Genomic DNA, 115,343 nt, shown 5'->3' with positions numbered 1-115,343 from the left:
GAGCTAACTCGCTTTCGAAACCTCTAAACCTCCCCCTTTCACAAGCAGATCCACAATTGTGTCGACCCCGCTTCTGTGACGAAGTGACGAGAACAAGAAGGGCCGTCCTTTACGCATTCTTTGCGCATCACGTTCCATAACCTCCAGCGAAGCGCCAACATGCGGCGCAAGGTCGGTCTTGTTGATTACAAGGATGTCCGATTTCGTAATCGCCGGTCCGCCTTTCCTGGGGATTTCCTCGCCTGCGGCGACATCGATCACGTAGATGGTCAGATCCGCCAGTTCCGGGCTGAATGTGGCTGATAGATTGTCGCCTCCGCTTTCAATCAAAACAATGTCGAGATCCGGATGACGTGTCTGCATCTCGGCGACGGCGGCCAAATTGATCGAGGCGTCTTCGCGAATTGCTGTATGCGGGCAACCGCCAGTTTCGACGCCGATGATCCTGTCCCGCGGCAGGACCTGCATGCGCATCAGCGCTTCGGCATCTTCCTGCGTATATATGTCGTTGGTAATAACACCCACCGAACAGACATCGCGCAGCGCTTCAGATAAGGCGGCGGTTAAAGTAGTTTTTCCGGCTCCTACCGGGCCTCCAATACCTACGCGAAGAGGGCCGTTTATACTGGTCATGTGCGGAAAATCCTCGAATATTGTGTTTCGTGTTTCATGGCCGCAATGTCCCCCAAGAACGCAGTAGAGCTTAACTCGTCCAGACTCGCCTTTTTTGCGTTTTCAGCAATCTGGGCACACAGCGGTGTCAGTTGACGGATCAACCTCTGAGCATCGGTCTGTCCAAGTGGCACAAGGCGCGTGGCACAGGCGACAAGGTTGCTTGCGAATGCTTGCAGAAACATCTTGGTCGTCAGCAGCAAGGGAAGGTTTTGTAGTCTTGCAGCCCGTCCAATCGAGACGGGGTAGGTGAAGTGCCCAAGGTCCAATTCCCAGACACCTTTGGTGACATTTCCGAAGGCCTGTCCCAGCAACTCGGTTTCCATGAGCCTTTCGGATGTCGCGCAAAAGGCCCGCGCCGTGACATCGACGTTGATCAGTTCATCTTTGTCCAGCGCATTGAAGGCCGCCACAACGAACAGAGCATCATTCCAACCAGAGCCATATTCTAGCACATCTGAAATCCAGGCTTCGGTATCCTGAGAATTCGCGACGGTTCCCCGGTCAATCGCGGATTCAAGTCCGTGAGAGTAGGCAAACCCCCCCACAGGATAGGCAGGGGACAACCATTGTGTCAGCGTCAGGATGTCGGCGTCAGTGGGTGTGGCCATGGGTCCTGCCGTGGCCATAGGCGCCGCCTTCAGGGGTGAACGGCTCGTGCACTTCTCGCACGGTAGCCCCGATTTTGAGAAGCATATCTCGGATTACGTGATCGACCTGGATCAACAGGCGAGCCTTTTCGATCTGGCAAGGCGTGTGGCGATTGCCGATATGCCACGCGATGCGCGTCAGATCCGGGGCTTTTACCTCCAGCAATGCTTCGGGCGCAGCCTGTATTTCCACTTCGCGACCATCGTCCAGAACCAACGCGCCGCCGTGGTTCAACGAAGTCGTTTGTGCCAGGTCGATGAGAATCTGTTCACCACTTTCGCAGGTCAGAACCTTGCGCCGCAAAAAACGGTCTTCATAGGTCAGCGACAGGGCATCTGCAGGCTCGCCGTGTAGATGATCAGAATACCGCCGTGCTGTACAAAGGAGGATGGTCATGCCAGCGCCCCCTCTGTGGAACGGGTAGCTATTACCAGATAGAACCCGCGAAAACGTGGTGTACGATCCGGTCGCGTGACAGGCCGCGTTTGCGCAGTTCTTCGTCGCTCAGCGATTGCAGGAACTGGATTTGATCGGTGCGCGATCGTGCTTCTGCCAATCGAGCAAGAGCCGAATAGATCGACGAACCAATTGCCGAGAACAGACCGAATACGGAAAAACCGGAATGCTGTTGATTTTCTGTGTGTGCCATTGGGACCCTCGTAAAATTGCGAGACGTTGGTCCTCCCTTCCGTTCTAATATCTGTCATCTTTCACTCGCTTAGTAGTAGGCGATTGGTCATGCCCGGGATGCGTTTGCTGCAATGCAGCGTAAATTTTAATCAGAACATAAAGTATCGCTGTGCCATCGGTAGAACTTCGGCAGGCTGACAGGTAAGCAATTCGCCATCCGCGCGCACCTCATAGGTTTCCGGGTCAACATCGACATGCGGTGTCGCGTTGTTCAGCAGAAGATTCCGCTTGCCAATTTCTCGTGTGTTTTGGACGGCGACGGTTTGCTTTGCCAATCCCAGTGTATCACCGATCCCATCCACATGGGCCGCCTGCGAGACAAATGTGATCGCCGAGTTTTCCACCGACCGTCCGTAAGCGCCAAACATTGGGCGACTATAAACCGGCTGCGGTGTAGGGATCGACGCGTTGGGATCGCCCATCTGCGCACAGGCTATCGTGCCGCCCAGCAGAACCATCTCGGGCTTAACGCCGAAAAAGGCCGGGTTCCACAGGACGAGGTCAGCGCGTTTGCCTTCCTCGATACTACCAATCTCGTGGCTCAGGCCATGTGCAATGGCCGGGTTGATGGTGTATTTCGCAATATAGCGGCGGACGCGAAAGTTGTCGTTCTCACCGGTTTCCTCGGGTAGACGCCCGCGCTGTTTCTTCATCTTGTCAGCGGTTTGCCACGTGCGGATCAAGACTTCTCCAACTCGACCCATGGCCTGACTGTCAGACGCGATGATTGAGAAAGCACCCATGTCGTGCAGGATATCTTCGGCCGCAATGGTCTCACGCCGAATGCGGCTTTCGGCAAAGGCCACGTCCTCGGGGATGGATTTGTCGAGGTGATGGCAGACCATCAGCATGTCGAGGTGTTCCTCGACCGTGTTTACCGTAAAGGGCCGCGTCGGGTTGGTAGAGGAGGGTAGGACATGGTCCTGGCCGCAGATCTTGATGATGTCCGGGGCATGGCCTCCGCCAGCGCCTTCGGTGTGGAAGGCGTGGATCGTGCGGCCTTTCATGGCGGCCACGGTGTTTTCGACAAATCCAGATTCGTTAAGCGTGTCGGTGTGGATCATCACTTGCACATCCATCGCATCAGCCACCGATAGGCAGCAGTCGATAGCGGCAGGGGTCGTGCCCCAATCTTCATGCAGTTTTAGGGCGCAGGCCCCAGCACGGACCTGTTCCTCAAGCGCTGCGGGCAATGAGGCGTTGCCCTTGCCTGCAAAGGCCAGATTCATGGGAAAGGCATCTGCCGCCTGCAACATCCGTCCGATATGCCAGGGGCCGGGGGTGCAGGTGGTCGCCAGCGTCCCATGCGCCGGACCGGTGCCGCCGCCCAGCATAGTGGTCAGGCCGGAATGCAGCGCGTCTTCGATCTGTTGTGGGCAGATGAAATGGATGTGGCTATCGAACCCGCCTGCGGTCAGAATGCGACCTTCGCCCGCAATGATCTCGGTGCCAGGACCGATAATGATGCCCACACCGGGCTGCGTATCCGGGTTTCCGGCCTTGCCGATCTTGGCGATACGCCCGTCTTTCAACCCCACATCCGCTTTGTAGATGCCGGAATGATCGAGGATCAGCGCGTTGGTGATCACCGTATCCACCGCCCCTTCGGCGCGCGTGAACTGAGATTGCCCCATTCCATCACGAATGACTTTGCCGCCACCGAACTTGACCTCCTCGCCATAGACGTCTTCGCGGTGTCCGGTTTCGCTAAAACGCGCGGCTGTTGCACGCTCAACGATCAGGTCTTTCTCGACCTCAATAATCAGATCGGTATCCGCCAATCGTACTTTGTCGCCGACCGTGGGCCCAAACATAGAGGCGTAGTCACTCCGACTGATTTTGCCCGGCATTTTTCAGAGCCCCCATGATATGCATATTGAAACCGTAGATGTGGCGGCGCCCGTCGTAGGGCACCAGCATAACCTCGCGAGTCTGACCCGGCTCAAATCGCACGGCAGTACCTGCTGGGATGTCTAATCGCATCCCTAAAGCTGCATAGCGATCGAAATTCAAGGCGGAGTTCGCTTCGGCGAAATGGTAATGGCTGCCGACCTGAACGGGTCGATCACCGGTATTGGCGACAACAACAAGACGACTGCTGCGTCCGGCATTGAGCGTCAGTGAACCCTCGGCGGGTATGATCTCACCCGGGATCATTTTGGCAGTTTCATAATCACTGTGACAGCGATGACCGCGATCAATGCCAGCCCAGCTGCGAGCAGGGCATAATCACTGCCATGGGAGTGAACATGGGTATCCGAATGGGCCATGGCAGGGCCAGCCAGAATAAGGGCGGGAAACAGCATGCGATACATTGGGAACTCCTCTGAGGTTTAGCGAATAGGGTTATGGACAGTTACAAGCTTGGTGCCATCCGGGAAGGTGGCTTCGATCTGCACCTCGTGGATCATCTCGGGCACGCCTTCCATACATTGGCCGCGGGTGATCACTTCAGCCCCGGCCTGCATCATGTCGGCAACCGAATGGCCATCTCGCGCGCCCTCGACCACGGCGTCGGTGATCAGGGCGATAGCCTCGGGGTGGTTCAGTTTGACGCCGCGGTCCAGCCGCTTTCGGGCGACCTCGGCGGCCATGGCGACCAGAAGTTTGTCTTTTTCACGAGGTGTCAGGTTCATGTCAGAGCATCCAGCATCGGGGTAATGTGTCTTTGTTCAACCAGCGCAAAATCGGCATCAATGTGCGGCGAAGAGCCAAGCTGTTGTCTGCCAGAATACGGATAGCCAAAAGGCCGTCTTGGATTAGTGTTGCCCCTGCGTCCTCGGGCAGCATTTTGCGAATGGAATCCAGATGACCTTCGGCTAACTCCGAAGCAAAGACGATCAGCGCCATCGCTCCTGCGCCGTTTGCAATATGCGGCTTGGACAGATGCTTGTGCCAATCACCAGAGAACCGGATCGCGTCAAGGAACACCGTTTTTCCTTGGCGTTGTATCTCGATCTGATCGTTTAGGCGGATATCGGTAAGCGTCTCGCCCATTGCGATGCGCCCGAAGATGAGAGGCTCTACCATCAGCATTTCGGCATCCGGCGCCATCTCGATTTTCAGGCGTCGGTTCAGAGCACTGCCATTGAACAGAATGGTCTCTTGCGGCAACCAGTTCAGTCGGGCTTCAGTCTCAACAGACAGATGATTGGTAATCTGGCCACATTCTTGCGGCTTGGCCTTGTAGGCGCGCTCGCAGGCTTGTGTTGTCAAGGTCAGCGCCGTTCCTTTCGCCGCCTTGCCGGCAAATCGAAATGAATCGCCGCCGGTTACACCGCCGGCAGTGTTTAAGAGAACCGCGGCAAGATCAGGTGTATTGGTTCTGGGGAACAGGCACTTAAAAGAGCCGGACTGGCGAAACTTGTTCAGCACCGTCCTGTCGCCCAATTGCTTGGTGCTCAAGCTGACGGCGCCTGCAGCACGCGGTGGAACAGCACTGTGCGTGGGCAATATGGCTGTAACTTGGGTAATAAGGCACCTATAGAGCTTGGTTTGGTGGCACCTGTTTCTCTGTTGAAGGGGCGGAACACTAATCTACAGTGTCGAAATCTGCTTATTTCGACATCGCGCGTCTAAATTTTAGACAGCGACCCCGGTCTTGGATGAAAAAATAGGCGCATCTCGCCGATTTCCCAAATTGGGTAAATGGTAAGTTGCCAAGCTTGCTGCGATGCAGAAACCGTATGGGTGCCACCGCGGAAACGACCCGGGGGTGTGTGACGGCTGCGCGAATTGGACCTCGAACACAACCGCCACACGGAACGCAACAACAGTTGCGGGGATCAGGTAGAAGAAGAGTGCGCCATTGCGCAAGCCCTCTCTCCCGGCCCCGCCAGGAGGAAAACATGAATTCACTCAAATCAACGCTCGCCGGATCGGTTGTATTTGCTGCTTTGGCCACCGCGGCGTTTTCGGCCGATGACACGATCAAAGTCGGCGTACTGCACTCGCTGTCGGGCACGATGGCAATCTCGGAGACTACGCTGAAAGACACCATGCTGATGCTGATCGACCAGCAAAACGCCAAGGGTGGCCTGCTGGGCAAACAGCTTGAGGCGGTCGTGGTGGATCCTGCATCGGATTGGCCGTTGTTCGCTGAAAAAGCGCGTGAACTGCTTACCGTGCATGAGGTGGATGTAATCTTTGGCAACTGGACGTCCGTCAGCCGCAAATCGGTTCTGCCTGTCATCGAAGAGTTGAACGGCCTGCTGTTCTACCCGGTGCAGTACGAAGGTGAAGAGTCATCGAAAAACGTGTTCTACACCGGTGCAGCTCCGAACCAACAGGCCATCCCGGCCACCGATTACTTCCTGGAGGAACTGGGGGTCGAGAAATTTGCTCTGCTCGGCACGGACTATGTCTACCCCAGAACCACCAACAATATTCTTGAAAGCTATCTGAAACAAAAGGGTATTGCTGATGACGATATCTTCGTCAATTACACCCCTTTCGGCCATTCCGACTGGTCCAAGATTGTGGCTGATGTGGTCGCGTTAGGCGCGGATGGCAAGAAAGTCGGCGTGATTTCGACCATCAATGGTGACGCCAATATCGGATTTTACAAGGAACTGGCAGCGGCTGGTGTTTCGGCAGATGACATTCCGGTCGTGGCCTTCTCGGTCGGTGAGGAAGAACTGTCCGGTCTGGATACCACCAACCTCGTCGGTCACCTCGCCGCTTGGAACTACTTCCAGTCGGCGGATACCGAGGTCAACGCAGAATTCGTGGACACCTGGAAAGCCACCATGGGCGATGAACGCGTGACCAACGACCCGATGGAGGCGCACTACATCGGCTTCAACATGTGGGTGAACGCCGCGACCGAGGCCGGTTCGACCGAAGTCGATTCCGTGCGCGCTGCGATGTACGGGCAGGAGTTCCCGAACCTGACCGGTGGCACCGCCGTCATGCTGCCAAACCACCACCTGGCGAAACCGGTTCTGATCGGTGAGATTCAGGAAGACGGCCAGTTCGATATCATCAGCGAAACCGAAGTCGTGCCGGGTGACGCGTGGACTGATTTCCTTCCGGAGTCGGCTGTGCTGGTCTCTGATTGGAAAGAGCTGGGTTGCGGTATGTACAACACCGAGACCAAGACCTGCGTTCAGACCCTGTCGAACTACTAACAGACCACGCAAGGCGGGTTTGTTTGCCCGCCTTGCCACAAAAGACATTCGGGTTTCACCACATGGTACGACTTTTCCTTGCGGGCCTCGCAATCCTGTGCGCCTGCCTGACTGCAAACGCTCAAGAGGTCGGTCTGCAACCGATCCTGCAAGAACATCAGGAGATCATCGCCAAAAGCTCGCGTAAGACGATCAAACCGGCGATTGATGCTATTGCGTCGAGCGGTTTGCCTCAGGCGCAAGTAATGCTTGAGACATGGGCCGCCAAAAACATGTGGATGCGCAAGTCTGACGGTCTGTTCTTCGCTGGCCAGAAAGGTGAGGGGCGGTCGTATGAACTGACCGATTTCGATACAGGTGCGATCGTCGGCACCTTCGAGAAGTCCGAGCTTAAGCAGTTGAAGCCCAACAGCGGTATCCGCGCGATGATTGGGACAGCGTTGGTGCAGTTCCAACTGACCGATCCCAACCGCGCGAAGCGGCTGGCGGCCCTGCAATCCATTCAGCGTGATCTCGAAAGCGCACTATTAGAGCCGCTGCGGGCTTCGATAGACGATGAACCGGACACGGAATTGAAAGCGCAAAAACAGCGGCTTGAACGATTGCTGACGATTGGATTTGACGAAGATACCGCAGCCCGCGTGGCCGCAATCGAAGAAATGTCCGGCGATCTGGGCGTAGATGTTCGTGCCGCTTTGAACCCTTTGGTCGTCACCTCCCGGCACGCCGCTCTCGAATTGCCCACGGACCTGAACGTCGCAGTTATTCTTGAAGCGGGCTCAGAAGTCTTAACGTCCGACGAAGCATATGACTTGCTCGTTGCGGGAAACCTCGCCCCACCGCGTGTTTCAGCGGATGATATCAGAGCGGCACTATCGACTAACATTGTCGGTGGTCGTGTAGGTGACATTCCCGTCGCGCAACTGAGTTCAGATGCAATGCGCGAGCGTGCGTATGCCTCTCTGGCAGAGGCCGGGCTTGTGCCAGCCTTATTCACGGACGCAGACATTGACGCTGCAGTAAACGCGCATGTATTCTTCGAGACCTACAGCGAGTCGTCTGCTGAGGTCACCGAAGCAGCCGAGAAAACTCTGGAACAGATCGAACTGAAGGTCGGCCTGAACCAAACACTCGACCTGACGCTGGACGCGATCTCACTGGCGTCGATCTATTTCCTCGCCGCCATTGGTCTGGCCATCACCTTCGGCGTGATGGGCGTGATCAACATGGCCCATGGCGAGTTTATTATGATGGGCGCCTATACCGGCTACGTGGTGCAACAGTTTATCCCTGACCACACGCTTTCGATCGTCGTGGCAATCCCCATGGCCTTTGCCGTGACATTTGCCATGGGTGTCGCAATGGAGAGGTTGGTGATCCGCTGGCTATACGCCCGGCCGCTGGAGACACTTCTGGCGACGTTCGGTATCTCAATTGCCCTGCAGCAACTGGCCAAGAACATCTTTGGTACACAGGCTCGTCCGCTGACCGCTCCAGGCTGGCTCAACGGGGCGTGGATGCTGAACGACGTGGTCGCGATCAGCTATATCCGCATCGCGATCTTCGTGCTGGCTATGATCTTTCTGGGGCTGTTCCTCTACATCATGAAACGGACCCGGCTGGGGCTTGAGATGCGCGCGGTGACGCAGAACCCGCGCATGGCGGGGTCGATGGGGATCAATCCGGGGCGGGTGAACATGCTGACCTTCGGGCTGGGCTCGGGCATCGCCGGGATTGCGGGTGTCGCCATCGGCCTCTTTGCCAAGGTCACATCAGATTTGGGCAACGATTATATCGTACAAAGCTTCATGACCGTCGTTGTCGGCGGTGTCGGCAACATCTGGGGCGCGCTGGCGGGTGCCGGAATGATCGGCTTCCTGCAGAAAGGGATCGAGTGGATGAACCCATCGAACACCCTCGCGGCGCAAACCTACATGATCATCTTCATCATCATTTTCATCCAGTTCCGGCCAAGGGGCATCATCGCCCTCAAGGGCCGCGCGGCGGGGGATTGAGCCATGGAACGCAGCTTTATCTCCAAGAACCCATCCGTGCTGGTCTTTCTTGCCATCCTGTCCCTGTTCACCCTGAGCGTGACCATCCTGTCCGAGGGTTTCGGGATCGGCGTAATCTCGACCAGTTTCGTTAAAACACTGGGCAAGACCCTGTGCCTGTGCCTGATCGCAGTGGCGATGGATCTGGTCTGGGGCTTCACTGGCATCCTGTCGTTGGGCCACTTCGCCTTTTTCGGGCTGGGCGGCTACATGATCGGTATGTGGCTGATGTACGAGCGTACACGCCTGATCGTGGTAGACTCGCTGGCACAGGCCGAAATTCCACCGACTTCGGCCGAGGTGGTGGACGCCATCGCTACACAAGTCTTTGGCGTTGTCGGATCGTCGGAATTTCCGTTGATCTGGGCGTTTTCCCACAGCCTGACACTGCAACTGATCCTGATCGTGCTGGTCCCTGGTCTACTGGCGCTGATCTTTGGATGGTTGGCTTTCCGGAGCCGTGTCACCGGTGTGTATCTGTCGATCCTGACCCAGGCTATGACTCTGGCGCTGGCCCTGTACCTGTTCCAGAACGACAGCGGCTTGCGCGGTAATAACGGGCTGTCCGGCTTGCAGAACCTGCCAGGTGTCACCGCCTCGCAGGACGTGGTGTCGATCTGGTTCCTCTGGGCTTCAGCACTGGCGCTGGGTCTGGGCTATATGCTGGCCGCATGGATCGTGTCAGGCAAGTTCGGCTCGGTCATCCGCGGCATTCGCGATAACGAGGCACGAGTGCGCTTCCTTGGCTACTCGGTCGAGGTCTACAAGCTGGCCGTCTTCACCCTGACTGCTTGCATCGCAGCCATTGCCGGCGCGCTTTACTATCCGCAAGCTGGCATCATTAATCCCGAGGAGATGGCCCCCATCGCCTCGATCTATTTGGCCGTCTGGGTCGCCATCGGTGGACGAGGCCGCTTGTACGGCGCGGTAGTTGGCGCAGCCTTTGTCAGCCTTCTGAGCACGTGGTTCACGGGCGGGCAGGCCCCGGATATTCCGCTTGGGTTTTATACGATCAAATGGGTTGATTGGTGGCAGGTGCTACTGGGCGTAACTTTCGTGTTGGTTACGTTGTTTGCCCCTCAGGGCATCGGAGGATTGTTCGACTTGTGGACCGATCGCCGCCACCCGGACAGGCATGGGGCAAATTTGGGACCGGGTGACGGCGCTCTGCGAGAGAAGGAGGCCATGGAATGAACACTTTGCTTGAGGTTAGCGGTGTTTCGGTCACTTTCGACGGTTTCCGAGCTATCAACAACTTGTCGTTCCAGATCGGCGACGTTGAGCTTCGCGCAGTGATCGGCCCGAACGGGGCCGGTAAGACTACGTTCATGGACATCATCACAGGTAAAACCCGGCCCGATGAAGGGCGTGTCATCTGGGGAGAGAAATCCCTATCTTTGTTGGGACTTTCCGAAGCAAAAATTGCGCAGGCTGGGATCGGGCGGAAGTTTCAGAAACCAACGGTTTTCGAAGACCAGACCGTGCACGAAAATCTGCTGATGGCGCTTCAGAACAAACGTGGCTGGCTTCACGTGCTTTTCTATCGAACCACCACTGAGGATTTGCAGAAAGTTGAAGATCTGGCTGTCGAAATCGGTCTGCATCAAGACCTAAGCCGCAAAGCTGGTGAACTGAGCCACGGTCAAAAACAATGGCTGGAAATTGGCATGCTGCTGGCCCAGGAGCCACTACTCTTGCTGGTGGACGAACCTGCCGCCGGCATGACACCGCAGGAGCGCGAACACACCACCGACTTACTGGTACAAGCCGCCAAAATCCGTGCCGTTGTCGTGGTGGAACACGATATGGAATTTGTCCGACGCCTGAATTGCAAAGTCACGGTTTTACACGAAGGGTCCGCCTTGGCTGAAGGCAGTCTTGATCACGTGACATCTAACCAGGACGTCATCGACGTTTATCTAGGGCGCTAAACAATGCTGAAGCTGACGGATCTGACTTTACATTATGGGCATTCGCAAATCCTCAACGGGATTTACATGGAAGCCAGACAAGGTGAAGTGACTTGTGTCATGGGGACCAATGGTGTCGGGAAAACCAGCCTGATGAAAGCAATATCAGGTACGCATCTGCGCTCGGGTGGCAATCTGGAACTGGACGGGAAACCTTTGGGTGTCCTGCCTGCTCATCAAATGGCGTGGAAAGGCGTGGCTTATGTTCCACAAGGTCGTGAAATATTTCCTTTGCTCACAGTTCGCGAAAACCTTGAAACGGGGTACGCCTGTCTGGCAGCCAGCGAGCATTTTATTCCAAATGAAATTTTTGACATGTTCCCGGTTCTCAAGCAGATGCAAAACCGTCGTGGAGGTGACCTTTCTGGCGGTCAGCAGCAACAGCTGGCGATCGCGCGGGCACTGATCACGCGGCCACGCCTGCTGCTGTTGGACGAGCCGACCGAAGGAATTCAGCCCAACATCATCCAACAGATAGGCGAAGTCATCCGGCACCTCAGAACCACGAGCGGAATGGCAATCATCCTGGTGGAGCAATACTTTGACTTTGCCTATGACCTTGCCGACAGATTTATCGTGTTGCGACGCGGAGAAGTCTTGATCAACGGCACTAGGGAAGACGTGACACGCGATAAGTTGTTGCAGGCCGTAACTGTCTAAAGCAGATGCTTGAAATGGGTTTCAGGATTGAAGAATGAAACGCAAAACTTGGTTAAATTTAGGCTCGGGATTTGGTTTGATCCTCTGAACACGTTCAATTGAAACTGTATTCTCTTCTGAAATCCCGTCGTTCGGTGTCTCCTTCCTTGAAGGGCAAGTATATTTGATCACATGACGGACTTCATTTCGTGCTGAAGTTCGACGTAGACGCTTTCCCAGCTTTCACCGTATTTCGAGTAATGACGGCTAACTAAAAGTACCCATGTTGTGGAAGGCTTTTGAGTCGCAAATGGCAAAACCTGTGCGCAGAAGAATTTCCGCATGATTCAAAATCAATAGCTTAGCTGTCATTGAGTGGCAAAACTATGTGTCGCCCGACAGTTGGACGTCAGACGAAATTGACCTTTGCGTCATAAACTGACCCAACACCCCCTTTTTCGTTCTCCCGTAGACTGTTTCGTTTGATCTGACTTCCCTTCCGGAAATCAGGGCTGATTTGCAGATCAGACGGCGAAGCCGCCTGTTCCTGCTGATCTGCCACGTGGCGAACGCGGGAGGGGGCGAGGCAATGCTAATCGGCAGGGGTGGTGCGGCCCGCAGGCACGGCCGAGGACACGGCCGGTCTAATAGGGTTGCCCGAGGGGGAGGGCCGCGCCCTCACACTGACGGCCAGAGCGTTTGACCTGTCCAAATCCCGCTGGCCCACGAAAGGAAAATGGTGGGGAAGAAAACCCCACCGCAAGTTGCGATTGTATCATTCTGTCGAACTGAAAAAGTAACAGTCTGGCCACCAAGCTGCCGTTCGCTGCAGTTGCGGCATGGATCCTCAAAAATGGCAGCTATGCGCAGATAGAGAACTTTGCAAATGTTCGTGGGATGTCACTACCGAGCCCAAAGCCTCGGCGTAAATTCCATCACTCTGTCTGCCTTGCAAAATGGTTACGCCCAAGGCTTGTTACGAAGACTAGTAGTCTTCGGTTTTACACCGTTCCCTTCAATTAGCGTTGTTTTAATTGACACAATGCCTTGCATGCGATCCGCTAAACTACGTCATCTGTTTTAGCGCAAGGATTTGATGTCATGCCAGAATCGCTCAACCTGCATAAATTTGAAAACCTAAGTCCTTTCCAAATCAAAGACGAACTTATCAAGTTGGCGCAAAAAGAGGCGCGGCAGATGGCTCTGCCATATCTTAATGCCGGTCGAGGGAACCCTAACTGGATCGCCACTAAAGCGCGGGAGGCGTTTTTCCTTTTAGGGCAGTTCGCTATGGCAGAAGCTCAGCGCCATCGGAATGAACCGCAGGTCGGTTTGGCTGGGATGCCGCAAGGGCCAGGCTGTTATGACCGGCTAAAAGCTTATTGCGCCAAATCGGTTGAAGGAAACGGCCCTCCAGGGGCGGAAACTTTGGTGGCCATAGTGGATTTTGCGATTGAGAGATTTGGTTTTACGCCAGACGATTTCGTGCTTGAGCTGACCGACGGTATTGTTGGCGACCATTACCCGATGCCCGACCGGTGCATGGAGCACAACGAGGCGATTGTCCACGAATACGTCATGTGGGCGATGTGCGCGGGGAACCGACCGGATGCGAAGTTCGATATCTACGCAGTTGAGGGTGGAACCGCTGCGATGTGTTACATTTTCAAGGCACTCAAGAACCAGCGGTTGCTGAATGCCGGCGACACCATTGCGTTGGGCACACCGATTTTCACGCCCTATCTGGAAATGCCGGTACTTGAGGACTACGGGCTGAACACAGTGGATGTATCTTCGAAAGAAGAGGACCACTTTCAACTGAACGACGATGATTTCGAAATTTTGTCCGACCCGAAAGTCAAAGCACTATTTCTGGTCAACCCGGGCAACCCGTCATCAGTTGCAATCAGCCCTGAAGTCACGACTCGGCTTGTCGAGTTCGTAAAGAACCGCCGCCCGGACCTGATCATTCTGACTGACGATGTTTACGGGACCTTCGTTCCAAACTTTCAGTCCATCTTGGGGCACCTGCCTGAGAATACCATCGGGGTCTATTCTTACTCCAAGTATTTTGGTTGTACCGGGTGGCGTTTGGGCGCGATTTTGGTGGCCGAGAACAACATCTTCGACAAGATGATTGCGGAGGCTCCGGACGAAACCAAGGCCGTCGTCAACGCCCGGTACGAAACGTTGACGCCCGATCCATCCTCGTTCAAGTTCATTGACCGGATCGTTGCTGACAGTCGCGATGTCGCGCTGAACCACACCGCAGGTCTATCACTGCCGCAGCAGGTGATGATGACTTTGTTTTCACTGGTCGAGCTTATGGACGAAGAGAAAGCCTATCAGAAATTCTGCTGGGGTATTCTAAAGCATCGCTTTGACGAATTGGTCGAAGGGATGGGCATCGAAGTTCCAGATAACCCGCTATTCGACAAATACTACGGTATCATCGACTTCGAATTCTGGCTCCGTAAATACGTGGGCGAAGAGGTGGTCGAATGGATTAAGGAGAATGTCCACCCGCTAGATATATCTTTCAAACTGGCTCAGGATCACGGGATCGTTTTGCTGAATGGATCGGGCTTTGACGCGCCAAACTGGTCAGCGCGGGTATCGTTCGCCAATTTGGATGACAGCGCTTACCGCCAGATCGGAAGAGCGGTGCGCGCGGTGGCCACTGGTTACGTGCAGGCCTACCGTGCCTCGAAAGGACTGCCGTTGCACGGTTGAGATCTAGCAATAGCAAAGAGGAACGGATCAGCGTGATGGTTGGCACAAACGCTGATCCCACCCTTTCAAGTTAGGACCCCGGTTGTCGCGCCCATTTCCGGTTTGACTTACGGAACAAAAGCCACAACCAACGGTCCCCAGAGCGTCAGGAAGATGTTGGCCACGGCATAGGTCATGGTGAAGGCTGGTGTGGGAGTCGAGTTTCCGGCCTTTTCCAATAGTGTCGCAAAACCGGGATTGCCCGAGCGTGATCCGGTCACAACCGCACAGGCCTCAATCGGGTTTTTTATACGCAGGGCGAAATAGTTGATTGGGAACTGTACGATCATGGGCATCAATGTAACCACTACACCCAACAGCAGCAGCGTGATCCCATATTCCTGAATCGCCTCTAGCGCGGGCTTGCCTGCATTGAGGCCAACGACACCAACAAACACAGCTAATCCAAAGCTCTGAAGGAAATTCGCGGCCCCACGGTTAATACCGCCGATCTTGGGCCGCCGGATGCGCATGTAGCCGATGATCAACCCTGTAACTAGGCATCCGAGGCCGGACCCCAAAGCCACCTTCGTTCCTGCGATGACAAAACTGATCTCTCCTATCAGAAAGCCGATGGCCACGCCGATCCCCAATGCAATGAAATTGGTTACCGAGGCCGAAGGCGGAACGTAGCCCGCAACTTTCGCAACTCGGTTCAGATCGTCCTTGTGACCGACAATACTGACCTCGTCCCCTGCGTGGATCTCAGTGTTGTGCAAGACGGGGACATCATGGCCCATGCGGGTGATCTTTGAGATGTGAACACCGCGCCTTTGATCCGCTGTCAGAGCCTCGCTCAATTCTGCCAACGTTTTGCCGGTCAGTTTGCGGTTGGTGACCACTACGTTTCGACGTTCCTCTACAACCGTCAGTTCAGGAGGATACTCTCCGATTTCACCACTGGCGCTACCCTCAAACTGGGTCAAAGTCGCTACGAGGCCAGAGACGACCACAACGTCTCCTGCATTGACCACTGTTTCAGGATTCGGATCCACAGGAGCGCCATCGTGGAGTAACCGTTCGACGATCAGATCGCCATCATAGCCGCTTTCGATGTCTTTGACGGGTTTTCCGGCAATGGTTGCATCGGCATTTACCTGATAGGCTCGGGCGTCAAACCGGTTCATAGGAAGGAACTCACCTTCCTCTAGTTTGCGACCGCCGCCGCTGAGTTTCTGAGCCAGCTTAATCGCTTCTTGTCGCAGGTCGACACGCATGATGATTGGAATGACACTAACTGCCAATATTGGGCCGATCGAGCCGAAGATATAAGTGACCGAGTATCCCACGGCGATGTTTGTTTTCAACTTTTCCGCCTCATCTGCGGCCAGCCCAAGCAGATCTATGGCATTTCCAGCGGTGCCGATGATTGCAGATTGTGTCAGGCCACCAGCGGCTAATCCAGCCGCCAACCCTTTATCCAAGCCGGCCAACCGAGCAACAACAATAACAAAAAACAACCCCCAGAGGGTCATCATAAACGCGGCAAGTAACTTGGTCAGAGCAGTTCGGTTCAAGGCCGCAAAAAATTGAGGCCCGCCATTATAGCCAACCATAAAAATGAAGAGGGAAAAGAATACATTCTGAACATCGGTGCTAAGGTTGATACCGCCGATTTGGCCAATGAAGACCGCCACCAACAACGTACCGGCGATGCCCCCCAGTTCGAACTTGCCGACCCGAAACTTCCCAACGCCGTATCCCAGACCCAGACAAAGAAACAGTGCCATGATCGGGAAGGCGCGCAGTTGTTCTGTAATCAATTCCATTGTGAAATCTCCCGCGTCCCAACGGTGGTCCTTTCCGTTCAAGATACAGCGCCTTACTGTATTGAAAACAAAAAAATTTAGACGATGGGCGTCGTGCGGACTTTTCGAAAGTACACGGAATAAACTTTTTCAAGGGCAGGTGCATTTGGAACCTAAAAAGCAACTTTTTGGAATGTAGTCACACCATTCACTCTTTGTTTTTGGGGAGTGAGTTTTGGCCATCCCGATGGATTTTTGAGTACCCTTCGGACAAGCTGCAATTACTCACGCAAGTTGCAGCGAACGGCGTTTGTTTTTCTGACCTGCTCTGCAGGAATGAAGCCATAAGTTTGAATCTCGGGCGACTGTGTACAGGATAGCGTCTTCGTAAACGCACTTAAGTCTTCAGTCTCTTTCTCAGGCAATTCCAGTTCCGAGAGTATGGCGGCCTTTTGGACGTGCGACTTTTAGTGGGTCTATTGGAAGACAACCAACAAATTTACGCTGGAGAAAAGACGGTCATCCGGGTTGGCAGCTTTTTCCGCTGACCCGCCAAGTGTGCTTCAAATCCAATGTCCACTTCGGGCTTGATAGGGATCCAGCATGCGGATTTCATCAGGGCCAGCGGTCAAACGCGCCGCACAAATAGGCCGGACAAATGACCGCTACGCAAAACGATCAAAATCACAAAGAAAACCCTTGCAACACCGGAGCTGTCCACAAATTGCATTATCCGCAGGATAGATGTGTCCAGTAAACCGCCTAGATTGGCTTTTACAAAAGATTGCGAAACAACCGATAGTCGGCGACACAGCGCGAGTATTTGTGAAATTTTTTTCAAGTATTGGAACTTTTCTTAAACTTCGTTGACCAAGCGCACGCTCCACCTATGAATAAAGCTGTGCAACAAAATGCGCACACTGAAATTTCTTGCGTTCCTGATGCTGTGGAGGAAAACTATTTCAGGAGCGACGAGCAATCGACCTAGGGAGGAATTCCATGAACTATAAGAAACTCAAGACAGTTCTTGCGTCAACTGCACTCGTCGGCAGCATCTCGGCCGCAGCTCCGGCGGCGGCTGAGGGGGTCATGTGCGAACCCGGTGAGACGTATATCATGAACGTCATGGTCTCGGGCCACCCCTACTGGGTGCCTGTCTACCAGGGCTTCAAACAGGCGGCCGAGGCATTCGGCTGCGAAACGGTATTCTCGGGCACACCCGATTACGATATCACCAAACAAATCGCATCGTTCGAACAGGATCTGGTCAAGACCCCCGCCGGTATCCTGCTGCACCCCATGCAGTCGGACCCGTTCATCGAGCCGATCAACCGGGCCATCAGCAACGGCACCGAGATTGTAACCTTTGCCGCCGACAGCCCAAACTCGGACCGGACCGCGTATATTACGTCGGACAACCTGGCCGAGGCGAAATTTGCCGCCGAAGAGATCGTCAAACAAGTGGGTGACAGCGCGGAATATGCGGTGCTGGAGAACCCGGGCCAATCGAACCACGACCTACGCGTGACGGCCTTGATCGCATACATGGAAGAGAACTATCCGAATATGAACCTGGTCGGACGTCAAGCCACCAATCAGGACAGCAACGCCGCCTATCGCGCTACTGCGTCGATCATTCAGGCCAACCCGAATGTGGCCGCGATCTGGATCCCTGAGGCAGGTTCAGCTGAAGGCGCGGTTGCGGCCAAGCTGGAAGCGAACTCGGACCTGCTGATCATGCATGCGGATGTGACGCCTACAACGCTGGAACATATCAAGGCGGGCAACATTCACATGTCGTTGAACCCCAACCAGGGTGTGCAGGGCTTCATGGGCTTCATGGCGGTGCACCTGGCCAATCGGGCGGATGTCTTTGACCCGTTCAACGACTGGCAAACCAGTGGTTTCAACCCCGTTCAGATCCCGTTCATGGACAACGGCTTTGCCGTCATCACCAAGGACAATGCCGACAGCTTTGACCTGAACGTCTATATGGAAGGCCGCGATCCGGCCTGATCCCCGAAAAGGGTGCTGCCTTGCAATCGAAGGCAACGCCCACCCCAAACGAAACTGGGCGCGATGGTGTCATGCAAGACAATGTGATCCTGAAAATCTCGAACCTCAGCAAGTCCTTTGGCCCAGTCAAAGCCTTGCGCGGCGTCGACTTTGAACTGCGCAAAGGTGAGATACACGCCATCGCAGGCGAGAACGGGGCCGGTAAATCGACTTTGATGAACGTGATCGATGGCATCCTGCAACCCGATGACGGGCAGATCACGCTGGATGGCAAGCCGGTCAAGATCACCTCGCCGACAATGGCACAGCGTCTAGGTATCGGGTTTGTCCATCAGGAAATCGCCCTGTGCCCGGATGTGTCAGTCGCCGAAAACATCTTTATGGCCAAGACAAATGTCAGCAGGTCCTGGCTGATGGATTACAAAAAGCTAGAGCATGAGGCCCGCGACGTCTTTCGCCAGCTCAGCAATATTGATCCGGCCGTTTTGGTCAAGAACCTGTCGATCTCGAACCAGCAACTGGTCGAGATTGCAAAGGCGCTGACCCTTGATTGCCGTATCCTGATCCTCGACGAACCCACCGCCGCACTGACCGAGGCCGAGGCCCAAACCCTGTTCGGGATCATGCGTGATCTGGCGGATCGAGGTATTTCCATCATCTATATCTCGCACCGCATGGTCGAGATATTCGACAATTGCGACCGGGTGTCCGTGTTCCGGGATGGCCAACATATCGTGACGCAGAATGTGGCAGAGATTCAGCCCTCGGACGTGGTCAATGCCATGGTCGGACGGGTGATCGACAATTTGTATCCCGAGAAACAGACCAAAGACGAGAAATCGGACGATATCCTGTTGGATGTGCGCAACCTGACCGAGGCGACGCGGTTCCGCAATGTATCCTTCAGCCTGAAAAAGGGTGAGATTCTGGGCATCGCCGGGCTGATCGGTGCAGGCCGCAGCGAGATCGCCAAGGGTATCTGCCGTCTGGAAGGCGACATCTCGGGAGAGGTCTGGCTGAATGGCGAAAAACTAAACCTGCGCACCTATCAGGACAGTATCGCAAAGGGCATGGTCTACCTGTCCGAGGACCGCAAAGGCGACGGCGTGTTTCTGGACCTGCCGATCTCGGCCAATATTTCGGCCCTGAAGCCCGACCAGGTAGCCAATGGGCTGGGGTTGATTCAATCGGCCTCGGAGGAGGCGCAGGCCGAAGCGCTGGGTCGAAAGCTAAACTTGAAATACGGATCCCTCTCCGATCCGGTGTCGTCGCTCTCAGGTGGCAATCAGCAGAAGGTGGCGCTTGCCAAGATGTTGTCGGTGAACCCGCGGCTGATCTTTCTGGATGAACCGACCCGCGGGGTCGACGTGGGCGCAAAAGCTGAAATCCACCGCATTCTGCGGGATCTGGCGCGGGATGGCGTCGGAATCGTGGTGATCTCCTCGGAGCTGCCGGAACTGATCGGTGTGTGTGACCGGGTGCTGGTGGTGCGCGAAGGGCAAATCAGCGGTCAGGTAACGGATGAGGATATGACAGAAGAAAACATCATGCATCTGGCCTCGGTCATGGATGCGCAGGCCACTGTTGCATGAGCGGAGAAAACAAGATGGACAACACAGTGAATATGGCCCAGGCAAACCCGAGCGACAGCACCTCGCCGCTGAAACGGCTGTTTCGGATACGCGAAACCGGGCTGATCGTGATCATTCTGGGGCTGTTCCTGATCATGTCCTTTGCCTCGCCCTACTTTCTGACCTGGGCGAATATGCGGGCCATGTCGATGGCCTTTGCGGTCGATGGCATTCTGGTGATTGGGATGACGATCCTGTTGATTTCGGGCGGGATAGACCTGTCGGTCGGTTCGGTCACGGCCTTGGCAATGGTGATCGCGGGCTGGCTGTTTCTCAGCGGAGTAGACCCCTGGGTTGCCTCAGCAATTTCCATCGCTCTGTGCACGGGGATCGGAGCTTTCATGGGGTTCTTTGTGACCCGCGTGGGTCTGCATCATTTCATCGTGTCGCTGGCCATCATGGTCATCGCGCGCGGCGCCTGCCTGTTGTTTACCGGAGGACGACCCTTGGGCCTCTATACCCTACCGCCGGAGTTCAAGTTCATCGGGCAAGGCAGCATCGGACCAGTCCCGATTGTAATCATCATCTTTCTGGTCTTTGTGATAGCCTTTGATTTCATGCTGCGTCGGACGACCATGTTCCGCAAGGTGTTCTACACCGGCAGCAACGAAAAGGCCGCCGCGTATTCCGGCATTCGGACCAAAAAGGTCATCTTCCTGACCACCACCCTGTGTTCGACCCTGTGCGGGATCGCCGGGATCATCTACATGGCGCGGTTCGGCTCGGCCCAGCCCACCTTTGGTCTGGGGCTAGAGCTGACGATCATCGCCGCCGCCGTGATTGGCGGGGCCAGCCTGAATGGCGGCTCGGGCTCGATCCTGGGTGCGATCCTCGGGGTGATCCTGCTGTCGCTGGTGTCCAGCTCGCTCGCCCTGCTGGATGTGTCGGTCTACTGGCAGGATATCATCCGCGGCTCGATCTTGCTGAGCGCGGTGACTATCGATCATTACCTCAACAAACGGCGGCGGTAGACCATGACGGATAAACAAAAGGACTTTGAACTGATCCGACAGATCCACACGGTGCTGATCTTGCATTTCATCGAAGGTCAGAAACAGTCGGACATCGCCAAGGCGCTGAACCTGTCGACGTCCAAGGTGAACCGGCTGATCACGCAGGGCCGCCGCATGGGTATGGTGAAGATCGACATCGAAACCCCGTTCCAGACGTTGATGGATCTGGAGCGCGAGCTGGCACAGACCACCGGTCTGAACGATGCAGTGGTGACGCCCTCGGTGTCGGGCAGTGTCGAGACGACGCTGCAACAGGTGGGACGCGCCGCTGCGGGTCGTCTGGTCGAGACCCTGCGCGACGGTGACGTGATTGCGATTACCGGCGGCAAGGCCGTCAGCGCCGTGGTGGAAAGCCTGGCTCCTGAACAATCCTTTGACGTGACCGTTGTGCCGCTGACCGGCGGGGTTCAGGGCAAGTATTACACGGACGTCAACCATCTGGCGACGCAGATGGCGGAACGTTTGGGCGGTCAGACGATGCTGATGCATGCGCCGCTGTTTGCCGAAAGCCAGCAACAGCGGGACATGCTGATGGACGTCGCTTCGATCCGCGACGTACTGAATCTGGCACGGCGTGCGAATGTGGCGCTGGTCGGGATCGGTTCGATAGAGCCGGAATGTTCAAGCTATTACGACCTGCATCCCGTACCGGATGCGGATCGCAAGATGCTGATTGGGATGGGTGTCGTGGCCGAGTTTCTGGCGCATCTGATCCACAGCAACGGCGCTGTATCGAACTACGCTCTGAACTCGCGTCTGGTCGCATTGCCGCCAGGTGATCTGGCCGAATGCACAAGGGTGATCGGTGTGACCGCAGGCCCGCTTAAGGTGCAGCCGATCACTGCGGCGCTGAACGGTAAATTTTTGGATTCACTGATTGTCGATGAAGAGACCGCCAAGGCGGTTCTGGAAGAAATGGAAGGAACGCAGAATGTCGCATGACATGCTGACACGTGAAATCGGCACGTCCGGGATCGAGGCCTCGGCCATCGGGCTCGGCACCTGGGCCATAGGCGGCTGGATGTGGGGTGGCACAGATGAGGCCAAATCCATCGCCGCAATTCAGGCCTCGGTCGATGCTGGCGTGACCCTGATTGATACCGCCCCGGCCTATGGGCAAGGCGTGGCCGAGGACATCGTGGGCAAGGCGCTGAAAGGCCGTCGTGATCAGGTGGTACTGGCCACCAAATGCGGGCTGGTTTGGCACACGCAGAAAGGCAACCACTTCTTCGACTATGACGGCCGACCGGTGCATCGCTATCTGGGCAAGGATGCGATCATTCATGAGGTCGAACAAAGCCTGACCCGTCTGGGGACCGACTATATCGACCACTACATCACCCATTGGCAGGACACGACGACACCGGTGGCCGAGACGATGGAGGCGCTGGAGATGCTCAAGCAGCAGGGCAAAATTCGCTCCATCGGGGCCAGCAATACTTCGTCGGACGACGTTCGCGCCTATGTCGCCGCCGGTCAGCTGGACGCCATTCAGGAAGAATATTCGATGGTCAAACGAGACATCGAAAGCAGCCTGCTACCCGTCTGCAGCGAGAACGGGGTTTCGGTGCTGAGCTATTCCTCGCTGGCGCTTGGCCTGTTGACGGGCAAGGTCGGCCCCGACCGGGTCTTTACCGGCGATGATCAGCGCAAGGACAACCCGCGCTTTTCGCAGGGCAACCGGGAAAAGGTGGCCGAGTTGATGAAAACCATAACGCCGATTGCCGAGGCGCACGGCGCGACGCCAGCGCAGACGGTCATCGCCTGGACTGTTCAGCAGCCGGGCATCACCTTTTCACTGTGTGGGGCGCGGGATGCGACGCAAGCGGCTGAAAACGCACGGGCGGGCCAATTGCGCCTGTCGGGTGAAGATATTGCGACAATCGATCAACAAGCAAAACACCACCTGAGCGATCTGGACGCCTGATCCCGGATCAAAACCAAAACACAAAGACCATTGAAACAATGTTTCAATGAACAGGAGAGTTATGTCCGATCAACGGGAACAGAACCTGGCCACCCTGCGCAGCGATGCGGCCTATGACGCGGTCGTCATCGGCGGCGGCGTGAACGGCATCGGCGTCTATCGCGATCTGTCCCTGCAGGGTTTGCGCGTTCTGTTGGTAGAACGGAACGACTTTTGTTCAGGCTGCAGCGCCGCGCCGTCCCGGATGATCCATGGCGGGCTGCGCTATCTGGAAAACGGTGAATTCGATCTCGTGCGCGAGTCCTTACGCGAACGCGATGCTCTACTGGAAAGCGCACCGCATTTGGTGCGCCCGCTGCCCACAATGATCCCGATCACCTCTCGGTTCTCCGGAATGCTGAACGCGGCGGCCAGCTTTGTGGGCTGGAAGGGAAAACCTGCCAGCCGGGGTGCGGTTCCGATCAAACTGGGGCTGTCGCTATACGACTGGGTAACGCGTAGCCGCCGGGTTTTGCCGCGCCACGGGTTCAACTCGGCCGCGCAGACGCGGCAGACCTGGCCCGATCTGACGCCCAAGGCCACACGGTCGGCTGTTTATCACGACGCATGGATCAGCCACCCGGAACGCCTGTGCATCGAAATGCTACGCGACACCGCACGGGCCAATCGCGCCTCAGTCGCGCTGAATTATGCTGAGCTGGACCAGCGGGACGGCACCTATCACCTGCGGGATGTGCGCACGGGTGTGACGCTCCCGGTTCGGCCAAAGGTCATTGTCAACGCCACCGGCGCGTGGCTGGACGACACGATCCGCACGCTGGGCAATGGGCTGGACAAGCCACTGGTGTCCGGCACCAAGGGCTCTCACTTGATCATCGACAACCCTGACCTGCTGAAGGCACTTGGCGGACATATGGTATATTTTGAGAATACCGATGGCCGGGTGTGTATCGTGTTCCCCTATCTGGGCAAGGTTCTGGCCGGGTCGACGGATATCCGGGTTGAACGCGCCCGGCGGGTGCGCTGCGAAGATGAGGAAAGGGACTACATCCTTGAATCGCTGCGCCTTGTGTTCCCTGACCTGACGTTTTCATCCGACGACGTCGTGTTCAGCTATAGCGGTATCCGTCCCCTGCCTCACAGCGATCATGATTTCACCGGGCGGATTTCCCGCGGCCATTACACTAGGCGCCTGGATGGAGAGGTGCCGCAATTCTGCATGATCGGTGGCAAATGGACCACCTTCCGCGCCTTTGCCGAACAAACAGCCGATGAGGTGCTGGCCGAATTGGGCAAAACCCGACGCCAGTCCACACTTGGCAGTGCCATAGGTGGCGGGGCCAGTTTTCCTGCACAACCGGCAGTTCTGGAAGAGGAATTGGTGCGCCACTACCAACTCAGCACTGAACGCGCCGCGCATTTGGTGGCTCACTACGGTACGCAAGCCCGACAAGTGGCCCAAGGCAGTCCGGCGATGGCGGACACGCCCCTGGCCCCCGGTTGCCCATACACGCACACGGAAATCCGACTGCTGCTGCGTGAGGAATATACTCAAACGCTCTCTGACATCGTGCTGCGCCGGACATCGCTGGCCATTACCGGCGGGATATCGATGCAGGTCATCGACACTCTGGCCGATCTGCTGGCGCAGGAGCGAAACCTGTCCAAACAAGACCTAAAACATCAGCGCAAGGTGCTGATCAATGAATTGGCGGAGTTTCACGGCGTATCCGCCAAGACGCTGACCGCCAGAAATATCAAACGGAGTGAAGAATGCGCATTAGCAGCAAAGCCCGCATGAACCGAATGTTCACCAATGGTGGATGTCTCGACGTTGCAGTTGATCACGGGGTCTGTAACGAGCCCAGCTTTATGGTCGGTCTGGAAGACATGCCTGCAGTCATGAACACATTGATCGACGCCAAACCGGATGCGATCCAATGCGCCTATGGGCAAGCAGATCTGTTGCAGAACCGCCCGGAAAAAGACAAGCCAGCGCTGGTCATGCGGATCGACATGGGCAACCCGTACAATGATCAACGCCACCGTGTGATGTGGTCAATGCTGCAAAACGCTGATGAACCCATCATCGGTGCGCTGGAAATGGATGCGGCGGCCGTCGTGGTGAACCTGTTCATGCTGCCGGATGAACCCGAACTGTTTCGTCAATGCGTCGAGAACATCTCACGCGTTCGGGCTGCGTGCGACAAATACGGGATGCCGCTGATGATCGAACCTCTGGTCATGCTGCCAAATGACATTCGCGGCGGCTATCAGGTGGACGGAAACGCGGAAAAGATTGTGACCCTGGTGCGTCTTGCCTCGGAAATGGGGGCGGATATCATTAAGGCCGATCCAACCGAGAACGCGCAGGATTTTCACCGCGTGATCGAGGCGGCCCGGGTTCCGGTTCTGGTTCGCGGCGGTGGCAAAGAGGACCTGAAGACTGTTCTGGAAAAATCGGCGGCCTTGATGGCGCAAGGCGCGCAGGGCATGGTCTATGGACGCAACATCTATCAGCATGACTACCCAAAGGCGGTTGTGTCGGCCCTGATGGCGATGATCCACAACGGCGCAAACGGCGAGGAAGCCTGGGATATCTACAACCGTGGCTGAGAAGAGCACATTTTTTCTGGGACTGGACGCCGGGAACACCGTGATCAAGGCCGTCCTGTTTGATCAGGACGGGCATCAGGTTGCGGTGCACGCGCTGGACGGGCAGTCCTCGACGCCCGAGCCGGGATTTGTCGAACGTGACCTGAATGAGCTTTGGGCCAACGCGCGTGACGCAATTGGCGGCTGTATCGCCAAGGCTAGCATTCAGGCGGATCAGATTGCCGGTGTTGGATGTGCGGGCCATGGCAACGGGCTCTATCTGCTGGATCGGGCAGGGAGCCCGCTGATCGGTATTCAATCGCTGGACACCCGTGCCGCGGATCTGGCGGCACAGCTTTCCGCGGCCAACGGGGATAGATTGCACGAGATTTGCCTGCAATACCCCTGGCCCTCGCAAACTCCGGTTTTGCTGGCCTGGATCAAGCGGCACCGGCCCGAGATTTACGACCGCACACAGACCATAATGCTGTGCAAGGACTTCATCACCTTCAAACTGACCGGTCAGCGAGTCAGCGATCTGTCTGACATGTCCGGCTGCGGTCTGACCCGAATGCCGGACTGTGTCTATGACGACGAGCTGCTGACGCTCTATGGTCTGTCGGATGCGCGCGAATTCCTTCCGCGTCTCATCGACCCCGGAGAGGTTGCCGGTGCTGTGACCGACGAAGCCGCCGCCGCAACCGGCCTGGCACCCGGAACCCCGGTGATCGGCGGGTTTTTCGACGTGATCTCAAGCGCCATGGGGTCAGGTGTGGTTGCCGCGGGCGAGGCTTCGATCATCGCCGGAACCTGGAGCATCAATCAGGTGTTCTCAGCAGCGCCGGTCAACGACCGGAACGTCTTTATGGCCTCGTGCTTTGGCCAGGATCGTTTCGTCAATATCGAATCCAGTGCGACATCGGCGGCCAATCTGGAATGGTACGTGCGCGAGCTGGTTGAACGCGGCGGGCATCACGATGACCCGTTCGGTTATTGCAATGCGCAGGTCGGGCGGGTAACACCCCGGGCAGATGATCCGTTCTTTCACCCCTTCCTCTATGGCTCAGGTCAGGGCGCATCGTTCCGTGCCGGGTTTTACGGGCTGGCTGGCTGGCATGGCGAAGGCCATATGCTGCGCGCCCTGTTCGAAGGTGTGATGTTCGAACACCGCCGCCATATCGGAGTACTGGAACAAGCGGGTGTTTCGCTTGATCGGGCCATTCTTTCGGGTGGTGGTTCGCGCAGTCCGCATTGGCCGCAAATGTTTGCCGATTGTTTGGGTTTTCCGATCACCGTGGCCGAAGCCCGCGAGACCGGCGCTCTGGGCGCGGCTATCGGCGCGGCCCGTGCTGTGGGCGAGGTAGGAACCTATGAGGAAGGGATCGCCCGGATGACACGCGTTAAACAGGTTTTTGAACCCGACCCGGGCATGCACACCCACTATGGCGACCGATACGACACTTATCTGGATCTGATCGAAACGATGCAGGGCTTCTGGTCGCGCGCGCACATGCGGCAAGACCGACCCTGAAACTACGCTATGATCGGCACACAAATAACAGGCAATCGAGATTGACCATGACACAGGCAACACGCCTTGATGGCGACTATGACTATATCATCGTCGGGGCCGGGACCGCGGGATGCGTGCTGGCAAACCGGCTGACCGAAGACCCCGACACGCGTGTATTGCTGCTAGAGGCCGGAAAATCCGACAATTACCACTGGGTGCATATACCGGTGGGTTACCTCTATTGCATCGGCAATCCCCGCACCGACTGGATGATGAAAACCGCGCCCGAGCCCGGCCTGAACGGGCGGTCTCTAGTCTATCCGCGTGGTAAGGTGCTCGGGGGCTGCTCGTCGGTCAACGGCATGATCTATATGCGCGGGCAAGCGGCGGATTACGATCACTGGCGACAGATGGGCAATACAGGCTGGGGCTGGGATGACGTTCTGCCCTATTTCCTGAAATCCGAGGACCACCACGGCGGCGACACCGATGTGCATCGCAGCGGGGGTGAGTGGAAGGTTCAGAAACAAAAGCTCAGCTGGGACATCCTGAAGGCGGTTCAGGACGGAGCAAAAGAATTCGGTATTCAGCCGCGCGACGATTTCAACGATGGCGACAACGAAGGGTCGGGTTTTTTTGAAGTGAATCAGAAGAACGGCGTGCGTTGGAACACCGCCAAAGCCTTTCTGCGCCCGGCCTCTAAGCGCCCGAACCTGCGGGTGATAACCCAGGCCACCAGCGACCGCCTGATCCTGGACGGTAAATCCGTGCGCGGCGTCCGGTTTCGCCACAAGGGGCGAGTGTTGGAGGCACTTGCGGGGCATGAGGTGCTGTTGACTGCGGGTGCGATAAACTCACCAAAGATATTGGAGTTTTCAGGGATCGGTCGCGGCGATGTGCTCAGTTCGCTGGGCATCGACCTTCTGCACGAAAGCAACGGCGTCGGAGAGAACCTGCAGGACCATCTGCAGATCCGAACCGTGTACAAAGTGAAGAACGCTAAAACGTTGAACACGATGGCGAATTCCATCTTGGGCAAGGCTCGGATTGCTTTGCAATACGGGCTGACCCAATCAGGCCCAATGTCGATGGCACCCAGCCAATTCGGGATGTTCACCAAATCCGATCCCGCGCTGGAAACGCCGGATCTGGAATATCACGTCCAGCCTTTGTCAACCGACAAGCTAGGCGATCCGCTGCATCCCTTTCCCGCCATCACCGTGTCAGTCTGTAACCTGCGTCCCGAAAGTATCGGCAGCAGCCATATCCAAAGCCGCGACCTGGATCAGCAACCCGATATCCGGCTGAACTACCTTTCCGCTGCACGGGATCGATCGGTTGCCGTCAAGTCGGTCCAACAGACCCGCCGGATTATGACGGCCAAAGCACTTGAACCTTACCAGCCGCAAGAGATTCTGCCCGGCCCGGCCATTCAGGATGAACCGGATCTGATAAATGCCGTCGGAGATATCGCAACAACGATCTTTCACCCGGTTGGTACGTGTAAAATGGGACAGGACGACAAAGCGGTCGTGGATCCGCAATTGCGTGTAGTGGGTGTGACGGGACTGCGCGTCGTAGATGCATCGATCATGCCAAAGATCGTGTCGGGAAATACCGCCTCTCCGGTCATTATGGTCGCCGAGAAAGCAGCTGACCTAATCAGGAAATCCAGGGCATAACGGGGTTAGGTTTGGAAAGTGGATCCGCTGCGACCCTGTTTCAGGGAGCGTCTGCACAGAGTATTCCCTGGGTTTTCTGTGATGTGAGCGATGATAGATGCCCCACAAGTATCAATGATACCTGTCGGGACAAGTTTGAAAAAGCACGGTATCGGGTGGTGAATGCATTAGAGTTCAACGAAAGCCTTCGGCAACGCGGTGACTTGACGACTTGGGTTTCAGGTGATCTGGCCAAGACATGGTCGCCGCCACGGTGCAGGTCTCGCTGAGGATAGGCGATTTATTCGGACGTAGCGATCGAGATTTGCCTCACTTTGTGGGTCGTGTTTCGGCTTGCCTTGAGACAATCGCTGGGCTTTATGCGATCGCTTTCCAAGCTGATGGCTGGATCTTGTGGTGCCGGATTACTCGACGCGATCACGATGCGGTAAGGGGCTGATAGTGGCCCCAAACCGGCGCGCTTCAGAAAAGCCGATCACCCTGAGTGTGGATAGTACCGATCTGAAAATTCATACCGACCGGAGCCGGCATGAAGAAAAGCACGGTGCTAAGAACACCTGCCAAACATGCCGCAAACTCCACATCTCCCTTGACCCAGAAACCGGCGATATCGCCGCGGAGGAGTTGACCACTGAACATGCGGGCGATGAAACTGCTGTCCCGGATTTGCTCGCCAGCATTGAAACCGGTGTGGGCTGTTGCTTCGCGGAAGAACGCGGTTCACGGGGCGAATGCACAGCGCAATCAACACATCACGGCCATCGCCGAACATGGTAGAATGAATTGGCAAACCAAGGCAGGATACAATCAAAGGTCAAAGGTTGAAGCCCAGATCGGCAGTTGGACACAAGTACTCAGCAATCGCCTGCAAGCGTGCGATTTCGACAATCAAAGATCTGAAGCGAAAATTGCATCAACAGCGCTCAACCGCATAGCAGCTCTCGGTCGTGCGGCGTATGAGCGGGTCTTCTGAAGTGATGGACAATGGGGTCAATCCGCCTCAATCGTGATCCATGCAACACGGTCGCGGGGCTCTTTGGCAAACAATGCCTGTGAATTAATTTTCTGTATCTACGTCCGAAACCAGACGCATGCCGAGGTGTGCCGGGGGTGCGCCGACGGCGCAACCGCCTCGTGCTGGATCGCGCACGAGGAAAGGCACCGCTGCGACATGCTCACCACCGACAAAAAAGGCGGGGCATCGATCAGGGTCGATGTCTTCGCTTGCCCCAGCATAACAGTCCTGAGTCCATTCCCAGACGCTGCCGTCCAGATCAGCGATCCCGTGCAGTGATATCGAAAAGCTGCCTTGCGGTTTCAGTGCACGTGGAGCGAGCCCTTCGGTGAGATAACTTGAGGCCCATGTTAGTGATGGGTCGGTAAAGATCGGGTCGGGATCTTCAGGCAGAACTGACAATGCCATGTGGTTCCATTCCGCTCTTGTCGGAAGGCGGAAATCGTGACTAGTGGAGGCATTGATCCAACGCAGGTACTCGCTCACGTCTACATAATTGAGCCCGGTAGCGGGTGTTGTGGCCGGGTCGAGACCCGACCGGGTGTGTAATTTCAGCGTACAACCACCGTTTTCGTGGCACAGATTCCATTCAGTGACCGTCACTTCGTGGCGTTGAACGTAGAGCGTTTCACCGCCGGGAAAAATGACCGGATTATCGGCCATTTCGGGCATCAGTTGTGTTCGAAAGAGTGGCCCATTCAAAAACAACACACCCGCACAGATGACCACTGCCACACTCAGACCTGCCCAACCTAGATTGGTTGGATTGGTGATCCGTTGCATGGCAGTGGCTTTCATGATTTGAAGTCCAACGGCGTTAGGTTGCAAAAGGCCGGGGGGCTACAACCTGTTCCATCAGGTTGTTGTCCCAGTCCCCTTCGACAATGAAATGCGCGGTGGCCCCCAGTAGCGCGGCTTCAATCAAGTTGTGGTTCACATAGGCATACACGCCTGGCTGTTCGAACGTGTACATTGCGGCAACTGCACATCCTCCGCGGACGAACCATGTTTCGACACCGGTCTGAGGCGCATCGGTAAATGAGGTCTCCCAGACATAGTTACCGTGGCCGCCGATCAGGTGCGGACGGGTGTCGCGGTTGGCCTGATTGTGAATCATCAGAACCGTCTCGCCGACGTTGAACTTCAGCGCGTTCTCACCGGTCAGGGCACCCACCGCGCCGTTAAACACCGAATGTGTCGGGGTCAGCGTGCGCATCGCATCCAGGCTGTCGGCATAGTCGTCACCGGCGGCCTCATAGGTCTTGTACTCGCCGTTTTCGTCCTGGGGCAGATAGTAATCCTGCTCGCCGATATAGGCGATCTTGTCATATGTCAGCGGATTGCCATCCGCGTCCTTCAGGCCATCGCGCGGCAGCACCATCACCGCACCGTTCATGCCATGGGTGACGTGATACGGGATCATCGCCCCGCCCGGCGCGCAGTGATAGGTAAAGCAGCCCGGCTTGGTCGCCTTCCAGCGCAGCACGGTTTCCTCGCCAGGATAGACATGGGTCAGGCCACCGCCACCCAACGCACCGGTCGAAGCGTGGAAGTCGATATTGTGCTCCATCACGCTGTCTTCGGGGTTGCGCAGGGTCAGTTCGATCATGTCGCCTTCGTGGCAGATGATCAGCGGGCCTGGGACTGAACCATTGTAGGTCAGAGCCCAGACAGACGCGCCGGTATCCTCGTCAACGACCATAAGACGCTCAGTTGTCTCCATGGTGATTTCGATGATCTTTGGTCCGCCTGTGGCCACCTGCTCGTGCTCTGGTGCAAAGGGTGGTGCAACGAGTTCCTGTTTAACACGGGTATAGCCAGACAAATCCGCCGGTTTGGCTGTGCTGTCAGCCTTTTGTTCACCCGCAACTTTGTAGAGTTTAGCCGAGGCTGCATCTGCCTTGAGCGGCATTGGTGTACGACGAGCTGCCATGGCACCTGCGCCGGTCATAGCTGCGGCGCCTGCCAGAACCGATCCCCGCAACACATTGCGGCGGCTGGTTTTCATAAGGCCGGGGTTGATGAATTTGGTCATAGTATCCTCCTTGAGGTCGGATGAGTGCAGCGAGTAAGCATTTCGCCGCCGTATCGGGGATCAGAAGTTTTCAAGTTGGGCTGTGAAACGCGCCTTGGCTTTTTTGGGGACGCGGCCTTCAAGGAAACCCTCGGGAATTTCGACGTCACCCACCGCTACGGTCATCACCATGCCCATTGCATAGTGGGGTTTGCAGATCACGCCATAGACGCCTTCGGTATCCAGCGTGACTTCGATTTCCTCATTGATTTTGCCCTTAAACGGCTCGGCGCCATCAGGGAGCATGCCTTTGGCTGTTTCCGCGTTGTGGCCCTTGTCCGATGCGATGAACTTGATCGTGTCACCCGGGGCAGCCTGTACAAACGCGGGCTCGAACACCATGCGTTCACCATCACTGCCTTTGTTGAGCATTTGCACCTCGAAGGTTTCCGCGAAGGCGGCACCGGCCAGCAGGGTGGCCAGTGCAACGCTGGTTGTAAGCGTGCGGATCATCGAATTGTCCTTTCCTGAATGATCTCTTGGGCCTGACTCTATTGATTTCCGCGATCTGAAATTTGCGCTGGCGCAAGGTTTGGTGCGTTTTCGGGAAACACTGACCGTTACGATCTGGTTTTGCGGCTGTGATTGTGCCAAATCAGGTAAGCCATGATGGAAGCAGCCAAGAAAATATTGCCGCGGCTTGATGAAAGCCTGCTGACGCATTTGCCACCATTTTCAAAACTGGATCGTCGGCAAATCCGCACGATTCTGGATCAGGCCAGTTCGCGCCGCTATGAAGCGGGCGCGCATATCTTTGAAGAAGAAGACCCGGCCGATCGTTTCTTCATGTTGCTGGATGGCTATGTCCGAGTGGTGCGGGTTACGCAGACCGGTGAACAGGTCACCGCGTTGCATATCCCTGCAGGCCAACTTCTGGGAATTGCAAAGGCGATCGGGCGCGAGACTTATCCGGCCACGGCAGTCACGGCGACGGAGTCCATCGCGCTGAGCTGGCCCACCAGACTGTGGGATACTTTCGTCACCGAATATGACGGCTTCGCCACTGAAACCTACAAGACGGTTGGCCACCGTGTAGGAGAAATGAACACCCGTATTGTGGAGCTTGCGACGCAACAGGTGGAACAGCGCGTGGCTAACGCGCTGTTACGTCTGATCAATCAGACTGGTCGCAAGGTGGAGGATGGGATTGAGATTGATTTCCCCATCACCCGACAGGATCTTTCAGAGCTTACTGCGACCACCCTGCATACGGTCAGCCGATTGCTGAGCGCATGGGAAAAGCAAGGTATCGTTGAAAGCAAACGCAAGCGCATCAAAGTATGTGATCCACACGCGCTGGTCGAGCTCAGCCAAGGTTAGTCCGGTCAGGCACAGCTAGAAATTGCGCTCTTCAGCTCTTCCAAAAAGGCCGTTTCATCCAGATCGTATTCCAGACAGGCATCTGAGATGGTGTGAAACGGGTTCACCAGGCATCCGACACATAACATTCCATGCTTTAGGAAAACACGCATTGTCTGCGGCCATTGCGCCATAAGATCCGCAAGCGTCAGGTCTGGATCGTCAATGTTCGGGCAAGGCATTGGGGTTCCTCTCACCCTCGACTTTAGGCTTGGAACCGTTCCAAACGTTGCGCTGGCGCAAACAGTGCCTTCTTCGCTCGGGCTAGCAATAGGCATCCCGATCTGAAGGAGGCCGACGCATGGCTGAAATCTTAACCAAATCGCGGGCGCGAAACATCTTCTACGGGGGCTCGATCTTTTTCGTCGTGATCTTCGTGGCGATGACCGTCCACAGCCACCGTTACGTGGTTAATACGTCAACCGCAGGCATGGAACTCAGCGAAGAGGTCGTTCTGGGCAAACATGTCTGGGAACGCCATTCTTGCATCAACTGCCACAGCCTGCATGGCGAGGGTGCATATTTCGCCCCCGAGCTGGGCAACGTGATGACCCGCTGGGACGTCATGGACTCGCCCGAGGACGCCTATGAAATCCTCGATGGCTGGATGAAGGCGCAGCCCTCGGGCGTCGAGGGACGACGCCAGATGCCCTATTTCGATCTGACCGAAGAAGAGATGCGCGGCCTCGCCGAGTTCCTGCGCTGGGCGGATCAGACCGACACGCAGGGCTGGCCGCCCAATGACGCTGGCTAAGCGGCACGAAGGAGAAATCACATGAAATACCAATCTCAAAAAGTGGCGTATTACTATTTTCTGGCCGCAATAGCCCTGTTCGGCATTCAGGTGCTGGGCGGGCTTCTGGCGGGTTGGATCTATGTCTCGCCCAACTTCCTGTCCGAACTTCTGCCATTCAACATCATCCGCATGATCCACACCAACGCGCTGATCGTCTGGCTGCTGCTGGGCTTCTTCGGGGCGGCGTATTTCCTCATCCCCGAGGAATCCGAGCGCGAGATTTACTCGGTCAAACTGGCCTATCTGCAACTCATCATCCTGCTGGTGGGGACGCTTGGCGCGGTCGGCTCATATCTGGTGGGCATCCATGGCGGGCGTGAGTTTCTTGAACAGCCCCTGTGGGTCAAGTTCGGCATCCTTGTTGCGGCGCTGATCTTTCTGTTCAACGTCTCGATGACCGTCCTGGCGGGCAAGAAGACGGCAATCACCAATGTGTTGCTGATGGGCCTGTGGCTGCTGTCGCTGCTCTGGGTGTTTGCGTTCATCAACCCGGACAACCTGAGTCTCGACAAAATGTACTGGTGGTTCGTCGTGCACCTGTGGGTCGAAGCGACCTGGGAACTGGTTATGGCCGCTATCCTCGCCTTCCTGCTGCTCAAGCTGACAGGTGTGGACCGTGAAGTGGTGGAGAAATGGCTCTATGTCATCGTCGCCACCGCTCTGTTTTCCGGCATCCTCGGCACCGGACACCATTTCTACTGGATCGGTCTGCCGGGCTACTGGCAGTGGATCGGTTCGATCTTCTCGACCTTCGAGGTGATCCCCTTCTTCCTGATGATGAGCTTTGCCTTCGTCATGGTCTGGAAGGGCCGCAAGAACCACCCGAACAAAGCCGCACTATTGTGGTCGCTGGGGTCGTCCACCGTGGCCTTCTTTGGCGCCGGTGTCTGGGGCTTCCTGCACACCCTGCATGGGGTAAACTTCTACAGCCACGGCACGCAGATCACCGCAGCCCACGGCCACCTTGCCTTTTACGGGGCCTATGTGGCGCTGAACCTGGCGGTCTTCACCTACGCGATGCCGATGCTGCGGGGCAGGGCGCCCTATAATCAGGTGCTGAACATGGCCTCGTTCTGGCTGATGACCGGCGGCATGGCGTTCATGACCTTCGTGCTGACCTTCGCAGGCACCATCCAGACCCATATGCAGCGGGTGGTCGGTGACTATTACATGGACGTGCAGGACGCCCTGTCGATCTTCTATCTGATGCGGTTCGGCGCCGGTGCTGCCGTGGTGATCGGTGCGTTGCTGTTCATCTACTCGATGCTGGTCGTGCGCAAGCAAGAGATCATCACGCCCGGCGCCGCAGACTCGGTTCCCGGAGAGTAAGCCATGAACATGCAAACACCTCCGACCCTGCCGTTCTATCAGCCCGTCGCGCGTGAATGCGAGCTGTTCGAGACGGCCTATGACAATGGTTTGCCCCTTCTTCTGAAGGGGCCGACCGGCTGCGGCAAGACGCGCTTTGTCGAACATATGGCGGCCAAGATGGGCAAACCGCTTTATACCGTTGCCTGCCATGACGACCTGTCGGCGGCCGATCTGATCGGGCGCTACCTGCTCAAAGGCGGGGAAACCGTCTGGGTCGATGGCCCGCTCACCCGTGCGGTGCGCGAGGGCGGCATCTGCTACCTCGATGAGGTGGTCGAGGCCCGCAAGGACGTGACCGTGGTGCTGCACCCGCTCACCGATACGCGCCGGACACTGATGATCGACCGCACAGGGGAAGAACTGGTGGCACCACCGGGCTTCATGCTCGTGGCCTCCTACAACCCCGGTTACCAGAACGTGCTGAAGCGGCTGAAACCCTCGACCCGGCAGCGGTTCCTGTCCATCTCGTTCGACTTCCCCAACGAAGAGATCGAGATTGCCGTAGTGGCCCGCGAAAGCCGCCTTGAACCCGGCCGCGTCGCGCCTCTGGTACGTTTGGGCGGTCATATCCGGGCGCTATCGGGCATGGACCTCGAAGAGGGTGTCTCGACCCGTCTGCTGATCTATGCCGCCACGCTGATGGCCGGGGGCATGGGGGTCAATCAGGCGATCGAGGCCGCCATCGTCGAACCCCTGACTGATGAGGCCGACATGCAGCAGGCGCTGCGCGATCTGGTTGCCACAATTTACGGATAAGCGTCATGCGACTTCTCGATCTCATGGAACCCGAAGAAACCGTTGGCAATCTCTGGCACGAGATGGCCAGCGGGATCGCGGCGCATGTCAGCTACCCCGAGGCGGGTGTTTCCCTTGCCTCGGTCCGGCCCAGCCTTGCGGTCCTGTTCCGCGCGCTGGGCGGTGCGCCGGGCGTGGAACTGGCCGAGGCCCCCGCGACGCTGGTGCGCCACCGCCGTCCGGTGCGCCGCAATCTGGGGACCGAGCGAGACCGCGAATGGGTGGCAGGCTACGACGGCGAATGCTTGTCGCTGCCTCCGGCCATCGCTGCCTTCCCCGAGCCACACCTGAACCGCGCCGCCTATTTCTGGCTGACCGCGCTGGCGGCTGTCAGCGAAGTGACCGATTTCGATCTTGAAGGGGATGGCGCTGTCTTGGACGGGGCACTAATTCGCGCCAATGCCGCAGCCGCCGACCGGGCCTATGCAAGCTGCCCTGGCCTGCGCGGTGACTACGCCCGGATGGCAGAACACTGCGCCGCCACACGGCTCGACGTGTTGCGCCCCAAGCCTGAGGCGCAGATCGAAACCGCGATCCGCGACCAGCTTTGCGGCGCAACACCGGTAATCGGTGCCGAAACCACCTCGCGCGGCTATAAACCCTTTGCGCCGGTACCGATCTGGCTGCGTTTTTCCCGCCCAGGATCGGGTGCGGCGGCAACCGAAGAACAGGCCGACCCTGCGGCCCCTCCGCCCAATGCCGCACAGACGAGCCGGAAACTGGGCCGCCGCAAGGATCAGGATCAGCAGAACCGCAAGGACAGCATCATCATCCACCGGTTTGAGTCGATCCTGTCTTGGGTCGAGTCGATGAACATCAATCGCAGCGTCGATGACGACGATGACGAGAACGCCCAGAAGGCGGCTGAGGATCAGGACGAGATCATTCTGTCGAAACAGCACCGCAAGGCGGCGACGCGCCTGCGCCTGCATCTCGACCTTTCCCCCGCCGATGCCGATCACGAAGCCTTGGCCGGTGAGCATACCTATCCCGAATGGAACCACCGCGCGCGCTCTTACATGGAAGGGCATTGCCGCGTGCTGGATGCCCCGGCTCAGCCCGACGCCGCGCATCCCTTCCACCCGAACGAGCGCCGCGTCCGCGAAGTGCGCCGCCAGTTCGAAGCCCTGCGCCCGCGCCGCATCAAACAGCCGAGGCAGGTCGACGGATCGGAGCTTGACCTCGATGCCCTGCTGACCACACGGGCGGATCTGGCCGCAACCGGGCGCGGTTCCGACCGCATCTGGCAGGCCGCACGTCAGACCGAGCGTGATCTGTCGGTCGCCTTCCTGATCGACAATTCCCGATCGACCGAGGCCGCCATCGGCGACACCTCAGTGATCGAAGTAGCGCGCGAGGCGATGGGCGCATTGGCTGCGGGCATCGACGCGGCAGGTGATCGGCTTGGCATCTGGGGCTTTTCTTCACTGCGCCGCGACCGGGTGTTCCTGACCCGCTGCAAAACCTTCGACGCCCCTATGAGCCCCGACATCACCGCCAACATTGGCGCGCTGAAGCCGGGCCACTACACACGCCTGGGCGCCGCCATCCGGCATGTCAGCGCACAACTGGCCGAAGAACCCTCGTCCCACAAGCTGCTCATCGTGCTGACCGACGGCAAGCCCAACGACCTTGACCATTATGAGGGCCAGCACGGGATCGAAGACAGTCACATGGCCGTCCGCGAAGCCCGACGCGCAGGGCAGAGCCTGCATGGCGTCGTCATCGACGAAGACGGGCAGGACTGGTTCGCGCGCATCTTCGGGCGCGGCGGTTTCACCCTGCTGCCCAACCCCGAACGGCTGACCCGGGCATTGCCAGATATTTATCGCACTCTGACAAAGGAAACTTGACATGCGTGTCCTTCCCTTTTTCCTGACCCTTCTCGCATCCCCGGTTTGGGCCGAAAGTTTTGACCGCCCGATCCCGCAGGCCCAATCCGCCACCGCCGAGTTCTGGTTCGCAGTTGGCAGCGTCACGTTGATCGCCGCGCTGGGGGTTGTGCATTGGCTTGTGTCGCGCCGATGACCCAGGAGAGTTGGACAGTTACCCGTATTACCCTGGTTCTGTACCCGTTAGGGGCAGGCGCCATGGCAGTTAACGTTTTCTTCTTGTCTCTGATATTCAGCTGGATAGGCGGACCGGTTCTGTCGACCGGATGGTCCATCGCGTTGGGCTGTGTAATTGGTGGACCTGCGACATGGTATTTTGCCAGTCACATACGGCACCTGATGGATATCGCCGATGGCAGAACAGAGGGCTAGGGATTAGCTGTGGCAAACTCATCAATGCAACAGATGCGCGCCTGGCGTGGACTGGCGCTGTTCAGTTACGGATTTCGCCCGTTCTTCCTGTTCGCTTCGGTCTGGGCTGTGCTGTCCATGCTGCTTTGGATCCTGATATTGTCTGGTGTGCTGACATTGCCTACGCGGTTTGATCCGGTATCGTGGCACGCCCACGCTTTTTTGTTTGGCTACCTTGGTGCTGTGCTCGCAGGATTTCTGCTGACCGCAGTGCCAAACTGGACCGGTCGATTGCCTCTGGTGGGCTGGCCTCTGATCGCGCTTTTTGCGATCTGGTGTGCAGGACGCGTCGCGGTACTGACCTCCGCATTCCTTCCGCTTGGATGGGCCGCCGCCATTGATCTTATATTTCCGATAATTCTTGGCGGGCTGATATTGCGTGAGATCGTGGCAGGCAGGAACTGGCGCAATCTGTTGGTTCTGGGGTTGCTGGCCCTGTTCACGATTGCAAACGCGCTGTTCCACATCGAGAACGCACGTGGCGGCTTTGCAGCCCAAGGCATTGGGTTACGTATGGGGCTCGCCACTGCATTGATGATGGTTGCAGTAATTGGCGGTCGGATCATCCCTTCGTTCACGCGCAACTGGTTGGTTCAGCGGCAGCACAATAAACTCCCGGCGCCTCCGATGCAGTCATTTGACAAAGTCGTGCTTGTGGCGACGATGGCAATTCTAATGCTGTGGGCGGTTCAGCCGGCCCTGAAAGTCTCCGCTGTGCTGCTTCTTTTGCTGAGTGTCCTCCAGCTGGTACGTCTATTGCGTTGGCAAGGTCATCAGACCGCACCAGAACCGCTGCTTTGGATGCTGCATGTCTGTTACGCTTTCATTCCATTGGGTGCATTTGCGCTGGGAGCGGCCATATTATCGGGCAGCTCCGGGCTTGCTGCAGCACAACATCTTTGGATGGTTGGCGCTATCGGCGGGATGACACTTGCCGTCATGACCAGAGCCACTTTGGGCCACACCGGCCGTCCACTGCGCGCAGACCGTATGACGGTTACAATCTATTTTGCGCTTTTGGTGGCAGTTGCCGCGCGGCTATTCGCTGATAAAGTACCGAGCCTAACCGATCTTTCGGGCATCTTCTGGCTTCTGTCTTTTGGTGGGTTTGTTTTGTGCTACGCTCCTCTTTTGGTCCGCTCCACAAAAACAGGCTAACGCTTGGAAACTGCCGTGCGACCGAAACTATAGCGCTCCAAACCATCCGGAACTATCGAGTCAAAGTCCGCACGCCGGCCCTGGCTCTGGAAAATGGAAGAAAGGCGAGGACGTGAAACGATTAGTTGCAACCAAATATTTCCGCAAACATGTTTGGGAAGCGGTCTTTGATCGTTGAAAATGGAAAAATTTTCCCCGTTTTGTAAGACCGCATCAATAGCGGTCGTTTAATCCACCATAGCGAAGGACCTCTTTGTCTGCTCACCTGCTATTTGCCACCTCGTTCTGAACGTCTGGAATGTGCGGTTCGCGACTTGCTGCACGAGCGAGACTTTAGGTGTTGTCCAAGGTCAAGTAAGGGCTCAAAGGACATATTCAAGCTCACCACAGAGAACATCGGCAGTGAGCCCAATGCAGACTTTGGTTTCAGTGGTGTGAACGTAGGGTATATTTTGACCATACTAACGGAGACGTAACAAGGAGCTTCACCCAAGAAGACGCAGCCGACGTCATTAATGAGAATAAACGGGACATCAACCGACTCAGAATGACAACAACCAATATCATGACAGTGCATCACCTTAAGTTCTATCTCGACTGGCTTGATCTGAATAAGGTGGAAGTCGACAGAACTACAGTTTCACTTCCATCGTTAATGGAAATTGAGGCAATGACCGCCGCCTTTGTGATTTCGTATGGACGGCTGTTTTCATCCACTACCGGAGTGACAAAGTACGTTAGAAAAAACGTCCCAGAGGAACATAAGCATGCACATGATGAAATAATCTCACTTCGAAATGAACGCTATGCACACCACGGAGATCATGAGTCGTGCGGTGTAGGGTCAGGACCCTAGCTAAAGCGGATGCGCTGCATGAGCTTTGACCAAGGCGGCAGGACGTAAGCTTCAAGCGACAGGCAGCCAAGTGCCTCCGGTTTTCCATATTTATCTAATTACTGCTATGTATGAATTCATCAAAGAATGAGGACATGATGAATTCACTAACCAGAATAACACGTGGGATAGGCGTCGCTCTCAAAGACGGTAGAGTGAAAGGCATTCTTGCCTTCACAGTTGGAATGATTTTATGGGCCTCGGTCTTTTACCACTTTGTCGAAGGTTGGAGTTGGCTCGACTCAATCTACTTTTCTGTCGTGACCATTTCGACCGTGGGGTTTGGTGACTTCTCACCTGAAACCGCGGCAGGGAAGATCTTCACAATGATTTACATCGTCGTGGGCCTCGGTGTCTTCGTGACCGCGGCGACCACAGTGGCGGATACAATCTTGTCCCAGGACGACAAAAAAGCGGACAAGTAGATTATCCCAATTTGACCAAATCGAGTTCATGCCCAGGCATTGGTTTGACTGGGCCCCTCAAGCTGTGGCTCGGATTCATTTGTGTCTTCAAACTGATAGACGATCACTAAAATTCAAAAAAATGTACATATTATGTTTTTTGAGTGTAACATTCGAAAAACACATGGAGGGATGGAATGGAAAAGACACAGGACGCAAAGATTGTCGATCTAGCGATACGATTGCTGTTTCTCGGACTATTCCTCTACAGCGCCCTGGTCATGGTGGCCCCGCTTGCGAGCGTGGTTATCTGGGCAACGATCCTCTGTGTGGCGCTATATCCGGCATTTGATTGGCTTCAGTCCAAGCTGGGAGGGCGGAAAAAACTTGCCACGACGATCTTGGTTTTGCTGGGCCTTGTTCTGACCCTCGGGCCAGTCGCTACCGCGGTGTCTGGTGCCGCAGAACTTGGGTCTGAATTCGCGGAACAAGCAGACAAAGGTGACTTGAAAGTCCCACCTGCGCCAGAGGGTCTCAAGGAGTTGCCCTTGGTGGGAGACAAAATAGCCGATGTCTGGGGAATGTTTGAGCGCAATCTTGACGGCGCGCTTGCAAAATACGGCACGCAAATCCTTGAGATCACCAAATCGCTCTTCGGAAAGGTGCTGGGCATCGGAATCGGGCTGCTTGGTTTAGCTCTTTCCGTACTGATTATGGGGGCTTTGTTCAGCCCCGGGCCAAGTTTGGTCCAGGGTCTTCAGCGCTTTGCAAACCGTGTCTTCGCACCGCGCGGCGGTGAATTCGTAACACTGGCAGGCGCAACTATTAGGAACGTGACAAAAGGCGTGATTGGTGTAGCAGCCATTCAGGCGGTCTGCGTTTGGATACTGTTGGCTTTGTTTGGGATTTCTTCGGCCGCCACGCTGGCATTTATCTGCCTGATACTTTCGATTATCCAAATCGGGCCCGGATTGGTTCTTATACCGGTTATTATTTACGCATGGAGTTCCATGTCTGGCGGAACTGCTTTGATCTTCACCGTTTTGGCCGTTCCAGTCATGATAATGGACAGTTTCCTAAGACCCGTATTCATTTCAAAAGGCCTTGAGACTCCCATGTTGGTCATCCTCATCGGTGTTCTCGGAGGTATGATGGCGTACGGTTTGATCGGCGTCTTTATGGGGCCGGTTCTCTTCGCTGTTTTCTATGAGCTATTCAAAGTTTGGATTGATACCTCGCCCGAAGCCGAGGGCGCTGCTGAAGGTGCGGCGAAATGAGGAAGACAATATGGACAACCCTGGCTGTCATTCTGATTTTCCTTGTCTGGTACCTGGTCGCTGATCGGAAAACACCATTTACCGGGAACGCCAGAGTAAAAGCCGTGGCGACCCAGATCGTCCCGCAGGTGACTGGCACTGTGACTGAAGTTTTGGTCGAAAACGGTGAGGTTGTCTCGGCCGGAGATGTCCTTGTCCGGATCGACGCGCGACCCTACGAGATTCAGCGCGACAAGGCGGAAGCTGATCTCGAGGCAGCCACTCAAGAGGTGGGTGCATCTTCGGCAGAGGTAAGAGCGGCACAGGCCAAACTCGCAAGGGCGCAAAGCGATCTGGATACAATGCGCATTCAGACGGAACGCGTATTTGCGCTCGAAAAGAAAGGGTTGATCGCCGTCACTAAGGCCGATGATGCGCGAGGGCAACTGGCAGAGTCCGAGGCAAACTATGAGAACGCAAAAGCGGATCTGGAAAAAGCAAAACAGAGGCTTGGTGACGATGGGATTGAAAACCCGAAAATCCAGCGCGCGTTGGCGGCCTTGGCGGATGCGGAACTGAACCTGGAATGGACTGAACTGCGTGCTCCGGCGACAGGCGTGATCTCTAATCTGTTGATAGCCCCTGGAACGTATGCGCGATCCGGTCAGGATCTGTTGACATTTCTGGACGCGACTGACGTCTGGATCGAGGCGTATTTTACCGAGAACAACCTAGGAAGAGCTTCGGTAGGGTCTCCGGTTGATGTGGTTTTGGATATGCATCCCGGTCAGATTGTTCCTGGCGTCATTGAGAGCTTTAGCGCGGCCGTTTCCCTAAGTGGCGGTGATGTGCCCGGGCAACTGGCGAGTCCGCCCAGTACCAAAGGTTTCTTGCGGGAGCCGGAAAGGTTCCCAGTCAGGATCGTATTGCCGGGCTATGAAGCTGGAAGTGCCGAAGATGATCTTCGCTTTCAGTTGAACGGGCAGGCCGATGTGATCATGTATCTAAGTGACAACTCATTGCTGAACCTGGTAGGCCGCACCTACATCCGCGTGGTTTCAATACTGTCCTATGCGTATTGAGGACCAACGCTCTGTCGCCCGGCTTGCGGTGGGTGTTACCGGCGTCTTTTCCTTGGGCTTGTTTCTTGGCTGGCCACTCGCTGTCGTTGGGGCGGTGTTCGCCGCACTGTTTTTGCAGGCGCCCGCCGCATTGCCTCTGGCAGCATTTGCTAAGCTGTTTGTTTTTTCGATTGGATTGATGTTCATTTCGTTCCTGGTGTCGTCAATCTTCTCACCATATCCTCTTGTTTTTCTCATTCTGGTGGCCATTGGAATAATCCTGTCTTTCATGTGGTCAGTTTCTGGCGCCGGAGTTTTACCAGGTGTCATCGCTCTCATGGGAGCATTGATGATCCCAAACTTGGTTCTGCAATCCCAGGATCTGGCCTTGGTGCTTGTGTATTGGATACCTTTGAATCTGCTGTTTGCGGGCTTTGTATCGACGCTAATGTTCGTGCTGATCCCCGCCGAACCTCAATCTGCGGCCCAGAAGAAGGCCGCATCGTCGCCGAACTTCGACCCATATCGCCGAATAGTCAGGATGTCGCTTGTAACAGTGCCGTTTGCCTTGGCGTTTTTTGTTTCCGGCGCATCTGCACTACTAGTTTTGTTTTTTGTCGCCCTGCTGAGCCAGCAACTCGCGGCAATGCCCGCTGCAGGCAAAACAGTTGCAAAAGCTATGCTGACGGCAAACCTTCTTGGGGCGGCAGTATCCATCATTTGTTATGAGATAAACGTAATAGCTCCGGTTATTCTCACCCCCATTCTGCTGTGTTTTTTCTTTTGCCTAACACTCGGAGCACTTGGAAAGTCAAAAGTCCCGCTCGCCGCCGCCGCCGGTTCCGCTATTACGACAGCTCTGATTGTATATGGGGGTTCGGTTGCACCATTTTCAGACGAGGCTGACGTCAAGAGCATCACTCGAGTATTGCAAGTTGCCAGCGCCGCTTTTTTTGTAATCATCGCATATGTGGTGGTGGATGAATTTTGGCCGGAGAAAGAGCGCCAAGCGGCTCAATGAAGTTAGTTGCGATGTGGCGTGGTTCTGAAAGAAATAGAATCCCTAGTGTCAGGACCCATTGATTTCTACGGGGTTGCGTGATTCACGGTTCGAAAAACGAGCGGCGAACATGTCTGATCTGTTTTGGTTGACTGACGCCCAGATGGCGCGTCTTGAGCCCTTCTTCCCAAAGTCTCACGGCAAACCCCGCGTCGATGACCGGCGGGTGTTGAGCGGGATAGTCTTCATTAATCGCAATGGCTTGCGCTGGCGCGATGCGCCGAAGGAATGCGGCCCGCACAAGACGCTCTACAACCGCTGGAAACGTTGGAGCGGCAAGGGCATCTTCGCCCGGATGATGGCCGGATTGGCCGCTGAGCACGGCGAAGATAAGACCGTGATGATAGATGCGACCTACCTGAAGACGCACCGCACAGCGACCATTTTGGGCGTCAAAAAGGGGGGCGTGGACGCCTGATCGGTCGGACCAAGGGTGGCATGAACACGAAGCTGCACGCTATCTGCGACAGCAAGGGACGCCCACTCAACTTGTTTGTGACGGCTGGGCAGGTCAGCGATTATATCGACGCACGGGCATTGTTGAGCAGCCTGCCAGATGTCGAATGGCTGCTTGGGGATCGCGGATATGATGCTGATTGGTTCCGGGAAGCGTTGAAAGACAAAGGTATACGCGCGTGCATCCCAGGCCGGAAGCAGCGGAAGAAAGCGGTGAAGTACGACAAGCGCCGCTACAAACGTCGCAATCGGATCGAGATCATGTTCGGAAGGCTGAAAGATTGGCGGCGAGTGGCAACCCGATACGACAGGTGCCCAAACGTCTTCCTCTCAGCCATCGCACTGGCGGCTACCGTCATCTATTGGCTATGAGTCCTGACCCTAAGTACTATTAGTGCCAACCAAAAAATCGATTGGCACTTGTTCGTTAGAACTTTCCTTGGCCTCTTCAGGCACCAACATTCACAACCATTTTGCCAAAATTCTCCCCGCGAAGTAGCTGGTTCAGGGCTTCTGGTGCAGCCTCCAACCCATCCACCATGTGCTCGCGGTACTTAACCGCACCATCCTGAATCCAGCTTGTCATATCGCGTGTGAACTCTTGGTAAAGCGATATTGGAAAGCTGTCGAAAATGATGAAACCATGTGCTTTCACCTTCTGCCTCAGCAAGGTGCCCATTATTGCTGGTCCCATATCGGGACCTTTGGGTAGATCCGTCAAATTGTACCACGAAATCACGCCGCAGATTGGCATACGGGCAAAGGGGTTGAGCAAGGGTAAAACAGCATAAAGCACCTTGCCACCAACATTCTCGAAGTAGACATCGATCCCATCGGGGCATGCTGCGCGCAGCTGGTCGGCAAAATCGGCGGTCTTATGATCAATACAGGCGTCGAAACCGAGGTTTTCGACCACATGGGCACACTTTTCGGCCCCACCAGCAATCCCGACAACTCGGCAACCCTTGAGTTTGGCAATCTGACCCACGGTAGCTCCAACAGGGCCGGAGGCTGCGGCAACAACAACGGTTTCGCCGGGTTTTGGTTCGCCTATCTGCAATAACCCTGCATAGGCAGTATAGCCAGGCATCCCAAGTATCCCAAGAGCCCAAGACGGGTTTTGGGGAGATTTACCCATGTTGATGACCTCGTGACCATCGGAGATTGCATAATCTTGCCACCCACTGTTTGAGAGGACAAAGTCGCCAACTTCGAAACCATCGAGATTTGCAGCAATGACTTCCCCTACAACCTGTCCCGTCATCACTTCTCCTATTGCTACGGGTTCGGCATAGGATTTAGCGTCGTTCATCCGCCCACGCATGTAGGGGTCGAGCGACAGGTAATGTGTGCGGACAAGCATTTCACCTGCTCCCGGCGTAGGGATATCTGCGGTTTCCAAACGGAGCGTACTGGCGTCGGGCTCGCCACTGGGACGCTCATTCAATACGATCCGGCGATTAGTATCAGTGGTCTGGGTCATTTAGTGCTCTTTCCTTATACGTGTCGGTTTGAGGGAAGCGGAGGTATTCTTTGCGAAGAGTACGTATCAGTTTCAGGTTCCCGGCGCTGGATCGCCAGAACGTTCAGTTTCCCTTGAGCACGAGCTCATCAACTTCCTTACGCCAATGGACGGAAGGGCATCAACACATGCGTGGTTGCTCAAGTTCAATTGTAAAATTTTCTCACCATGGCTTGCAAGGAAACGCACAATTTCCGAACAGTGGGTAAGCCCATGCGCCATTCACACCAGTTGCGATGACATTGACAACGATTCCAAGAAGTGGCGCATCCTCAAGATGCGGGTTTGGGAGTGCCAGCACAGCTTCTCTGATGATTAAGAATGCCGCCAGCACAATCAGTACGCCCTCGGCGACGGCGGAAAGATACTCGGCCTTTTTGTGACCAAAGAGGTGTTTTTCGTCAGGGGTATATTGGAAATCCGAACTGCAAAATACGCCAGCAGCGCTGCAACGACATTTACAGTTGATTCCATTGCGTCTGACAACAACGCCACCGAGCCCGTCAGCTACCAGGTCAGCAGTTACAAGGCCGGTACCACAATGGAAATTGGAATGGACCAAAGAGCGATTTTTTGTGTCATTTGGCCACGACCCTTTGTCAATCATGAACAGAAACTCGGGTGACTGGTGAACTCCGGTGTTCAGCACGTAAAACAGGTGTTTGGTGAAAAGGGAATATGCCCTGCGGCTTCCTAACAGCGACCGACGACAGCATCTGGTCCACCTGCATGGCGCCAACGACGTTACTCTGATGGAAGCCCCGTCGACGAAACAGGAACAGCTTTGAGATACGCTGCAATCGCCAAACGGTCCTCATCTGTAAGGCGAGACGTGTTCTCGATGACCCCCACCATTTCACCACCAGCACTGTCATAATCCGGCGTGAAGCCAGATTTGAGGTACTCGGCAATGTCAGCCTCGGACCAATCAAGCTGGTCTGAAGTAAGGCCGGGGATACGACCTTTCCCGTTTGGATTTGGAGCGCCCGTCAGCCAAAGGTCTCGTTTTAAACCACCTAGACCATTTCGCGGGGTATGGCATTCAGCGCAATGACCCAGCGCCTCGACTAAATACCTGCCATGTCTTTGTTGGTCGGTCAAATCACTTTCGACTACCCAACCTGGTGTCATGAACAACAGTTTCCATCCCCCCAATCCACGACGAACATTGAAAGGAAAACCTACCTCATGCGGAACGCTTGCAGTTGTGGCTGCTGGCAGAGTGCCGAGGAATGCGTGAAGCGAAACGACGTCGTGTGCTGACATGTTGGCGTAAGATGTATAGGGAAACGCTGGAAAATAGTGCTGCCCTTCGGGTCCGGTCCCCTGGATCAAGGCGTTGGCCAGATCCAGGGCAGACCAGGACCCAATGCCGACTTCTGGGTCACTGGAAATGTTGGGGGCAGTGAACGTGCCGAAATCCGTCTCAAACCGGCGACCACCGGAGAGCATGAGCTTGTCCTCGCCAACTGCATCAGGCGCTGCATGACAGGATGCGCATCCTGCCGCGTAGAACACGATTTCACCTCTGGCGTGATCTGGGTTCAAACCGTCGAGTTGAGACGGCTCCACTCTTTGTGGTCTGGTCAGAACCAAACCGGCCAACCCAACCAAAAGTGCAACGAAAGCGGTAAATAGGAAAATCCGCTTCACAGCTATCTGCCGATTAGTCTTTCGGTGCTCTGTAAGCTTTGTGACACGCCGAACAGCTTCCACCCAGATCGCCCATGGCCGCTTTCAGGGCATCAACATCTTGGCCAGCCGCAGCCTGCATCGCAATAGCGGCATCTGCCATGGCCTGCCCTTTCGCACCAACGTCAGGGAAGTTTTCCCAGATTGCCGACAGCGCTCGGGTGGACGGATCGGACACATTGTCAGATCCCTGGGGCCACATCGCGGATTGGTCGATCTGCGTTAGCACAACAAGGTTGTTTGCAGCCCGTGTTGCGGCTTCGGCATCATAGTCCACTTCGCCTTTGGCCATGCCGCCAAGTGTACCAAGATTGAAGGCATAGAGTTGCATGATTGAGGTTCGAGCTTTCACAGCCGGGTTTTCACTTTCGTGGGCGATGGCTGTGCCAATGGCGACCAATGACAAAAGACCTGCCGCGAAGATTGAGAACTTCTTCATCATGATGTGTCTCCCTGTTCAATGCTCCGAATGTTAGCTTGAACGAATTTTCTTGTAATTGTTTGTTATTGGTCGTCACTTGTTAATTTATGAACAATGAAAACTGGGATGACATTCGGTACGCACTAGCCGTAAGCAAATACGGTTCGTTGAACGCGGCGGCGGCGGCGATGGGCGTCACGCACGCCACAGTCTTGCGCAGGGTGGCCGCATTCGAAGAACGCAATGGTTGCGTGGTTTTTCAGAAAAGTTCGTCAGGATATTCCGTTCTCCCCGAAGCCAGTGCGATCTTTTCAGCCATGGAAAGCGTTGAAGAAGCGGTGCTTTCGGTGGAGCGGGCGGTTGTCGGAGCAAATCGCTCGCCAATGGGTCACGTGCGCATTACATCGACTGATAGTCTTTGTCAGATTGTTCTCCCAAGAATACTCAACGAAATCTCACTCCTTTACCCAGGTTTGAACCTGACTCTGCTAAGCCAGAACAGCCACCATGATCTTTCCCGACTGACAGCAGACATTGCTGTGCGCCCTTCGATAAAGCTCGGGGAAGGGCTAATCGGAGAGCGTGCAGGAACGCTGTCCTTCGGTGTCTATGACGATGGTAGCCCCAATCGCAAATGGATGAGGCTAGACGGAGCGTTGAGTCGTTCACTTCCTGCCAAATGGCTGGCGCAGAATGTAAGCGCCGACGAGATGACCAATGGAGCAGACAGTTTTCTGGTGCTACAGCAGATGGCGGCCTCGGGAGCTGGTAAAACCTTTTTGCCGTCATTTTTTGGCGACGTGGATACCCGCCTTAAGCGGTCGAAGGACGTGAATCCTAAGTTCGAGGTTCCGCTGTGGGTCGCAACGTTAGAAGAAATCTCGCAAACTCCAAGGTTTGCTGTAGTTCAGAGGGCACTAGTCGAACGTATATCGGAAGCGCTAGCTAAGTGATTTTATGCAACTGAGACTTTCGAGTTCTTACATTTTTGACTTTCCAAATTTGCAATGTCCAGTCGGAAACGTTCGCATTGGGCTCCTCCAATCAATTATGATTGCTGCGGAGAACGGCAAAACTGAGCCCAGACTGCACACGAGAAGAATCTAAGGCGATCCGGCTTGAATTGATCAATTCACGAGTTTCTAATCTTCGGGAATTTGGGATATTTGCGAGAACGAGTGTCCTCCGCAGTTTTGCCGCGCCATGTGGCGCAACAGTCTTTCAACCAGGTCAAGCATGTCCAAGCTTCATCATTCTGTCAGAGGGATCAAGTCGTGTAACGCTTACAGGCCCGAGCGGACGCGAAGTGGTCCTATATCGTGTCACGTCGGCCGACGTATGCCTCCAGATTTTGTCATGCCTGATAAGGGACGAGGCCTACGGTGCCGAAGGTGTTGCAGAGACCGACTTGACCGGGCAAATCGTGCTAGCTCACGAGTTTCGAAAGAAGCTCGCCGAGGACGCTGAGTTCCGAGTTATGATTATGTTGTCCGTTTCCTCGCGGTTTTCGGAACAACAGCAGTTGATTGAAGATGTGGCGCTTACGAACTTCGATGCGTGACTCGCCAAGGCCTTGATAAGGCTTGCGTCTTCAGGCAGCAGGGTGAAGGCAACCCACTCCGTACTCACAAGCGAAACAGCCTCAGGCCGCGCCTACGTGTCCCGCAGATTGGCGGAGTTCGCGAAGAAAGGCTGGGTAAAGCAGCATGAGGACGGCATCGCCATACTTGATCGCAAGGAACTGGAACATGTTGCCGCAGGTTAGCGGTGACTCTGTCACCGTCTGTCGGCGACGTAAAAGGTTAGAATTGGGCATCAATCAACCAAGGAGGATTTAATGATGTCCAGAAATGAAGGAACACTTGGTCGCGCACGCGTATCATTCTTGACCTTGTGTTGCTGTCTTTGACCTTTGTCGGCTCTCAGACGATGTGGGGCTTATTGGCATCATCCCGCTCATCACAGGTCTAGTTGGCGTTGGCCCGATCTACTCCGCGCTAAGGATCAAGACGTGCAGCGTGAACCTGCCTGGCGCAACGGCATTGCTGCGTTGGCGCAAGGCCGCAATGAGTCAAAAACCGACAAGATGGTGCATGCTGTTCGAATAACAGTGAAGCGCAGTAACCGGGCTTTGCAAAGTTCGCCCTGTGACATGCGCCCGTTATTCTATATCTTGCTACGATTCCGCAGTCGCGGCCAACACGCACACTGTTCCCCGTACGAGAAGTGTCGAAGTCGTTCGAATTCCCATTCTTCTCAAATGAGTTGTACTTCGATTGCCCGAAGCTAGGGACTGGTCTCGGCTATTTATGTTTGTGTCTTTCCTGAAATTAGAATCCGGCAAGCCAAGCCGCCGAGGCTAGAGGATGTATCCAGTGTTAGCTTGCAGCCGTAAGCGTTCAACAAGTCAACTGTTATGGCCAAACCTAAACCGGTTCCTCGAACAGAAGTGTCCAGCCGCCCTCCGGAATGCAGTACCCCTTCACGTGCATCTTCTGGAATTCCAGGTCCGTCATCCTCAATGCAAATCTCAATACCGCCCGCAACACGTTTGGCAGCTATGTGAATTCTTGTCCGACACCATTTCAGAGCGTTGTCGAGGAGGTTTCCAATCACTTCTTCGATGTCTTGAGCGTCCATTCGGACCTGAAGTCCGCTCTCGCATTCTGTCGTTAAAGATTTTCCTTCACGCTCTGCCGTGACCGAGAACAATCTGGATAGCCTATTAACCGAATGAGTAAGATCAGTTCGAGAGTATGTAAGTTCAGCGGTGTTTGACGCACGCATGCGTGCAAGGGAGCGCTTGAGCTGAGCATCGATCCTGTTCAACGCGTCGTCGGCAGGTTCGGTATCTGCTCCGTTGTCCGACAAAGCTGCCAGTTCGTTTCGGAGGATCGCAGTCGGGGTTTTTAGCGCATGCGCCAAATCAGCCGCTTGCCGTCGAGAACCAGATACAATCTCGCGGTTTCTGTGCAGCAATTGATTGAGGTCCTCGACAAGTGGCGAAACTTCTTCCGGATAGCCCTCCGGCTTAAGATCGTCTCCCTTGTCCCAGCGATGCGCCACATCTGCGCGCAGCTTCCTGAGAGGACCGACAATTGCAGACATCAACATCAATGAACCAGCAACTCCGATCAAGCCAACCAATCCAAAAACCGGCAGCAAGTTGTCCTGCGCGGCCCGGCGTTCGCTGATCAGCTCTCCTCTGCTTTCAGCGACAGTCACGCCCCATTCGGTTCCGTCTTCGAACGTGATCTTCTGAAACACACTTCGCACGGCCTCATTATCCGGGCCAGCGGTGTTCCAGACGACTGCCTCTTCCCTCAAGCCAGCAGGTTCGGAAATTGTTTCGTCAAAGAGCGATGCGGACGTAAATATGGCGCCGCTGCCATCCGTCACTTGCCAATACCTGCCGGAGTACGGCGTTCCGTAGGCCGGGTCGAACATGAGATCACGCAGAGCCTCAGGGTCGTCTGTGGTTGCGCTCAGGCCGACAATAAGTTGCGTGTGCCTGTCGCGCAGCGTCTCATCAAACTGTTCCAGGACGCGGGTATTGATGTAGGAAAACACAACGAGTGTTCCGACACCCACAGAAAGGGCGCCAGTCGCGAGGCCGCCAAGCAACGCGCGTTGGCGAAGCGACAACATCAGGCGGTATCGATCATATAGCCGCGCCCTCTGACAGTCGTAATAAGTTCAGAGCCTAGTTTTTTACGCAGCCGGGTTATGAAAACAGCAATGGTGTTGGAATCCCGATCGCCGTCGTATTCGTAAATGTGTTCTGACAACTCGGTGCGCGAAACCATGCGTCCCATGTTGTGAGCAAGGTAGGTAAGAACGGCGATCTCTTGCGCGGTCAGAACCACAGGAATTCCACCAACACTGACGCGCCCGTTTCGTGTGTCGAGCGAGACATCCCCCATTTCGATCACAGGGTTCAACTGACCGCTTTGTCTGCGCAGGATTGCACGCACACGTGCTGCCAACTCGGGCATGTGGAACGGCTTGGTCATGTAGTCATCAGCGCCGGCATCCAGGCCATCCACGCGCTCGCTCCACCCGTCGCGAGCCGTCAGGATCAAAACAGGCGTCTTAACGCCTGCACTACGCCATTCACGCAAGACAGAAATACCGTCGCGTTCTGGCAACCCGATGTCGAGGATGATTATGTCGTAAGGTTCTGTCGCACCCAGGTGCAGGGCGTCTGTACCATTGTTGGCCACATCTACAACACGGCCTTCCGCAATTAGAAGTTTTTTAACCTGCTCGCATAGCTGCGGTTCATCTTCAGCCAGAAGTACTCTCATATTCAAAAGCTACAGTCGCAACGGCATTAGTTTAAGCACTATTTTTAACGATCGCCTTTGCCGTTCCCGCCAGAATTCCCACCGCCGTTGCCATTGCCACCTGCGTTACCACCGCCGTTCCCATTGCCGCCGCCGTTACCGTTGCCGCCACCGTTGCCATTGCCGCCGCCGTTACCGTTGCCGCCACCGTTGCCATTGCCACCGGCGTTGCCATTGCCGCCGCCGTTGCCTCCAGCATTGCCATTGCCGCCGCCGTTGCCTCCAGCATTGCCGTTGTCGCCACCGTTGCCATTGCCTCCAGCATTCCCGTTGCCACCAGCGTTGCCACCTCCGTTGCCATTGTTTCCACGGCTCGTAGAAGTATTGCGACTGTTGCTGACGTCAGCAGGTGTCGAACGCGCTGCTTTCGATATTTGTCGACCAACACTGGATCGATTGGAAACGACCGTTCCGGTCTGGGCATTCACAATTACACTGACAATTTTTCCATCGGGCTTTTTGACAAGAATGCGATAGTAAATTTGATCAGCCTGAAACGCGCGCGCATCAACGGGGGTGCCACCAAAGGCTTTCTCGACGCCTTTGATAACCCGTTTCAAACGGATGGTGCCGCCGGTCAAGGTCGCCTTGCGCAGTTCACCTTGCATGAGCTCGCGCGTCTGGGCAGCCGCTTCCCCAATGGGCAAAGCAACCAGCAAACTTGCAACAATCAAGATCACCTTCGCACGCATGAACGTCCTCGTATTTCGCGGCTAGAGGCTACGTCTTTCGACATGAACCGATGATGAACAAGCAGTTAGCCCTGCGTTCAATTACCCTCAAGTTAAATGGAAACGAACTTTGAAGATTCGTACGTGAATCGAGACTTTGGAACACAGAGAGCCGATTTAAAGAATTAACGTCCGCTGATTTCCACTGAGGAGGCTGTTATGAAAACCACCAATTTTGGACTGTTAAAAGCATCAACCTTGGCAATCGCGTTGCTGGGATCAACTGCCATCGTGGCCACCATCGCCGCGCCGGATGTAGCCTTTGCTAAGGAAGGTAAAGGCAATGGCGGAGGAAACGGTAAAGGTGGAGGAAACGGTAAAGGTGGAGGAAACGGCGGCGGAAAAGGTGACGCTGGCGGAAACGGCAAGGGCGCCGATAATGGAAACGCTGGAGGAAACGGCGGCGGAAAAGGTAATAGCAGCGGCAAAGGGAACTCAGATAAAGGAGACCGTAGCGACCACAGTTCTGCCGGTAACAAAGGCGGAAAGAAAGATGCCGACAAAGGCCGGAGTGGGCGAAGTGCTGGGAAGTCCATTTTTGGAAACTCGAAGTCAAAATCCTCGCGCTCTGCTTCTGGGAATAGCGGTCGTTTTACATTGAAGGATATCTTCAGCGGAAAAGGTAAGACTAGAACGTTTAACACTTCAAAGAAAAACACGACCACTCATAGCGGTAAGCAAAAGCCAAGGACATATTCGAAATCATCAACAACCGTGATTGTCGAAGAGTCCATCCGCCCGGCCGTGCGAACCAAAGGGAACAGTATGGCGGCGCTTCTCGGCGCTCACCCGTCCGAATTAGGAGCGCTTAACGCAGCCAATGCCAACGCAACTGCATTAGAAAACGCTGCACCCAATTCCCGTGTCGGTCGAATTGCCAATTACCGAGACACCGTTCTAGCCGGAGAGCCGCTGCGCGAGGAGCTTGCGGAACAATTGGAAGAACTCGCCGGATTGGAACCTCCAGAGCGGACTATTCCCGAGATAGAAGAAGACTTGCGCACAGCTCTGGTCGACGTTCAAGAGAATCAAGAGAGGGTCGAAGACCTTGAACAGGCGCTCGAAGACGCCGGTGGAACGGATCCTGAAATCGAAGAACAGCTCGAAGAAGCACGTGCGGATTTAGACAGTTCGGTCGAAGAAGCACAGGACCTGAACGACGAACGACAAGCTGCTGTTGAATACGAAGAAGCAACCGAAGAAGTGCAAGAACTCGTTGATCTGGTTGATGAACAAGAATTGGCTGAGCGAGAAGCGCTGGAAGCCGCAGCCAACAAACCCGTCACCGACGCAGTTGAAGAAGAGGTGAAAGCGTTGTTGGGTCTGTAACGAAAGATCCCAGCCTCTTCTCGTCAATCAACTCGAAGTGCTGACCACTCACGGAAGCACTCAGCGCCGGGCCAGCCAAATGTTTCCCAAGAGTGAGAAGCGGCTGGCCCGAAGTTCATTGAGTTCGCCAAAGGTTGCGTCAATTTCCCTAGGGCGCACAAAAAGAAACCCCGCCCCAAACCGGAGCAGGATTTAGTTATCAATTCCAATATTTAGGACGAATATCGGGAATTGTTTGAGAGTCTGCTGAACTGTCTTCAGACGTTGTTATGTGCCTCAAAAAGCCGCTTGTTTTTAACGATTTCTGTCAGTGCATTTTCTATAGGAGGGAAGCGACCACTGCTCGACCTTGTTGTGGTTGACAAACGTTCCACGGCAACTTTGCCGGAGGTTTGCATCACAGTTGTTGGGCTGGACTCTTCAGTCACAAAGGCAGACTTAATCATGCGTTTCCCCTTGTCAGCGATCAAACGGTTTACAACTCGTTCGATCCAACATGAGCACTATGCCTCAGTTTGATTGAACACTTTGAGAACACATTGTTCACGTTCGGTTAATGTTGTTCGCGAAATAAAGACAAAGGATTAAGCGGGCGACGAGGTGGACGAAGAGCACCCTAACCTGGCACTTTGGTTGGATCATGCGATCACAATCTCAGCACATGGTCTCAGGTCGTAAGCAATTTATCGTACAGGAAAGCGACTCTTCGCTGATGAACTCGCCATGACCCATTCAAACTTATATCTAGGCTGTTAAGATAGTGAAGGTGCTCGTTAGGAAAAAAATTATTGGAGTTTTGGCGCTGGCACTGACCGCACAAGGTGCGTCACCAGCCAACGCAAATCCCAGTTTGTGCAGCCATAACACAGGGCAAGCTAGTGGAGTTGGCGCTACCCGCCAATCCAAGTGAAATCCAAATCCGGACTTTGTCCACCAGGCTTGGCGAAAAAAGCGGTCCCGTTCGTACCGCCAAGACAGGCCAAAAAATACCGTCGTGGGGACTACATTTATGATGGGTATGCCCGAGTCGATAATCCTAGCCGGTGGGGATTGCGGCGCAATGGATATTACATGCGAGCCGGAAACTACGTTTACGAAATAAACCGTGAAACTTATGAAGTGTTGAACCTGATAAGGGCAATCGCTGATGTCCTGAATTGAGTGCATTGGTGGTTTCTCGCACTAAATTCAGTTTGCAGTCATTCGGTCGAATTGCCAGATTCGAAGGGATGGACCTGCGCAAGACCTCAGTTGTGGCGAAGAATTCATCTAAACTGCGTCTATGGTTGGCCCGAACGGGGCTTTGGCAAAGCCTTCGCCACGGACTTTTTTGCTTTCTTAAGCAACTCGGGATTTGCAAAGCTCAGCTGGGAACGTCCGGTTTGGGCCATAGACCCGTCACAAGCAACCATTTAACCGACGGCAGCTTTGTCCGGAGGCTGTGTGAAAACTCTGACCGGTCGGCGAAACATGCCGAAAACTCCTTTTAGGTGCATTCTCTCGCGCTTCTGAGAGACCATTCGCACAGGCGCTGAAAACGAGCGCGACGAGAGAGTTAGTGAGAACTAGCACCTAGAAGCTTATGATGCCTTCAAAAGGAAACAGACATCATGAACTCTCAAGCTTTAGGTGAGTTCACAAGTGATTAGAAAATACAAAACAACTCCATGCGTTCGGCTACTCAATTCCCGTTGGGAAGGACGGCCGTCGACTGTGGCCCAGGCAATTGTAAAAAACGAAGTGAGTCATCCGGCATCACCCAGACTGCGAAGAGAAGTGTGACCCGGAAGAGTGAATATGGCCCCTTACAATCAAGGAAATCGAGCTTGACCCAAACGCTCAATTGGAGAAACGGACCTTGAGCTCTAAGCTCAAATGCTTCAATGGCATCCCGATCTCTGGACATTCACAACAAAGGCGCACGCATTTCATTAGTCCCTGATCCCGCCGAGCCATGCACTTGTCGCTTCAAGCCCTTTGCGCAAGACAGAAAACATCTGCTCAATTTCACTTTCGCTAATCATTAGGGGCGGTGAAAGAACACACATGTTGATCACAGGTCGAACAAGTAGCCCACGTTTCTGGCATTCAATATCGATTTGGCCGCCAATCTCGTAGTCGCATCCCAGGTCGCTCCGGGGATCACCATCAACTGAGCATTGAACGCATCCCATCAACCCCATCCCGCGCACATCGGCAACGATGTCAATCTGACGCAGCTGCTGTAGTTGATCCTGAAATACCGGAGCGACGTTCCGAACGTGTTCGAGAAGCTGTTCCCGTTCAATAATTTCCATACTTTTTAGACCAGCGGCCGCGCTGACCGGGTGGCCAGAATAGGTGTAACCATTAGAAAAGGTAGCATCTTTTCCCGCAACGTCGGCGATCAATCTATCCGAGATAACCGCGGCGCCCATAGGTGCATACCCGGATGTCATTCCTTTGGCACAGGTGATTATGTCTGGCTGAATGCCAAAAACTGCATCAGACGAAAACCAATGACCCAATCGCCCAAAAGCTGTCACCACTTCGTCCGAGATATATAGAACATCATACTTCCTGCAGATGTTTAGGCAGCCTTCGTGATATCCTTTTGGCGGTACGATCACGCCGCCAGATGCCAGAACAGGTTCGGCGATAAAAGCGGCAACATTTTCTGGACCAAGTGCCACAATGGCGTTTTCAAGATCGGAAACCTTCTCTTTCAGAAAGCTCTCTTCGCTTTGACTAGTTGCACGGTAGAGCGGATTCACGTCAGGCAGGAAATGTGCGAGGTCATCCGCCTTGTCTAGCCAAAGCCTGTCACGCTCTTTTCCACTGACGCTGGCCGCCAGATAAGTGCTTCCGTGATAGGCTTTTTGCCTTGAAATGATCTTCTTTTTCTCGGGCAGACCCAAAAGGTTGTTTCGAAAGTGGACAAAGCGGATGGCCGTATCCACCGCAGTGGAACCGCCGGTGGTAAAAAAGACATTGTTCAAGTCGCCCGGCGCCCGTTTGGCGATTTCGCGTGCGAACCGCGCGGCAGTCGAGTTGGAGTTGTTAAAGGGCGAGAAATAGGCAAGGTTCCGAGCCTGCTCAGCCATGGCCTCGGCCATCTCCTCGCGCCCATAACCGATCTGGGTGCACCACATGCCGCCCGGTCCATCGATCAAGCGTTCGCCTTTTTCGTTCACCACATGGATGCCGCTGGCACCTTCGATAAAAGTGCGGTCGTTTTCGCCCAAAGTTGCCATCCCTTCCCACGGGTGCAGGAAATGGTCGTTGTCCCAGTGCTTGGCGTTAGAGTTATCCACGGCGGGCCATACTTTCTGCGCTCATCACAATTGGGAACTCTTCGCGCACCTGAGCGTCTGAAGCGCCGAAGTAGTTGGGAAAATGGCTGTCGAGAATGGAATTGGCCTTGTCACGGGCGCGGTCCAATAGATCAGTTTTGCCTTCGTTTTCCCATGTATCTGTACGCTCACGATCCATGAGCCGCGGGTAGACAAATTCGGTGTTCATATAGTTCAGCGTGTGTGGGTTGCCGAGGAAATGACCTGGATCAATGGCGCATTGGTGGATCACATCCACCGCCATGGTTTCATCTGTGACTTCTATCCCGCGTAATGATCGCAGGATCATACCACCCGCTTCGTCATCGATAACCATGCTTTCAAAACTGCATCCCATCAGGCTGCCGATCATACCGCCAAACTCGCAAAGGCGATTGGCACCGGCATGTGCGGCAAGTGTGAAGGTCAGCGCCTTTTCCAACCCGTATTGCGCGTCGGGTATTTTGGCATCGGTCATGCCTGCGCCAACGGATGTGGGCAGGCCATAGAAATTGCCCATCTGAATGGCCGCTGCCCCGATGAGAGCCTGTTCACCGCTGCCGCCGGTAAACGACCCGCTGCGCAAGTCCGTGATGAAGGGCCAGGCGGCAAAACAGACCGGGCAGCCCGGCGTAATGAGGTTTACAATGGCAACGCAGGCCAGTGTTTCGGCCACGGTTTGAACCAGTGTTCCCGCAAGCGTCGCGGGGGCTGTGGCCCCGGCCTGAGGAGGCACGGCCAGATCGACAGTCAGACCAAGCTTGGCGGTATCAATCAGGATTTCCATGTTTTCCTTACCGATCCGCAGGGGCGAAACCATGGGGCAGCCACCAAAAATGACGCTTGGCTTTTTCATGAAAGCGCCTTCACCACCCTGAGCCAAATCAAACATTCGGATGGCATGCGGGATATGGCTGCGGTCGCGAAAGGTCAGACAGGCAGGCTTTTGGCTACCTGCGAGCATCGCATATATGGTGTTCATGTCGTGAGCGAAATCATCGGTCACGTCGGTGGCCAACACCGTGTCGCCCAGCATATGAATATTGTCCAAACGGTCAACCAGACGAGTGAAATCATAAACATCGCGCAGGACCGAAGGGCGATAAGTTTTGGTCTCGGAATCGAAGGTGGTGACGGCGGTGCCAGAGTTGGCGAAATAGACACTCTCCGCCTTGCAATGCATGTCGTCTTTGCCTTCACGTTCTCCTCGGGCATAGACGTAAAATTCCCTGGCAGCACCAGCCAGAATGTCTTCCATCAGGGCACGGGGGAAGCACAGTCGATTGAGGTCATTCATCACCGCGCCCTTGGACAGCACCAGATCAAGCAGTTCCGGGAAATGGTCGGTGACGCCAGTGTTTTCCAGAACGGTCAGGGCCGCTTGGTGGATGTTCTCCATATCTGATTGGGTCAACGGCTTATAGCGCCCGCCGCTTAAGCCTCCACGCACAGCCTCGTTGCCCGTGGTCGCCTGTTGCACCTTTATGCGCGCGGCGCGCCCACCACCACCGCGACGGCGTGATTTTGCCTCAGCCATTACCTGCCATCCTTTGTTCTGGTTCCGGGCTGATCATGGTGAAATAGAAATCGTAAAAATCCTGGATCGAGGTTTCCATTTCGCCCAAGGGGCCCGGTTGGAAGTATTGAGAATTCACGCCGGACTGGTTGTGTCGAATGATGCGTTCGTCATCCAAAGATGTGACATGCCAAAGCCAGGTCAGGTCTTCCTTGTCGTAATCCTGGCCTTCTTCGGCGTCAGCGCGAACCAGCCAGACCACCTGAATGTCGGTTTCCTGTAGGCCACGTGGAACAAAGCGGTAACCCACCATGTGATCCGAATAAATCAGGAACCAATTCAATGGACCAATATCAAAGTCAGTTGCGCCACCGTCGAAGCCATTCAACGTTCCAAGCAATGGCGCAAGCGCCTCGCCCGATTTGCTGCCGGTTTTGTAACCTTGGTAAAGCGGGTAGCGCCGATAGTACCCGCTGGTGAATGGGGTGGGCGCAGCCTCGCCAACAAGCGCCAATTCATCAGGCGTCAGCCCAACTTCTACAGCCCTTGCATTCAGCGGCTCGACCAAGCCAGCCATGTCTTGTGGCGATTTCAGGCTATGAGAGCGAGAGTATTCTTTGTGTGCTGGTCCGCAGTGGTAGCATTCAAGATAGTTCTCAACCGCCAGTTTCCAATTCGCTGGAACCGGAAATGACGCCGTATGCGCAATTTTCAAGTCGTCTAAACCATAGGGTTCGACGAGTGGCGAAAGTTGGCTGAGGACAGGATCAAGCGATGGCGTGTTTGCATCGGCACAGACAAAAATCAGGCCTTTGAAGACACTCACCTGAACGGGAAATAGCCTGAATTTGGATGGGTCAAAGTGTTCCCCCATGTTGTGGCCTGCACGAAGTTTCCCCGATAGCTCATATGTCCAGGCGTGATACGGGCAAACTAGAACACGGGAGTTGCCGGATTGTTCAGTGCAGACGCGAGATCCACGATGGCGACAGACGTTCAAATGAGCGCGAACTTCGCCTTCGCGGTCGCGAACAACGATAATGCTCTCCGGGCCATAGTCGAACAGGAGGTAGTCACCGGGGTTTGGGATTTGACTGACATGCCCGGCCCAAAGCCAGTTGCGGTTCCAGACCTGGGCAATGTCAAAATTATAGATGTCTTGCGAGGTATAGAATTCACGTGGCAGCGCGTGGCCGTGCTGGTGCGAGGCCATCAAAGCATCTAATTCAAACGGTCGGCTGTTCATCACGTGTCCTCCAAATCGATTATCTCGCGGCGAAACCAGTCCTTGTCTGATTCTGCCTTGGGGCGTTCAAAATCGCGGGCGGCGCGATGGCCTGCGAAGACTGCGTCCACGATCAATCCCGGCGACGCGGCGTCGCCAATAAGTTCGAGGGTCTTCAACCCGAGCCCGCGCAAGCTGTCATAAAGCGCTGTCTCTCGATGGCGTTCGGTCACCAGAATTGTCGAGGCACAAGGAATATCTGTTTCGCGACCAGTAAAGGCACACCCGATGCGTGCCACGTCACCTTCAACCGCCGTCAGCACCTGATTGCAGCGAATGTCGATACCAAGCTCGATCAGGCGGGCCTGAATACGAGGCTGCTCCAAAGTATTGACGGCGTAAGCTGAGACCAAACTCTCCGGCGTGACAAAGACCACTTGGTATCCGGCGGCCGCCAGTTTTTCGGCGATCACCCCTGCCAGATAGATTTGGTCATCATCATAGATCATCACCGGGCCATTCGGAGGCAGATGGCCGTTCATGATGTCATCAGGCGTCAGCACTTTGGCGCTTTGCTCGATCTGAGGCATATGGCGTTGCGTTTTACGGCCTATGCCATCGGCGCGCCAATGGCTGCCGGTGGCAACAAAGACGTGTTCGACGCCAAGCTCTGCCACCTGATCGCCATCAAGTCTGCTGTCAGTGAACAACTGAACGTTGCTGCGCTGTTTTAGATCACTCAGCCGATAGTCGACAACGCGCGACCAGGCCGCAAGGCCGGGTAGCTTGCTTTCCTTGGCAACACGTCCACCAAATTCAGCTGAGGCTTCGGCCAAGGTCACCTGATATCCTCGCCTTGCCAATTGCGTGGCGCATTCAAGACCGGCGGGGCCACCGCCAATAACCAAAGTATCCGCGTTGCTCTTCTTCGGCGCGATGATCTCGGGGTGCCAACCGCGTCGCCATTCTTCACCCATGGTCGGGTTTTGAGTACAGCGGATCGGGATGCCCAGATTGTCAGATGAGACGCAGATATTACAGCCGATGCATTCGCGAATTTCGTCGATCCTGCCGTCTTCAATCTTTTTCGGAATGAATGGGTCCGCAATGGAAGGTCGTGCGGCTCCGATGAGGTCGACAATTCCCTTTTTGACCATCGACAGCATCATGTCGGGGGACGTCAGGCGACCGACACCAACCACAGGTTTCCGTGTGATCTGTTTGACGTGCGACAGAAACGCGTTCTGATATCCGTCTTCTGGCTGAAAACGGGTTGTCGCACTGTCATTGGACCAGTCGGCTACATTCACATCCCATAGGTCAGGAAGATCGGCCAAAAGCTCGACCACGGCACGGCCTTCTTCTGAAGCCTGCATGCCGTCAGCGCCCACCATCTCATCAATGGCAAAACGGAGCGCCACAGCGCAGCTGTCACCTACAGCTTCGTGGGTATCTTCCAGCAGTTCGCGTGTCAGGCGCACGCGATTTTCAAGCGACCCGCCATATTCATCACTACGCTGGTTCATATGCGGCAGCATGAAATGTTGCGCCAACGTCATGTTGTGTCCGGCATAGACGTAAATGATGTCAAATCCGGCATCTTTCGCGCGCAGGGCGGCCTCGCGGTGCCAGCGGCGGAACTCGCGAATATCAGCTTTATCCATGGCCTGCGCCTGCTTGGGATGCGTCGTATCGACAGACATCTCGGAAGGTGCAAGAACCGGAGCCCGGGTCAGCAGGTTCTGCGCATGGTTGCCATTGTGCACCAGCTGGATAGCTGCCAGCGCCCCATGCGCATGTACCGCATCCGTCATCAGCCGCAACGCAGGCACATCGCGCCCGTCCCATAGCCGCCCCTCGGCATAAGGAGACAGGTCTGAGGTCGGGTGAATCTCGGTCTCCTGATTGGAAACTACCGCCCACCCGCCTTCGGCCTTCATCCCACGAACGGCGGCATCCGCCCGCGGTCGGACATGCCCCAGCCCGGTGCAATGCGGCACCTGATAAAAGCGGTTTCTGGCTGTGACTGGCCCAATCTGAACCGGTTCAAAAAGCAGAGCATATGGGTTCGCGTTCGACATGTTCACGCGTTTTCCTGTATTTGGGATCCGGAGCCCAATGGCCCCGGAAATGTGGTTGTGTTAGAAGCCGGCTTTGATCCGTTCAAATTCGGCCAGCATTTTCGCCTCAAGCTCGGGATTCACCGCATCAAAGAACAAACTGCCTTCGAAGAAGCTTTTAGGGTCCGCAAAACCATAGGCTTCGATGTTGGCCTGATCGGCAACTTCGAAAGATTTTGCGTTGGAATGTGGGTAGCCCCAGTTGTCGATGATGTACTGACCGCTGGCAGGGTCAGTGAGCGCGTTCAACAGATCATAGACCTGATCGACCGGAGTCGTGGAAGACTTCAGATGCACGTAACCGCACGCCCAGGTCGCGATGCCCTTATCGACATCACGCATCATCGCGGCAGGCACTTCGTTCCAGATCAGATTCAGTTCTGACTGGTTCCAGGCCCAACCCAATTCGATCTCACCGCTGGTCATAGCCTGATCAAATTGACCCGCATCGGACCAGTAAAAGCGCATGTTCGGGTGGATCGAGCGCAGGAAATCAGATGCTTCCTTGAACTGCTCGTCGCTCAGATTGGTATAATCGTCGGCGTTTCCAGTGGCCAGCGCAGCCAGGGCGTACGCAGATGACGCGGCATCCGGGACGGCGATCTTGCCTGCATAAGCCGGGTCCGCCAGCATTTGCAGCGAGATATCGTCGCCTGAGATTTTGTCGGTGCGATAGATAAGGCCCGTGTTCCCCCACTCGAACGGCAACATGTAAAGCTTGCCGTCTAGGACGATGGCGTCGACTTCCTTGATCTCGGGCAGAACATCGGCCCAGTTGGTCAGTTTGCTTTCATCCAGCGGCTGGATCAGGTCGGCTGCGACCCATTTCCGGACCGCGTCAGAACAAGGATGCGCCAGATCAGCCGTGAAACCCGAACTCAGTTTCGTAAAGGCTTCTTCCTGACTTCCGAAATAGGAATAGCTTGGTGCCTCATTCCCGTATTTTTCCATGTAGCTGGCAAAGAACCCGGGATCTTCATATCCCGACCAGTCAAAAACCGTCAGATCGGCGCCACCTGCTATGGCACTTCCCGTACTTATCGCCGTCGCACATGCGAAGGCCGCAATTCCCTGAAGTCTCATTTTATCCTCCCACTATTTTACTTTGTGTATGTACCTAGATCGATCACGCTTGCCCCCTGAAGCCCCAGCCAAACTGCGTCGCCGCGTTTGAAATCGACCGTGTGAAAATAGTTTGGAACTGAGACCGAGATTGGTTTCTCAGCTCCCGCCACCTGAATGTGGTAGTGAATGTTCTCGCCATAGAATGCGACGTTGCTGACAGTGCCTTGAACCGTTGATGGATAGTCTTCGGGCTTTTCAGCAGCGATTTCCAATTGTTCCGGGCGAATACCGATGTTCATGTCTTTAGAGCTGGTCGCAACGTTGGGGTTTCTCTCAATCTCAATCCGCCCGAAGGCGGCTGCATCGATCGACAACATATCGCCGGTTTCACCCAACAACTGGGCAGGCAGTATGTTCATTTCACCGATGAAACTGGCCACTTGCTGATCACAAGGACGGGCATAAAGCGTGGTCGGTGTGTCCACTTGCTTAAGCCGTCCATTGAACATCACGCCAATACGATCGGACATGGTCATCGCCTCATATTGGTCGTGGGTGACCATCACAAAGGTGATGCCAAGCGATTGCTGCAGATTACGCATTTCAAACTGCATCTGTTCGCGCAGCTTCTTGTCGAGCGCTGACAAAGGTTCATCCAGTAACAACACCTTGGGTCGCATGATCAGCGCGCGGGCGAGCGCCACCCTTTGCCGCTGCCCACCCGACAATTCGCTTGCACCGCGATCCTGAAGACCGCCCAGCTCGACCATTTCCAGGGCCTCGGCCACGCGCTGGTCAATCTCAGCCTTGGGCGCCTTGCCCCGCAAGCCATAGGCCACGTTGTTTCCGACGTTCAGGTGCGGGAAGATGGCGTAGCTCTGAAAGACCATGTTCGTTGGGCGGTTGTTGGCAGGCACACCTTCCATATCCTGACCGTCGATCAGCACGGTGCCCTCGGTCGGTTCCTGGAAGCCCGCGATCATCCGCAACACCGTAGTCTTGCCGCATCCCGAGGGGCCTAGGAGTGAGAAAAACTCACCCTCTTTGAGATCGAGATTGATCCCGCTGGCCGCCAGGAATGTGCCATAGCGCTTTTCGACGCCCCTGAGTTCTATGATGTTTCTGTCTGTCATCGGACCTCTGATGCGGATGAGCGGCGGCGGAAATACTCGGCCAGCACCAGAAGCAGAACCGAGGTGAGCAGCAAGATGGAGCCAAGCGCCAGCACATTGGGAAGCTTGGCAGGGAAACGGATCTGGCTCCAGATATAGACCGGCAGGGTTGGCTGGTTGCCTGACAGGAAAAAGGCCAGGACGAACTCATCGAAGCTGACAGTGAACGTGACCAGCATGCTGGCTACGATGCCAGGGGAAACGACCGGCAGCGTCACGCGGCGGAAGGTTTCGAACACGCCGACGCCCAGATCGTAAGATGCCTCTTCCAGCGAAGCGTCGAAGTCATCGAACGCGGACTTCAAGATCGAAACGGAAAATGGCAAGGCGAGGAACGTATGGCCCAGAACAACGGTCAGCAAAGACGGCTTGAGACCGAGAAACAGAAACAGGACCAGCATTGACGAGGCCACGATAATGCCCGGAATAACCAACGGCAGCATCACCAGTCCTTCAGCTGCACGCTGACCCCGAAAACGATAGCGAACAAAGGCGCGCGCAGCGAACAGCCCCATAGCGGTGGATAGAAGTGCGACGACCGTGCCGACACCCAGCGAATTCCAAAGGGCCTGAATCAACGTATCCTGTTCGCCCAGCTTCCGATACCAGTCCAGCGTCCAGCCCTTGATCGGAAAGGCAACGATTGTACCGCTGTTGAACGAGAACAAAGGTAGGAAAAGAACCGGCAGGTACAGAAAGACCAAATACAGAAAAGCATAGGCTGTCAGCGTCGAGGGGCGCTTCATCTGATCCTCCTCCCAAGCTGGGTGGCGGTAATGACAAACACGATGGCGACGAAGCCAACCGACAGCATCGCGATCAGCGAAAGTGTGGCGCCGAGGGGCCAGTTGTTGGCAGCCCCGAACTGCACCTGAATAAGATTAGCGATCATCTTCCCGTCCGATCCGCCGACCAGTGCGGGCGTTACGTAGTCGCCGACAGTCGGAATGAAGATGATCAGGCAAGCCGCAATGATCCCCGGGATCGTCAGCGGCAGCGTCACCCGCATGAAGCGTTGCAAAGGACTGTTGCCGAGGTCTGTGGCGGCCTCCAACAGACTTGGATCGATCTTCTGCAACGAGACATAGATCGGCAGGATCGCAAAAGGTGCCCACGCATGAGCAAGCGTCAGCACGACAGCGAATTCGTTGTACAGCAGGAAGTCGAGCGGTTCGTCGATCAGACCAAGCATCATCAGTGCAGAATTCATCACCCCGTTGAACCCAAGGATGAGTTTCCAGGCAAATACGCGCAGCAGATAGCTGGACCAGAACGGAATGGTGATGAGCAGAAGCCAGATAGTCTTTTTCCGGGCCTTCATCGCGATGAAGTAGGCGATGGGATAGGCCAATGCGACAGTGACTACCGTAACTGCTCCGGCAATCCAGATCGACCTTAGCATTAAGTGTCGAACCAGCGGATCAGCAAGCGCGTCGCTATAGTTTTTCAACGTCGGTGTCTTGTCGAGCGTTACGTAGGTTTGGGTCCAGAACGAATAGGCGATCAGGATCACCAAAGGCGCCGCCACCAGAAACCCCACGTATGCCGTGGCTGGTGCGCTTAGGGTATAACCCCGGGACGCTTCGCTACGAAAAATCACCCTATCTCCCATCTCGGTACTTACGAGTCGCTAATGGACGATCGTCCATTTAATGTTGCGCCAGAAAGGCCTTTCGTGTCAATCTCCCTGTGAGCGGCCCATATGAGAAGACCCTAAGATAATGGAATCATTGAATAGAGTGACAGATCCTAAAGGAAGAAAGCGTAGTTCGAAGCGCGATCCGGAAGCCAATAGGCAGCTTCTGATTAAGGCGACACTGGATACAATTGCTGATATTGGAGTTACCGATACCTCGGTCAGTCGCATCTGCGAGCGCTCAGGTCTGTCGCGCGGAATGATCCATTTGCATTTCGGGGGGAAGGACAATTTGCTGACCGCTGCGGCCCAGCATTTCAGTACTGAGTATTATGCCGAGATGGACAGAATGACCGATCTGGGCTCGGATGCATCGCCCGAAGACCGAGTGATGGCTGTGATCGAGGCGGATCTGTCCGAAGCTTTGCTCAATCCACGAAGTACGAAAATCTGGCATGCATTCCGAGGCATCGCAAGTTCACATCCAGGTATTGCCCGATACAGCAGCACTCAGGACCCCAAACTTGTCGAGACTTTGCGGCGTGCGTTCTTGGAGATAGCCCAACAAAACGAGCAAGATCCGAACTTGGTGGATGATGCCACCAGCGGAACTCTGGCCTTGCTGGAAGGTATGTGGGTAAATTACCTGACCGATATGCAGATGTTTTCGCGACGACGCTCTGCGGAACTTATTCGAAGGTTTTTAGGCGGGCTTTTCCCAGGCAAATTCATGTTATGAGCCTTGGCGACGCTCAGATTTGACGTAGAGACAAAACCCCTTCTTGGAAAGCCGACAACTGGTACTGGTGATACCCCCAGCTACTAAGCGCCATCCAGCCGAACACGCGACCTATCCATCGCCCAGCAGGGCATTGCAACGCAATGTCCCGAGAGGGATTCACCCAGAGCCGTCCTTTCGTCGGTTGTTTTAGGGGCCCTTTCAGCCCCTCTCGTAGCCAAAGCCTTTCAATTGCGTATTCCCAGTCGATTGCCGCTTGGATCCCAATAGTGCTGCCGCCCAATCTTGTAGAGAATTAGCGATGGGGCATGGAACCATCAAAGGCAAAAAGCGTGAAGACCTCCGAACATCGTAGCGGTTTCTGCCTTTGGTGAGAACTTTTCAAGGTTGATAGCTATGAAGCAACAACGAGTCCTGATCCTAGGTTAGTGTTGGCTAAAGCAGTGGAGAAGGTTCATGCCATGGCGTCAACAGGGCCTTCTTGCAAAGCTGGCGCTAAATTATCTCGGGCTTCAAATCCTGGAATCAGAGCGGTAGGAAATGAAGTCGCGTTATCAGGCTGATCGACACATCAGATTTCGCGAACCTTGGATCAAAAATTGCCACCGGAATTGGATGCCGCACCAAAGAAAATGTGCCGCCGCTTGTGTCGCTTCGGCGCTTCAAATCTCGTAAAGGTGCTTCCGGACAGTTGGATCGATCCTATTGCTTTGGGCAGGGTAGATACCGCAGGAGGCAATGGCCTCGCGTGCTGATACGCGCTCGTGCAAGCGCTTCCAGATTGTTTTGGCTGCGTAGGGGTGCGGGTATGGGCGCCAGGCGACGCCCATGGTCATGCCGCGCAGATATTTTAGTTGCTGGCGGTGTGCGGAATACAAAATCGTATTGGCGACGCTGCCTTCGCGCGCCAGCTCATGTTCGGTCACGAATATCCTGTTACCCCGCATCGTCACTAGACCAGAGTAACGCGAAATCTGGTGTGTGCTCTTGTCTGGCGAGGTGGCAATTTCCCGGGATCGAATAGTGAACAGTCCGTCACTTTCCTGAATTCGGATCAGGGAACAAAAAATCTTACCTTCCCAGGACGGCGTGCAGAAATAGGAATGATAGAAGCCTACGTAACGTCGCAGGTTTTTTTGCTGGCCCCGAAAAGGGCCCAGAAACGCGTCCGTAGGTGTATTCCCGGCTTGTGGCAGAGCACGCTTGAGCATTCGTTCGAAACTTGCTGTTTCCGCGAACAGGTCGGCTTCTGTCAGGTCGAAATGACGCGCAATACGCCGCATGTTGTGGGCAGAGGGTAGGCTGGCGCCGTTCAGGTAGCGATTGAACTGCTGTCTGTTGACGCCGATATCTCGGCAAATCTGCGAAATGTTCCCATGCTCTGCGCATAATGATCGCAGGTTGGCAGAAAAATTCTCTGACATAGGCAAAACCTTTCGCGTTCTGACGCTATATCACGACAATTCGCGTCAGTTCGCGCAAGATCACACAATTTGCTTTATCTGCAAATCGGTTTCTTCTTCGGCATCACTTTGCAACAGACAAGCGACCAGATGCCAATTGAACCCATCGAAAACACATGGATCACGCTCGCCGACGGGCGACGGTTGGCTGCGCGCATCTGGTTGCCCGAATCCAGTCCCGCCCCTGCAATTCTGGAATACCTGCCTTACCGCAAACGCGACGGCACCGCGCCAAGAGATGAAACGACCCACACCGTATTTGCCGACGCAGGTTATGCCTGCGTCCGGGTCGACATCGCGGGCACCGGGGACAGCGAAGGGCAGTTCGACGACGAATACTCCGAGCTGGAACTGCGCGATGGTGAAGAGGTCCTGGCCTGGATCGCCGCGCAGGATTGGTGCGACGGTCATATCGGGATGATCGGAATATCGTGGGGCGGATTCAACGGCCTGCAACTGGCCTTTCGGCAACCACCTGCGTTGAAGGCCGTTGTCAGCGTCGCCTCGACCGTGGATCGCTATGCGGATGACATCCATTTTATGGGCGGGTGCCTGCTGAGTGACAACATGAACTGGGGCAGCCAGATGTTTGCCTATTTGACCCGCCCCGCTGATCCGGACCTTCGTGCAGACTGGCGAGAGGACTGGCTGGCTCGGCTAAGAAACGTTCCATTCTCTGCCGCAGATTGGCTGCGCCATCAAACGCGTGACGCGTTTTGGAAACATGGATCGGTTTGCGAGGATTGGTCCGCGATCCAAACCCCCGTTTTGGCAATCACCGGCTGGGCAGATGCTTATGTCAATGCGCCCCCGGCTTTGGCGGCAAGTCTGACGGTGCCAACCAAAGCCATCATCGGGCCGTGGGAACACCGTTATCCTCACATCTCTAAACTTGATCCTGCAGACTTTCATTCCGAAGTGATCGGCTGGTTTGACCGCTGGCTGAAGGGGCAGGAAAATGGGGCCGAGGACCTGCCCGCGTACCGGACGTACATGCAGGAGCATTTTAACCCGACGGCGCACAACTCTGCCCGGCGAGGTCGTTGGATTGCCGAAACCACCTGGCCGTCGCCGTACGTGTCCGAACAGGTCTGGCATTTGACACCCGGCGGGTTTTTGCAGGAACCGGCGACAGATACGGTTGCAATAGCCTCGCCCAGTCATGTCGGCCGGGAAGGCGGGTATTTCTGCGCTGGCATGCGGATCGACAATGAACTTGCAGGCGACCAGGCAAGGGATGATGCCCTGTCGGTGTGTTTTGAAAGCGCACCGCTGCAAGCCCCGCTGGAGCTGTTGGGCCGCGCAAAGCTAAAGTTTCGATTCTCGGTGGATCAACCCGTTGCCCAGCTTGTCGCAAGGCTGTGCGATGTCTCGCCCGAAGGAGTATCGCAGCGCATCAGCTATCGTCCGTTGAACCTGTGCCACTACCGCAGCCACGAAGCGCCCGAAACCCTGCAACCGGGTGAAATCTATGAGGCCGAGATTGCCCTAAATGAGTGCGCGCATCATCTGCGCGAGGGCCACGTGTTGCGACTGGCGCTGACGACGTCGTACTGGCCGATCGTTTGGCCATCGCCCCGTTCGGCCGAGGTGACTTTGCACTTACAGGAGTGCGCCCTGCATCTGCCGGTGCGCGAAGTCACGCACGAAGTTCAAGCCTCGGAACCTGGTCCGGCACAGGATTATCCGGTTCTTGCCGCTGAACAATTGCGTCTGCCATCCGCGCAATCCGAACGCATCATGACTGACGATGGTCGGATCGTTCTGGAGACATTTGATGACTATGGCAAAGCGCGCGATCCCTACCATGATCTGACTGCCGGTAGTGACGTGCGCATGCACTACGGCATTCACCCCGATGATCCGGCATCCGCATGTTTCGAGACCGCCTGGAATTTCACCTTCGAACGAGCGGATTGGCAGGTCGCCATCTCAACCGAATGCCGGATGACCTGCGATGCACAGAATTTTTATCTCGACCGCAAGCTACGCGCCACCGAAGGCGCGGATGAAATCGAAGTTCTGACGAAGGAATGGTCCGAAACCATTCCGCGCGGGCTTCTGTGACTTAATCTAAGGGAGGATACTATGAAGATCGAATGGACAAAGGCCAATGTAGGCCGCCGGGGGTTTCTGAAGGGCGCAACCGCGCTTGGGGCCGCTACGGCGCTTCCGATGGGATGGGCGAACCGTGTGCTTGCTGCAGATGACGGCGTGCTGCGGGTGCGAGCCTATGGCGATGCGCAGAATATGGATCCGGCCCATTCTGTTGGTGTCGTTGAAGAAGAGGTTCATGCCTCGATCTACAACAAGCTGATCCAGTACAAACCAGGCGAGGAATGGGGCTGGCAGATGGATGCCGCCACGATGATCGAGCAGGTTGATCCGACCCATATCAAGTTCGCGTTGCGTGACGATATCGGGTTCACCAATGGATTTGGCGCCATGACCGCCGAGGACGTCAAGTTCAGCATGGAACGGATCGTGGACGACGCAACCGACAGTCCGAACAAGCCCGATCTGGGGTCATTCAGCCACGTGGACGTGACCAGCGAACGCGAAGGCACGATCGTGCTGAACAAACCGTTCGCACCGATCTGGTCGATCGCCCTTCCCTACATTACCGGCAACATCGTGTCGAAGGCCGCTGTCGAAGCCGCCGGTGGCCGGATCGGCGCTGATCCGGTGGCAGAGTCCGGCCCATATCTGCGGGACAGCTGGTCGCCCAAGGAAAAGACGGTTCTTAAGCGCAACCCCGACTGGAAAGGGGACGCGCCCACTTGGGACACCGTCGAGATCTATCCGATTGACGATGAAAACACCGCCGAGATCGCTTTTGAGGCCGGTGAACTGGACGTCACCCGCGTGTCGCTGGGTTCGGTCGAACGGTATCGTGCCGGGGTGCCCAATGGCGGATCGTTGGTTGAGAAGCCCTCGCTCTACTATGTCTGGATGGGCATGAACGTCGAGCATCCGAAGCTTCAAAATCAAAAACTGCGGCAAGCGATTCAGCACGCAGTGGATGTACCCAGCATTCTGGAGGCCGCCTATTTTGGCGCTGCCGAACCAGCGACCGGCATCATCGCACCGGGCCTCGCCGGGCATCGGGCTTCTTCGCTGGTGCCACCGGCGGCGGATTTTGAGAAAGCGGCGCAACTGCTGGCGGAATCCGGTGAAACCAACGTTACACTGACCCTCGACACGTTGAACAAGACGACGTTCACGACAACCGCTCAGATCATTCAGGCCACGCTCGCGCAGATCGGGATCACGGTTGAGGTGAACGTTCTGGAATCCGGGGCGTTCTGGGCGTCTGGTGACAATGAAAACCTGCAGCTTGTTTTGAACCGCTATTCGATGACGCCCGATCCGTATTATGCGACGTCGTGGTTCACGCCTGAACAGATCGGAAAGTGGAACTGGGAACGCTTTGACAGTCCTGAATTCAACGAAATCCATGAAACGGCTGCAGCTGAAACGGATGTCGCCAAGCGGGCGGAAATGTATCAGCGCGCGCAGGATCTGATGGAGGAAAGCGGTGCTTACCGCTTTATCACACACGAGGCGACACCGGTTATTCACAGCGCACGTGTCATTCCAGCGCTGCGGCCAGATGGCCTGTCCCTGCTTCGTTATTTCGGCAAGGCGACCTGACCACCCCAGTTCGAATGGGTACGGCGGGCTGGAAATGTCCGTCGTACCAATACTAACGCCATCAAGCCTTAAGGAGCCAGTTGGCCATGCTGAATTTCGCAACCCGTCGCTTCGGGCTGTCGCTGCTCATCCTGTTCGTGGCGGTCACCGTCATGTTCCTGATGATCCGCGCCGTGCCTGGCGATCCGGTCCAGATCATGCTGGGCCCGCGTGCCACGCCCGAACTTCAGGCCCAACTCACAGCGGCGCTGGGGCTTGATCAACCGATCTGGAAACAGCTTTTGATCTTTTACGGAAACCTTTTGCAGGGTGACCTTGGAACCGATGTTTTCTCGGGCCGTTCCGTGACCGATATCGTGTTCCAGCAATTGCCGTTCACGCTGGAACTGATTTTTGCGTCAATCCTGTGGTCTGCAAGCCTGGGCATCGCACTTGGTGCCTATGCGGCGGCGCATCCCAACACGCTGATCGACCGGATCGCCGCCGCAATATCCGTCAGCTTCGTGGCTGCCCCGGCCTTTGTTGTCGCGCTTTTAGCGCTGCTGGTATTCGCCGTGCATTTGCAATGGTTTCCCGCCATCGGTGCCGGAGAGGGGTTCTGGGACCGTCTCGACCATCTGGTTCTGCCAGCCTTTGCGATCGGCCTCAGCTGGGTCGGCTATATTGCTCGACTTGTACGCGCTTCGATGCTCGAGGTTATGGGCGAAAGCCATGTGCGCACCGCGCGCGCCTTTGGGATCGCCGAGCGTCGCGTGGTCATGGTTTATGCACTGCGGATCGCCATTTTGCCGGTCGTTACCGTGATCGGGGTTGGGATGGGCTTTCTTCTCAGCTCCGCCGTTTTTGCAGAAATTGTCTTTGCCCGACCGGGTCTGGGCAAACTGGTGATCGATAGCATCACCACCCGAAACTACCCGATTGTTATGGGTTCGGTCCTCATATCAACGGCGTTGTTCGTAGTGTCGACCGCGTTGGCAGACCTGATCAATGCGTTGCTCGACCCGCGCGCGCGCACGGCGCATTGAGGAGGGAGCGTTATGGAAAAATCTCGTTCCGAACTTGGGCAGATCATCACCGGCGTCGCCCGTGACCCGCTTGGACTTATGGGCCTGATCATCGTCGGCGTAATCGTGTTCTGCGCAATCTTCGCCTATTGGATCGTTCCATATGATCCGATTGCGATGGATATCAAATCCCGCTTGCAAGGACCGTCCGCCGCACATCTGCTGGGTACAGACCAATTGGGGCGCGATACGTTTTCGCGGGTCATCGCGGGGGGGCAGGTTGCGCTCAAGGTTGCATTGCCGGCCGTGTTCGGTGCAATGGCGATTGGCCTGACATTGGGCATGATTGCCGGGTATGGGCCGAAATGGCTGGATAACCTTCTGATGTTGCTCTTCGATACCATCCGGTCCTTTCCGACGGTGATGTTCGCCTTGGCCGTTGTGGCTCTTGTCGGACCCAGTCTGCAAACTGTGGTGTTCGTGGTCATGGCAACCTCAATCCCGACCTATGGGCGCGTGGCCCGGACCCAGACGCTGACCCTGCGCAATTCTGAATTCATTCTGGCCGAGCGGTCGATGGGAGCCAGCATGGCGCGCATTCTAGGCGTGCATATGCTGCCCAATATCATCGGCGTTCTAGCTGTGCTGGCGGCGATGGATATCCCGACAGTCATCGCGCTGGAGGCGGGCCTGTCCTTTTTGGGGCTGGGTGTGAAACCCCCGACGCCCAGCTGGGGTGCTTTGCTTAAGGATGGCTATTCTCTGATCCGTCAAACGCCGTGGCTGGTGGTGGGCGGGGGTCTGCCGATCATCTTGGCAACGCTTGGTTTCACATTTCTGGGCGAAAGCCTGCGCGACGTGGTTGACCCGAAACTGAGGAAGCAGCGATGACTGAGACACTTCTGGAAATCGACCACCTCAGCGTCGATTACGAAACAGGCCGTGGTGACCTCAAAGCTCTGAGGGACATTACATTCGACGTCAACAAGGGCGAAATCGTTGGCATCGTCGGGGAATCCGGCTGCGGTAAATCCACTCTGATCTCATCCATCCTGCGCCTGACCGCACCCAATACGCGGTTCCGCGAAGGAGAGATCAGGTTCAAAGGGCAAGATTTGCTGCAGGCCTCAGAACGACACATGCGCGACTTGCGTGGGGCGGACATATCCATCGTCTTTCAGGACCCGATGCAAACGCATAATCCGGTTTTGACCATAGGGCAGCAGATGCTGGACATTCAGCACCGCTCCAAACAGTCAAAGGCGGACAAGCTGGCCCACGCGGCCAAGATGCTGGGCGCAGTTGGCATTCCCGATCCCGAAGCGCGCTTGAAGCAGTATCCGCATGAATTCTCGGGCGGGATGCGTCAACGGATCGCCATTGCGATGGCGTTGATGTCTGAACCTGATCTTTTGATCGCGGATGAGCCAACAACAGCACTAGATGCGACGCTTGAGGTTCAGATAATCGAGCGTCTGCAAGAACTTCAGCGCGAGTTTCACTGTGCCATCCTGTTCATCTCGCACCATCTGGGCGTGATTGCGGAACTCTGCGACCGGGTGGTGGTGATGTATGCTGGCGCAGTTGTCGAAAGCGGCGAAGTGCGTGAGATTTTCCACAACCCAAAACACCCCTACACACGCCGCCTGATCGAATGTGATCCCGGTCATATCAAAGAACGCGCGCGTGTTTTGCCGACCATTCCCGGTGAAGTGCCTGATCTGGCCAACCTGCCGGGTGGCTGCATCTTCCGCGATCGTTGTGATCAAGCGATGGCACGGTGCGCCACCGAAGTACCGCCGTTGGATCAATTGAAAGAAGGCCATCACGCCGCATGCTGGCTGAACCACCAGGAGGTCACAACATGAGCTTGCTGAACGTCGTGGACCTAAAAACTAGCTATGGCCCAGTCAATGTTTTGGCGGGTGTCAGCTTTACCGTGCAACCCGGCGAGACCTACGCGCTGGTTGGCGAAAGCGGATCCGGCAAAACGACTGTGATACGCGCCATTGCGGGTCTTGCGCCTGCGCAAGACGGCTCAGTCACTTTTGAGGGGCAGGAAATTCGCGGCGCGCCAGAACGTGTCATGCGCCCGCTGCGCAAAGACATGGCAATGATGTTTCAGGATCCGGTGGGAAGCCTGTCGCCGCGTCTGACAATCCGCAGCCTGATCACTGAGCCTTACCGTATTCAGGGCCTGAAAGACAAAGATCTGGATGCAGAAGCCAAGCGACTGCTGGAAATGGTCAATCTGCCCACGCATTTCGCAGACCGCTATCCCTACCAGTTGTCGGGTGGGCAAGCGCGGCGAGTAGGCGTGGCCCGAGCGCTGGCGTTGGAGCCGAAATTGATCCTCGCGGATGAACCGACCGCAGGCCTCGACGTGTCGGTGCAGGGTGAACTTTTGAACCTGCTCAACGATCTGCGCGAACGGCTGGGACTGGCGATGGTAATCATCACCCATAACCTCAGCGTTGTACGGCACGTGGCCGACAGAATGGGCATCATGTATCTAGGTCGATTAGTAGAAGAAGGCACAACCGAGACGATTTTCAGCGATCCGCGCCACCCATACACCCGCTGCCTCTTAAGCGCCAACCCAGAACCCGATCCGGATGCGCGGTTGGAACGGATCGCCCTAAAAGGTGAGCCTCCCAGCCTGCTCAAACGCCCCTCTGGATGTGAATTCCGTGAACGCTGTCCTTTTGCAAAGGACATTTGCACTCAGACCCCACAATGGGAAGTGGACGGCGGCCACGGGCTGCGTTGTCTGGCGCCGTTGTCGTAGTAGGAAATCCAATGCCAAGTACACTTTTTTTCAACGGCACAATCCTGACTATGGATGCGCAGAATTCTTCGCCGGAGGCCGTTCTGACCGAAGGAGACAAGATCAAGAACGTTGGAACCGAGGCCGATCTGCGCGCTTGCATGCCTGCAGATACTCAGGAACGCAACCTGCAGGGGCGTACTCTGATGCCCGCGTTTATTGACCCTCACGGGCATTTCCCGGATACGGGGTTCATTCGGCTGTTCCGAGTTGACTTGTCGTCGCCTCCTTTAGGGGATTGCCGGACCATGGCGCAGGCGTTGGACAGGCTTCGGGAAAAGGCCAACGCAACGCCCGAGGGTGAATGGATCATGGGGGTGTCGATTGACAATACCTCTATTTTCGAAGGTCGCATGCCGACGCGGGCCGAGTTGGACGACGTATCGCAACGTCATCCAATCTGGGTAATCCATGCCTCGGGCCACAATGGTGTGGCCAATTCTCTTGCGCTGGAAAGGCGCGGTGTAACCCGTCACACACCTGACCCAGAGGGCGGCCGCTTTGGCCGTGATCCCGAAACCGGAGCCCTAACGGGATTGATCGAAGGGTTATCGGCCATGGGCGAGATGGGCGATACCGATTTCCTGATCGACCGCGAAAGGTTCTGGCAGGGCTTTGATGCCTGCCGTGACGAATATCTGACCCATGGGGTGACCTATGCCCAAAATGCCTGGACGTCGCAAACTATGCTGGATCACTTCGCCAGTCTGCCCGCCGATCATGATCCGGGAATTAATATCGAGCTGTTACCCGTCGGAAATCTGGAGCCAGAGCTAAGTACCCAATGGATCGGCACGAACTGGCCCGGCAACCCGCATTTCACACTAGGTCCGCGCAAACTGTTCACGGATGGGGCCTTTCAACTGCAGACCGCGTATCTGACTGCCCCGTATTTCAAGCCGTCTGATCCAGAACACCCTTGTGGGATGACTTACACCTCGCAAGAGCAGCTGGATGCTGATGTCAGCAATCTCCATTGTTCGGGTTTGCAGATTCATTGCCACTGCAATGGCGATGCCGGCGCCGAGATGTTCATTGATGCAGTGGACAAAGCGCTTCAGGCGCACCCACGCCAAGATCACCGTCATACTATCATCCATGGTCAGGCCCTGCGGGATGATCAGCTTAAGCGCATGGCCCAGCTTGGTCTTACTGTTAGTTTCTTCCCCGCTCATGTGTATTTCTGGGGGGATCGCCATTACGACTCCTTCCTTGGGCCTGAGCGGTCCGAGCGGATATCCCCGGCCGCATCAGCAGAACGGTTTGGCGTGCGATACACGATCCACAATGATGCATCGGTCACGCCAACACGTCCGATCCACCTGGCCCATTGCGCGGTAAATCGGAAAACCTCTTCAGGCCGTGTACTGGGCGAGGATCAGAAGATCAGCGTTCTGTCAGCCTTGCGTTCTCAGACCATCGATGCCGCTTGGCAGGTCTTCAAAGAAGATCAGCGTGGGTCTATCGAACCGGGTAAAGTAGCTGACTTCGTTATCCTTTCGCGTAACCCACTAATCGCTCCTGAGCACCTGACCGATACACAGGTGCTTGAAACGATCCGCAATGGTCAAATTGTCTTTGGTGTGCCGCATGCTGAACAAGTAATCGAGCGTATGGAATGACGATCAGGCGTATTGTGATCGCAGGGTTTCAGCATGAAACGAACTGCTTTGGTGTGACAAAGGCCGGTCTGCACGAGTTCGAGATGGCGGATTCCTGGCCCGGAATGTTGCGCGGCGAAAAGGTCTTGTTGGAAAGCGATGGCATGAACTTACCGATCGCAGGATTTGCTGCGACCGCTAAAGCGGCTGGGTTTGAGGTTGTGCCAATTCTGTGGTGCTCAGCCGAGCCGTCCGCGCATGTCACCGATCACGCCTTTGAGGCGATTTGCGGGATGCTGTTGGACGGCATTCGCGATGCAGGCCCGATTGACGGCGTTTATCTTGATCTCCATGGGGCAATGGTCACCGAAAGCCATGCTGACGGTGAAGGAGAGATTTTGCGCCGCATTCGAGAGCTTGTGGGTTCCACTGTCCCTGTCGTCGCAAGTTTGGATCTACACGCCAACGTCTCGGCTCGGATGGTGGCGCATGCGGACTACCTGTCAGTTTTTCGCACTTACCCTCATTTGGATATGGCAGAGACAGGTGCCAGATGCGTTCCGGTTTTGCAACGATTGCTAACTGGCGGAGCCCTATACAAGGCGTTCCGGACCGTGCCTTACCTCATCCCTCTGCATGCACAATACACTGGTTCTCCTCCTTTCGATGAAATTTATCTAAAGCCGACAAGGTTGGAGCAGCAGGGAATTCTGGCGGAGATCGCTCTTGGATTCACGGCAGCGGATTTCCCCGACACCGGGCCATCGTGCATTGCTTATGCAGCCACTGCCGATAGCGCCGCCGCCGCCGCTGAAGAAATCGTCAACTTGTTTGCGGCCCGGGAAGCAGATCTTGATTGCACGATGTTGTCTTTGGAGGAGGCAGTTTCGACATGCGGTCAAAGTCGGGTAGGGCCAGTCGTTCTGGCAGATGTTCAAGATAATGCTGGGGCAGGCGGGACGTCCGACACCACTGGACTGTTGGCGGCACTGATTGAAGGCGGGGTAAAAGGCGTACTGATGGGTCTGTTCCATGATCCGGAAAGTGCAAATCAGGCCCATGTGGCAGGTGAAGGCGCGTTGGTCAATTTGGCTATCGGCGCAAAGTCTGACCTGGCTGGCAACGTTCCGGTCATGGCAGAGTTTGAAGTCCTTGCTGTGGGTGATGGCACGTGCCGCTATACCGGAGAAATGTATGGCGGCGGCGTTGCGACGCTCGGCAAGACGGCAGCACTAAGATTGGTTGGGTATGAGGCCGAGATTGACCTCGTTGTGACGAGTATTCGCAACCAATGCCTTGATCGTGCGCATTTTACCCATATAGGGCTGAATCCCACAAACTATTCAGTGATTTGCGTAAAAAGCACGACGCATTTCCGAGCAGACTTCGAATCTACTGCAAGCGATGTTTTTTCGATCTCTTCGCCAGGTGCCTTTCTCTGCGATCTCGAGAAAATCCCCTACACTTGTATCACCAGGAGGTTGCCCAGCACTCGCAGTGCGTCTTCTAGCCAACACAAAATGAAAGTCTATTGAATTCTGAACCACCCAATCTCAGTGTGTTGCTACCCTAGTTTTTGAACATAATCGCTTGGCAATGAAAGAATGAATACCAAATCCGCGCCCTCATTCCGTTGCTAATCACTGCCGCATTTCCGAGGATTCAATTCTGTCGCTTGATTGTGGGGGTATTGTGTAACAGAGAACGGTGTCCCAAGCGGCACTTTTTACAAGTGTGCGGGTATTCACGGGCTCTCGGGACACTTCCTGTAAATTCCCTGATTTGGGGTGGAGGAAGTTTTGATGACGAACGAAGAGCGGGACATCCAACGTAATCTGTGAGTGCTTCGACATGCCGAGAAGATCGGCAAGGTGTCACATACTTGTCATATTTGTGCGTTAGTCAAAAATTGAAAAAAGAGAAAACATAGGAGGCTCCGATGACCTCTCTCAATACTCAGCTATGGGAGCTGATTAAGACGCATAAAATGCCTGATGATGCTGCAGGCTCGCCGTTCATTGAACAACTAATGGCCGAAAACCGCATCTCTCGCGATACCGCCAATGTGGCTATCGCCGAATATCAAAAGTTCATGTATCTTTGTGCCACGCGACCAGAGCGTAACGTTCCCTCAAGCGCGGTCGATTTGGTTTGGCATTTGCACATGCAACACAGCCGCGACTATTGGGATGTCTTTTGCAAGAAGCTGGGCAAACCAGTACACCACAACCCCGGCGGTCACGGGCTCCAACATCTGGAAGACTATAAAGCCACAGTCAAAGCCTATTCGGACCTGTTTGGAACACCCCCAAAAGGGATTTGGAAGCGGAAAGACAGAGTTGGTACTTTCACAATGCTGATCTTCTTGCTGGTGTTCATTTGCATCGGCGCCAGCTCCATTGTTCAAAGTGGCGATCTTTTGTTTGGAGTGCTTTGGCTAAGCGTACCGCTTGTCTGTTTTGTTATCACCCTCAATAGCCTGACCTCCAGAAGTGAGCTGACGCTGATTTTTGAAAGTGATGACCCTTTTGCCGACAAAGATGCAGGTGACTGTGCTTCCGGCGACGGTGGTGGCTGCGGCGATTGAGCCGTCAGTCGCTCATTCCGGCTACGGTTGCTCTGGGCCGTATTACGGTCGTAGAATGGAAATTTCGTCCTTGATCGGATTGACCCAAAATCGCGACCCCATACCTCCGCTGCCATGCAGCCGCCGCCTATTGCGGCATATCAACGTCAAAACTCGCTAAACTTAGAGTGCAAAGCAATCGGTCGGGCGGGCCTCGTTTCATTAAAATAGCGGGCTGTATCGTCTACAAAACAACCGATCTTGACGACTGGCTAAACGCTCATGCGGTAGGTGCATCATGAGCGATTCAGAAAACTGTGACGGCCCGAAAAACCCCAAGGTAATTTCGAAAAAATTCCAGCCGTGCAAAACCGCTAAAAAATGCAAAGCAAGTCAAGCGCCAAGGATGTCTTCGCCCAAGCCGAGCAGGTTCGTGCGGAACGCGCTAAGTCCGGCGACAGACCCTCCATCATCCGGCAACCGTCGCCAATACCGGTTCTCACCAAGACAAAGGTGTGGTTCCGCGTTCACCATGACGGCGTCTTCCCGGGTATCCCGGTTTTCATAGACCCTACCAGCGAGGATATGGAACGGATGCCGTACTACCTGACACTCGATATTGCGGACGAGTTGGAAGGTTCAGGCGGCCTGCAATTCATGACTGGCTATCTAATCTGTACCGCTAACATGAAGCTCCAACTCCTGCTGGTTAAAGAGGCGGACATCGACGGAAACATGCACTCGGCTACAGAAGCCAAGCATGAAGCCTGTGTTGACGGCCAAGGCCAATGGGTCCGTATGACTTGGGGCCGCGATGCGGGCCAGTACGACGTGCATATTGCAGAGTTTCAACGCAAGAAACCACGCTGGCCGGAAGATGTGGAACGCGTATCAATCATGTGGTTGGCGTTCCGAAAGGCCCTGATTGTCGACATTGACCACCCGGTTCTGAAAGCCTGGCGCTGGGAGAAGTGAAGACGGTGTACCTACCCCTACGCCCGATCTCGGTCGACTTCGAGTTCATCCCGATGGATGACGGCACCATGCGTGTGATCTGTCTTGTGGCAAAGGACCTGTGGACCGGGGAAGTCACGAGTCGGTTCGGAGACGAACTGGGCCAAAAGGCCCCGTTCCCGACCGGTCCAAACAGCCTAGTGGTGGCCTACTTCGCTGCCGCCGAGATCGAGGCGTTCTGGGCATTGGGGTGGGACCTGCCCGTCAACGTCATCGACCTGTATGCCGAGCACATGCGCCTTACGAACGGCCTGCCAACCACTGAGATGCATGGTGTCCCCAGTGGCACCCGGGGCAGCCTGCTCGCCGCTTTGCGATGCCACGGACTCCCTGCGCGCGAACACGAGAGCAAGCGCCGGGCAATACGCAAAATCCTCGCTGGGCCGCCGTTCGATGCTGCGACGCGTAAGGAAATTCTCGACTACTGCCAGGAATCCGAAAGAGATACGAGATATTGTTCGGGAATTGACGATGAGGGGTTACACGTCAGACCAACCCGAAAATACCAACGACTGTTTGAACCAAGAAAAGCAAGTGGCGGAGCCAAGCTGATGCTCCGCCGTGCATGCTCACCAGTAGTAGTGATGGGGTTTGCGGCTATCCGGCCAAGCAATGTCATCAGGATCAGCGCCTTTCAGGATGCCAAGCGCAAGGGCCTTGGATTTGCGTCTTGTTGGACGTGTGTGAAAGATGATGTCGTGGCCGCGCGGCCAATTGCCGAGCCACCGGACATCATCCAGGTCTTTTCCGAGACGACGGCTCAGACCCAAGAGCGAGTACCCGTTCCCAGGCACGGTGCGGGGACGTTTGCGTTTGTAGTGGGCCATGTCTTTGGCCTTTCATGCAGTTTCAGAACTACATGGCACCCTCCATCGTTTGGTTTGCTGGTCTTGGGCTGGGCTCTGCTTTGACACTGAACACGCAGCCGGACTGGATATCGGATTGGGTCTTCAAAATCAATCGAAGGGAATAGGACGGCTTTGCAAAAGAATTTGTGCATCGGCTCTGGCAACCGGAGAGGCCCTTTCGCTACGGGTGCAATCTGATCGATCAGGCTGTCCAATAGCTGACCTTCGGTTTTTGCCTTCAGCGCTTACGTCGAGAGATAAAGGAAAAATCCCCGAGCCTTTAACCATCTATTCGGTTCTTCGTGCGAGTTCCAGAAATAGGCTAACAAGCACGCTGAAACAGTTACGGATTTCGCGACACATGTGGGAACAGGGAGCGAGTGTAAATAACGCGCCTAAGATGATTGCCTAAAGCCGCGTGTACGAATGCGGATGGTGAATAACCCTGGTCCAGATTTACGAGCCGGAGCGACCATTGCGTGCCACTGGAATGCTCGCCGGCGCGGACTGGGTTTCGTCAACTCACCGAAGCGTCGAGATGGTGGCGTGAACGTCGGAACACAGTACGTTTAACGTTTCAAACAAGTCACCTGAGAGGTCGTTCGACTTTTTTTGTTGCCGAAACCGGTTTCGAAGCGAACAAGTAGTAGGATGACAACGAATCCCAATCTGCAAAATCGCCAATCTCAGTCTAGGAACCCCTCACCGCCACGGCGGGTGAAACTCGACGAATTGGCGGATCATCTCGGGCTTTCAAAGAGCACGGTATCGCGCGCATTGAACGGGTATTCAGACATCTCAGAAGTCACGCGAAAGAGAGTTGAGGTCACGGCAAGAAAGATGGGCTATCGCCCGCTCAGTCACGCGCAGGCTATTCGAACAGGAAAAGTTCGCGCTATTGCGATGGTCATCAACAGCGAAGAACCGGACCAGCACAACCCGTTTCTTCAGGATTTTCTGGCAGGCGCTTGCGAAGCAGCCAGTGCGTCGGACTGGACAATGACAATTTCCACGGCAAAGTCCGGGAAAGATATGCTCAATGTGTTGGGACGTCTTGTCGAAGAACGCAAGGCAGATGGTTTCATTTTGCCCCGGACCGAAGTGGACGACGCGCGGGTAAAGTACCTCAAAGAATTGCAGGTCCCATTTATCCTATACGGGCGGACAGAATACGGCCAATCGGATCCTATGGATGATATGTCATGGTTTGATATATCCGGTGAGACGGCAATCCGGAATGCGGTCGTTCGCTTGGTCAGCTTTGGCCATAGCCGTATCGGTTATGTCGGCAGTGATCCGAAGTTCAACTACAGCCACCTGCGCCGCGACGGGTATCTCGAAGGTCAAAAAGTTGCGGGTTTGCGGGATGATCCCGAATTGATCCGAGAAGGTGCCCGGACACGCGAAGAAGGGGCGATCGAAGCGCGGGCGCTGTTAAATTTGGAACACCCGCCAACCGCGATCGTGTTTGCGACCGACTTAGCTGCTTTAGGGTGTTATCCAGTTTGCGCTGAGCTTGGCCTTGAAATCGGAAAAGACGTTTCAATCCTTGGATATGACGGCATTCCCGAATGCCAATACGTCAATCCAGGACTGACGACCTTTAGTGTGGACTCGCAGCGTGCTGGTGAGCGTCTTGCTACATTACTCATACGCCAGACCAGAGGTGAAGAACCAAAAAATCTACGCGAAATCAGAGAAGCAGTTCTTATTGAACGGAAATCTGACGGGCCACCAAGGCTGACGCCTGAAGAGCTGGCGCAAAAAATACGAAATTCCAATGATCATAACCGGGGAGGAGACCGCCTATGAAACATTCACCAAATGCATCTCGATTGCTGCTTGGAACATCACTCGCGATTGTCTTGACGGCGGCATCTGCGCAAGCAGATACAATTCGCTTTTGGACGACCGAGGAACAGCCTGAACGCTTGGCGAAGCAGCAGGAAATGGCGGATCAATTTAAAGCCGAAACTGGCACCACAGTTGAGGTCATCCCGGTAACCGAAACAGACCTGGGCACTCGTGCTACTGCCGCCTTCGCGGCCGGAGATTTGCCGGACGTGGTCTACCATCCGCTGCAATACGCCTTGCCTTGGGCAGAAGCGGGTATTCTGGACACCGAAGCCGCAACCGAAGTGATCGAAGAGCTGGGGGCCGATACCTTCGCGCCCGGTGCGCTGACTATGGCAGCCTTCAACGATGAAACCGCATCCGTGCCAGTCGATGGTTGGACACAGATGGTCGTCTATCGCAAGGATCTGTTCGACGAAACCGGACTGGATGCCCCGAGTTCATTCGCCAACGTTTTGGCTGCTTTGGAGAAACTGCACAACCCGCCAGAGATGTACGGATTTGTTGCCGCGACCAAGGTTGATGAGAATTTCATGAGCCAGGTTCTGGAACATGTGTTCCTTGCCAACGGCGTTAGCCCTGTAGGCCCGGACGGCTTCCAAGCATTGGACGAAGCCAAAACCACCGAGGTCCTGGACTTCTATAAGGCGATCTCGAAAGCGTCGCCCCCCGGTGAGCTGTATTGGAAGCAGTCCCGCGAGCTGTACTTCGATGGCAAGGCCGCAATGATCATCTGGTCGCCGTTCATTTTGGACGAACTGGCCGGTCTGCGTGACAGCGCCCCGCCGACCATTTCCGACGACCCGACGTCGAGCGAGCTGGCAACCAAAACGGGGATCGTCACCAATTTCTCCGGTCCATCCAATCCAGACGGTGCAGCCTGGGGTGACGTGCGGTATTTCGGGATCACCAGTGATGCCGATACCGACGCTGCGATGGACTTTGTGAAGTTCGCGATGGATGACGGTTATACGCAAACTCTGGCCATCGCACCCGAAGGCAAGTTTCCGGTACGTCGCGGAAATGCTGACAATCCAACAGCTTTTGCCGACGCTTGGGCGGAACTGCCGGTAGGTGTGGATCGCAAAGCACCTTTGGGTGAGCTGTACGATCAGGCCATGATTGATGAGATCGTCGGAGGTTTGGATGTCGCGCAGCGCTGGGGTGTAACCGACGGGCAGCTCTCTCTGGCGTCGAAGATGATCAACTCTCAGGCCATCAACCGTGTCGTTCGTCAATATATCGACGATGAGATTGACGCTGCTGCCGCAGTCGCAGCCATGAACGAAGAGCTTGCCAAGGTTCAGTAAAACCCTGTCTCAACCGGCAACTGCAGCGGCATTTTTGCCGCTGCACCCAACCCTCTGAGGTCTCTTATGTCTTCGGCCACCCCACCGACCGGAACCGGGGCTCTTGCCAAGCGCGAAGCGCGCCTGGCCTGGGCATTGCTGGCTCCGACCGTGATAAGCGTGTCTCTTGTTGTGATCCTGCCGCTGCTGGCGATCATCTGGATCAGCTTCAAGCCCTTTACCCTGTCCGACCTGCGCCCACCTGCGCCGGTTGTCCGAGAAAGCTTGCGTGGATCGGGCGATGATCTGCGGATCGAGTATCGCCTGCGCAATTCCAGTCAGGAGATTGCTATTGGCGGCGTCACTCTGAGTGATGTGCTGCCTGAGGGCATGACACCCACTGATGAAATCGCGGAACCGTGTGTGCTGGACGGGCAAGACCTGTTCTGCGATTTTGGTATCTTGGATGGTGGCCAACGCGAGAGAATTCGTATTCCGGTAACCGTTGACGGCGACCCTGACGCGTTCGAAGAGTTGGTCGAAGGGTCGGAACCTGGTGTCACAGGCAGCGGCCCCAATGTGCTGACAAACCTCGAATTCAGCCTGGAAAACTACGCCCGTGTCTTCGATGGGGCAGAGTTCTGGGGCGTGCTCTGGGTGACGCTGTTCTACACCGTCTTCGGAACCATCGGGGCATTGGTCATGGGGTTGTTCGCGGCCCTGCTGCTTAACAAAAGTTTCCGCGGCCAAGGGTTCATACGCGGTCTCTACCTGTTCCCGTATGTCGCTCCGGTGATCGCAGTGGCGTTCACTTGGGTTACATTGTTTGATCCGTTCTCAGGCTCAGCCAATGCACTGTTGGTTCAAATGGGGCTGAGCAGTGAACCGATCAACTTTTTCGGCGAACGCCCCTTGGCGCTGATCATGGTGACAGTGTTCGAAATCTGGCGCTACTTCCCGCTGTCCTTCCTGTTCATTCTGGCGCGAATGCAATCCATCGACAGCAGCATGTACGAGGCGGCGGATATGGACGGGGCCTCGCCGTTCCAGAAGTTCTGGCTGCTGAGCATCCCACAACTGTTGGGCATTCTGTCAGTGCTGTTCCTTCTGCGCTTCATTTGGACGTTCAACAAATTCGACGACATCTTCTTGCTGACCGGCGGCAATGCGGGCACCCGCACGCTGACTGTGAATGTCTATGAACAAGCCTTTGCGATCTCGAACATCGGGGCAGGGGCGGCGGTGGCCGTGGTGATCCTGATGTGCCTGATTGCCTTCAGCTTTGTCTTCTTCCGCTTCATCAGCCGAGAGGAGGGTCTGTGATGCGAAAAGGGTATGTTACCGGCCCGGTTCTGGGCGCGCTCTGGATGGTGGTGATCGCAACCACCGCCGCCATCACCATGTCGTTCTCAACAGGCGACGCATTCCGGCCGCAGGTCTTGCTGAGCCTGATTTGGGGCGCGTTGGCGGGTCTCGTATATGTCCGGTTCCCGCTACAGCGCGCGCCCGCGCGTCTGGGCATCTCAGCACTATTGGGCCTGTCCAGCCTCACCGGATTTGGCCCGGTTCTGATTGGCTCTGACACGTCAACGCAGGCCGTGCTGGTAACTGTGATCGGTATTGCCGTCGTGATGCATCTGTCGATGGCGGCGATTTTGAAGGAAACACCGATCGGTGAGCTCACCCGCCATGAATACGAGGACGCGGTGATCCGGTTCTGCACCGGTTTCGGCTATATCTTTTTCACGGCGATCGTGATCATCCCCTTCTACGTGATGGTGATGACCAGCCTGAAATCCCAGCAAGCATTGTTGCAGAACCCGCTGGATTTCTCGGTGGACTTAACCCAGGGAACCGCCCTGTTCCGCAGCTACACTGAATTGTTCCGCGACTTCAATTTCGGCACCTATCTTTGGACGTCTTTCTATGTTTCGGTGCTGACCGTGTTCATCACGCTACTGTTCAGCGTACCCGGTGCCTACGCCGTGGCTCGTTTCCGGTTTCAGGGGCAAAAGGCGTTCTCTCGCTCGATCCTGCTTATCTACATGGTGCCGATGATCGTTCTGGCGCTTCCGATCTATATTGCATTCTCGCTGACTGGTCTGCGGAATTCGATCCTAGGCATCGTTATGATCTACCCGGTCACGACAATCCCCGTCGCGCTTTACATGCTGCAAGGTTACTTCCGCGGCCTGCCGATCGAGGTGGAAGAGGCAGGCCTGATGGACGGCCTGTCCCGTCTGGCAGTGATCTGGAAGATCACCCTGCCGCTGAGCTTGCCAGCGCTGGCGTCGGTCTCGCTCTATGTCTTCATGATTGCCTGGAACGAGTTCCTGCTGGCCTTCATGCTTCTGGACGACCCGTCGAAATTCACCCTGACCCGAGGGGTCACGATGCTGAACTCCTCAGAAATTCCCCGTCAGCACCTGATGGCCGGTGCGGTGATCGCCACCGTTCCGATCATGGCGCTGTTCCTGGGGCTTGAACGTTTCATGACCAAAGGCCTCACAGCGGGGTCTGTCAAAGGATGACCGAGATGAACCAACACACAAACCCAGACCGCGAGGCGCGCAATATCCTGATCGCCAATGATCGCGGCGGTTACACGATCCCAACCGAAGGGCTGTACCCATACCAATGGAACTGGGACAGCGCGATTACTGCGCTTGGATTTGCCCAGTTCGACCTTGACCGCGCCTGGGCTGAGATCGAGACGCTGTTTGCCGGACAATGGGACAACGGCATGGTGCCGCACATCCTGTTCCACCAGCAAGACGAGGGGTATTTTCCCGGCCCGGATGTCTGGGGCTGCAACGGTCCAATCCCCTCCTCGGGCATTATCCAACCACCCATTGCGGCCACGATGGCGCGCAAAATCTGGGAACAGGATACTTCGTTTGGAGACGCGCGGATGAAGGCGCTATTCCCCAAGATGCTAGCTTGGCACCACTGGATCATGAAATGGCGATTGGATGAATTCGGGGCTGTTTGCACAACACACCCTTGGGAAGCGGGTCGCGACAACGCGCCTGACTGGGACAACTCTATGGCGCGCATGGATGCGTCAGATGTGGGAGACTATCAACGCCGCGATACCAGCCATGTAAACAGCGAGGACCGCCCGACAAAGTTCGACTATGACCGATACATCAAGCTGGTACAGATCGGTCGAAATGCTGGGTGGGATCAGCAGGAACTGCTGTCGCTGAACCCGTTCCGGGTGGCCGATCCGACGATGACATTCACCACATTACGGGCCGCGCGGGACTTGTTGGTGATCAGTGAGCAGCTTGATCTGGCAGCTGAAGGCTTAAGCGCGGATATCGAAATACTGGAAGTTGGTGCTCGCTCACTTTGGAACGAAGAGCTGGGCAGCTTTGACGCGCGCGACGCACATACCGGCGAGATGGCAGGCAGCGTATCGAATGCGTCTTACTTGTGCTGGTATGCCGGTATTGAATCAGGCAAGATGCTGAAACGGTTGAAAACCACGCTGGAAACCGTGCCCTATCCGGTTCCAAGCTATGATCCAGAAATGCCGAAATTCGACTCGCGCCGCTATTGGCGCGGGCCCACTTGGGCCTTCATGAACATGATGATTGGCTTCGGGTTGCAGGATCTGGGTCACACCGAGCAAGCAGATCAGTTGCGCAAAAAAACCGGAGATCTGATCTCGGGCTTCGGTTTCGCAGAATACTTCGATCCAATAACCGGGAGCCCGGCTGGCGGTAAGGCGTTCTCTTGGACGGCAGCGGTTTGGCTTCACTGGGCAGGGAGGGCCTGATGGGTAGCATCGAACTAAAATCAGTCGAAAAATGGTTCGGCTCGGCCCAGGTCATCAAAGGCGTGGACCTCAAGATCGAGGAGGGCGAGTTCATCGTCTTCGTCGGCCCATCGGGCTGCGGTAAATCCACTTTGTTGCGCATGATCGGCGGGCTCGAGGATATCTCGCGCGGGTCGCTGCAGATCAATGACAGCGATGTCACGGATCACCCGCCCTCAAAGCGCGGCCTGACGATGGTGTTCCAATCCTACGCGCTGTATCCACATCTGACAGTCGCCGAGAACATGGGGTTCTCTTTGAAGGTTGCCGGTGTTCCCAAGGCGGAAATCACCGAACAGGTCAACCGCGCAGCAGAGGTTCTCAAGCTTGGACCGTTCCTGGAACGCAGACCAAAAGACCTTTCTGGTGGTCAGCGGCAACGGGTGGCTATCGGCCGATCCATCGTCCGCGATCCCACCGCTTTCCTGTTTGACGAGCCGCTTTCCAACCTTGACGCCGCCCTGCGAGTCGAGATGAGGTATGAGATCGCCAAGCTGCACCAAAGCCTCAAGCGCACGATGATCTACGTGACGCACGACCAGGTCGAAGCGATGACATTGGCCGACCGCATCGTGGTTTTAGAATACGGCAAGATCGCTCAGGTCGGTACGCCGCGAGAACTCTATGAACGCCCTGCGAACCTGTTCGTGGCCCAGTTTATCGGAAGTCCAAAGATGAATATCCTGCCCTGCACGACCGACGGTGACAGTTTCCAACTTGAGCACGGCCGCAGTGGCCCGTTTTCACGATCTGCAGCCGCCACAAAGCTTGGCATCCGCCCCGAACACATTCAGGTGGGTGCTGCGGGCGAAGGTCAAACTGACGGCGTCATCGAGGTGATCGAATACCTGGGTGCAGATACTTTCCTGATTGTGGATTGTGGAGGCGAAGACAAGGCCACAGTCCGTCTGAACGGCGATACGGACCTTACACCGGGCACCCAGATTGGTCTGCACTTCCCAACCGACAATCTGCATTTTTTTGATAAAGACGGGCAGGCTCTGGGGCTTGGATAGCTGAACGCACCGGTACCTATTACACATTCTTGGCCTTTGACGCTCGAGAACACAGGGAGTGCACAGCCGAACCTGAAGAACTGAAGCCGAAGCCACCCCTTTCAAAGCGGGTTGCTGTTGTCAGCCCAAATCGAGGGACCTACTCGGATGTCGGTGTTGCGGGTTCTTCGAAGATCCGAGCGAGGCCGCGTCAGAAGAAGAGGCCGAAAAGCTGAGCCAAGACCCTGATTGGTCCTGTCACAATATTATTGGCAAGCCCTGTTCTTAACGTTGGAGATGGGTCAATTCTCAATCACGCACAAGGTGGCCGCCATCGACATCCAGAATTGAGCCACTTAAAAACCCGTTTGTCATAGCCATGACCACGGCTTGTGCAATACTCTCTGCCTGGCCGACCCGTCCTACGGGCAGGCGGTCACCTGTCTGTGCATACATGACTTCACGTGCATCTTCCGCCATTGCGGCGTAGGCTTCGGTTGCGACCATGCCGGGGCTGATGCAATTGACCCGCGCCCGACCAGCCAACTCCAGCGCCAGCCCTTTCGCCAGGGCTTCGACCGCCGCGTTAACTGCGCCCAAGCCCGTGGCCCCGGCGGATGGGCGGCGGCTGAGCACGCCCGAAAAGAACGTGATGGAGCCGCCTTTGACCAACATGGGCAACACTTCTCGCGCGGCAACATATCTGGCGCGGTGAAGTGATGGTTCGTTGGTCCGCAGATGCGGGGCCCACTCAACTAAAGGTCGCTTCACATATCGCCCATTCAGGGACGTTCGCGGTTTGTTGTTCAGGAGTGTTCATCTATAGGTTGCGTGCGCTTCGATTATTGGCAGATACCCGCGCTGCCTTCCAAGATTTCTGCCTTATGCCCACAACCAGATTTTAAGTTAAATTGACCCAAGCCGCATTCCTTGAAGAACTTTGCACGCATGCAGCCACAAATTTAACACCATTGAGTCCGTCATGAACTGTTGGATAAACAACCGACACGTCAGGTGAAATCCCATTTCGGAAGGCTTGGATCGCCTCTGCTGCCTCTCCATAGATATTCGCGAACCCCTCAAGGTATCCCTCGGGATGTCCCGGAGGAACTCTACTCAACCGATTGGCTGCGTCACCAGCTCCAGCTCCATTTCGGGTGATCAAACGCTTGGGTTCGTTGTATGGCGTGAACCAAAGATAATTGGGATCTTCCTGAGACCACTCAAACCCACCTTTTTCGCCGTAGACGCGCAAACGAAGTGCGTTTTCATTGCCGGGAGCCACCTGAGAAGACCACAGCATACCACGCGCTCCGCCTTCAAAGCGAAGCAAGACGTGCGCGTTATCATCGACTTTGCGCCCCGGCACAAAGGCCTGCAAGTCCGCCGCGAGGCTTTCCGCTTTCAGCCCGGTTACAAAGCAAGCGAGGTTGTAAGCATGAGTTCCGATGTCACCGGTTGAACCACCCGCGCCCGAGCGTTCTGGATCGGTTCGCCACTCAGCCTGTTTGAAATCCTGCTGCTCGGTCAGCCAGTCCTGCGGGTACTCAACCTGAACAACGCGGATCTTGCCAATATCTCCGTTAGCGACCATTTCACGTGCCTGCCGAACCAGCGGATAGCCCGTGTAATTGTGGGTCAAAATGAATAAAGCATTCGCGCTTTCTGCTGCTTTGACCAGTTTCTTTGCGTCGGCAAGGGTCGAGGTGAGTGGCTTGTCACAAATTACATGAATACCGCGTTTCAGGAACTCACGTGCGGCTGCATAGTGAACGTGATTTGGCGTGACGATTGAGACCGCCTCGATCCCAGATTTCAACCGGGCTTCCCTGATCGCCATTTGTTTGAAGTCTTCATAGACCCGTTCGAGCCCTAATGCATGACCACTTTCAAGAGATTTCTCTGGCGTCGAAGACAAAGCACCGGCAACCAAATCAAACTTGTCGTCCAATCGCGCCGCTATTCGATGAACGCCGCCTATGAAGGCGTCGTTCCCGCCGCCAACCATGCCAAGTCGAATGCGGCCGGAAGTTTCTTCATTGCGTCCTGTGACCATCACTCAATCCCCAGCATTTTACGATTGGCTGCTTCGTCTGCCCCACCATCAGCGAAATCATCAAAGGCTTTCTCGGTCACACGGATAATGTGATCTGACACAAACTGAGCGCCTTCACGCGCTCCATCCTCGGGGTGTTTGAGACAGCATTCCCATTCGACCACAGCCCAGCCATCAAAGTCATTCGCGGCCATTTTTGAGAAGACCGCCCCGAAATCTACCTGGCCATCACCAAGCGACCGGAAGCGCCCGGCACGATCGACCCAGCTTTGATACCCGGAATAAACACCCTGGCGGCCGGTCGGGTTAAACTCGGCATCTTTGACATGGAACATCCGGATCCGATCTTTGTAGATGTCGATATTGTCCAGATAGTCGAGGCATTGCAGCACGTAGTGCGACGGGTCGTACAACATGCAAGCGCGTGGGTGATTTCCTGTCCGTTCGAGAAACATCTCGTACGTCACGCCGTCGTGGAGGTCCTCACCTGGGTGAATTTCATAACAGACGTCAACGCCGCATTCCTCGGCGTGATCCAGTATTGGCACCCAACGATGAGCAAGCTCCTCAAATGCCGTTTCGATCAAGCCTGCAGGGCGCTGCGGCCAAGGATAGACATAAGGCCATGCCAATGCGCCTGAGAATGTCGCATGCGCTGAAATACCCAAGTTTTTCGAAGCAGATAGCGCTTTTTTGACTTGGTCTACCGCCCATTCTTGCCGGGCTTTCGGGTTTCCCCTGACGCTTTCGGCTGCAAAACCATCAAACGCGCTGTCATAGGCCGGGTGAACGGCCACAAGTTGGCCCTGAAGGTGGGTTGAAAGTTCAGTGACTTCGATGCCATTTTCCTTGGCTATGCCTTTAAAATCATCGCAATAACTGGCGCTGGACGAGGCTTGTTCCAGATCGAACAACCGGCCGTCCCAACTAGGAACCTGAACGCCCTTGTATCCACAGTCCGCCGCCCATTTAGTGATCGCGTCCCACGAATTGAACGGCGCTTCGTCCCCCGCGAATTGCGCAAGAAACAAAGCTGGACCTTTAATTTTTTTCATAAAATTTCCTCCCCAAAACCTAAGCCTCTATGGCGGTAAATTTTCCTTCAGATAGATGTCGATACGGATACGTTCCTGTGCTTTGTTGAACGGAACCTTGTCCGAAGTTGCGCGCAATAGACGGACGGCAGAGCGAACAATGTGCCCGGTGTCTTGCGAGATTAAGGCGTCAAATGTGCCAAGCCTAAGCGCCTCACGACTGAGCGGAGTAAGCTCATGAGCTATGATCACCAGATCTTTGCTGAGTTTGTTCTCTGAAAGAAATTGAATGAGGCCCGCATTGCCCGCTGCTGACGAGTATATTCCGACCAGATCCGGATAGGTTTCAAAGATTTCGGGCATCATCCTGTAAATCAGATCCGGGTCATCCCGGCCCTCGACAGACGCTACGACTTTGAGGTGCGGAAATTCCTCAGCCACAACAAGGTCAAAGCCTTGACGACGCTCCAGGTGGTCACGCGCCAAACGGGATCCTGTAAGAACCAAGACCTTGCCTTCGCGATGGACAAATCTTCCCATCAGCTGAGCTGCGGTTCGTCCTGCCGAAACGTTATCAATTCCGACAAAGTGGTCTCGCTCAGAACTTGGCAAGTCAGACACCAAGGCAACAACCGGAACGCCTTTTTCCCTGAGCCTTTTTACAGCGTCGCGGACAGAAGGGGTCTCGGGCCCGAAAACGGCGACTCCGTCAACGTCCAAACTGTCGACAGCATCCAAAATATTGACGATATCTTGCGGCTCGAACGGAGCGACGTTCTTTACTGCAATGCGCGTCCGTTGGATAAATTGGTCACGTGTTTGTTCAGCGATCTGACTGCTTATTGCCTCCACAAACTCGTTGTCCGTGTCTGGTAAAACAAAGAGGAAATTGTAGACGCGGTTTCGCGCCAGGTTGGCTGCGGCGGTGTCGCGCACATACCCCAGCTCATCAATCGCCTTCTGTACTTTCTGTACAGTCACTGCTCGCACGCCGGGGCGCCTGTTCAAGACCCGATCAACGGTCGCCAGGCTGACACCCGCCACGCGAGCGATGTCGTTGACGGTTGGCTTTTTCACCAATTTTAGTTTTTGTTTTTGATCTTCCACGTGTTCCTCAGCCCTCAATCTCCCGTGCTAAGCCTTCAAACAACAATGCAACAGCTTCAGCGCCGGGATCGTTATGTCCAACTAGGTTTTCTTCGGGAACATAGGCCGCGCGGCCCGCCTTCGCACGGCGAATATTTGCGGTGTTGTTCGCGCCTTCGCGGGCAGCCTCGGCTGCATGCGTCAGACTAGATGGTAGTGCGGCAAGTGCTGGTGCCAGTGCGTCAATCATTGTCCTGTCACCGACCTTGGCACCCCCAACCTGGCTGACGCGATTCAGGCCTACGACCAAAGACTTCGGTATCGAAGCCCCGCTCGCACAGGCATCGCCAGCTGCGTTGAAGAAAATTGCGAGTATAACGCCGGAAGAACCACCCATTGTCTGGCTCAACTCATTGCCTAGTGCCGGAAACAGTTGCGTCAGATCAGCAAGCGGCATGCGGTCAAGGCTACCTTGCAATGCTCTTGCGGCAGTGGCGAGTGTGCTTCCCGTATCGCCATCTCCGGATTTCGCGTCCAACTCGTTCAGGTTCTTCTCTGCGTTGATGAGAAGTTCAGACAAACGAGCGATCGTTTCCCTTGTGGCAGGGTTGTTCGAAGGAATTGGATCGATCGGGGTCAGGCCATCAGGCAAGGGCGCTACTTTTATCGGGTCGATGGAATTGACGCCGGGCCAAGCCGCCAGATCAACAGGAGCCTCGAGTGCCGATAAATCGTCCCGATCTACAGGCAGAATGGAAACAGAAAACCCGTGCATATCCAGCGATGTCATCATTGGTGCCGGGCCGATGATATGGAGGGCGATACTTGTTTCAGACAGGGCATGCGTGAGGACAGCCATTTCTAGCGGTGTTGTGGACCCAAGGTTGTTGACCAGCGCCACACGATCCCCGGATCCCATCCTTTGCTTTAGCTTCTCCACCACTGTGGACATGGCCGATACGGCATTCGAGAATTCGACTTGCTGTACACCGGGTTCACCGTGGATGCCCAAGCCAAGCTCTGCTTTGCCGGGCGCAATCCTGTCCTCTTTCGGAGACCCAGGAACGGTACAGGTGTCCAGGCTCATACCGATGCTGACGACCTTGGCTATGATGCGTCTTGCTGCGGCGGTGACGGTGTCGAGATCAGCACCACTTTCGGCAAGCGCTCCGGCTATTTTGTGCACGAACAATGTACCTGCCACGCCACGTGGTTGCGGAAGGTCGGGCAGGGCGATGTCATCATCAACTACGACCATCTCTACTTTGCGGCCCAACGCACGGGCGCGTTCGGCCGCCAGTCCAAAGTTCAATCGATCACCGGTGTAATTTTTGACAATAAGCAGGCACCCAGCCTCGCCCGTAACCGCAAGAATGCCAGCCAAAACCGCCTCGACCGATGGCGAGGCGAACACTTCTCCGCAGATTGCTGCCGTGAGCATTCCGGCGCCGACAAACCCTGCGTGGGCAGGTTCGTGACCAGACCCGCCGCCGGAAACCAAGGCGACTTTCGACTTTTCCCAATCCGACCTGTAGACAACCTTGATGTGCGGGTATCCATCCAATCGGGTAAGCCGTCCTCCTGATGACGCGAGAAGACCGTCTATGGCCTCCGTCACCAGTGTTTCTTTTGTGTTGAGGAACTGGGCCATGCTTTTGCTCCTTAATTCACTCGCGCGCCGGACGCGTCAAAATACAACGGGTTGTGTGGGCGGATTTTTATAAGTTTTCCAGATGGATAGTCCTGATGGACCTCAATCAAGGTCACTACCATGTGACCGTTTAAGTCCAGGTGCAGTCGTGTTTGATCCCCCAGGTGTTCGGCACGTATCACACGCGCTTCGCTGCCTTCGCCTTCGATGATGTTTTCTGGGCGAAGACCAATCTGCGGGCCTTTGTGGTCGCCTCTGAACAACTCGGACGGCAGGATGTTGATCCGTGGCAGACCCAACCGGCTGGCGACATATACACTGCCGGGGTCTTCATAAATGTCCCGGGGTGTCCCGTATTGAACCAACTTGCCGTTTTCCAAAACGCCGATATGGGTCGCCATTGTCATCGCTTCGACCTGATCATGGGTCACGTAGAGCAAGGTCGATCCCAGATCTGCCTGAATTCTTTTCAATTCGACCCGCAAATCCGCCCGAAGCTTGGCGTCCAAAGAACTGAGGGGTTCATCCATCAGAAATATCTGGGGGTCACGCACCAGCGCCCGCCCAATTGACACCCGCTGCATTTCGCCGCCGGACAGTTCTGTGGCTTTGTTGTCCAGCTTGTGTGGGATCTGGAGGATCTCCGAGACTTCGTTGACTTTCCTGGCGATCTCATCCTCTGGCGTCTTCAGGATCGGCGAACGCAAAGGGAAAGACAGGTTTTCACGCACTGTCATATGCGGGTACAGCGAGTATTGCTGGAAGACCATCGCCACATCGCGCTGGGCAGGTGTATCTATTCCAACGTCACGCCCGCCAATGCGCACTGTTCCTGAATCCAGTTTCTCAAGTCCGGATATCAATCTCAGTGTTGTTGTTTTTCCCGCGCCGGTCGGGCCCAACAACACCACAAAGGCACCGTTGGGGATCGTCATTGAGATATCATCCACCGCTTTAAGATTGCCGAATGACTTTGAGATACTCTCCAAAACGACTTCAGCCATTGCTCAGCACCTCGTCGTTCAGAGCGGACCTCAACGCGCGTCCGGTAGATTTTTCAAAAAGGGTTACTGCGGGTGAGCGGAACTCCAATCCCACGGTCTCGCCAGGGCTAACGACTTCGCGTGCATCAATCCGGGCTTTCAGCTCACCGTTCGGGCTTTGCAATGTCACTATCTGGGTGGTTCCCAAATATTCTGCGGCCAGGACCTTGGCCCGGTAGGCGCTTGCATCCGATAGAAAAACATGCTCGGGGCGGACACCAAAAACCAAGTCACCTTCAGCCCCTTCCATCAGTTTGGGAACAGGTTCGTCATGCCCGTTCAGGCCAACCATTTCAGTGCCAGGTTCGACCTTTCCCTGAAATGGCAAGAAGTTCATCGAAGGAGACCCGATAAAGTTAGCTACAAACATCGTAGCGGGTTTGTCGTAAATCTCCTGAGGCGTGCCGAATTGCTCGATCACAGCATTGTTCATCACTACGATTTTGTCGCCCATTTGCATGGCTTCCAACTGGTCATGTGTAACGTAAACAGTGGTCGCACCCATACGGTCATGAAGCGCGCGCAGTTCTTCGGCCATGTGTTCACGAAACTCTGCATCAAGTGCACCAAGAGGTTCGTCCATCATGAATGCCTTGGGGTCACGAACAATCGCGCGACCGAGCGCTACGCGCTGCCGATCGCCGCCTGAAAGTCCACCTACAGGGCTATCGAGTATGTCGTTTATCCCTAGAATTCCCGCGACTTCCTCGATTTTAGAATGTACGGCGGCGCGCGGCATACCCTGTGATATCAGAGGGTAGCTGATATTCTTACGCACATTCATGTGTGGATACAGCGCGAACATCTGGAACACGAAGGCAATGTCTCGCTCTGAGGGTGGCCGCTGGCTGATTTCTTCACCGTCCAGGTAGATTTCACCCGACGTTGGAAGTTCCAAGCCCGCGATCATCCGCAGTGTCGTCGTCTTTCCGCAACCGGATGGCCCCAGCAGCATGAAGAACTCACCATCCTCAATCGTGAACGAGCTTTCGCGTACAGCCGTGAAATCGCCGAACATCTTTTTTACGTTTTTGACTATGATCTGGGCCATTTCTACTCCGGGAAGTGGCTGACGATGATGAACATAACGGTTCCGATCAGCGTTACGATGAAAGAGTAGGTGAAAGCCCAAAGGACAAAGGGCTGCATCAGCATGAAGACACCCAGTGCGATAAGGATGGTTGCGACCATTTCCCATGGGCCACGGCGAAGCCGCATCAATCCGGTAAGAAACTCGCTCATTTGCGTACGGCTCCGAATGTGATCCCACGCAGCAGGTGTTTGCGCATCAGGATGGTGAAAATCATAACCGGGATCAGGAAGATCGTTGCTCCAGCTGCCACGGCAGGCCAGTCCAGACCGCCGATACCGATAATGGTTGGGATGAATGGCGGCGCGGTCTGCGCATTTGCTGAGGTAAGCAGTACGGCAAATGCATATTCATTCCATGCGAAGATGAGGCAGAAGATAGCTGTCGAGGCTATGCCGGTCGCGGCTTGTGGCAGCACCACTTTGTAAAATGCCTGAAAGCGTGTGTAGCCATCTATGAGAGCGGCTTCTTCGTACTCTCTTGGGATTTCGTCGATGAATCCTTTCAGCAACCACACTGCCAGAGAGATGTTCACGCCCGTGTACAGCAGGATCATTCCTAAGTGCGTATCGCTGAGCCCAAGATTTCTGAACATCAGGAAGATAGGAATAGCGACCGCCACCGGAGGCATCATCCTCGTACTGAGGATAAAGAACAGAAGGTCATCCTTGAGCGGGACCTTGAACCTACTGAAGGCATAGGCCGCCAAAGTGCCAAGAAAAATACTCAGGAACGTTGATCCAAACCCGATGATGACCGAGTTCATAAAGCGCTCACCGAACTTGGATGGTCCAACGATCACCATGTCATATTGGCGTACGATCTCATCGGCCCAATTCTGCGGTGGGTTGGCTTCCAGAAACTCCTGCGTTTGTCGCGTGCGTGTGGTGAAAAGGTTGACATAGCCTTCTAGCGTCGGGTCAAAAACCACCTTGGGTGGATAGCTGATCGCATCGGCTGGCGATTTGAAGCCAGTCAGCAAGATCCACACCAACGGGATCATCGTGATCAGCGCATAAGTGATGACCAAGAAGCCTGCGATCCACTTGGACCGGTTCGAAGGTTCGGTGACGGAAAAGCTGCTCATCTCTGTTTCACCTTGTTCAGGGCTTTTACGTAGATCGACGCAAGGCCGAACACGGTGACGAAAAGGATGATCGCATAGGCCGAGGCATAGCCCGTACGCCACTTCTCAAACGCCTCCCGCTTGAGATTGATTGAGGTGAGTTCCGTTACAGAACCCGGCCCTCCGCCGGTGAGCTGAACCACTAAGTCGAACATCTTAAAGTTCTCGATCCCACGAAACAGCACCGCGAGCATCAGAAATGGCAACACCATCGGGATAGTAATCGTGAGGAACTGCCGCAGCTTGCTGGCCCGGTCGATCTCGGCAGCCTCGTAGATATAGTCGGGAATGCTGCGCAACCCGGCCAGACAGATCAGCATCACGAAGGGCGTCCACATCCAGGTGTCAACGATAACGATCGCCCACGGGGCCAGGGTCACTGAGCCAAGCATCTCAAAGCTCGAGGGTTCTTTGCCGGTGAACCACGACACGATGTAGTTGAACAGGCCGATCTGTGGCTGATACAGGAACTTCCAGAAGTTCCCGACAACGGCCGGGGACAGCATCATCGGCAATACGATAATCGTGGTCCAAAGGTCGTTGCCCTTAAACTTCTTGTTGATCAGCCACGCCAAAGTGAACCCGATCAGAACCTGAAAGAAGATCGTCCAGAATAGAAAATGCGCCGTCGCCTGCATGTTCAGCCAGGTGTCTGAGTCGGTCAGGATACGCTCGTAATTCCTGAGCCCGACATCTTTGACTTCACGCCCAATCCGGTTGGCCTTGTAGTTGGTAAAGCTAAGTTTGATGGTCCAGATCAACGGGAAGATATTGATCGCCAGCAGTAGAAATATCGTTGGGGAGATGAATATCCAGGCGATCGCGCGGTCGGATAACCCCCGAATTTTTCGCGCAACTCGCTTGGGCGTTGCCTGCGCAACGCGATCTACGGTCCTGTCAGACATCTCTTTGCCAGTTCTTGTTGGTTTACGACTCACGGGAGAAGGTGGAGCGGGTTCGCACCCGCTCCTGCCTGCGTCCGGGTTACAGCTTGCCTTCGTCTTCGAAGACTTCCGTCCAATCTTCGATCAAAAGATCAAGCGCTTCTTGAGCTGTCCCTTGGTCGGCAACCACGTAGTCGTGGATGCGTTTCTGCATTGCCAACAGGAGTTCCGCATAGGCAGGCTCTTGCCAGAAATCCTGCACCCCACCCATTGCTTCTAGGAAATCACCGGCAAACGGTTGGCTGTCCACGAAACCAGGATCTCCAAGCACCGAGTTATGTGCCGAGTAACCGCCAAGTTCCCACCATTTGGCCTGAACTTCCGGCTGCGCGAACCACTTTATGTACTCAAGCGCGGCGTCCTGTTTGTCAGAGTAGCTGACAACAGAAATACCTTGTCCGCCCAGTGTCGAGCCTGCCTGATTTTGTGGTGGGTTCACGAAGAAGTCGATCTTGTCACCACCGGTATTGGGATCGGCATAAAGACCCGGGAAGAACGCGAACCAGTTCATAGCCATGGCGACCTGACCGGATTTAAATGCATCCAAGCTCTCACCCATGTAAGAGTTCGTGTATCCCGGAGGCGTCGCCGTTTTGTAGAACTCTTTATAGAACTCCAGAGCCTCAACCGCTTCCGGTGAGTTTACAGCACCTTCCATATCATATGATCCAGGAGTGTTTTCGTATTTGAAACCCCACGGATACAGGGCCCCAGTGACACCCATGGTGATCCCTTCCGAGCCGCGCTCGGTAAAGATTGCAGCCCCATACACAGTCTTGCCGTCGATTTCACGACCTTGGAAGAACTGTGCGATCTGCAACAACTCTTTCTGAGACTGAGGCTCGCGTAGGTCCTGACCAGTCGCTTCTTTGTACGCGGCTTGGATTTCAGGGTTTTCGAACCAATCCTTGCGGTAGAACCAACCATTCGCATCGCCCATCGCGGGAAGCGCGTAGTAATTTGGTGTACCCTTGGGCCAGGTCGAATAAGCGTAAACTGTTGCAGGTGCGAAATCGTCCATGCTTATGCTTTCAGCATCGAAGAAGTCGTTCAGCTGGACATAGTGGCCATTCTCAGCGCCACCGCCGATCCATTGGCTGTCACCAATCAGCAGGTCGCAGAGCTTACCGCCGGAGTTCAGTTCGTTCAGCATCCTGTCCGCAAAATTTGGCCAAGGAACAAATTCGAAATTCATTGTGTGGCCGGATTCTGCTTCGAATTCCTTTGATAGTTCGACAAGCGCGTTGGCCGGGTCCCATGCCGCCCAACATAGTGTCAGATCTTCAGCATTTGCCTTGGTAGAAAGAGTAGTAGCGGCAAGGACTATTGCGCTGACCGAAGCCAGTTTTGTGTAAGTCATCCATTCCTCCCTTTTTTCGCCGTCAATCGAGGATGTGCGAATCGCGGCATACCTCCAAGGCTATTTGAGGTACGCACCTCAAGTCCAGAAAATTTTGAGGTTCGTACCTCATAAACCCGAAAGAGATCGCCAATTTTGTCTCTTAGTCATTGATTCCTAAAGAAATTATTCTTTGGACTTGATGCGCATGTATTTTCGGCAGCGAGGTATTGTATGGTCATATCGACTTAAATGGGCGCAGCCGTCATGCGGCCAACAGGTTCAGCGAACCCGCTTCTGAAGCGCTCAAAGATTACTTGGTCGACGCCTTTGAGCACTCGAGATAACTTCAAATAGCGTGGACAACTCGGGACCGTGCATAACTCTTTGTGGTCAGGTGCAGACGTATGAACAATCTCTCCATCGTCCGATTGAACCGCTACCCAATAAAAGGCTTGAGTTCCGAGCCTATGCGAACTGTGGCGCTGCGAGCAGGAGGGGGCATTCCGGGCGATCGCCTGTTCGGATTTGCTCGCTACAACTCCGGTTTCGACATGCAGAACCCAATGCCACTGCCGAAAGATCGTTTTGTCGTTTTGTTGAACGAGGCTGCACTGGCAGGCATTCAGACCGGTTTTGAAATTGAGTCCCAGGCACTTGAGATCAATGCGAATGGAAAGACACGACGCTTTGACATGCGAGAGTCTGAAGATAGGAGGAGTGCGGCAGAGTACCTTTCTTCAGAGATCGATTTAAAAGATCCAGAGCTGCCAAAGTTTGTCTCCTCTGCTCCTCATAGGTTTACAGATGTATCTGTCGTATCAACGCAAATGATGAACGCGATATCCGTTTTGAATCTGACCTCTGTGAAAAAGTTGGGCGAACTACTGAACGCGGAAATCCACCCGGCGCGCTTCCGAGCGAATATTGAGATAGACGGTTTACCTTCGTTTGCTGAGCTGGATGCAGTTGGATCAGTTTTAAGATTTGGCGATGTCGAGTTGAAGATACTCTCACGCACGAAAAGGTGTGCAGCAACTGAAGTGAACCCGAAAACGGCCGAGCGCGACTTGAATATACCCTACCTTATTCGGAAATTGATGGGCCATATGGATATGGGCGTTTATGTCGAAGTGGTTAATGGTGGAACGCTAACGGTCGGTCAAACTGGGGAAATACTCGCTTAAACCTTGCCTCCTGGCAAAGTGGTTTTTCTAAGAGGTTTGAGCCATATTCGGTCAAACGATTAAACTCAACTCTTGCTCTGTCTTTCTTTTGGCTATCCTGGGTATCGAAGGTTGTCGCGTTCGTGCTTTCTGATCCAGATACGATTGGAGGGCACTCCTTTGACGGAGCCTTGACAAGATCCCTGTTTCAAATAATTTTAATCATTAAAATATATAGGCGGGTGGTGCTCAATGTATCTGGGCTTAGATTTGGGAACGTCAGGTCTCCGCGGGATTCTGGTAGATGACACAGGACACGTTGTCGGTGATGCCGAAGTCAGCATTTCCACTTCGACGCCTAAGCCTGGCTGGTCTGAGCAGGATCCTTTGGATTGGACCAACGCTTGCGAAGAGGTTGTTGGGAAGCTTCGCATTGGCAACCAGCAAGCATTCTCAAAATTGCGAGGTATTGGCCTAAGCGGACACATGCACGGCGCTACACTACTGGATCATGATGGCGAAGTATTGAGGCCCTGTATTCTTTGGAACGATACTCGGTCAGCCGACGAAGCGGGGACACTAGATCAAACACCAGAGATGCGCGCAATATCGGGAAACATCGTATTCCCGGGGTTTACGGCGCCGAAACTCGAATGGTTGCGTGCGAATGAGCCGGATGTGTTCTCAAAGGTCGGCAAGGTATTGCTGCCGAAAGATTATTTGCGGTTTTGGCTGGCTGGCGAATATGTTTCAGACATGTCTGACGGCGCAGGAACATCCTGGCTGGACGTTGACACTCGGCAGTGGTCAGAAAAGGCGCTAGCCATAGGTCACATGCGTGTCGAGCAGATGCCGCGCTTGGTCGAAGGCAGTGATCCGGGTGGAGAGTTGAAGACCCGATTGAGGCAGGAGTGGGGGCTTTCGAATCCGGTTGTCGTGGCTGGAGGTGCTGGCGACAATGCTGCCGCTGCCTGCGGGATCGGGAGCATCAACGACGGCACCGGTTTTGTCTCACTCGGAACGTCTGGCGTATTGCTTGTTGCGCGGGAAGCCTATGCTCCTGATCCGGAAACAGCCGTGCACTGTTTTTGTCATGCGGTTCCTGATCGGTGGATACAAATGGGTGTTATGCTTTCAGCAACGAACAGCATGAACTGGCTTGCTCGCAATCTGGGCGAACCCGTGGAAAGACTCGCTTCAGCTATGCCTGAAAAACTGAATGGACCTACAGCGATCACCTTCCTGCCATATCTGTCAGGAGAACGGACGCCGCATAACAATAGCCATATTCGAGGCGCGTTTTTGGGCGTGGACATCTCGTCGGAACCAGCTGAGTTGACCCAGTCCGTAATGGAGGGTGTTTCCTTTGGAATGAGAGATTGCCTAGAAGCACTGAAGAGCACCGGAACCCAGCCAAATAGCCTTATGGCAGTGGGGGGAGGAGCACGATCTCGGTTCTGGCTGGAAACCTTGGCTACTGTTTTGCAAGTTCCACTGGATTTGCCAAAAGGCAGCGAATTCGGTGCCGCTTTGGGCGCTGCGCGCCTCGCGATATGTGCTGCCAACGGCGCTGAGCCGGCGCAAGTCATGACACCGCCGGATATTCAGGAACGCATCGAACCACGCGGCGATCTGATTGACGTCTACGAAAATGAATACCGGAGATATAAGCAATTCTATGAGGCGCTTGCGCCGCTGGCGGTAAGATGAAACCAGAAACGGGTAAGCCCCATCAGATTGAAACTGCTATTCTTACCGATGGAAGTATGCGTGTTTCGGTCCTGAACTATGGGGCAATCACGCAGGGTTGGTGGTACAAGGACGTCCCGCTCATCCTTGGGTTCGAGGACCCAAATGAGTATCTCACCGATACGCGTTACCTGGGCGCAATTGTAGGGCGTGTTGCCAACCGGATCAGCGGCGCGACGTTTGACTTGGATGGCGCCAGTTTTGAGCTGAACGCCAACGAGGGCAAAAACACACTTCATGGCGGGGACGATGGGCTGTCTAAACAGTTTTGGGAACTCGAACCGATTGCACAGAACGAAGTCTTTCTGAGCTATGTTTCTCGCGACGGTGAGGGCGGCTTTCCGGGTGAGATCAGGTTCGAGGTCAGGATATGCCTGCTGGGTCCACGCTTGGTATATTCAATAGCTGCACAACCTGACCGGCCGACGCCAATAAGCATTGCGCAACACAATTTCTACACTTTGGGCGCCTCGGAAGGCGTAGATCGGCACAAGCTTAGACTCGCTTCAAATCGGTATCTGAAAATCGACGATCAGGGTATCCCGTCGGGCAGGGTGCTTGCGACCACCGACAAAGCGTTGGATTTTTCAAAGCCCAAAACGATTGGCAGTGCTCCCGAAGGGATCGATCATTATTTTTGCTTTGATCATGATCGCGGCCCAAAGGCTCCGGTGGCGGAACTCACTTCACCTTCTGGCCTTGCGTTGACAGTCTACTCTGACCAACCGGGAGCACAGGTGTATTCGGGCTATGAGCTGACAAAACTGCGGCGCACTTCGCGTGGTGTGTGTATCGAGCCATCGGGTTACCCCAACGCACCGAATATCTCGTCGTTTCCTTCAATCATCTATACTCCGGAGTATCCGTATCGGCAGGAACTTATTCTAGAAGTTTCTGAGGAATGACATGAGAGCAGTTTCGCTATTCTTGATTGTCGGCTCAACAATCTCAGCGGTGGGTGGTGCGCGTGCCCAATCGCTTGGTTCTCTGCCGGAGTTCCTCGAACCCGACTTTGCAAGTGCTGAGCTGGGGCGTTTGCTGTTCTATGACCCGATCTTGTCTGGCAACAGGAATATCAGCTGCGCGACCTGTCATCATCCCAGGCTTGGCACGTCCGACGGTGTTTCCCTTGGTATAGGGGAAGGGGGAATTGGGTTGGGTCCAGAGCGGACATTGGACCCAGGGAATACCCCGGAACAACGTATTCCTCGAAACTCACCAGGGCTTTGGAACCTCGGGGCCACTGAGTTCACGACGTTTTTCCATGATGGGCGACTAGAGGCAGACCCAACGCAACCTGATGGTATCAGAACACCGTTGGGTACTCATATGCGGTCTGGTTTCAATTCAGCGCTGGCCGCACAGGCCATGTTCCCGGTTTTGTCGCCAGACGAAATGGCGGGTCACTATTCTGAGAATGATGTGAGCAAGTCGGTTCGCCTTGGCTTTCTTACACAGCAAGGCGGTGCGTGGGATCTGATTGCAGAACGTGTTGCGGCCATTCCAGAGTACGAGCAGAGGTTTGAGGATATAGCGCCGGATGATGGAGTTACGTTCACGGCAATTGCCAACGTAATCGCAGACTTCATCGCGTTCGAGTGGCGCGCGGATAACAGCCTCTTCGATCGTGCGATGCGAGGTGAGGCTGAATTGTCAGAAGAGGCCGAAATTGGCATGGGCCTGTTCTATGGAAAGGCTGGCTGCAGCAACTGCCATTCGGGCTGGTTTCAGACGGATCACAAGTTTCATTCGATCGCAATGCCGCAGATCGGCCCGGGAAAGGCGGCGCGATTTGAAAACCATGTCAGGGACGACGGGCGTCTTCGCGTGACCGGTGATCCCGACGACGCGTTTGCTTTCCGCACGCCATCTTTGCGTAACGTGACACTGACAGCTCCTTACGGACACAACGGAGCTTTTGCCGAACTTGAGGACATCGTACGGCATCATCTGGACGCGGTTTCGTCGTTGGAAAACTACTCGATCGAGTTGGCCGCATTGCCGGACTTCCCGGGCCCCAAAGATCAAAGGGCAATGTCGGACCATCAGCACGTGGAGGCGATTGCCCAAAGCAACGGCTTGTCGAAAATAAGCCTGACGGATCAGGAAATCGACGCTCTTCTCAGATTTCTGGCAAGCCTTGAAGACCCGGCAGAGCGGCTAGGTGTGCCCGACCAAGTTCCAAGCGGGTTGCCGGTCGACAAGTAATCAGCGGTAAAGACGTATGATTTGGTTGGGCTGATAGTCCAACCACTCGCCTTTCGATCCATCCGGCCAGATCATACGAACCTGCACCTGGTCCTCACTCCCAAGTCCAAAATGCTGAAACCCAGCGATACCACCAGCGTGACCGCCGCCGATTGTGAGCTCGCGGGTCTGAACGCCCAGCGAGGTTTTGACTTCAATAAATCCACCAATTGCTGATTGATTGGATTGATCCTGAGTGACATCAATCAATAGCCAGTTGCCACTCTGAGAAGAGTTCTGGCTGACTTCGAGCTCAGAACCTCGGTTGACGACAACAAGATCCAACTGACCGTCATTGTTTAGGTCGGCAAGGGCCGCGCCGCGTGATTTAGTCATCGAAGCGATGTCGGCATCTGCTGCAGCTTCAATAAACTGACCGTCGGAGTTCTGTAGTAGTAGGTTATTGGGGTCGTTCAGAGCCGCATCGGGCATCTGTTCTACGTTTCCCTTGGCCACGAATATATCGTCCCGGCCGTCGTTGTTGACGTCGCCAAACTGTGCGTGCCACCCGGTGGATGGCCTTCCGTCTCCGCCGATATGCGGTCTATGAGCGGTCGTACCCTTTTCGTAAGTTGCATCGCGCCAGGTCGGGCCGTTTGTCACTGGGTCAAAAATCTGGAGTTTCTGGTCACCCATAGAGGTCAGATAAACTTCGGGAAATCCATCTCCTGTAAGGTCCCGAGAGGCGATCCCCATTCCCCAGATCGAAAATGGAAGCCAGCCTTCGCCTTCTGAGTATTGCCGAGGCTCAGGTTCCATCGCCCATAACTGCTCGTGACCGCCGCGAACATAGTAGTGGCGGTCGTTGCTGACGCGAAGATCTGCGCGGCCAGTTCGGGCCCAGTCCGAAAACAAAATGGAAAGTGAGCAGTAGCCGGGCTCAAGATGCAGCGGCTCACGATACGAGTCGCCTTCTGGACGGTACAAAAGGGTTGGGCCGCAGGATTCAAAGGGACCTTCGGGATCAAACCGATCAACATAGGTGCCAAACGCCAAGGTCGGTAAAGCTTGCCCGCTTTCCCATGTTGCCGAGAACCCTGTGGTCCAGTGATCCTCGGACTGAAACCCGAGTTCAGTAAAAGGGCTGAATTGGCAGTCGGGATGGCCCCGAAGAAGCAGGTCTGGGCCAACACGCAAAATCGCCAGATCTACTAACCCGTCGCTATCAAAGTCGAGAGGGTAGGCGCCGGTCACACCGGCCAGCGAAAGATCTTCAGGCGTCTTTGCCTGAAATGCTATCTGTTCCTTCGAGGTATTGATGAACAGTTGAGATCGGTTGGAACCGCCAGCCAAAAAGAGTTCTGGCAGCGAGTCCCCATTGCAATCGAAAACGGCCACACCACCGCCGACAAAATGCTCCCACCCGCCATCATAGACATGTTTTGGTACTTCCACATTTGTAAACTGGGGAATAACAGCGCCCGCATTCGCAACTGTGCCCAGAGTCGCAAATATCGCAAACTCAAGACGCATTCGACGTCAGCTCCTTGACCTTGAGAATTGAGATTTGTTCAATTCCATAGGCTGCCGCCCCCTTGGCCCACATCATGTCACCCCAGTGATGAACTTTGATCTGGGGTAAAGGTGCATCGACATTCACAACGCCGCTTTGAATGCGGGTCATAACTTCGTTGGAACACAAATGCTCAAAGCTCATTTGTGCCCCCGAGACGATAATGCACTCTGGGTCATACAAGTTGATCAGGTTGGAAATCCCGAGGCCAAACATCTGACCTGCGCGGGCAAGCACCGACGAAGCTCTGGCGTCACCCGAGTTGGCGCGGTCATGAATGTCGGAAATGGAGTCCATGTCGTTGGTATGACCAGTTACCGTCATCTCGCGGATCAAAGCATAGTCGCCCACATAGGCTTCTAGACACCCGCGTTGCCCGCATTGGCATAGGGCCCCGTCAAGTTGAACTTTGGTGTGCCCAAACTCAGCGCCGCAACCTCGTTCTCCGCGGTATAGTTTGCCGTCCAATACGATGCCAAGGCCAACACCGTGTTCGATCGTAACAACGAGGAAGTTCTTTAAACCCTTGCCCAAGCCAAAAAGCTGTTCGGCCTTGGCGACAAGATTGGCGTCGTTGTCGACGAATGCGGGGCAGGGCAGCGCATTTGAAAGCAAGTGGCTAAAATCAATGTTTCGCTTAGTAATCGAAGAAGACCAGTGCACAAAATTCTTGTTTGCATCGACCAGTCCAGCCACCCCGATAGAAACACCTGCCAAATGAGCGACAGAACGATCGATCTGATTGCAGGTTTCTTCAAGAGCTTCGCGGATCGCCGATACAAATTCTTGCGGCGACATCCTGGCGTGATCCAAAGCATATTTATGGGATGCGACTTCGTTTCCTTCAAAGTCGACCAAGATAACCGAGATCACTTGCCGAGCCACCTTGAGACCGGCTACAAGATACATCTGGCCGTCCAATTGCAGCAATACTCTGGGTCTGCCTCTCTTCCCCGACTTGGACTGTGCCTGGCTTTCAGTCTCTTTGACTAGCCCGGCCGAGATGAGATCAGCCGTGGCAGCGGTGACGGTCGCAGGGCTGGTTTGCAAGGCGGATGCAATATCGATCCGCGAGACGGACCCTTTGGCTCTGATGTGCTCCAATACCCGCAGGCGGGTCGTATTTCTTTGTTCCAAAGAAACCGGAGAGGCTTTGCTTTTCAGCATCTTGTCCTCGCGAATCTTGCTGTTGGTCCAATCTATTTGAATTTGCCTGCCTCTTGTAGAGTAAATATTTTACTGGCTGAAATAAATATGGTATTCAAATTTGTGAGAGCCGCGAATCGAAATGCGATGGCTCGGCAAATGGGAGGAAATCATGAAGAGAATTCTCAGCTTTTCGGCTGTGGCCACTTTGTTGGCTTCGACCGCATTCGCAGAGCCAGTAATTGGCGTAAGCTGGTCGAACTTTCAGGAAGAGCGTTGGAAAACGGATGAGGCGGCTATTAAATCGGCGCTTGAAGCAGGGGGTGCCGAGTACATCTCGGCGGACGCGCAATCGTCTTCCGCAAAGCAGCTATCGGACATCGAAAGCCTGATCGCCCAAGGTGTAGACGCGCTTATTATTTTGGCCCAAGACGCGCAAGCAATCGGACCGGCTGTTCAGGCTGCGGCTGACGAAGGTATTCCGGTCATTGCTTATGATCGCCTGATTGAGGATGGCCGTGCGTTCTATCTGACTTTCGACAATGTGGAAGTCGGCAGAATGCAGGCTCGGGCTGTCTTTGAGGCCATGCCCAAAGGCAACTACGTGATGATCAAGGGCTCTCCTACTGATCCGAACGCAGATTTCTTGCGGGGTGGACAACAGGAAATTATCGGAGCAGCAGTGGACAGCGGTGACATCGTAATCGTTGGTGAAGCCTATACCGATGGCTGGTTGCCCGCGAACGCCCAGCGGAACATGGAACAAATCCTGACCGCGAACGAGAACAACGTGGATGCAGTCGTTGCGTCGAATGACGGTACTGCAGGCGGTGTTGTTGCTGCGCTTACCGCGCAGGGCATGGAAGGCATTCCGGTTTCCGGTCAGGACGGCGACCACGCAGCATTGAACCGTGTCGCATTGGGAACTCAGACGGTTTCGGTTTGGAAGGATGCTCGCGAACTTGGAAAGGCCGCTGGCGAAATTGCTGTTGCGTTGAGCGGTGGGACAAGCCCTGCTGATGTCGAAGGTGCAGTGAGCTGGACGTCACCAGGTGGAACCGAGATGAACTCGGTTTTCCTAGCGCCTGTTCCAATCACTAAGGACAACTTGTCCGTGGTTGTTGATGCCGGATGGATCCCGCTGGAAGATCTTTGCCAGGGCGTTGAAAACGGACCTGCCCCTTGTAACTAAACCACTCAGCCCTAGGCCTCTTAGTCTGGGCCTGGGGCAAATGCTGAATATGAAAGATCGGAAATGACCGAAACTTCGTCTCAGCCGATACCTGAAAAAGCGAAACCCAGCCTGTTCCAGCAACTGGAACTGGATATGCGGCTTTTAGGAATGATCGGCGCATTTGTCATCCTGTGTATCGGGTTCAACATCTTCACGGACGGACGGTTCTTGACGCCTCGGAACCTGTTCAACCTCTCCATCCAGACGGTTTCAGTGGCCATTATGGCGTGCGGAATGGTGTTCATTATCGTCACTCGCCACATCGACTTGTCGGTAGGAGCGCTGCTGGCAACAACCTCGGCCGTGATGGCTATGACGCAAACCGAGCTTTTGCCGCAAATACTTGGGATGGGTTTGAACAATCCGGCAACCTGGGCGATCACAATTGTTGTTGGCCTGTTTGTCGGCACACTGATTGGTGCGTTTCATGGCTGGATGGTCGGCTATCTGACGATACCAGCCTTCATCGTCACGCTTGGTGGATTTCTGGTGTGGAGAAACGTGGCGTGGTATCTGACCAGCGGCCAGACAATTGGTCCTCTGGATAGTACATTCCTGATGTTTGGCGGGACCAACGGAACACTGGGCACGTCGACAAGCTGGCTGTTTGGGTTGTTCGCCACCGCGATCGCGATCTGGGCGTTGTGGAGTGGTCGCCGCGCAAAAGCGTCACATGGTTTCCCGGTAAAACCTGTTTGGGCCGAGGCCACTCTGGCCGGGATAATCGCAATTGCTATCCTTGGGTACGTTTACATCGTAAACAGCTACGCCATTCCGACGCGCCGGCTGCAACGTATGTTCGAAGCGCGCGGCGAGACAATGCCAGAGGGGCTGGTTGTAGGATACGGCATACCGATTTCTGTCCTCATTCTGATTATCGTGGCAGTCACGCTGACAATTGTGGCGCGAAAAACCCGGTTTGGACGCTACATCTTTGCCACCGGCGGAAACCCGGATGCGGCAGAGCTTTCTGGCATCAATACTCGGCTGCTGACCGTGAAGATTTTTGCGCTTATGGGCTTCCTGTGCGCCGTTTCTGCTGTGGTCGCCTCGGCGCGTCTGGCAAACCACTCAAACGACATTGGCACGCTGGACGAACTGCGCGTCATCGCCGCTGCAGTGATAGGAGGAACCGCATTGTCCGGCGGCATCGGCACTATCTATGGCGCGATCCTTGGCGCATTGATCATGCAGGCGCTGCAATCGGGCATGGCAATGGTTGGCGTTGACGCGCCGTTTCAGAACATCGTGGTCGGCAGCGTCCTCGTGTTGGCTGTCTATATCGACATCGTTTATCGCAAACGACTGGGGGCAAAATGATGCAAGCACAGGATATGCAGAAAAAACCTTCCGGCACCGGGCGCGGTTCAGGCGCGCCGCCGTTGGTCGAGATGCGCGACATCTCGATTTCCTTTGGTGGGGTCAAGGCCGTCGACCATGTGTCGGTCGATCTCTATCCGGGTGAAGTCGTTGGTCTACTTGGCCATAACGGGGCCGGAAAGTCCACGTTGATCAAAGTATTGTCCGGTGCCTATCAGATGGATCACGGCGAGATCCTGATCGATGGCAAGCCGGTCGAGATTGGCAATCCCCGTGACGCCCGGGCAAACAATATCGAAACGATATATCAGACGCTCGCCTTGGCCGACAATCTGGACGCGACATCAAACCTGTTCCTGGGGCGCGAGATGACGACGCCTTTTGGTTTGGTCAACGACGCAGCCATGGAGGCCGAGTGCCGAAAAATCATGGCGCAGCTCAACCCGAACTTTCAGAAGTTCAATGATCCGGTTTCCGCCTTGTCAGGGGGGCAAAGACAATCAGTGGCGATCGCTCGGGCTGTCTACTTCAACGCACGTATTTTGATCATGGATGAGCCGACAGCAGCGCTTGGGCCGCATGAAACTCAGATGGTGGCGGATTTGATCCACCAGCTAAAGGCGCAAGGCATTGGGATATTCCTGATCGATCATGACGTGCATGCCGTCATGGAACTGTGCGACCGCGCATCGGTCATGAAGAACGGAAAACTGGTTGGCACGGTCGATATCGCAGACGTCACTGATGACGACCTTTTGTCGATGATCATTCTCGGCAAACAGCCAACGCAAAAAGCAGAATAGGGTCAGGTATGACAAGCGGATTTTTCAATGGGATCGAACGGATCCAATATGAGGGCGTGGATAGTCAAAACCCAATGGCCTTCCGGCATTACAACCCCGATGAAGTGATTTTGGGTAAACGCATGGAAGACCATCTGAGGTTTGCAGTGGCCTGGTGGCATTCCTTTGCATGGGAAGGGGGGGATCCCTTTGGAGGACCCACCCTGGAGCGCCCATGGCATCCGCAGGACGACATGGGACGGGCCCGCATGAAGGCCGATATCGCTTTCGAGATGTTTGAACTTTTGGGTCAACCCTATTTTTGCTGGCACGACGCTGACATCCGTCCCGAGCAAGGCAACTTTGCTGAAAACCTCAATGCCTTGGAAGAGATCACCAATTACATCGGTGAAAAGATGCAGGTTTCAGGCACCAAGCTTCTTTGGGGTACGGCCAATATGTTTAGCCATCGTCGCTGGATGTCCGGCGCCAGTACTAATCCAGACCCTGACGTTTTTGCATACGCCGCAGCGACAGTAAAATCCTGTATCGACGCGACCCACAAGCTTGGCGGCGAAAACTATGTTCTTTGGGGCGGACGTGAAGGCTATGAGACCCTGCTGAACACGGATCTGAAAACCGAACTGGACCACATGGGCCGATTTTTAAACATGGTCGTAGAGTACAAGCACAAGATCGGGTTCAAAGGTACAATTCTTGTAGAACCGAAACCTCAGGAGCCTTCCAAGCACCAATACGACTATGACGCAGCTACTTGCATCGGATTTCTCAGGAAGTACGGGTTGGAGAACGAAGTGAAACTGAATCTCGAGCAGGGCCATGCGATTCTTGCTGGGCATAGCTTTGAGCATGAAATTGCGGTCGCGGCCGCAGAAGGGATGCTGGGTTCGATTGATATGAACCGCAACGACTATCAGTCTGGATGGGATACAGACCAATTCCCGAACAATACACCGGAAGTTGCCCTAGCTTACTATTACATCTTGAAGGCCGGTGGTTTTACCACCGGTGGCACTAATTTCGACGCCAAAATTCGCCGACAATCGATTGACGCCGTCGATCTGGTGGCGGCTCATATCGGTGGAATGGACATATGCGCGCGCGGTTTGAAAGCAGCGGCTGCAATGATTGAAGATGGAGGTTTGGAAAACGCGCTTTCGCAACGGTATTCCGGTTGGAAATCTCCAAAAGCGGAGTCCATGTTAAGCAGCAGCCTGGATGAAATTTTCGCTCGCGTTTTAAGTGACGGAATAAACCCAGAGCCGCAATCTGGACGCCAGGAAATACTAGAGAATTATTTGAACAGATTTGTTTAACTGCCAAACTTAGGTATTTTCCGCTGTTGTCAAAAGTCACGCCAAGCCGCCCTCGGTTCTGAGGACGCGAGGGGAGGTTTTGTTCATAGCCCGTCCATAAAGACAAATCCTTTCCTTGATCTGGTCAAACGGCCGCAATTCTTTTTGGGTCACAAATGCTTGACGTTTGGGTCAGAAATGAATGACGTGATTGACCGATTTAATGAGGTTTTGGCCGTCGATTGAGTCAAATATCAGTGACGTTCCACATTTACTATTGAACGTCACACGAACCTGACCCAACCGTCACAGTTGGACCAGAAACGGGGTGAACGTTCGACATCGGAAGGCACCCCCGATGTTGGACATCAATTGATTTTGGCCTCTGCGTCTTAAACTGACCCAAAATTCCCATTTTAATTCTCCCGCAGAGGGTTTCGTTTGATCTGGCTTCCCTTTTGGAAAATCTGGGCTGATTTGCAGATCAGACAGCGAAGCTGCCTGTTTCTGCCGATCTGCCACGTGGCGGACGCGGGAGGGGGCGAAGCAATGCTATTCGATAGCGGTGGTGCGGCCCGCAGGCATAGCCGAGGACACGGTCCTGTCTAATAGCGTTGCCCGAGGGGGAGGGCCGCGCCCTCACCCTGACGGCCAAGGGCGTTTGGCTTGTCCAAATCCCGCTGGCCCACGAAAGGAAGGTGATGGGAAAGAGGGCTTACCGCTATTTGCGATCGAACCCTTCTGTCAAACTTCAAAAAGTAATTGTGGCCACCAAGCAGACCTTCGCTGCTAGTGCAGCACTAGGCCTTAGTGACGGCGGCAATGCACTGGAAGCGGACGTTAAATCAAAGATGCAGTGCTTTGGAGCCTTGGACAGCAGCTATGCAGACAAAGCTGCCGTTGATTGTTCATTACAATTGGAAATCTAACGATCTAGTCGCAACGTTTTCTGAGAAAGTCTCTACGCATATTCTTCTAATTCTGGGTTGTGCATTTGAACCCAACGAGTGTCTCATCAGGTTGTAATGTGTTC

At 55.1% G+C, this 115,343-nt stretch carries 106 protein-coding genes and 1 pseudogene; 63 read left to right on the top strand and 44 right to left on the bottom strand.

Going from position 1 to position 115,343, the window contains the following annotated elements; genetic code table 11:
• Window positions 1-3: 3 nt before the first annotated feature.
• The 9 genes from ureG to AC2FFH_RS20045 all read right to left on the bottom strand — a co-directional run bounded on the left by ureG (window position 4) and on the right by AC2FFH_RS20045 (window position 5,418).
• The gene (gene ureG / locus AC2FFH_RS20085) at window positions 4-633 is read right to left on the bottom strand and encodes an urease accessory protein UreG (RefSeq protein ID WP_170519465.1); all 630 of its coding nucleotides are present in this window, start codon (window positions 631-633) and stop codon (window positions 4-6) included.
• On the bottom strand, window positions 630-1,283 hold the full coding sequence (locus AC2FFH_RS20080; protein ID WP_496779695.1) for an urease accessory protein UreF: 654 nt from the start codon (window positions 1,281-1,283) through the stop codon (window positions 630-632). The genes ureG and AC2FFH_RS20080 overlap by 4 nt, the downstream gene beginning before the upstream one ends.
• Complete coding sequence (locus AC2FFH_RS20075; protein WP_170519459.1) at window positions 1,267-1,719, bottom strand: urease accessory protein UreE; 453 nt, start codon at window positions 1,717-1,719, stop codon at window positions 1,267-1,269. The genes AC2FFH_RS20080 and AC2FFH_RS20075 overlap by 17 nt, the downstream gene beginning before the upstream one ends.
• 31 nt (window positions 1,720-1,750) lie before the next feature.
• On the bottom strand, window positions 1,751-1,972 hold the full coding sequence (locus AC2FFH_RS20070) for a DUF1127 domain-containing protein (protein ID WP_496845178.1): 222 nt from the start codon (window positions 1,970-1,972) through the stop codon (window positions 1,751-1,753).
• Between the two features lie 130 nt (window positions 1,973-2,102).
• A complete protein-coding gene (gene ureC / locus AC2FFH_RS20065; RefSeq protein WP_496845177.1) occupies window positions 2,103-3,863 on the bottom strand; it encodes an urease subunit alpha in 1,761 nt (586 codons plus the stop codon).
• The gene (locus tag AC2FFH_RS20060; protein WP_496845176.1) at window positions 3,838-4,170 is read right to left on the bottom strand and encodes an urease subunit beta; all 333 of its coding nucleotides are present in this window, start codon (window positions 4,168-4,170) and stop codon (window positions 3,838-3,840) included. The genes ureC and AC2FFH_RS20060 overlap by 26 nt, the downstream gene beginning before the upstream one ends.
• On the bottom strand, window positions 4,167-4,328 hold the full coding sequence (locus AC2FFH_RS20055) for a hypothetical protein (protein ID WP_496725659.1): 162 nt from the start codon (window positions 4,326-4,328) through the stop codon (window positions 4,167-4,169). The genes AC2FFH_RS20060 and AC2FFH_RS20055 overlap by 4 nt, the downstream gene beginning before the upstream one ends.
• A gap of 18 nt (window positions 4,329-4,346) precedes the next feature.
• Window positions 4,347-4,649 carry an urease subunit gamma gene (locus AC2FFH_RS20050; protein WP_496725658.1) on the bottom strand — a complete coding sequence of 101 codons (303 nt, stop codon included), beginning with the start codon at window positions 4,647-4,649 and terminating at the stop codon, window positions 4,347-4,349.
• Between the two features lies 1 nt (window position 4,650).
• Window positions 4,651-5,418, bottom strand: a complete 768-nt coding sequence (locus AC2FFH_RS20045; RefSeq protein ID WP_496769458.1) for an urease accessory protein UreD — start codon at window positions 5,416-5,418, stop codon at window positions 4,651-4,653.
• Between the two features lie 443 nt (window positions 5,419-5,861).
• Here AC2FFH_RS20045 and urtA point away from each other — a divergent pair, with 443 nt between their 5' ends.
• The 6 genes from urtA to AC2FFH_RS20015 all read left to right on the top strand — a co-directional run bounded on the left by urtA (window position 5,862) and on the right by AC2FFH_RS20015 (window position 14,538).
• The gene (gene urtA, locus AC2FFH_RS20040; RefSeq protein ID WP_496769457.1) at window positions 5,862-7,142 is read left to right on the top strand and encodes an urea ABC transporter substrate-binding protein; all 1,281 of its coding nucleotides are present in this window, start codon (window positions 5,862-5,864) and stop codon (window positions 7,140-7,142) included.
• Window positions 7,143-7,204: 62 nt separating this feature from the next.
• Window positions 7,205-9,157: an urea ABC transporter permease subunit UrtB gene (gene urtB / locus AC2FFH_RS20035; protein ID WP_496769455.1), complete on the top strand. Its 1,953-nt coding sequence runs from the start codon at window positions 7,205-7,207 to the stop codon at window positions 9,155-9,157.
• A 3-nt stretch (window positions 9,158-9,160) separates the two neighbouring features.
• On the top strand, window positions 9,161-10,390 hold the full coding sequence (gene urtC / locus AC2FFH_RS20030) for an urea ABC transporter permease subunit UrtC (protein ID WP_496769453.1): 1,230 nt from the start codon (window positions 9,161-9,163) through the stop codon (window positions 10,388-10,390).
• The gene (gene urtD, locus AC2FFH_RS20025; RefSeq protein WP_496769451.1) at window positions 10,387-11,127 is read left to right on the top strand and encodes an urea ABC transporter ATP-binding protein UrtD; all 741 of its coding nucleotides are present in this window, start codon (window positions 10,387-10,389) and stop codon (window positions 11,125-11,127) included. The genes urtC and urtD overlap by 4 nt, the downstream gene beginning before the upstream one ends.
• A 3-nt stretch (window positions 11,128-11,130) precedes the next feature.
• A complete protein-coding gene (urtE, locus tag AC2FFH_RS20020; RefSeq protein WP_496725652.1) occupies window positions 11,131-11,826 on the top strand; it encodes an urea ABC transporter ATP-binding subunit UrtE in 696 nt (231 codons plus the stop codon).
• Window positions 11,827-12,906: 1,080 nt separating this feature from the next.
• Window positions 12,907-14,538, top strand: coding sequence for a bifunctional aspartate transaminase/aspartate 4-decarboxylase (locus AC2FFH_RS20015; protein ID WP_496845175.1), 1,632 nt, complete (start codon window positions 12,907-12,909; stop codon window positions 14,536-14,538).
• A gap of 107 nt (window positions 14,539-14,645) precedes the next feature.
• Here the strand turns inward: AC2FFH_RS20015 and aspT are convergent, their stop codons facing one another.
• Window positions 14,646-16,346, bottom strand: a complete 1,701-nt coding sequence (gene aspT / locus AC2FFH_RS20010) for an aspartate-alanine antiporter (protein ID WP_472722274.1) — start codon at window positions 16,344-16,346, stop codon at window positions 14,646-14,648.
• Window positions 16,347-17,324: 978 nt separating this feature from the next.
• On the opposite strand from aspT, the gene AC2FFH_RS20005 reads away from it, so the two are divergent.
• The 12 genes and pseudogenes from AC2FFH_RS20005 (at window position 17,325) to AC2FFH_RS19950 (ending at window position 29,675) form a co-directional block, all read left to right on the top strand.
• Entirely contained in the window at window positions 17,325-18,341 is a 1,017-nt protein-coding gene (locus AC2FFH_RS20005) for a substrate-binding domain-containing protein (protein ID WP_496845174.1), read from the top strand.
• 20 nt (window positions 18,342-18,361) lie between these two features.
• Window positions 18,362-19,933 (top strand): sugar ABC transporter ATP-binding protein, encoded by a 1,572-nt coding sequence (locus tag AC2FFH_RS20000; protein ID WP_496845173.1) that lies wholly within the window; start codon window positions 18,362-18,364, stop codon window positions 19,931-19,933.
• Window positions 19,934-19,947: 14 nt separating this feature from the next.
• Window positions 19,948-20,943 (top strand): ABC transporter permease, encoded by a 996-nt coding sequence (locus AC2FFH_RS19995; RefSeq protein WP_496845172.1) that lies wholly within the window; start codon window positions 19,948-19,950, stop codon window positions 20,941-20,943.
• A 3-nt stretch (window positions 20,944-20,946) separates the two neighbouring features.
• Window positions 20,947-21,927 carry a sugar-binding transcriptional regulator gene (locus tag AC2FFH_RS19990; RefSeq protein ID WP_496845171.1) on the top strand — a complete coding sequence of 327 codons (981 nt, stop codon included), beginning with the start codon at window positions 20,947-20,949 and terminating at the stop codon, window positions 21,925-21,927.
• Entirely contained in the window at window positions 21,917-22,912 is a 996-nt protein-coding gene (locus AC2FFH_RS19985; protein ID WP_496845170.1) for an aldo/keto reductase, read from the top strand. Before AC2FFH_RS19990 ends, AC2FFH_RS19985 begins: the two co-directional genes overlap by 11 nt.
• A 61-nt stretch (window positions 22,913-22,973) precedes the next feature.
• On the top strand, window positions 22,974-24,713 hold the full coding sequence (locus AC2FFH_RS19980; RefSeq protein ID WP_496845169.1) for a glycerol-3-phosphate dehydrogenase/oxidase: 1,740 nt from the start codon (window positions 22,974-22,976) through the stop codon (window positions 24,711-24,713).
• Window positions 24,686-25,528, top strand: a complete 843-nt coding sequence (locus tag AC2FFH_RS19975) for a class I fructose-bisphosphate aldolase (RefSeq protein ID WP_496845168.1) — start codon at window positions 24,686-24,688, stop codon at window positions 25,526-25,528. The genes AC2FFH_RS19980 and AC2FFH_RS19975 overlap by 28 nt, the downstream gene beginning before the upstream one ends.
• Complete coding sequence (locus tag AC2FFH_RS19970) at window positions 25,521-27,038, top strand: FGGY-family carbohydrate kinase (RefSeq protein ID WP_496845167.1); 1,518 nt, start codon at window positions 25,521-25,523, stop codon at window positions 27,036-27,038. Before AC2FFH_RS19975 ends, AC2FFH_RS19970 begins: the two co-directional genes overlap by 8 nt.
• Before the next feature lie 47 nt (window positions 27,039-27,085).
• Complete coding sequence (locus AC2FFH_RS19965) at window positions 27,086-28,702, top strand: GMC family oxidoreductase (protein WP_496845166.1); 1,617 nt, start codon at window positions 27,086-27,088, stop codon at window positions 28,700-28,702.
• 278 nt (window positions 28,703-28,980) lie between these two features.
• Entirely contained in the window at window positions 28,981-29,133 is a 153-nt protein-coding gene (locus tag AC2FFH_RS19960; RefSeq protein WP_496845188.1) for a transposase, read from the top strand.
• Window positions 29,096-29,326 (top strand): annotated as a pseudogene (locus tag AC2FFH_RS19955) (hypothetical protein); the annotation flags it as partial. The gene AC2FFH_RS19960 and the pseudogene AC2FFH_RS19955, both read left to right, overlap by 38 nt.
• Window positions 29,327-29,348: 22 nt before the next feature.
• Window positions 29,349-29,675, top strand: a complete 327-nt coding sequence (locus AC2FFH_RS19950) for a hypothetical protein (RefSeq protein ID WP_496845189.1) — start codon at window positions 29,349-29,351, stop codon at window positions 29,673-29,675.
• 84 nt (window positions 29,676-29,759) lie between these two features.
• Here AC2FFH_RS19950 and AC2FFH_RS19945 read toward each other — a convergent pair whose 3' ends face one another.
• Genes AC2FFH_RS19945 through AC2FFH_RS19935 form a run of 3 tightly spaced genes read right to left on the bottom strand, consistent with a single transcriptional unit; the run spans window position 29,760 to window position 32,244 of the window.
• On the bottom strand, window positions 29,760-30,515 hold the full coding sequence (locus AC2FFH_RS19945; RefSeq protein WP_496845165.1) for a formylglycine-generating enzyme family protein: 756 nt from the start codon (window positions 30,513-30,515) through the stop codon (window positions 29,760-29,762).
• Between the two features lie 19 nt (window positions 30,516-30,534).
• Window positions 30,535-31,752 (bottom strand): copper-containing nitrite reductase, encoded by a 1,218-nt coding sequence (gene nirK / locus AC2FFH_RS19940; protein WP_496725638.1) that lies wholly within the window; start codon window positions 31,750-31,752, stop codon window positions 30,535-30,537.
• A 60-nt stretch (window positions 31,753-31,812) separates the two neighbouring features.
• Window positions 31,813-32,244 (bottom strand): pseudoazurin, encoded by a 432-nt coding sequence (locus tag AC2FFH_RS19935; RefSeq protein ID WP_496725637.1) that lies wholly within the window; start codon window positions 32,242-32,244, stop codon window positions 31,813-31,815.
• Between the two features lie 156 nt (window positions 32,245-32,400).
• On the opposite strand from AC2FFH_RS19935, the gene AC2FFH_RS19930 reads away from it, so the two are divergent.
• The gene (locus AC2FFH_RS19930; RefSeq protein ID WP_170335652.1) at window positions 32,401-33,111 is read left to right on the top strand and encodes a Crp/Fnr family transcriptional regulator; all 711 of its coding nucleotides are present in this window, start codon (window positions 32,401-32,403) and stop codon (window positions 33,109-33,111) included.
• A gap of 5 nt (window positions 33,112-33,116) precedes the next feature.
• Here the strand turns inward: AC2FFH_RS19930 and AC2FFH_RS19925 are convergent, their stop codons facing one another.
• Window positions 33,117-33,332, bottom strand: a complete 216-nt coding sequence (locus AC2FFH_RS19925) for a DUF1858 domain-containing protein (RefSeq protein WP_496725636.1) — start codon at window positions 33,330-33,332, stop codon at window positions 33,117-33,119.
• A gap of 119 nt (window positions 33,333-33,451) precedes the next feature.
• On the opposite strand from AC2FFH_RS19925, the gene AC2FFH_RS19920 reads away from it, so the two are divergent.
• The 12 genes from AC2FFH_RS19920 to AC2FFH_RS19865 all read left to right on the top strand — a co-directional run bounded on the left by AC2FFH_RS19920 (window position 33,452) and on the right by AC2FFH_RS19865 (window position 45,077).
• Window positions 33,452-33,904, top strand: a complete 453-nt coding sequence (locus AC2FFH_RS19920) for a c-type cytochrome (protein WP_155147961.1) — start codon at window positions 33,452-33,454, stop codon at window positions 33,902-33,904.
• Window positions 33,905-33,925: 21 nt separating this feature from the next.
• Complete coding sequence (locus AC2FFH_RS19915) at window positions 33,926-35,275, top strand: cbb3-type cytochrome c oxidase subunit I (protein WP_496725635.1); 1,350 nt, start codon at window positions 33,926-33,928, stop codon at window positions 35,273-35,275.
• A 3-nt stretch (window positions 35,276-35,278) separates the two neighbouring features.
• The gene (locus tag AC2FFH_RS19910; protein WP_496725634.1) at window positions 35,279-36,073 is read left to right on the top strand and encodes a CbbQ/NirQ/NorQ/GpvN family protein; all 795 of its coding nucleotides are present in this window, start codon (window positions 35,279-35,281) and stop codon (window positions 36,071-36,073) included.
• Window positions 36,074-36,078: 5 nt separating this feature from the next.
• Complete coding sequence (locus tag AC2FFH_RS19905; RefSeq protein ID WP_496769423.1) at window positions 36,079-37,965, top strand: nitric oxide reductase activation protein NorD; 1,887 nt, start codon at window positions 36,079-36,081, stop codon at window positions 37,963-37,965.
• Window position 37,966: 1 nt separating this feature from the next.
• Window positions 37,967-38,140, top strand: a complete 174-nt coding sequence (locus AC2FFH_RS19900; RefSeq protein WP_496725217.1) for a protein NnrT — start codon at window positions 37,967-37,969, stop codon at window positions 38,138-38,140.
• Between the two features lie 62 nt (window positions 38,141-38,202).
• Window positions 38,203-38,376: an NnrT protein gene (locus tag AC2FFH_RS19895; RefSeq protein ID WP_496725632.1), complete on the top strand. Its 174-nt coding sequence runs from the start codon at window positions 38,203-38,205 to the stop codon at window positions 38,374-38,376.
• 33 nt (window positions 38,377-38,409) lie between these two features.
• The gene (locus AC2FFH_RS19890; protein ID WP_496845164.1) at window positions 38,410-39,573 is read left to right on the top strand and encodes an NnrS family protein; all 1,164 of its coding nucleotides are present in this window, start codon (window positions 38,410-38,412) and stop codon (window positions 39,571-39,573) included.
• Window positions 39,574-40,566: 993 nt separating this feature from the next.
• Entirely contained in the window at window positions 40,567-40,893 is a 327-nt protein-coding gene (locus AC2FFH_RS19885) for a potassium channel family protein (RefSeq protein WP_117870654.1), read from the top strand.
• Between the two features lie 176 nt (window positions 40,894-41,069).
• Window positions 41,070-42,149, top strand: a complete 1,080-nt coding sequence (locus AC2FFH_RS19880; RefSeq protein ID WP_496769418.1) for an AI-2E family transporter — start codon at window positions 41,070-41,072, stop codon at window positions 42,147-42,149.
• A complete protein-coding gene (locus tag AC2FFH_RS19875) occupies window positions 42,146-43,210 on the top strand; it encodes an HlyD family secretion protein (protein WP_496725629.1) in 1,065 nt (354 codons plus the stop codon). Before AC2FFH_RS19880 ends, AC2FFH_RS19875 begins: the two co-directional genes overlap by 4 nt.
• Complete coding sequence (locus tag AC2FFH_RS19870; RefSeq protein WP_496742016.1) at window positions 43,200-44,210, top strand: DUF2955 domain-containing protein; 1,011 nt, start codon at window positions 43,200-43,202, stop codon at window positions 44,208-44,210. Before AC2FFH_RS19875 ends, AC2FFH_RS19870 begins: the two co-directional genes overlap by 11 nt.
• Window positions 44,211-44,319: 109 nt before the next feature.
• Window positions 44,320-45,077 (top strand): IS5 family transposase gene (locus tag AC2FFH_RS19865; protein ID WP_496845163.1). Its coding sequence is split into 2 segments (ribosomal slippage): window positions 44,320-44,641 and window positions 44,641-45,077, totalling 759 coding nucleotides; the frame shifts between segments, so codons are not numbered across the junction.
• A 76-nt stretch (window positions 45,078-45,153) separates the two neighbouring features.
• Here AC2FFH_RS19865 and curA read toward each other — a convergent pair.
• The 4 genes from curA to AC2FFH_RS19845 form a co-directional block, all read right to left on the bottom strand.
• Window positions 45,154-46,188, bottom strand: a complete 1,035-nt coding sequence (gene curA / locus AC2FFH_RS19860; protein ID WP_496845162.1) for an NADPH-dependent curcumin/dihydrocurcumin reductase — start codon at window positions 46,186-46,188, stop codon at window positions 45,154-45,156.
• Window positions 46,189-46,390: 202 nt separating this feature from the next.
• The gene (locus AC2FFH_RS19855) at window positions 46,391-46,876 is read right to left on the bottom strand and encodes a cation efflux transmembrane domain-containing protein (RefSeq protein WP_496845161.1); all 486 of its coding nucleotides are present in this window, start codon (window positions 46,874-46,876) and stop codon (window positions 46,391-46,393) included.
• 95 nt (window positions 46,877-46,971) lie between these two features.
• Window positions 46,972-47,880 (bottom strand): c-type cytochrome, encoded by a 909-nt coding sequence (locus AC2FFH_RS19850; RefSeq protein ID WP_496769410.1) that lies wholly within the window; start codon window positions 47,878-47,880, stop codon window positions 46,972-46,974.
• Window positions 47,881-47,893: 13 nt separating this feature from the next.
• Window positions 47,894-48,361, bottom strand: coding sequence for a c-type cytochrome (locus AC2FFH_RS19845; protein WP_496725623.1), 468 nt, complete (start codon window positions 48,359-48,361; stop codon window positions 47,894-47,896).
• An 86-nt stretch (window positions 48,362-48,447) separates the two neighbouring features.
• Here AC2FFH_RS19845 and AC2FFH_RS19840 point away from each other — a divergent pair, with 86 nt between their 5' ends.
• The 4 genes from AC2FFH_RS19840 (at window position 48,448) to AC2FFH_RS19825 (ending at window position 50,448) form a co-directional block, all read left to right on the top strand.
• Complete coding sequence (locus AC2FFH_RS19840; protein WP_496845160.1) at window positions 48,448-49,293, top strand: LysR family transcriptional regulator; 846 nt, start codon at window positions 48,448-48,450, stop codon at window positions 49,291-49,293.
• 101 nt (window positions 49,294-49,394) lie between these two features.
• Complete coding sequence (locus AC2FFH_RS19835; protein WP_496769405.1) at window positions 49,395-49,901, top strand: Crp/Fnr family transcriptional regulator; 507 nt, start codon at window positions 49,395-49,397, stop codon at window positions 49,899-49,901.
• Window positions 49,902-49,913: 12 nt separating this feature from the next.
• On the top strand, window positions 49,914-50,105 hold the full coding sequence (locus AC2FFH_RS19830) for a helix-turn-helix domain-containing protein (RefSeq protein WP_496725621.1): 192 nt from the start codon (window positions 49,914-49,916) through the stop codon (window positions 50,103-50,105).
• Between the two features lie 166 nt (window positions 50,106-50,271).
• A complete protein-coding gene (locus AC2FFH_RS19825) occupies window positions 50,272-50,448 on the top strand; it encodes a YgaP family membrane protein (protein WP_496725620.1) in 177 nt (58 codons plus the stop codon).
• A 199-nt stretch (window positions 50,449-50,647) separates the two neighbouring features.
• Here the strand turns inward: AC2FFH_RS19825 and AC2FFH_RS19820 are convergent, their stop codons facing one another.
• The 3 genes from AC2FFH_RS19820 to AC2FFH_RS19810 are packed head-to-tail and all read right to left on the bottom strand — an operon-like array spanning window position 50,648 to window position 53,378.
• Window positions 50,648-51,988, bottom strand: coding sequence for a sensor histidine kinase (locus AC2FFH_RS19820; RefSeq protein ID WP_496725619.1), 1,341 nt, complete (start codon window positions 51,986-51,988; stop codon window positions 50,648-50,650).
• Window positions 51,988-52,647 (bottom strand): response regulator transcription factor, encoded by a 660-nt coding sequence (locus AC2FFH_RS19815; protein ID WP_496725618.1) that lies wholly within the window; start codon window positions 52,645-52,647, stop codon window positions 51,988-51,990. The genes AC2FFH_RS19820 and AC2FFH_RS19815 overlap by 1 nt, the downstream gene beginning before the upstream one ends.
• A gap of 44 nt (window positions 52,648-52,691) precedes the next feature.
• The gene (locus tag AC2FFH_RS19810; RefSeq protein ID WP_496725617.1) at window positions 52,692-53,378 is read right to left on the bottom strand and encodes a PepSY domain-containing protein; all 687 of its coding nucleotides are present in this window, start codon (window positions 53,376-53,378) and stop codon (window positions 52,692-52,694) included.
• Window positions 53,379-53,576: 198 nt separating this feature from the next.
• On the opposite strand from AC2FFH_RS19810, the gene AC2FFH_RS19805 reads away from it, so the two are divergent.
• Entirely contained in the window at window positions 53,577-54,746 is a 1,170-nt protein-coding gene (locus AC2FFH_RS19805; protein WP_496742162.1) for a hypothetical protein, read from the top strand.
• A gap of 257 nt (window positions 54,747-55,003) precedes the next feature.
• On the opposite strand, the gene AC2FFH_RS19800 is transcribed toward AC2FFH_RS19805, so the two are convergent.
• The 9 genes from AC2FFH_RS19800 to AC2FFH_RS19760 form a co-directional block, all read right to left on the bottom strand.
• Window positions 55,004-55,192 (bottom strand): hypothetical protein, encoded by a 189-nt coding sequence (locus AC2FFH_RS19800; RefSeq protein WP_480794126.1) that lies wholly within the window; start codon window positions 55,190-55,192, stop codon window positions 55,004-55,006.
• Between the two features lie 1,485 nt (window positions 55,193-56,677).
• A complete protein-coding gene (locus AC2FFH_RS19795; RefSeq protein ID WP_496769401.1) occupies window positions 56,678-58,039 on the bottom strand; it encodes an aminotransferase in 1,362 nt (453 codons plus the stop codon).
• Entirely contained in the window at window positions 58,032-59,594 is a 1,563-nt protein-coding gene (locus tag AC2FFH_RS19790; protein WP_496769399.1) for a trimethylamine methyltransferase family protein, read from the bottom strand. The genes AC2FFH_RS19795 and AC2FFH_RS19790 overlap by 8 nt, the downstream gene beginning before the upstream one ends.
• Window positions 59,587-60,819 (bottom strand): aromatic ring-hydroxylating oxygenase subunit alpha, encoded by a 1,233-nt coding sequence (locus tag AC2FFH_RS19785; RefSeq protein ID WP_496845159.1) that lies wholly within the window; start codon window positions 60,817-60,819, stop codon window positions 59,587-59,589. Before AC2FFH_RS19785 ends, AC2FFH_RS19790 begins: the two co-directional genes overlap by 8 nt.
• Complete coding sequence (locus tag AC2FFH_RS19780; protein ID WP_496845158.1) at window positions 60,819-62,879, bottom strand: oxidoreductase; 2,061 nt, start codon at window positions 62,877-62,879, stop codon at window positions 60,819-60,821. The genes AC2FFH_RS19785 and AC2FFH_RS19780 overlap by 1 nt, the downstream gene beginning before the upstream one ends.
• Window positions 62,880-62,939: 60 nt before the next feature.
• Window positions 62,940-64,001, bottom strand: a complete 1,062-nt coding sequence (locus AC2FFH_RS19775; protein ID WP_496769394.1) for an ABC transporter substrate-binding protein — start codon at window positions 63,999-64,001, stop codon at window positions 62,940-62,942.
• A gap of 17 nt (window positions 64,002-64,018) precedes the next feature.
• Complete coding sequence (locus AC2FFH_RS19770; RefSeq protein ID WP_496769392.1) at window positions 64,019-65,116, bottom strand: ABC transporter ATP-binding protein; 1,098 nt, start codon at window positions 65,114-65,116, stop codon at window positions 64,019-64,021.
• Window positions 65,113-65,901, bottom strand: coding sequence for an ABC transporter permease (locus AC2FFH_RS19765; RefSeq protein ID WP_496690593.1), 789 nt, complete (start codon window positions 65,899-65,901; stop codon window positions 65,113-65,115). Before AC2FFH_RS19765 ends, AC2FFH_RS19770 begins: the two co-directional genes overlap by 4 nt.
• Window positions 65,898-66,767 carry an ABC transporter permease gene (locus AC2FFH_RS19760; protein WP_496706694.1) on the bottom strand — a complete coding sequence of 290 codons (870 nt, stop codon included), beginning with the start codon at window positions 66,765-66,767 and terminating at the stop codon, window positions 65,898-65,900. Before AC2FFH_RS19760 ends, AC2FFH_RS19765 begins: the two co-directional genes overlap by 4 nt.
• Before the next feature lie 109 nt (window positions 66,768-66,876).
• On the opposite strand from AC2FFH_RS19760, the gene AC2FFH_RS19755 reads away from it, so the two are divergent.
• The gene (locus AC2FFH_RS19755; RefSeq protein WP_496741652.1) at window positions 66,877-67,530 is read left to right on the top strand and encodes a TetR family transcriptional regulator C-terminal domain-containing protein; all 654 of its coding nucleotides are present in this window, start codon (window positions 66,877-66,879) and stop codon (window positions 67,528-67,530) included.
• 662 nt (window positions 67,531-68,192) lie between these two features.
• Here AC2FFH_RS19755 and AC2FFH_RS19750 read toward each other — a convergent pair.
• Window positions 68,193-68,954, bottom strand: a complete 762-nt coding sequence (locus AC2FFH_RS19750; RefSeq protein WP_496725609.1) for a helix-turn-helix transcriptional regulator — start codon at window positions 68,952-68,954, stop codon at window positions 68,193-68,195.
• A 129-nt stretch (window positions 68,955-69,083) separates the two neighbouring features.
• Here AC2FFH_RS19750 and AC2FFH_RS19745 point away from each other — a divergent pair, with 129 nt between their 5' ends.
• The 17 genes from AC2FFH_RS19745 (at window position 69,084) to AC2FFH_RS19665 (ending at window position 90,489) form a co-directional block, all read left to right on the top strand.
• A complete protein-coding gene (locus tag AC2FFH_RS19745) occupies window positions 69,084-71,060 on the top strand; it encodes a CocE/NonD family hydrolase (protein ID WP_496769384.1) in 1,977 nt (658 codons plus the stop codon).
• Window positions 71,061-71,081: 21 nt separating this feature from the next.
• Window positions 71,082-72,647 carry an ABC transporter substrate-binding protein gene (locus AC2FFH_RS19740; protein ID WP_496769382.1) on the top strand — a complete coding sequence of 522 codons (1,566 nt, stop codon included), beginning with the start codon at window positions 71,082-71,084 and terminating at the stop codon, window positions 72,645-72,647.
• A gap of 86 nt (window positions 72,648-72,733) precedes the next feature.
• Window positions 72,734-73,672, top strand: a complete 939-nt coding sequence (locus tag AC2FFH_RS19735) for an ABC transporter permease (RefSeq protein ID WP_170765187.1) — start codon at window positions 72,734-72,736, stop codon at window positions 73,670-73,672.
• Between the two features lie 12 nt (window positions 73,673-73,684).
• Window positions 73,685-74,542: an ABC transporter permease gene (locus AC2FFH_RS19730; protein WP_496845157.1), complete on the top strand. Its 858-nt coding sequence runs from the start codon at window positions 73,685-73,687 to the stop codon at window positions 74,540-74,542.
• Entirely contained in the window at window positions 74,539-75,519 is a 981-nt protein-coding gene (locus AC2FFH_RS19725) for an ABC transporter ATP-binding protein (RefSeq protein WP_496845156.1), read from the top strand. Before AC2FFH_RS19730 ends, AC2FFH_RS19725 begins: the two co-directional genes overlap by 4 nt.
• Entirely contained in the window at window positions 75,516-76,439 is a 924-nt protein-coding gene (locus AC2FFH_RS19720) for an oligopeptide/dipeptide ABC transporter ATP-binding protein (RefSeq protein WP_496845155.1), read from the top strand. Before AC2FFH_RS19725 ends, AC2FFH_RS19720 begins: the two co-directional genes overlap by 4 nt.
• Window positions 76,440-76,450: 11 nt before the next feature.
• Window positions 76,451-78,100 (top strand): amidohydrolase, encoded by a 1,650-nt coding sequence (locus tag AC2FFH_RS19715; protein WP_496845154.1) that lies wholly within the window; start codon window positions 76,451-76,453, stop codon window positions 78,098-78,100.
• Window positions 78,097-79,614, top strand: coding sequence for a M81 family metallopeptidase (locus tag AC2FFH_RS19710; protein WP_496769378.1), 1,518 nt, complete (start codon window positions 78,097-78,099; stop codon window positions 79,612-79,614). Before AC2FFH_RS19715 ends, AC2FFH_RS19710 begins: the two co-directional genes overlap by 4 nt.
• A 404-nt stretch (window positions 79,615-80,018) precedes the next feature.
• Window positions 80,019-80,666 carry a glycine-rich domain-containing protein gene (locus AC2FFH_RS19705; RefSeq protein WP_496845153.1) on the top strand — a complete coding sequence of 216 codons (648 nt, stop codon included), beginning with the start codon at window positions 80,019-80,021 and terminating at the stop codon, window positions 80,664-80,666.
• 360 nt (window positions 80,667-81,026) lie between these two features.
• The gene (locus AC2FFH_RS19700) at window positions 81,027-81,620 is read left to right on the top strand and encodes a hypothetical protein (RefSeq protein ID WP_496769375.1); all 594 of its coding nucleotides are present in this window, start codon (window positions 81,027-81,029) and stop codon (window positions 81,618-81,620) included.
• 5 nt (window positions 81,621-81,625) lie between these two features.
• The gene (locus tag AC2FFH_RS19695; protein ID WP_496845152.1) at window positions 81,626-82,570 is read left to right on the top strand and encodes a hypothetical protein; all 945 of its coding nucleotides are present in this window, start codon (window positions 81,626-81,628) and stop codon (window positions 82,568-82,570) included.
• A gap of 588 nt (window positions 82,571-83,158) precedes the next feature.
• Window positions 83,159-84,319, top strand: a complete 1,161-nt coding sequence (locus tag AC2FFH_RS19690; RefSeq protein ID WP_496845151.1) for a LacI family DNA-binding transcriptional regulator — start codon at window positions 83,159-83,161, stop codon at window positions 84,317-84,319.
• Window positions 84,316-85,671: an ABC transporter substrate-binding protein gene (locus AC2FFH_RS19685; RefSeq protein ID WP_496845150.1), complete on the top strand. Its 1,356-nt coding sequence runs from the start codon at window positions 84,316-84,318 to the stop codon at window positions 85,669-85,671. The genes AC2FFH_RS19690 and AC2FFH_RS19685 overlap by 4 nt, the downstream gene beginning before the upstream one ends.
• 66 nt (window positions 85,672-85,737) lie before the next feature.
• Window positions 85,738-86,973 carry a carbohydrate ABC transporter permease gene (locus AC2FFH_RS19680; protein WP_496741223.1) on the top strand — a complete coding sequence of 412 codons (1,236 nt, stop codon included), beginning with the start codon at window positions 85,738-85,740 and terminating at the stop codon, window positions 86,971-86,973.
• Window positions 86,973-88,181, top strand: coding sequence for a carbohydrate ABC transporter permease (locus AC2FFH_RS19675; protein ID WP_496741225.1), 1,209 nt, complete (start codon window positions 86,973-86,975; stop codon window positions 88,179-88,181). Before AC2FFH_RS19680 ends, AC2FFH_RS19675 begins: the two co-directional genes overlap by 1 nt.
• Window positions 88,182-88,186: 5 nt before the next feature.
• Window positions 88,187-89,434, top strand: coding sequence for an MGH1-like glycoside hydrolase domain-containing protein (locus tag AC2FFH_RS19670; protein WP_496769369.1), 1,248 nt, complete (start codon window positions 88,187-88,189; stop codon window positions 89,432-89,434).
• Complete coding sequence (locus tag AC2FFH_RS19665) at window positions 89,434-90,489, top strand: ABC transporter ATP-binding protein (RefSeq protein WP_496769367.1); 1,056 nt, start codon at window positions 89,434-89,436, stop codon at window positions 90,487-90,489. The genes AC2FFH_RS19670 and AC2FFH_RS19665 overlap by 1 nt, the downstream gene beginning before the upstream one ends.
• Window positions 90,490-90,777: 288 nt before the next feature.
• Here the strand turns inward: AC2FFH_RS19665 and AC2FFH_RS19660 are convergent, their stop codons facing one another.
• The 11 genes from AC2FFH_RS19660 to AC2FFH_RS19610 all read right to left on the bottom strand — a co-directional run bounded on the left by AC2FFH_RS19660 (window position 90,778) and on the right by AC2FFH_RS19610 (window position 101,858).
• A complete protein-coding gene (locus AC2FFH_RS19660) occupies window positions 90,778-91,239 on the bottom strand; it encodes an SDR family oxidoreductase (protein WP_496769365.1) in 462 nt (153 codons plus the stop codon).
• A 130-nt stretch (window positions 91,240-91,369) separates the two neighbouring features.
• Window positions 91,370-92,524 (bottom strand): Gfo/Idh/MocA family protein, encoded by a 1,155-nt coding sequence (locus AC2FFH_RS19655; protein ID WP_496725591.1) that lies wholly within the window; start codon window positions 92,522-92,524, stop codon window positions 91,370-91,372.
• Window positions 92,524-93,579, bottom strand: coding sequence for a sugar phosphate isomerase/epimerase family protein (locus AC2FFH_RS19650; RefSeq protein ID WP_496769361.1), 1,056 nt, complete (start codon window positions 93,577-93,579; stop codon window positions 92,524-92,526). The genes AC2FFH_RS19655 and AC2FFH_RS19650 overlap by 1 nt, the downstream gene beginning before the upstream one ends.
• 27 nt (window positions 93,580-93,606) lie before the next feature.
• On the bottom strand, window positions 93,607-94,635 hold the full coding sequence (locus AC2FFH_RS19645) for a LacI family DNA-binding transcriptional regulator (protein WP_496725589.1): 1,029 nt from the start codon (window positions 94,633-94,635) through the stop codon (window positions 93,607-93,609).
• Between the two features lie 37 nt (window positions 94,636-94,672).
• Window positions 94,673-96,295 (bottom strand): dihydroxyacetone kinase subunit DhaK, encoded by a 1,623-nt coding sequence (locus tag AC2FFH_RS19640; protein WP_496769359.1) that lies wholly within the window; start codon window positions 96,293-96,295, stop codon window positions 94,673-94,675.
• 11 nt (window positions 96,296-96,306) lie between these two features.
• Window positions 96,307-97,299: an ABC transporter ATP-binding protein gene (locus tag AC2FFH_RS19635; RefSeq protein ID WP_496769358.1), complete on the bottom strand. Its 993-nt coding sequence runs from the start codon at window positions 97,297-97,299 to the stop codon at window positions 96,307-96,309.
• Complete coding sequence (locus tag AC2FFH_RS19630; protein ID WP_496769356.1) at window positions 97,292-98,389, bottom strand: ABC transporter ATP-binding protein; 1,098 nt, start codon at window positions 98,387-98,389, stop codon at window positions 97,292-97,294. The genes AC2FFH_RS19635 and AC2FFH_RS19630 overlap by 8 nt, the downstream gene beginning before the upstream one ends.
• Window positions 98,390-98,391: 2 nt before the next feature.
• The gene (locus tag AC2FFH_RS19625) at window positions 98,392-98,580 is read right to left on the bottom strand and encodes a hypothetical protein (RefSeq protein WP_058274732.1); all 189 of its coding nucleotides are present in this window, start codon (window positions 98,578-98,580) and stop codon (window positions 98,392-98,394) included.
• Complete coding sequence (locus AC2FFH_RS19620) at window positions 98,577-99,515, bottom strand: carbohydrate ABC transporter permease (protein ID WP_010442361.1); 939 nt, start codon at window positions 99,513-99,515, stop codon at window positions 98,577-98,579. Before AC2FFH_RS19620 ends, AC2FFH_RS19625 begins: the two co-directional genes overlap by 4 nt.
• Window positions 99,512-100,459 carry a carbohydrate ABC transporter permease gene (locus tag AC2FFH_RS19615; RefSeq protein ID WP_496769354.1) on the bottom strand — a complete coding sequence of 316 codons (948 nt, stop codon included), beginning with the start codon at window positions 100,457-100,459 and terminating at the stop codon, window positions 99,512-99,514. Before AC2FFH_RS19615 ends, AC2FFH_RS19620 begins: the two co-directional genes overlap by 4 nt.
• A gap of 79 nt (window positions 100,460-100,538) precedes the next feature.
• Entirely contained in the window at window positions 100,539-101,858 is a 1,320-nt protein-coding gene (locus AC2FFH_RS19610; protein WP_496769352.1) for an ABC transporter substrate-binding protein, read from the bottom strand.
• A gap of 386 nt (window positions 101,859-102,244) precedes the next feature.
• Between AC2FFH_RS19610 and AC2FFH_RS19605 the strand changes: the two genes are divergently transcribed.
• The 4 genes from AC2FFH_RS19605 to AC2FFH_RS19590 all read left to right on the top strand — a co-directional run bounded on the left by AC2FFH_RS19605 (window position 102,245) and on the right by AC2FFH_RS19590 (window position 106,960).
• Window positions 102,245-103,024, top strand: coding sequence for an MOSC domain-containing protein (locus tag AC2FFH_RS19605; RefSeq protein ID WP_496769350.1), 780 nt, complete (start codon window positions 102,245-102,247; stop codon window positions 103,022-103,024).
• Between the two features lie 231 nt (window positions 103,025-103,255).
• Window positions 103,256-104,713, top strand: a complete 1,458-nt coding sequence (xylB, locus tag AC2FFH_RS19600; RefSeq protein ID WP_282120642.1) for a xylulokinase — start codon at window positions 103,256-103,258, stop codon at window positions 104,711-104,713.
• On the top strand, window positions 104,710-105,657 hold the full coding sequence (locus AC2FFH_RS19595) for an aldose epimerase family protein (RefSeq protein WP_282120643.1): 948 nt from the start codon (window positions 104,710-104,712) through the stop codon (window positions 105,655-105,657). Before xylB ends, AC2FFH_RS19595 begins: the two co-directional genes overlap by 4 nt.
• A gap of 1 nt (window position 105,658) precedes the next feature.
• Window positions 105,659-106,960 carry a cytochrome-c peroxidase gene (locus AC2FFH_RS19590; RefSeq protein ID WP_496845149.1) on the top strand — a complete coding sequence of 434 codons (1,302 nt, stop codon included), beginning with the start codon at window positions 105,659-105,661 and terminating at the stop codon, window positions 106,958-106,960.
• Here the strand turns inward: AC2FFH_RS19590 and AC2FFH_RS19585 are convergent, their stop codons facing one another.
• Entirely contained in the window at window positions 106,961-108,472 is a 1,512-nt protein-coding gene (locus AC2FFH_RS19585; protein WP_496845148.1) for a CRTAC1 family protein, read from the bottom strand.
• A complete protein-coding gene (locus AC2FFH_RS19580; protein WP_496845147.1) occupies window positions 108,462-109,679 on the bottom strand; it encodes an ROK family protein in 1,218 nt (405 codons plus the stop codon). The genes AC2FFH_RS19585 and AC2FFH_RS19580 overlap by 11 nt, the downstream gene beginning before the upstream one ends.
• Window positions 109,680-109,830: 151 nt before the next feature.
• On the opposite strand from AC2FFH_RS19580, the gene xylF reads away from it, so the two are divergent.
• From xylF to AC2FFH_RS19555, 5 genes are all read left to right on the top strand, one after another.
• Window positions 109,831-110,850 (top strand): D-xylose ABC transporter substrate-binding protein, encoded by a 1,020-nt coding sequence (gene xylF / locus AC2FFH_RS19575; RefSeq protein ID WP_496845146.1) that lies wholly within the window; start codon window positions 109,831-109,833, stop codon window positions 110,848-110,850.
• 63 nt (window positions 110,851-110,913) lie between these two features.
• The gene (locus AC2FFH_RS19570) at window positions 110,914-112,212 is read left to right on the top strand and encodes a sugar ABC transporter permease (protein WP_496725577.1); all 1,299 of its coding nucleotides are present in this window, start codon (window positions 110,914-110,916) and stop codon (window positions 112,210-112,212) included.
• Complete coding sequence (locus AC2FFH_RS19565; RefSeq protein WP_496738333.1) at window positions 112,212-113,015, top strand: ATP-binding cassette domain-containing protein; 804 nt, start codon at window positions 112,212-112,214, stop codon at window positions 113,013-113,015. The genes AC2FFH_RS19570 and AC2FFH_RS19565 overlap by 1 nt, the downstream gene beginning before the upstream one ends.
• An 8-nt stretch (window positions 113,016-113,023) precedes the next feature.
• On the top strand, window positions 113,024-114,331 hold the full coding sequence (gene xylA / locus AC2FFH_RS19560; RefSeq protein WP_496769336.1) for a xylose isomerase: 1,308 nt from the start codon (window positions 113,024-113,026) through the stop codon (window positions 114,329-114,331).
• 680 nt (window positions 114,332-115,011) lie between these two features.
• Window positions 115,012-115,239: a hypothetical protein gene (locus tag AC2FFH_RS19555; protein ID WP_496845145.1), complete on the top strand. Its 228-nt coding sequence runs from the start codon at window positions 115,012-115,014 to the stop codon at window positions 115,237-115,239.
• The last annotated feature ends 104 nt before the right edge of the window (window positions 115,240-115,343 follow it).

The organism is Ruegeria sp. YTSC003, assembly GCF_059609785.1.
This window is presented reverse-complemented; position numbering and strand designations above follow the sequence as displayed.

What these genes read in the sequence shown, in the direction of transcription:
- AC2FFH_RS19740 (WP_496769382.1), top strand. Translation starts at nt 71,082, where the DNA reads ATGAAGATCGAATGGACAAAGGCCAATGTAGGCCGCCGGGGGTTTCTG.
- urtC (WP_496769453.1), top strand. Translation starts at nt 9,161, where the DNA reads ATGGAACGCAGCTTTATCTCCAAGAACCCATCCGTGCTGGTCTTTCTT.
- AC2FFH_RS20070 (WP_496845178.1), bottom strand. Translation starts at nt 1,972, where the DNA reads ATGGCACACACAGAAAATCAACAGCATTCCGGTTTTTCCGTATTCGGT.
- urtB (WP_496769455.1), top strand. Translation starts at nt 7,205, where the DNA reads ATGGTACGACTTTTCCTTGCGGGCCTCGCAATCCTGTGCGCCTGCCTG.
- AC2FFH_RS19945 (WP_496845165.1), bottom strand. Translation starts at nt 30,515, where the DNA reads ATGAAAGCCACTGCCATGCAACGGATCACCAATCCAACCAATCTAGGT.
- AC2FFH_RS19780 (WP_496845158.1), bottom strand. Translation starts at nt 62,879, where the DNA reads ATGTCGAACGCGAACCCATATGCTCTGCTTTTTGAACCGGTTCAGATT.
- AC2FFH_RS19580 (WP_496845147.1), bottom strand. Translation starts at nt 109,679, where the DNA reads ATGCTGAAAAGCAAAGCCTCTCCGGTTTCTTTGGAACAAAGAAATACG.
- AC2FFH_RS19610 (WP_496769352.1), bottom strand. Translation starts at nt 101,858, where the DNA reads ATGACTTACACAAAACTGGCTTCGGTCAGCGCAATAGTCCTTGCCGCT.
- AC2FFH_RS19785 (WP_496845159.1), bottom strand. Translation starts at nt 60,819, where the DNA reads ATGAACAGCCGACCGTTTGAATTAGATGCTTTGATGGCCTCGCACCAG.
- curA (WP_496845162.1), bottom strand. Translation starts at nt 46,188, where the DNA reads ATGACCCAGACCACTGATACTAATCGCCGGATCGTATTGAATGAGCGT.
- AC2FFH_RS19730 (WP_496845157.1), top strand. Translation starts at nt 73,685, where the DNA reads ATGGAAAAATCTCGTTCCGAACTTGGGCAGATCATCACCGGCGTCGCC.
- AC2FFH_RS19690 (WP_496845151.1), top strand. Translation starts at nt 83,159, where the DNA reads ATGACAACGAATCCCAATCTGCAAAATCGCCAATCTCAGTCTAGGAAC.
- AC2FFH_RS19765 (WP_496690593.1), bottom strand. Translation starts at nt 65,901, where the DNA reads ATGAAGCGCCCCTCGACGCTGACAGCCTATGCTTTTCTGTATTTGGTC.
- AC2FFH_RS19725 (WP_496845156.1), top strand. Translation starts at nt 74,539, where the DNA reads ATGACTGAGACACTTCTGGAAATCGACCACCTCAGCGTCGATTACGAA.
- AC2FFH_RS19890 (WP_496845164.1), top strand. Translation starts at nt 38,410, where the DNA reads ATGCGCGCCTGGCGTGGACTGGCGCTGTTCAGTTACGGATTTCGCCCG.
- AC2FFH_RS19905 (WP_496769423.1), top strand. Translation starts at nt 36,079, where the DNA reads ATGCGACTTCTCGATCTCATGGAACCCGAAGAAACCGTTGGCAATCTC.
- AC2FFH_RS19950 (WP_496845189.1), top strand. Translation starts at nt 29,349, where the DNA reads ATGAAACTGCTGTCCCGGATTTGCTCGCCAGCATTGAAACCGGTGTGG.
- AC2FFH_RS19910 (WP_496725634.1), top strand. Translation starts at nt 35,279, where the DNA reads ATGAACATGCAAACACCTCCGACCCTGCCGTTCTATCAGCCCGTCGCG.
- AC2FFH_RS19675 (WP_496741225.1), top strand. Translation starts at nt 86,973, where the DNA reads ATGCGAAAAGGGTATGTTACCGGCCCGGTTCTGGGCGCGCTCTGGATG.
- urtE (WP_496725652.1), top strand. Translation starts at nt 11,131, where the DNA reads ATGCTGAAGCTGACGGATCTGACTTTACATTATGGGCATTCGCAAATC.
- AC2FFH_RS20050 (WP_496725658.1), bottom strand. Translation starts at nt 4,649, where the DNA reads ATGAACCTGACACCTCGTGAAAAAGACAAACTTCTGGTCGCCATGGCC.
- AC2FFH_RS19685 (WP_496845150.1), top strand. Translation starts at nt 84,316, where the DNA reads ATGAAACATTCACCAAATGCATCTCGATTGCTGCTTGGAACATCACTC.
- AC2FFH_RS19815 (WP_496725618.1), bottom strand. Translation starts at nt 52,647, where the DNA reads ATGAGAGTACTTCTGGCTGAAGATGAACCGCAGCTATGCGAGCAGGTT.
- AC2FFH_RS20055 (WP_496725659.1), bottom strand. Translation starts at nt 4,328, where the DNA reads ATGTATCGCATGCTGTTTCCCGCCCTTATTCTGGCTGGCCCTGCCATG.
- AC2FFH_RS19625 (WP_058274732.1), bottom strand. Translation starts at nt 98,580, where the DNA reads ATGAGCGAGTTTCTTACCGGATTGATGCGGCTTCGCCGTGGCCCATGG.
- AC2FFH_RS19805 (WP_496742162.1), top strand. Translation starts at nt 53,577, where the DNA reads ATGAAAACCACCAATTTTGGACTGTTAAAAGCATCAACCTTGGCAATC.
- AC2FFH_RS19630 (WP_496769356.1), bottom strand. Translation starts at nt 98,389, where the DNA reads ATGGCCCAGATCATAGTCAAAAACGTAAAAAAGATGTTCGGCGATTTC.
- AC2FFH_RS19770 (WP_496769392.1), bottom strand. Translation starts at nt 65,116, where the DNA reads ATGACAGACAGAAACATCATAGAACTCAGGGGCGTCGAAAAGCGCTAT.
- AC2FFH_RS19915 (WP_496725635.1), top strand. Translation starts at nt 33,926, where the DNA reads ATGAAATACCAATCTCAAAAAGTGGCGTATTACTATTTTCTGGCCGCA.
- AC2FFH_RS19615 (WP_496769354.1), bottom strand. Translation starts at nt 100,459, where the DNA reads ATGTCTGACAGGACCGTAGATCGCGTTGCGCAGGCAACGCCCAAGCGA.
- AC2FFH_RS19665 (WP_496769367.1), top strand. Translation starts at nt 89,434, where the DNA reads ATGGGTAGCATCGAACTAAAATCAGTCGAAAAATGGTTCGGCTCGGCC.
- AC2FFH_RS19935 (WP_496725637.1), bottom strand. Translation starts at nt 32,244, where the DNA reads ATGATCCGCACGCTTACAACCAGCGTTGCACTGGCCACCCTGCTGGCC.
- AC2FFH_RS19565 (WP_496738333.1), top strand. Translation starts at nt 112,212, where the DNA reads ATGCAAGCACAGGATATGCAGAAAAAACCTTCCGGCACCGGGCGCGGT.
- AC2FFH_RS19775 (WP_496769394.1), bottom strand. Translation starts at nt 64,001, where the DNA reads ATGAGACTTCAGGGAATTGCGGCCTTCGCATGTGCGACGGCGATAAGT.
- AC2FFH_RS19985 (WP_496845170.1), top strand. Translation starts at nt 21,917, where the DNA reads ATGTCGCATGACATGCTGACACGTGAAATCGGCACGTCCGGGATCGAG.
- AC2FFH_RS19900 (WP_496725217.1), top strand. Translation starts at nt 37,967, where the DNA reads ATGCGTGTCCTTCCCTTTTTCCTGACCCTTCTCGCATCCCCGGTTTGG.
- AC2FFH_RS19995 (WP_496845172.1), top strand. Translation starts at nt 19,948, where the DNA reads ATGGACAACACAGTGAATATGGCCCAGGCAAACCCGAGCGACAGCACC.
- urtA (WP_496769457.1), top strand. Translation starts at nt 5,862, where the DNA reads ATGAATTCACTCAAATCAACGCTCGCCGGATCGGTTGTATTTGCTGCT.
- AC2FFH_RS20015 (WP_496845175.1), top strand. Translation starts at nt 12,907, where the DNA reads ATGCCAGAATCGCTCAACCTGCATAAATTTGAAAACCTAAGTCCTTTC.
- AC2FFH_RS19650 (WP_496769361.1), bottom strand. Translation starts at nt 93,579, where the DNA reads ATGAAAAAAATTAAAGGTCCAGCTTTGTTTCTTGCGCAATTCGCGGGG.
- AC2FFH_RS19980 (WP_496845169.1), top strand. Translation starts at nt 22,974, where the DNA reads ATGTCCGATCAACGGGAACAGAACCTGGCCACCCTGCGCAGCGATGCG.
- AC2FFH_RS19700 (WP_496769375.1), top strand. Translation starts at nt 81,027, where the DNA reads ATGCAAAGCAAGTCAAGCGCCAAGGATGTCTTCGCCCAAGCCGAGCAG.
- AC2FFH_RS19720 (WP_496845155.1), top strand. Translation starts at nt 75,516, where the DNA reads ATGAGCTTGCTGAACGTCGTGGACCTAAAAACTAGCTATGGCCCAGTC.
- AC2FFH_RS19590 (WP_496845149.1), top strand. Translation starts at nt 105,659, where the DNA reads ATGAGAGCAGTTTCGCTATTCTTGATTGTCGGCTCAACAATCTCAGCG.
- AC2FFH_RS19715 (WP_496845154.1), top strand. Translation starts at nt 76,451, where the DNA reads ATGCCAAGTACACTTTTTTTCAACGGCACAATCCTGACTATGGATGCG.
- AC2FFH_RS19705 (WP_496845153.1), top strand. Translation starts at nt 80,019, where the DNA reads ATGACCTCTCTCAATACTCAGCTATGGGAGCTGATTAAGACGCATAAA.
- AC2FFH_RS19920 (WP_155147961.1), top strand. Translation starts at nt 33,452, where the DNA reads ATGGCTGAAATCTTAACCAAATCGCGGGCGCGAAACATCTTCTACGGG.
- AC2FFH_RS19670 (WP_496769369.1), top strand. Translation starts at nt 88,187, where the DNA reads ATGAACCAACACACAAACCCAGACCGCGAGGCGCGCAATATCCTGATC.
- AC2FFH_RS19895 (WP_496725632.1), top strand. Translation starts at nt 38,203, where the DNA reads ATGGCAGTTAACGTTTTCTTCTTGTCTCTGATATTCAGCTGGATAGGC.
- AC2FFH_RS20080 (WP_496779695.1), bottom strand. Translation starts at nt 1,283, where the DNA reads ATGGCCACACCCACTGACGCCGACATCCTGACGCTGACACAATGGTTG.
- AC2FFH_RS19640 (WP_496769359.1), bottom strand. Translation starts at nt 96,295, where the DNA reads ATGGCCCAGTTCCTCAACACAAAAGAAACACTGGTGACGGAGGCCATA.
- AC2FFH_RS19750 (WP_496725609.1), bottom strand. Translation starts at nt 68,954, where the DNA reads ATGTCAGAGAATTTTTCTGCCAACCTGCGATCATTATGCGCAGAGCAT.
- AC2FFH_RS19555 (WP_496845145.1), top strand. Translation starts at nt 115,012, where the DNA reads ATGGGAAAGAGGGCTTACCGCTATTTGCGATCGAACCCTTCTGTCAAA.
- ureG (WP_170519465.1), bottom strand. Translation starts at nt 633, where the DNA reads ATGACCAGTATAAACGGCCCTCTTCGCGTAGGTATTGGAGGCCCGGTA.
- AC2FFH_RS19820 (WP_496725619.1), bottom strand. Translation starts at nt 51,988, where the DNA reads ATGTTGTCGCTTCGCCAACGCGCGTTGCTTGGCGGCCTCGCGACTGGC.
- AC2FFH_RS19870 (WP_496742016.1), top strand. Translation starts at nt 43,200, where the DNA reads ATGCGTATTGAGGACCAACGCTCTGTCGCCCGGCTTGCGGTGGGTGTT.
- AC2FFH_RS19800 (WP_480794126.1), bottom strand. Translation starts at nt 55,192, where the DNA reads ATGATTAAGTCTGCCTTTGTGACTGAAGAGTCCAGCCCAACAACTGTG.
- AC2FFH_RS19925 (WP_496725636.1), bottom strand. Translation starts at nt 33,332, where the DNA reads ATGCCTTGCCCGAACATTGACGATCCAGACCTGACGCTTGCGGATCTT.
- AC2FFH_RS19845 (WP_496725623.1), bottom strand. Translation starts at nt 48,361, where the DNA reads ATGATGAAGAAGTTCTCAATCTTCGCGGCAGGTCTTTTGTCATTGGTC.
- AC2FFH_RS19990 (WP_496845171.1), top strand. Translation starts at nt 20,947, where the DNA reads ATGACGGATAAACAAAAGGACTTTGAACTGATCCGACAGATCCACACG.
- AC2FFH_RS19810 (WP_496725617.1), bottom strand. Translation starts at nt 53,378, where the DNA reads ATGCGTGCGAAGGTGATCTTGATTGTTGCAAGTTTGCTGGTTGCTTTG.
- AC2FFH_RS20005 (WP_496845174.1), top strand. Translation starts at nt 17,325, where the DNA reads ATGAACTATAAGAAACTCAAGACAGTTCTTGCGTCAACTGCACTCGTC.
- xylB (WP_282120642.1), top strand. Translation starts at nt 103,256, where the DNA reads ATGTATCTGGGCTTAGATTTGGGAACGTCAGGTCTCCGCGGGATTCTG.
- ureC (WP_496845177.1), bottom strand. Translation starts at nt 3,863, where the DNA reads ATGCCGGGCAAAATCAGTCGGAGTGACTACGCCTCTATGTTTGGGCCC.
- AC2FFH_RS19680 (WP_496741223.1), top strand. Translation starts at nt 85,738, where the DNA reads ATGTCTTCGGCCACCCCACCGACCGGAACCGGGGCTCTTGCCAAGCGC.
- AC2FFH_RS19585 (WP_496845148.1), bottom strand. Translation starts at nt 108,472, where the DNA reads ATGCGTCTTGAGTTTGCGATATTTGCGACTCTGGGCACAGTTGCGAAT.
- AC2FFH_RS19605 (WP_496769350.1), top strand. Translation starts at nt 102,245, where the DNA reads ATGAACAATCTCTCCATCGTCCGATTGAACCGCTACCCAATAAAAGGC.
- xylA (WP_496769336.1), top strand. Translation starts at nt 113,024, where the DNA reads ATGACAAGCGGATTTTTCAATGGGATCGAACGGATCCAATATGAGGGC.
- AC2FFH_RS19885 (WP_117870654.1), top strand. Translation starts at nt 40,567, where the DNA reads ATGAATTCACTAACCAGAATAACACGTGGGATAGGCGTCGCTCTCAAA.
- xylF (WP_496845146.1), top strand. Translation starts at nt 109,831, where the DNA reads ATGAAGAGAATTCTCAGCTTTTCGGCTGTGGCCACTTTGTTGGCTTCG.
- AC2FFH_RS19735 (WP_170765187.1), top strand. Translation starts at nt 72,734, where the DNA reads ATGCTGAATTTCGCAACCCGTCGCTTCGGGCTGTCGCTGCTCATCCTG.
- AC2FFH_RS19875 (WP_496725629.1), top strand. Translation starts at nt 42,146, where the DNA reads ATGAGGAAGACAATATGGACAACCCTGGCTGTCATTCTGATTTTCCTT.
- AC2FFH_RS19745 (WP_496769384.1), top strand. Translation starts at nt 69,084, where the DNA reads ATGCCAATTGAACCCATCGAAAACACATGGATCACGCTCGCCGACGGG.
- nirK (WP_496725638.1), bottom strand. Translation starts at nt 31,752, where the DNA reads ATGACCAAATTCATCAACCCCGGCCTTATGAAAACCAGCCGCCGCAAT.
- AC2FFH_RS19570 (WP_496725577.1), top strand. Translation starts at nt 110,914, where the DNA reads ATGACCGAAACTTCGTCTCAGCCGATACCTGAAAAAGCGAAACCCAGC.
- AC2FFH_RS19840 (WP_496845160.1), top strand. Translation starts at nt 48,448, where the DNA reads ATGAACAATGAAAACTGGGATGACATTCGGTACGCACTAGCCGTAAGC.
- AC2FFH_RS19635 (WP_496769358.1), bottom strand. Translation starts at nt 97,299, where the DNA reads ATGGCTGAAGTCGTTTTGGAGAGTATCTCAAAGTCATTCGGCAATCTT.
- AC2FFH_RS19975 (WP_496845168.1), top strand. Translation starts at nt 24,686, where the DNA reads ATGCGCATTAGCAGCAAAGCCCGCATGAACCGAATGTTCACCAATGGT.
- AC2FFH_RS19760 (WP_496706694.1), bottom strand. Translation starts at nt 66,767, where the DNA reads ATGGGAGATAGGGTGATTTTTCGTAGCGAAGCGTCCCGGGGTTATACC.
- AC2FFH_RS19710 (WP_496769378.1), top strand. Translation starts at nt 78,097, where the DNA reads ATGACGATCAGGCGTATTGTGATCGCAGGGTTTCAGCATGAAACGAAC.
- AC2FFH_RS20075 (WP_170519459.1), bottom strand. Translation starts at nt 1,719, where the DNA reads ATGACCATCCTCCTTTGTACAGCACGGCGGTATTCTGATCATCTACAC.
- AC2FFH_RS19790 (WP_496769399.1), bottom strand. Translation starts at nt 59,594, where the DNA reads ATGGCTGAGGCAAAATCACGCCGTCGCGGTGGTGGTGGGCGCGCCGCG.
- AC2FFH_RS19930 (WP_170335652.1), top strand. Translation starts at nt 32,401, where the DNA reads ATGGAAGCAGCCAAGAAAATATTGCCGCGGCTTGATGAAAGCCTGCTG.
- AC2FFH_RS19655 (WP_496725591.1), bottom strand. Translation starts at nt 92,524, where the DNA reads ATGGTCACAGGACGCAATGAAGAAACTTCCGGCCGCATTCGACTTGGC.
- urtD (WP_496769451.1), top strand. Translation starts at nt 10,387, where the DNA reads ATGAACACTTTGCTTGAGGTTAGCGGTGTTTCGGTCACTTTCGACGGT.
- AC2FFH_RS19755 (WP_496741652.1), top strand. Translation starts at nt 66,877, where the DNA reads ATGGAATCATTGAATAGAGTGACAGATCCTAAAGGAAGAAAGCGTAGT.
- AC2FFH_RS19595 (WP_282120643.1), top strand. Translation starts at nt 104,710, where the DNA reads ATGAAACCAGAAACGGGTAAGCCCCATCAGATTGAAACTGCTATTCTT.
- aspT (WP_472722274.1), bottom strand. Translation starts at nt 16,346, where the DNA reads ATGGAATTGATTACAGAACAACTGCGCGCCTTCCCGATCATGGCACTG.
- AC2FFH_RS19620 (WP_010442361.1), bottom strand. Translation starts at nt 99,515, where the DNA reads ATGAGCAGCTTTTCCGTCACCGAACCTTCGAACCGGTCCAAGTGGATC.
- AC2FFH_RS20060 (WP_496845176.1), bottom strand. Translation starts at nt 4,170, where the DNA reads ATGATCCCGGGTGAGATCATACCCGCCGAGGGTTCACTGACGCTCAAT.
- AC2FFH_RS19880 (WP_496769418.1), top strand. Translation starts at nt 41,070, where the DNA reads ATGGAAAAGACACAGGACGCAAAGATTGTCGATCTAGCGATACGATTG.
- AC2FFH_RS19965 (WP_496845166.1), top strand. Translation starts at nt 27,086, where the DNA reads ATGACACAGGCAACACGCCTTGATGGCGACTATGACTATATCATCGTC.